General features: G+C 66.8%; 107 protein-coding genes, 1 pseudogene and 1 riboswitch (1 of these 109 running past the window's edge). Of the genes and pseudogenes, 50 read left to right on the top strand and 58 right to left on the bottom strand.

Translation table 11 applies throughout. From position 1 onward, the window contains the following. Window positions 1–115 carry the 5' portion of a Txe/YoeB family addiction module toxin gene (locus ACRCUN_RS27435; RefSeq protein WP_462144773.1) on the bottom strand. 101 nt of this gene lie to the left of the window's left edge, so 115 of the gene's 216 nt are visible here — the first part of the coding sequence; the start codon lies at window positions 113–115; the stop codon falls past the left edge of the window. Between the two features lie 193 nt (window positions 116–308). On the opposite strand from ACRCUN_RS27435, the gene fadD4 reads away from it, so the two are divergent. Together fadD4 and ACRCUN_RS27425 are read left to right on the top strand one after the other, a co-directional pair. Continuing rightward, window positions 309–1,829, top strand: a complete 1,521-nt coding sequence (gene fadD4 / locus ACRCUN_RS27430; protein WP_462144772.1) for a fatty-acid--CoA ligase FadD4 — start codon at window positions 309–311, stop codon at window positions 1,827–1,829. A gap of 4 nt (window positions 1,830–1,833) precedes the next feature. After that, a complete protein-coding gene (locus ACRCUN_RS27425) occupies window positions 1,834–2,727 on the top strand; it encodes an enoyl-CoA hydratase/isomerase family protein (RefSeq protein WP_462144802.1) in 894 nt (297 codons plus the stop codon). Here ACRCUN_RS27425 and ACRCUN_RS27420 read toward each other — a convergent pair. Continuing rightward, window positions 2,705–3,415, bottom strand: a complete 711-nt coding sequence (locus ACRCUN_RS27420; RefSeq protein ID WP_462144771.1) for an SDR family oxidoreductase — start codon at window positions 3,413–3,415, stop codon at window positions 2,705–2,707. The two genes, ACRCUN_RS27425 and ACRCUN_RS27420, sit on opposite strands and share 23 nt — an antisense overlap. A gap of 86 nt (window positions 3,416–3,501) precedes the next feature. Here ACRCUN_RS27420 and ACRCUN_RS27415 point away from each other — a divergent pair, with 86 nt between their 5' ends. From ACRCUN_RS27415 to ACRCUN_RS27390, 6 genes are read left to right on the top strand one after another with little or no spacing between them, the layout of a single operon-like run. Beyond that, window positions 3,502–4,320 (top strand): helix-turn-helix domain-containing protein, encoded by an 819-nt coding sequence (locus tag ACRCUN_RS27415; RefSeq protein ID WP_462144770.1) that lies wholly within the window; start codon window positions 3,502–3,504, stop codon window positions 4,318–4,320. 15 nt (window positions 4,321–4,335) lie between these two features. Then, window positions 4,336–5,319, top strand: a complete 984-nt coding sequence (locus tag ACRCUN_RS27410) for a hotdog family protein (protein WP_462144769.1) — start codon at window positions 4,336–4,338, stop codon at window positions 5,317–5,319. Between the two features lie 12 nt (window positions 5,320–5,331). Beyond that, entirely contained in the window at window positions 5,332–6,423 is a 1,092-nt protein-coding gene (locus ACRCUN_RS27405) for a CoA transferase (RefSeq protein ID WP_462144768.1), read from the top strand. Beyond that, on the top strand, window positions 6,417–7,682 hold the full coding sequence (locus tag ACRCUN_RS27400) for an amidohydrolase family protein (RefSeq protein ID WP_462144767.1): 1,266 nt from the start codon (window positions 6,417–6,419) through the stop codon (window positions 7,680–7,682). The genes ACRCUN_RS27405 and ACRCUN_RS27400 overlap by 7 nt, the downstream gene beginning before the upstream one ends. After that, window positions 7,679–8,800 carry an MFS transporter gene (locus ACRCUN_RS27395; RefSeq protein WP_462144766.1) on the top strand — a complete coding sequence of 374 codons (1,122 nt, stop codon included), beginning with the start codon at window positions 7,679–7,681 and terminating at the stop codon, window positions 8,798–8,800. Before ACRCUN_RS27400 ends, ACRCUN_RS27395 begins: the two co-directional genes overlap by 4 nt. 27 nt (window positions 8,801–8,827) lie before the next feature. Then, the gene (locus tag ACRCUN_RS27390; RefSeq protein ID WP_462144765.1) at window positions 8,828–10,285 is read left to right on the top strand and encodes an aminotransferase class I/II-fold pyridoxal phosphate-dependent enzyme; all 1,458 of its coding nucleotides are present in this window, start codon (window positions 8,828–8,830) and stop codon (window positions 10,283–10,285) included. Window positions 10,286–10,288: 3 nt separating this feature from the next. Here ACRCUN_RS27390 and ACRCUN_RS27385 read toward each other — a convergent pair whose 3' ends face one another. Further along, window positions 10,289–10,933, bottom strand: a complete 645-nt coding sequence (locus ACRCUN_RS27385) for a UdgX family uracil-DNA binding protein (protein WP_462144764.1) — start codon at window positions 10,931–10,933, stop codon at window positions 10,289–10,291. 77 nt (window positions 10,934–11,010) lie between these two features. Between ACRCUN_RS27385 and ACRCUN_RS27380 the strand changes: the two genes are divergently transcribed. From ACRCUN_RS27380 to ACRCUN_RS27370, 3 genes are all read left to right on the top strand, one after another. Continuing rightward, window positions 11,011–12,069: an alpha/beta hydrolase gene (locus ACRCUN_RS27380; RefSeq protein WP_462144763.1), complete on the top strand. Its 1,059-nt coding sequence runs from the start codon at window positions 11,011–11,013 to the stop codon at window positions 12,067–12,069. Window positions 12,070–12,148: 79 nt separating this feature from the next. After that, window positions 12,149–14,206 (top strand): catalase, encoded by a 2,058-nt coding sequence (locus ACRCUN_RS27375; RefSeq protein WP_462144801.1) that lies wholly within the window; start codon window positions 12,149–12,151, stop codon window positions 14,204–14,206. Window positions 14,207–14,249: 43 nt separating this feature from the next. Beyond that, window positions 14,250–14,600, top strand: coding sequence for a prolipoprotein diacylglyceryl transferase (locus ACRCUN_RS27370; RefSeq protein WP_462144762.1), 351 nt, complete (start codon window positions 14,250–14,252; stop codon window positions 14,598–14,600). Between the two features lie 7 nt (window positions 14,601–14,607). Here the strand turns inward: ACRCUN_RS27370 and ACRCUN_RS27365 are convergent, their stop codons facing one another. Genes ACRCUN_RS27365 through ACRCUN_RS27320 form a run of 10 tightly spaced genes read right to left on the bottom strand, consistent with a single transcriptional unit; the run spans window position 14,608 to window position 22,417 of the window. Further along, on the bottom strand, window positions 14,608–15,375 hold the full coding sequence (locus ACRCUN_RS27365; protein WP_462144761.1) for a GntR family transcriptional regulator: 768 nt from the start codon (window positions 15,373–15,375) through the stop codon (window positions 14,608–14,610). Between the two features lie 49 nt (window positions 15,376–15,424). After that, a complete protein-coding gene (gene fabG / locus ACRCUN_RS27360; RefSeq protein WP_462144760.1) occupies window positions 15,425–16,204 on the bottom strand; it encodes a 3-oxoacyl-ACP reductase FabG in 780 nt (259 codons plus the stop codon). Between the two features lie 29 nt (window positions 16,205–16,233). Further along, window positions 16,234–17,229 carry a phosphotransferase enzyme family protein gene (locus ACRCUN_RS27355; protein ID WP_462144759.1) on the bottom strand — a complete coding sequence of 332 codons (996 nt, stop codon included), beginning with the start codon at window positions 17,227–17,229 and terminating at the stop codon, window positions 16,234–16,236. After that, entirely contained in the window at window positions 17,229–17,906 is a 678-nt protein-coding gene (locus ACRCUN_RS27350; RefSeq protein ID WP_462144758.1) for a microcompartment protein, read from the bottom strand. Before ACRCUN_RS27350 ends, ACRCUN_RS27355 begins: the two co-directional genes overlap by 1 nt. Window positions 17,907–17,908: 2 nt before the next feature. Continuing rightward, complete coding sequence (locus ACRCUN_RS27345; RefSeq protein WP_462144757.1) at window positions 17,909–18,190, bottom strand: BMC domain-containing protein; 282 nt, start codon at window positions 18,188–18,190, stop codon at window positions 17,909–17,911. Window positions 18,191–18,201: 11 nt separating this feature from the next. Beyond that, a complete protein-coding gene (locus tag ACRCUN_RS27340) occupies window positions 18,202–18,453 on the bottom strand; it encodes a EutN/CcmL family microcompartment protein (protein ID WP_462144756.1) in 252 nt (83 codons plus the stop codon). Between the two features lie 25 nt (window positions 18,454–18,478). Continuing rightward, entirely contained in the window at window positions 18,479–18,967 is a 489-nt protein-coding gene (locus tag ACRCUN_RS27335; protein WP_462144755.1) for a hypothetical protein, read from the bottom strand. Then, the gene (locus ACRCUN_RS27330) at window positions 18,964–19,575 is read right to left on the bottom strand and encodes a BMC domain-containing protein (RefSeq protein ID WP_462144754.1); all 612 of its coding nucleotides are present in this window, start codon (window positions 19,573–19,575) and stop codon (window positions 18,964–18,966) included. Before ACRCUN_RS27330 ends, ACRCUN_RS27335 begins: the two co-directional genes overlap by 4 nt. A 5-nt stretch (window positions 19,576–19,580) precedes the next feature. Continuing rightward, window positions 19,581–21,140 (bottom strand): aldehyde dehydrogenase family protein, encoded by a 1,560-nt coding sequence (locus ACRCUN_RS27325; protein WP_462144753.1) that lies wholly within the window; start codon window positions 21,138–21,140, stop codon window positions 19,581–19,583. Further along, a complete protein-coding gene (locus tag ACRCUN_RS27320; protein WP_462144752.1) occupies window positions 21,137–22,417 on the bottom strand; it encodes a class-III pyridoxal-phosphate-dependent aminotransferase in 1,281 nt (426 codons plus the stop codon). Before ACRCUN_RS27320 ends, ACRCUN_RS27325 begins: the two co-directional genes overlap by 4 nt. A 184-nt stretch (window positions 22,418–22,601) precedes the next feature. On the opposite strand from ACRCUN_RS27320, the gene ACRCUN_RS27315 reads away from it, so the two are divergent. Together ACRCUN_RS27315 and ACRCUN_RS27310 are read left to right on the top strand one after the other, a co-directional pair. Beyond that, the gene (locus ACRCUN_RS27315) at window positions 22,602–24,137 is read left to right on the top strand and encodes an APC family permease (protein ID WP_462144751.1); all 1,536 of its coding nucleotides are present in this window, start codon (window positions 22,602–22,604) and stop codon (window positions 24,135–24,137) included. Continuing rightward, entirely contained in the window at window positions 24,137–24,391 is a 255-nt protein-coding gene (locus ACRCUN_RS27310; RefSeq protein WP_462144750.1) for a hypothetical protein, read from the top strand. Before ACRCUN_RS27315 ends, ACRCUN_RS27310 begins: the two co-directional genes overlap by 1 nt. Here ACRCUN_RS27310 and ACRCUN_RS27305 read toward each other — a convergent pair. The 3 genes from ACRCUN_RS27305 to ACRCUN_RS27295 are packed head-to-tail and all read right to left on the bottom strand — an operon-like array spanning window position 24,371 to window position 26,497. Further along, window positions 24,371–25,258: an alpha/beta hydrolase gene (locus ACRCUN_RS27305; RefSeq protein WP_462144749.1), complete on the bottom strand. Its 888-nt coding sequence runs from the start codon at window positions 25,256–25,258 to the stop codon at window positions 24,371–24,373. The two genes, ACRCUN_RS27310 and ACRCUN_RS27305, sit on opposite strands and share 21 nt — an antisense overlap. 31 nt (window positions 25,259–25,289) lie before the next feature. Then, entirely contained in the window at window positions 25,290–25,985 is a 696-nt protein-coding gene (locus tag ACRCUN_RS27300) for a GntR family transcriptional regulator (RefSeq protein ID WP_462144748.1), read from the bottom strand. After that, the gene (locus ACRCUN_RS27295; protein WP_462144747.1) at window positions 25,982–26,497 is read right to left on the bottom strand and encodes an HD family phosphohydrolase; all 516 of its coding nucleotides are present in this window, start codon (window positions 26,495–26,497) and stop codon (window positions 25,982–25,984) included. The genes ACRCUN_RS27300 and ACRCUN_RS27295 overlap by 4 nt, the downstream gene beginning before the upstream one ends. Before the next feature lie 109 nt (window positions 26,498–26,606). On the opposite strand from ACRCUN_RS27295, the gene ACRCUN_RS27290 reads away from it, so the two are divergent. From ACRCUN_RS27290 to ACRCUN_RS27280, 3 genes are read left to right on the top strand one after another with little or no spacing between them, the layout of a single operon-like run. Then, entirely contained in the window at window positions 26,607–27,722 is a 1,116-nt protein-coding gene (locus ACRCUN_RS27290; RefSeq protein ID WP_462144746.1) for a TIGR03364 family FAD-dependent oxidoreductase, read from the top strand. A 13-nt stretch (window positions 27,723–27,735) separates the two neighbouring features. Continuing rightward, window positions 27,736–28,416 (top strand): phosphonatase-like hydrolase, encoded by a 681-nt coding sequence (locus ACRCUN_RS27285; protein WP_462144745.1) that lies wholly within the window; start codon window positions 27,736–27,738, stop codon window positions 28,414–28,416. Window position 28,417: 1 nt separating this feature from the next. Then, window positions 28,418–29,602 (top strand): ABC transporter ATP-binding protein, encoded by a 1,185-nt coding sequence (locus ACRCUN_RS27280; protein ID WP_462144744.1) that lies wholly within the window; start codon window positions 28,418–28,420, stop codon window positions 29,600–29,602. On the opposite strand, the gene ACRCUN_RS27275 is transcribed toward ACRCUN_RS27280, so the two are convergent. Together ACRCUN_RS27275 and ACRCUN_RS27270 are read right to left on the bottom strand one after the other, a co-directional pair. Then, window positions 29,599–30,453 carry a phytanoyl-CoA dioxygenase family protein gene (locus ACRCUN_RS27275; RefSeq protein ID WP_462144743.1) on the bottom strand — a complete coding sequence of 285 codons (855 nt, stop codon included), beginning with the start codon at window positions 30,451–30,453 and terminating at the stop codon, window positions 29,599–29,601. The genes ACRCUN_RS27280 and ACRCUN_RS27275 overlap by 4 nt on opposite strands. 11 nt (window positions 30,454–30,464) lie before the next feature. Further along, complete coding sequence (locus tag ACRCUN_RS27270) at window positions 30,465–31,055, bottom strand: TetR/AcrR family transcriptional regulator (RefSeq protein ID WP_462144742.1); 591 nt, start codon at window positions 31,053–31,055, stop codon at window positions 30,465–30,467. 95 nt (window positions 31,056–31,150) lie between these two features. On the opposite strand from ACRCUN_RS27270, the gene ACRCUN_RS27265 reads away from it, so the two are divergent. Next, window positions 31,151–32,374 carry an alpha/beta hydrolase fold domain-containing protein gene (locus ACRCUN_RS27265; protein ID WP_462144741.1) on the top strand — a complete coding sequence of 408 codons (1,224 nt, stop codon included), beginning with the start codon at window positions 31,151–31,153 and terminating at the stop codon, window positions 32,372–32,374. A gap of 24 nt (window positions 32,375–32,398) precedes the next feature. After that, window positions 32,399–33,817: a WS/DGAT/MGAT family O-acyltransferase gene (locus ACRCUN_RS27260; protein WP_462144740.1), complete on the top strand. Its 1,419-nt coding sequence runs from the start codon at window positions 32,399–32,401 to the stop codon at window positions 33,815–33,817. An 80-nt stretch (window positions 33,818–33,897) separates the two neighbouring features. Here ACRCUN_RS27260 and ACRCUN_RS27255 read toward each other — a convergent pair whose 3' ends face one another. The 10 genes from ACRCUN_RS27255 to ACRCUN_RS27210 all read right to left on the bottom strand — a co-directional run bounded on the left by ACRCUN_RS27255 (window position 33,898) and on the right by ACRCUN_RS27210 (window position 42,128). Further along, window positions 33,898–34,443 (bottom strand): carboxymuconolactone decarboxylase family protein, encoded by a 546-nt coding sequence (locus ACRCUN_RS27255; protein ID WP_462144739.1) that lies wholly within the window; start codon window positions 34,441–34,443, stop codon window positions 33,898–33,900. A gap of 1 nt (window position 34,444) precedes the next feature. Further along, window positions 34,445–35,290 (bottom strand): TauD/TfdA dioxygenase family protein, encoded by an 846-nt coding sequence (locus ACRCUN_RS27250; protein ID WP_462144738.1) that lies wholly within the window; start codon window positions 35,288–35,290, stop codon window positions 34,445–34,447. Between the two features lie 22 nt (window positions 35,291–35,312). Continuing rightward, a complete protein-coding gene (locus tag ACRCUN_RS27245) occupies window positions 35,313–35,648 on the bottom strand; it encodes a hypothetical protein (protein ID WP_462144737.1) in 336 nt (111 codons plus the stop codon). A 1-nt stretch (window position 35,649) separates the two neighbouring features. After that, window positions 35,650–36,903, bottom strand: coding sequence for an aromatic ring-hydroxylating oxygenase subunit alpha (locus ACRCUN_RS27240; RefSeq protein WP_462144736.1), 1,254 nt, complete (start codon window positions 36,901–36,903; stop codon window positions 35,650–35,652). 18 nt (window positions 36,904–36,921) lie between these two features. Further along, window positions 36,922–37,665 (bottom strand): SDR family NAD(P)-dependent oxidoreductase, encoded by a 744-nt coding sequence (locus tag ACRCUN_RS27235; RefSeq protein ID WP_462144735.1) that lies wholly within the window; start codon window positions 37,663–37,665, stop codon window positions 36,922–36,924. Further along, entirely contained in the window at window positions 37,662–38,684 is a 1,023-nt protein-coding gene (locus ACRCUN_RS27230; protein WP_462144734.1) for a 2Fe-2S iron-sulfur cluster-binding protein, read from the bottom strand. Before ACRCUN_RS27230 ends, ACRCUN_RS27235 begins: the two co-directional genes overlap by 4 nt. Window positions 38,685–38,810: 126 nt before the next feature. Further along, window positions 38,811–39,263, bottom strand: a complete 453-nt coding sequence (locus tag ACRCUN_RS27225; RefSeq protein ID WP_462144733.1) for a MarR family winged helix-turn-helix transcriptional regulator — start codon at window positions 39,261–39,263, stop codon at window positions 38,811–38,813. Window positions 39,264–39,295: 32 nt separating this feature from the next. Then, window positions 39,296–40,534: a metal-dependent hydrolase family protein gene (locus ACRCUN_RS27220; RefSeq protein ID WP_462144732.1), complete on the bottom strand. Its 1,239-nt coding sequence runs from the start codon at window positions 40,532–40,534 to the stop codon at window positions 39,296–39,298. After that, window positions 40,531–40,860 carry a hypothetical protein gene (locus ACRCUN_RS27215; protein WP_462144731.1) on the bottom strand — a complete coding sequence of 110 codons (330 nt, stop codon included), beginning with the start codon at window positions 40,858–40,860 and terminating at the stop codon, window positions 40,531–40,533. The genes ACRCUN_RS27220 and ACRCUN_RS27215 overlap by 4 nt, the downstream gene beginning before the upstream one ends. Further along, window positions 40,857–42,128, bottom strand: a complete 1,272-nt coding sequence (locus ACRCUN_RS27210) for an aromatic ring-hydroxylating oxygenase subunit alpha (RefSeq protein WP_462144730.1) — start codon at window positions 42,126–42,128, stop codon at window positions 40,857–40,859. The genes ACRCUN_RS27215 and ACRCUN_RS27210 overlap by 4 nt, the downstream gene beginning before the upstream one ends. Window positions 42,129–42,246: 118 nt before the next feature. Here ACRCUN_RS27210 and ACRCUN_RS27205 point away from each other — a divergent pair, with 118 nt between their 5' ends. Beyond that, the gene (locus ACRCUN_RS27205) at window positions 42,247–43,701 is read left to right on the top strand and encodes an aldehyde dehydrogenase (RefSeq protein ID WP_462144729.1); all 1,455 of its coding nucleotides are present in this window, start codon (window positions 42,247–42,249) and stop codon (window positions 43,699–43,701) included. A gap of 14 nt (window positions 43,702–43,715) precedes the next feature. Then, window positions 43,716–44,858, top strand: a complete 1,143-nt coding sequence (locus ACRCUN_RS27200; protein ID WP_462144728.1) for an amidohydrolase family protein — start codon at window positions 43,716–43,718, stop codon at window positions 44,856–44,858. On the opposite strand, the gene ACRCUN_RS27195 is transcribed toward ACRCUN_RS27200, so the two are convergent. Next, complete coding sequence (locus ACRCUN_RS27195; protein ID WP_462144727.1) at window positions 44,855–45,457, bottom strand: TetR/AcrR family transcriptional regulator; 603 nt, start codon at window positions 45,455–45,457, stop codon at window positions 44,855–44,857. The two genes, ACRCUN_RS27200 and ACRCUN_RS27195, sit on opposite strands and share 4 nt — an antisense overlap. A 125-nt stretch (window positions 45,458–45,582) precedes the next feature. Between ACRCUN_RS27195 and ACRCUN_RS27190 the strand changes: the two genes are divergently transcribed. From ACRCUN_RS27190 to ACRCUN_RS27180, 3 genes are read left to right on the top strand one after another with little or no spacing between them, the layout of a single operon-like run. After that, on the top strand, window positions 45,583–46,761 hold the full coding sequence (locus tag ACRCUN_RS27190; protein WP_462144726.1) for a spirocyclase AveC family protein: 1,179 nt from the start codon (window positions 45,583–45,585) through the stop codon (window positions 46,759–46,761). Continuing rightward, window positions 46,748–47,551: a CbbQ/NirQ/NorQ/GpvN family protein gene (locus tag ACRCUN_RS27185; RefSeq protein ID WP_462144725.1), complete on the top strand. Its 804-nt coding sequence runs from the start codon at window positions 46,748–46,750 to the stop codon at window positions 47,549–47,551. Before ACRCUN_RS27190 ends, ACRCUN_RS27185 begins: the two co-directional genes overlap by 14 nt. A gap of 7 nt (window positions 47,552–47,558) precedes the next feature. Beyond that, window positions 47,559–49,238: a nitric oxide reductase activation protein NorD gene (locus tag ACRCUN_RS27180; protein WP_462144724.1), complete on the top strand. Its 1,680-nt coding sequence runs from the start codon at window positions 47,559–47,561 to the stop codon at window positions 49,236–49,238. Here ACRCUN_RS27180 and ACRCUN_RS27175 read toward each other — a convergent pair. The 5 genes from ACRCUN_RS27175 to ACRCUN_RS27155 form a co-directional block, all read right to left on the bottom strand. Continuing rightward, a complete protein-coding gene (locus ACRCUN_RS27175) occupies window positions 49,235–50,608 on the bottom strand; it encodes an FAD-binding oxidoreductase (RefSeq protein ID WP_462144723.1) in 1,374 nt (457 codons plus the stop codon). The two genes, ACRCUN_RS27180 and ACRCUN_RS27175, sit on opposite strands and share 4 nt — an antisense overlap. Window positions 50,609–50,617: 9 nt before the next feature. Next, entirely contained in the window at window positions 50,618–51,811 is a 1,194-nt protein-coding gene (locus tag ACRCUN_RS27170; RefSeq protein WP_462144722.1) for an alpha/beta hydrolase, read from the bottom strand. Next, window positions 51,804–53,420: an acyl-CoA ligase FadD12 gene (gene fadD12 / locus ACRCUN_RS27165; protein WP_462144721.1), complete on the bottom strand. Its 1,617-nt coding sequence runs from the start codon at window positions 53,418–53,420 to the stop codon at window positions 51,804–51,806. The genes ACRCUN_RS27170 and fadD12 overlap by 8 nt, the downstream gene beginning before the upstream one ends. Window positions 53,421–53,425: 5 nt before the next feature. Continuing rightward, complete coding sequence (locus ACRCUN_RS27160; protein WP_462144720.1) at window positions 53,426–54,235, bottom strand: 1-acyl-sn-glycerol-3-phosphate acyltransferase; 810 nt, start codon at window positions 54,233–54,235, stop codon at window positions 53,426–53,428. 93 nt (window positions 54,236–54,328) lie between these two features. Beyond that, complete coding sequence (locus ACRCUN_RS27155; RefSeq protein ID WP_462144719.1) at window positions 54,329–54,904, bottom strand: HD domain-containing protein; 576 nt, start codon at window positions 54,902–54,904, stop codon at window positions 54,329–54,331. Window positions 54,905–54,966: 62 nt separating this feature from the next. On the opposite strand from ACRCUN_RS27155, the gene ACRCUN_RS27150 reads away from it, so the two are divergent. The 6 genes from ACRCUN_RS27150 to ACRCUN_RS27125 all read left to right on the top strand — a co-directional run bounded on the left by ACRCUN_RS27150 (window position 54,967) and on the right by ACRCUN_RS27125 (window position 59,848). Continuing rightward, window positions 54,967–55,797, top strand: a complete 831-nt coding sequence (locus ACRCUN_RS27150; RefSeq protein WP_462144718.1) for an arylamine N-acetyltransferase family protein — start codon at window positions 54,967–54,969, stop codon at window positions 55,795–55,797. A 64-nt stretch (window positions 55,798–55,861) separates the two neighbouring features. Next, on the top strand, window positions 55,862–56,770 hold the full coding sequence (locus ACRCUN_RS27145; RefSeq protein ID WP_462144800.1) for a helix-turn-helix domain-containing protein: 909 nt from the start codon (window positions 55,862–55,864) through the stop codon (window positions 56,768–56,770). Beyond that, complete coding sequence (locus ACRCUN_RS27140; protein ID WP_462144717.1) at window positions 56,770–57,294, top strand: dihydrofolate reductase family protein; 525 nt, start codon at window positions 56,770–56,772, stop codon at window positions 57,292–57,294. The genes ACRCUN_RS27145 and ACRCUN_RS27140 overlap by 1 nt, the downstream gene beginning before the upstream one ends. A 61-nt stretch (window positions 57,295–57,355) precedes the next feature. Then, window positions 57,356–57,652 (top strand): hypothetical protein, encoded by a 297-nt coding sequence (locus tag ACRCUN_RS27135; RefSeq protein ID WP_462144716.1) that lies wholly within the window; start codon window positions 57,356–57,358, stop codon window positions 57,650–57,652. A 151-nt stretch (window positions 57,653–57,803) separates the two neighbouring features. Continuing rightward, window positions 57,804–59,198 carry a sensor histidine kinase gene (locus ACRCUN_RS27130; protein ID WP_462144715.1) on the top strand — a complete coding sequence of 465 codons (1,395 nt, stop codon included), beginning with the start codon at window positions 57,804–57,806 and terminating at the stop codon, window positions 59,196–59,198. Then, on the top strand, window positions 59,183–59,848 hold the full coding sequence (locus ACRCUN_RS27125; protein WP_462144714.1) for a response regulator transcription factor: 666 nt from the start codon (window positions 59,183–59,185) through the stop codon (window positions 59,846–59,848). Before ACRCUN_RS27130 ends, ACRCUN_RS27125 begins: the two co-directional genes overlap by 16 nt. 52 nt (window positions 59,849–59,900) lie before the next feature. On the opposite strand, the gene ACRCUN_RS27120 is transcribed toward ACRCUN_RS27125, so the two are convergent. The 3 genes from ACRCUN_RS27120 to ACRCUN_RS27110 all read right to left on the bottom strand — a co-directional run bounded on the left by ACRCUN_RS27120 (window position 59,901) and on the right by ACRCUN_RS27110 (window position 62,499). Continuing rightward, complete coding sequence (locus ACRCUN_RS27120; RefSeq protein ID WP_462144713.1) at window positions 59,901–60,101, bottom strand: hypothetical protein; 201 nt, start codon at window positions 60,099–60,101, stop codon at window positions 59,901–59,903. Between the two features lie 102 nt (window positions 60,102–60,203). Continuing rightward, window positions 60,204–61,679: an aldehyde dehydrogenase gene (locus ACRCUN_RS27115; RefSeq protein ID WP_462144712.1), complete on the bottom strand. Its 1,476-nt coding sequence runs from the start codon at window positions 61,677–61,679 to the stop codon at window positions 60,204–60,206. 55 nt (window positions 61,680–61,734) lie between these two features. Continuing rightward, window positions 61,735–62,499 carry a class I SAM-dependent methyltransferase gene (locus ACRCUN_RS27110; RefSeq protein WP_462144711.1) on the bottom strand — a complete coding sequence of 255 codons (765 nt, stop codon included), beginning with the start codon at window positions 62,497–62,499 and terminating at the stop codon, window positions 61,735–61,737. Between the two features lie 33 nt (window positions 62,500–62,532). Here ACRCUN_RS27110 and ACRCUN_RS27105 point away from each other — a divergent pair, with 33 nt between their 5' ends. Further along, window positions 62,533–63,693 carry a glycosyltransferase family 4 protein gene (locus tag ACRCUN_RS27105; protein WP_462144710.1) on the top strand — a complete coding sequence of 387 codons (1,161 nt, stop codon included), beginning with the start codon at window positions 62,533–62,535 and terminating at the stop codon, window positions 63,691–63,693. 593 nt (window positions 63,694–64,286) lie between these two features. On the opposite strand, the gene ACRCUN_RS27100 is transcribed toward ACRCUN_RS27105, so the two are convergent. Both ACRCUN_RS27100 and ACRCUN_RS27095 read right to left on the bottom strand, forming a co-directional pair. Further along, window positions 64,287–65,966, bottom strand: coding sequence for an MmpA family trehalose lipid delivery protein (locus ACRCUN_RS27100; RefSeq protein ID WP_462144799.1), 1,680 nt, complete (start codon window positions 65,964–65,966; stop codon window positions 64,287–64,289). A 17-nt stretch (window positions 65,967–65,983) separates the two neighbouring features. Next, window positions 65,984–67,180 carry a cell envelope lipid trafficking protein PgfA gene (locus tag ACRCUN_RS27095; protein ID WP_462144709.1) on the bottom strand — a complete coding sequence of 399 codons (1,197 nt, stop codon included), beginning with the start codon at window positions 67,178–67,180 and terminating at the stop codon, window positions 65,984–65,986. 216 nt (window positions 67,181–67,396) lie between these two features. On the opposite strand from ACRCUN_RS27095, the gene ACRCUN_RS27090 reads away from it, so the two are divergent. Continuing rightward, entirely contained in the window at window positions 67,397–68,515 is a 1,119-nt protein-coding gene (locus ACRCUN_RS27090; protein WP_462144798.1) for an acyltransferase family protein, read from the top strand. Here the strand turns inward: ACRCUN_RS27090 and ACRCUN_RS27085 are convergent. The 3 genes from ACRCUN_RS27085 to ACRCUN_RS27075 are packed head-to-tail and all read right to left on the bottom strand — an operon-like array spanning window position 68,478 to window position 73,783. Then, complete coding sequence (locus ACRCUN_RS27085; RefSeq protein ID WP_462144708.1) at window positions 68,478–69,962, bottom strand: AMP-binding protein; 1,485 nt, start codon at window positions 69,960–69,962, stop codon at window positions 68,478–68,480. The genes ACRCUN_RS27090 and ACRCUN_RS27085 overlap by 38 nt on opposite strands. 1 nt (window position 69,963) lies before the next feature. Beyond that, window positions 69,964–70,935: a phosphotriesterase family protein gene (locus ACRCUN_RS27080; RefSeq protein WP_462144707.1), complete on the bottom strand. Its 972-nt coding sequence runs from the start codon at window positions 70,933–70,935 to the stop codon at window positions 69,964–69,966. A 55-nt stretch (window positions 70,936–70,990) separates the two neighbouring features. After that, entirely contained in the window at window positions 70,991–73,783 is a 2,793-nt protein-coding gene (locus tag ACRCUN_RS27075) for a helix-turn-helix transcriptional regulator (protein WP_462144706.1), read from the bottom strand. 131 nt (window positions 73,784–73,914) lie between these two features. On the opposite strand from ACRCUN_RS27075, the gene ACRCUN_RS27070 reads away from it, so the two are divergent. Then, a complete protein-coding gene (locus tag ACRCUN_RS27070) occupies window positions 73,915–74,787 on the top strand; it encodes a polysaccharide deacetylase family protein (RefSeq protein WP_462144705.1) in 873 nt (290 codons plus the stop codon). Window positions 74,788–74,793: 6 nt separating this feature from the next. On the opposite strand, the gene ACRCUN_RS27065 is transcribed toward ACRCUN_RS27070, so the two are convergent. Continuing rightward, window positions 74,794–75,201, bottom strand: coding sequence for a carboxymuconolactone decarboxylase family protein (locus ACRCUN_RS27065; protein ID WP_462144797.1), 408 nt, complete (start codon window positions 75,199–75,201; stop codon window positions 74,794–74,796). Window positions 75,202–75,255: 54 nt separating this feature from the next. Then, entirely contained in the window at window positions 75,256–75,576 is a 321-nt protein-coding gene (locus ACRCUN_RS27060; protein ID WP_462144704.1) for a GNAT family N-acetyltransferase, read from the bottom strand. Window positions 75,577–75,648: 72 nt separating this feature from the next. Between ACRCUN_RS27060 and ACRCUN_RS27055 the strand changes: the two genes are divergently transcribed. Continuing rightward, complete coding sequence (locus ACRCUN_RS27055) at window positions 75,649–77,250, top strand: MFS transporter (protein WP_462144703.1); 1,602 nt, start codon at window positions 75,649–75,651, stop codon at window positions 77,248–77,250. A 48-nt stretch (window positions 77,251–77,298) separates the two neighbouring features. After that, entirely contained in the window at window positions 77,299–78,240 is a 942-nt protein-coding gene (locus tag ACRCUN_RS27050; protein ID WP_462144702.1) for a R2-like ligand-binding oxidase, read from the top strand. A 282-nt stretch (window positions 78,241–78,522) separates the two neighbouring features. Here the strand turns inward: ACRCUN_RS27050 and ACRCUN_RS27045 are convergent, their stop codons facing one another. Next, complete coding sequence (locus tag ACRCUN_RS27045; RefSeq protein WP_462144701.1) at window positions 78,523–82,740, bottom strand: alpha-(1->3)-arabinofuranosyltransferase domain-containing protein; 4,218 nt, start codon at window positions 82,738–82,740, stop codon at window positions 78,523–78,525. A 34-nt stretch (window positions 82,741–82,774) separates the two neighbouring features. After that, complete coding sequence (locus ACRCUN_RS27040; RefSeq protein WP_018602702.1) at window positions 82,775–82,948, bottom strand: DUF2613 domain-containing protein; 174 nt, start codon at window positions 82,946–82,948, stop codon at window positions 82,775–82,777. 32 nt (window positions 82,949–82,980) lie between these two features. Here ACRCUN_RS27040 and ACRCUN_RS27035 point away from each other — a divergent pair, with 32 nt between their 5' ends. Both ACRCUN_RS27035 and ACRCUN_RS27030 read left to right on the top strand, forming a co-directional pair. Next, window positions 82,981–83,283, top strand: a complete 303-nt coding sequence (locus ACRCUN_RS27035; RefSeq protein ID WP_462144700.1) for a hypothetical protein — start codon at window positions 82,981–82,983, stop codon at window positions 83,281–83,283. Window positions 83,284–83,294: 11 nt separating this feature from the next. Continuing rightward, on the top strand, window positions 83,295–84,443 hold the full coding sequence (locus tag ACRCUN_RS27030; protein ID WP_462144699.1) for a glycoside hydrolase family 3 N-terminal domain-containing protein: 1,149 nt from the start codon (window positions 83,295–83,297) through the stop codon (window positions 84,441–84,443). A gap of 3 nt (window positions 84,444–84,446) precedes the next feature. On the opposite strand, the gene ACRCUN_RS27025 is transcribed toward ACRCUN_RS27030, so the two are convergent. The 5 genes from ACRCUN_RS27025 to ACRCUN_RS27005 are packed head-to-tail and all read right to left on the bottom strand — an operon-like array spanning window position 84,447 to window position 91,195. Further along, window positions 84,447–85,901: an aminotransferase class I/II-fold pyridoxal phosphate-dependent enzyme gene (locus ACRCUN_RS27025; RefSeq protein WP_462144698.1), complete on the bottom strand. Its 1,455-nt coding sequence runs from the start codon at window positions 85,899–85,901 to the stop codon at window positions 84,447–84,449. Next, entirely contained in the window at window positions 85,898–87,082 is a 1,185-nt protein-coding gene (locus ACRCUN_RS27020; protein WP_462144697.1) for an amidohydrolase family protein, read from the bottom strand. Before ACRCUN_RS27020 ends, ACRCUN_RS27025 begins: the two co-directional genes overlap by 4 nt. Beyond that, window positions 87,069–88,364 carry an aspartate aminotransferase family protein gene (locus tag ACRCUN_RS27015; protein WP_462144696.1) on the bottom strand — a complete coding sequence of 432 codons (1,296 nt, stop codon included), beginning with the start codon at window positions 88,362–88,364 and terminating at the stop codon, window positions 87,069–87,071. The genes ACRCUN_RS27020 and ACRCUN_RS27015 overlap by 14 nt, the downstream gene beginning before the upstream one ends. Next, entirely contained in the window at window positions 88,361–89,854 is a 1,494-nt protein-coding gene (locus tag ACRCUN_RS27010; RefSeq protein ID WP_462144695.1) for an APC family permease, read from the bottom strand. Before ACRCUN_RS27010 ends, ACRCUN_RS27015 begins: the two co-directional genes overlap by 4 nt. A gap of 21 nt (window positions 89,855–89,875) precedes the next feature. Beyond that, window positions 89,876–91,195, bottom strand: a complete 1,320-nt coding sequence (locus ACRCUN_RS27005) for a type I glutamate--ammonia ligase (RefSeq protein WP_462144694.1) — start codon at window positions 91,193–91,195, stop codon at window positions 89,876–89,878. 114 nt (window positions 91,196–91,309) lie between these two features. Between ACRCUN_RS27005 and ACRCUN_RS27000 the strand changes: the two genes are divergently transcribed. Genes ACRCUN_RS27000 through ACRCUN_RS26990 form a run of 3 tightly spaced genes read left to right on the top strand, consistent with a single transcriptional unit; the run spans window position 91,310 to window position 93,622 of the window. Then, on the top strand, window positions 91,310–92,107 hold the full coding sequence (locus tag ACRCUN_RS27000) for a class II glutamine amidotransferase (protein ID WP_462144693.1): 798 nt from the start codon (window positions 91,310–91,312) through the stop codon (window positions 92,105–92,107). 5 nt (window positions 92,108–92,112) lie between these two features. Then, window positions 92,113–92,985 carry a MurR/RpiR family transcriptional regulator gene (locus ACRCUN_RS26995; protein WP_462144692.1) on the top strand — a complete coding sequence of 291 codons (873 nt, stop codon included), beginning with the start codon at window positions 92,113–92,115 and terminating at the stop codon, window positions 92,983–92,985. A gap of 16 nt (window positions 92,986–93,001) precedes the next feature. Beyond that, window positions 93,002–93,622, top strand: a complete 621-nt coding sequence (locus ACRCUN_RS26990; RefSeq protein ID WP_067848364.1) for a TetR/AcrR family transcriptional regulator — start codon at window positions 93,002–93,004, stop codon at window positions 93,620–93,622. A 72-nt stretch (window positions 93,623–93,694) separates the two neighbouring features. Here the strand turns inward: ACRCUN_RS26990 and ACRCUN_RS26985 are convergent, their stop codons facing one another. Next, on the bottom strand, window positions 93,695–94,783 hold the full coding sequence (locus ACRCUN_RS26985; protein ID WP_462144691.1) for a methyltransferase: 1,089 nt from the start codon (window positions 94,781–94,783) through the stop codon (window positions 93,695–93,697). Window positions 94,784–94,941: 158 nt separating this feature from the next. Next, a riboswitch (cobalamin riboswitch) is annotated at window positions 94,942–95,128 on the top strand. Window positions 95,129–95,197: 69 nt separating this feature from the next. Between ACRCUN_RS26985 and ACRCUN_RS26980 the strand changes: the two genes are divergently transcribed. The 7 genes from ACRCUN_RS26980 (at window position 95,198) to ACRCUN_RS26950 (ending at window position 104,423) form a co-directional block, all read left to right on the top strand. Further along, window positions 95,198–96,214 carry an ABC transporter substrate-binding protein gene (locus ACRCUN_RS26980; RefSeq protein ID WP_462144690.1) on the top strand — a complete coding sequence of 339 codons (1,017 nt, stop codon included), beginning with the start codon at window positions 95,198–95,200 and terminating at the stop codon, window positions 96,212–96,214. Continuing rightward, complete coding sequence (locus ACRCUN_RS26975; RefSeq protein WP_462144689.1) at window positions 96,211–96,975, top strand: class I SAM-dependent methyltransferase; 765 nt, start codon at window positions 96,211–96,213, stop codon at window positions 96,973–96,975. The genes ACRCUN_RS26980 and ACRCUN_RS26975 overlap by 4 nt, the downstream gene beginning before the upstream one ends. 29 nt (window positions 96,976–97,004) lie before the next feature. Continuing rightward, window positions 97,005–98,003 (top strand): FecCD family ABC transporter permease, encoded by a 999-nt coding sequence (locus tag ACRCUN_RS26970; protein WP_462144796.1) that lies wholly within the window; start codon window positions 97,005–97,007, stop codon window positions 98,001–98,003. Next, window positions 98,000–98,794 carry an ABC transporter ATP-binding protein gene (locus tag ACRCUN_RS26965; RefSeq protein ID WP_462144688.1) on the top strand — a complete coding sequence of 265 codons (795 nt, stop codon included), beginning with the start codon at window positions 98,000–98,002 and terminating at the stop codon, window positions 98,792–98,794. Before ACRCUN_RS26970 ends, ACRCUN_RS26965 begins: the two co-directional genes overlap by 4 nt. 103 nt (window positions 98,795–98,897) lie before the next feature. Further along, window positions 98,898–100,364, top strand: a complete 1,467-nt coding sequence (locus tag ACRCUN_RS26960; protein WP_462144687.1) for a DUF3375 domain-containing protein — start codon at window positions 98,898–98,900, stop codon at window positions 100,362–100,364. After that, window positions 100,361–101,080: a DUF4194 domain-containing protein gene (locus ACRCUN_RS26955; RefSeq protein ID WP_462144686.1), complete on the top strand. Its 720-nt coding sequence runs from the start codon at window positions 100,361–100,363 to the stop codon at window positions 101,078–101,080. Before ACRCUN_RS26960 ends, ACRCUN_RS26955 begins: the two co-directional genes overlap by 4 nt. Beyond that, complete coding sequence (locus ACRCUN_RS26950; RefSeq protein WP_462144685.1) at window positions 101,070–104,423, top strand: ATP-binding protein; 3,354 nt, start codon at window positions 101,070–101,072, stop codon at window positions 104,421–104,423. The genes ACRCUN_RS26955 and ACRCUN_RS26950 overlap by 11 nt, the downstream gene beginning before the upstream one ends. Window positions 104,424–104,495: 72 nt before the next feature. Here the strand turns inward: ACRCUN_RS26950 and ACRCUN_RS26945 are convergent, their stop codons facing one another. After that, the gene (locus tag ACRCUN_RS26945) at window positions 104,496–105,311 is read right to left on the bottom strand and encodes a MaoC/PaaZ C-terminal domain-containing protein (RefSeq protein WP_462144795.1); all 816 of its coding nucleotides are present in this window, start codon (window positions 105,309–105,311) and stop codon (window positions 104,496–104,498) included. 13 nt (window positions 105,312–105,324) lie between these two features. Beyond that, the gene (locus ACRCUN_RS26940) at window positions 105,325–106,677 is read right to left on the bottom strand and encodes a 3-oxoacyl-ACP reductase (protein ID WP_462144684.1); all 1,353 of its coding nucleotides are present in this window, start codon (window positions 106,675–106,677) and stop codon (window positions 105,325–105,327) included. Between the two features lie 109 nt (window positions 106,678–106,786). Here ACRCUN_RS26940 and ACRCUN_RS26935 point away from each other — a divergent pair, with 109 nt between their 5' ends. The 4 genes from ACRCUN_RS26935 (at window position 106,787) to ACRCUN_RS26920 (ending at window position 111,430) form a co-directional block, all read left to right on the top strand. After that, complete coding sequence (locus tag ACRCUN_RS26935; protein ID WP_462144683.1) at window positions 106,787–108,088, top strand: acetyl-CoA C-acetyltransferase; 1,302 nt, start codon at window positions 106,787–106,789, stop codon at window positions 108,086–108,088. Window positions 108,089–108,452: 364 nt separating this feature from the next. Beyond that, a complete protein-coding gene (locus ACRCUN_RS26930; RefSeq protein WP_462144682.1) occupies window positions 108,453–109,358 on the top strand; it encodes a TIGR03564 family F420-dependent LLM class oxidoreductase in 906 nt (301 codons plus the stop codon). 132 nt (window positions 109,359–109,490) lie between these two features. Next, complete coding sequence (locus ACRCUN_RS26925) at window positions 109,491–110,786, top strand: sensor histidine kinase (protein ID WP_462144681.1); 1,296 nt, start codon at window positions 109,491–109,493, stop codon at window positions 110,784–110,786. After that, window positions 110,783–111,430, top strand: coding sequence for a response regulator transcription factor (locus ACRCUN_RS26920; RefSeq protein ID WP_462144680.1), 648 nt, complete (start codon window positions 110,783–110,785; stop codon window positions 111,428–111,430). Before ACRCUN_RS26925 ends, ACRCUN_RS26920 begins: the two co-directional genes overlap by 4 nt. 3 nt (window positions 111,431–111,433) lie before the next feature. Here the strand turns inward: ACRCUN_RS26920 and ACRCUN_RS26915 are convergent, their stop codons facing one another. The 4 genes and pseudogenes from ACRCUN_RS26915 to ACRCUN_RS26900 form a co-directional block, all read right to left on the bottom strand. Then, on the bottom strand, window positions 111,434–112,297 hold the full coding sequence (locus ACRCUN_RS26915; RefSeq protein ID WP_462144679.1) for a metal-dependent hydrolase: 864 nt from the start codon (window positions 112,295–112,297) through the stop codon (window positions 111,434–111,436). Further along, window positions 112,294–112,938, bottom strand: a complete 645-nt coding sequence (locus tag ACRCUN_RS26910; RefSeq protein WP_462144678.1) for a TetR/AcrR family transcriptional regulator — start codon at window positions 112,936–112,938, stop codon at window positions 112,294–112,296. The genes ACRCUN_RS26915 and ACRCUN_RS26910 overlap by 4 nt, the downstream gene beginning before the upstream one ends. Window positions 112,939–113,026: 88 nt before the next feature. Further along, complete coding sequence (locus ACRCUN_RS26905) at window positions 113,027–113,527, bottom strand: hypothetical protein (RefSeq protein WP_462144677.1); 501 nt, start codon at window positions 113,525–113,527, stop codon at window positions 113,027–113,029. Between the two features lie 247 nt (window positions 113,528–113,774). Then, window positions 113,775–113,867: pseudogene (locus ACRCUN_RS26900) on the bottom strand (MBL fold metallo-hydrolase); the annotation flags it as partial.

Below are 113,867 nucleotides of genomic sequence, written 5' to 3'. Positions count from 1 at the left end.
ACGGAGATCGGCAGGTATCCGCGATCAACCGGTTTGTCCGTTTGAGTGAAGTCCTGTCGGCGGTCTGCCAATTCAGGTAGTCGTTCCGCGCCTGCGGGACGAAGACGATGTTCACTCCCCAGTATCGAGTTCCGCTCGGACACCGCGGCCCTTGTCCAAGGCATCGGCGGCGTCGATTAGCCGGCGCGCGTTCGCCGGGGAACGGAAAAGGTACGGGAAATGGGCACCACTACATGGGCGCTCGCAATGCGCGCTTTAGTGACCGGCCCACTTGACACCTGTCAAGTGGCGCCGGTTACAGTCGGCTCATGCAGATCCGCGAGCACGCCAAGGCCAGCCCGGACAAGCCGGCCATCATCCTCTATCCATCGGGAACCGTCGTCACGTTCGGTGAGCTGGAGGCCCGCGCCAACCGGCTGGCTCACTACTTCCGCGCGCATGGGCTGCGCGAGGGTGATGTGGTCGCGATCCTCATGGAGAACAACGAGCACATCCACGCCGTGATGTGGGCGGCACGGCGCAGCGGCCTGTACTACGTGCCCATCAACACGCATCTGACACCCGCCGAGGCGGCATACATCGTCGACAACAGCGGCGCGAAGGCGATCGTCGGCTCGGCCGCGCTCACCGACGTCCTGAGCGGTCTCGAAGGCGAACTGCCCAATGGCCTGCCCGACATCCTGCTGATCGCCGACGGTGACCTCGACGGCTGGCAGCGGTACCCGCAAGCCGTTGCCGATCAGCCCGATACGCCGATCGACGACGAGATGGACGGCGATCTGCTGCAGTACTCGTCGGGCACCACTGGACGGCCCAAAGGCATCAAACGTGAACTCCCGCATGTGCCGCCGTCGGAGACCCCCGGCATGATGGCGGCGCTCGTCGGATTCTGGATGCACCCCGATGCGGTGTATCTGAGCCCGGCGCCGCTGTATCACACCGCGCCGTCGGTGTGGTCGATGCAGGTGCAGGCCGGCGGCATCACGACCGTCGTGCTGGAGAAGTTCGACGCCGAAGGCACGCTCGACGCCATCCAGAAGCACGGTGTCACGCACGGCCAGTTCGTCCCCGTCATGTTCACGCGCATGCTGAAACTGCCCGATTCCGTGCGCAATTCGTATGACCTGTCGAGTCTGCAGCGCATCATGCATGCCGCGGCACCGTGCCCCGTGGAGATCAAGAAGCAGATGATCGACTGGTGGGGACCGATCGTCGACGAGTACTACGCGTCCTCGGAAGCCATTGGCGCGACACTGATCACCGCCGAGGAGTGGCTGACGCATCCCGGTTCGGTGGGCAAGGCCATGACGAGCGTCGTGCACATCCTCGACGAGGACGGCAACGAGCTGCCGCCGGGCCAGGCCGGTGAGATCTACTTCGAGGGCGGTCAGGACTTCGAATACCTCAACGACGCCGAGAAGACCGCATCGTCGCGGGACTCGCACGGCTGGAAGACGGTGGGCGACATCGGTTATGTCGACGAGGACGGGTATCTGTACCTGACCGACCGGCGCCACCACATGATCATCTCGGGCGGGGTCAACATCTACCCGCAGGAAGCCGAGAACATGCTCGTCGTCCACCCGAAGGTGATGGACGCCGCGGTGTTCGGTGTCCCGGACGACGAGATGGGCCAGAGCGTCAAGGGTGTGGTGCAGACGGTCGACCCATCCGACGCCACACCGGAGTTCGCCGAGGAACTGATGGTCTGGCTCCGGGAGCGCCTGTCGCACTACAAGTGCCCGCGGTCCATCTCGTTCGAAGAGCAGCTGCCCCGCACCGACACCGGCAAGCTGTACAAGCAGGAGCTGATCAAGAAGTATTCATGACGTGATCGAGCTGCCCGGCGGCATCCGCGTCAGCACCGAAACTCCGGACGAGGACGCCACGTTCACGCTCACCGAGGGCACGACCGACCAGCGCACGGTGATCGTGGTCGAGTCGGTCGAGCAGACACTTGCCGAACTGTCCGAGCGGTGCGCGACATGGCCCCAAGCCGCCGCGGTGTGCGACGACGTCCTGCGCAGTGTGGACGTCGCCGCACCCGCGTTCGGTGGCGTGATCACCGAATCGCTGGCCTACTCGACCCTGCAGTCCGGACCGGAGTTCGCCCGCTGGCTCGCCGAACGCGGACCGGCGACCGTGCCCGCGCTACCCGACCCGGTGCAGGCCAGTCGTGACGGCAACACGCTGCACGTCCGCTTCAACCGGCCGCAGCGGCACAACGCGTTCTCCACCGACGCGAGGGCCGCACTTCTGGAGGCCCTTGATGTCGCCCGGCTCGACCCGTCCGTCGACGAGGTCGTGCTCGGCGGCAACGGCCGATCCTTCTGCAGCGGTGGCGATCTCGCCGAGTTCGGCTCGTTCGCCGACCCGGCCAGCGCCCACCTCGCCCGCACCCGCCACAGCCCCGCGCTGGTGCTCGACGAACTCACCGCGAGGCTGGGCGGGCGCTGCCGCGCCGAGGTGCACGGCCAGGTGCTGGGCAGCGGGCTCGAGATGGCCGCCTACTGCGGCCGGGTGAGCTGCGACCCGCAGGCCACGCTCGGACTGCCCGAACTCGCGCTCGGCCTGATCCCCGGTGCGGGCGGCACGGTCAGCATCACGCGCCGAATCGGCCGCTGGCGCACCGCGTTTCTCGTGCTGTCGGGCCGCACGATCGACGCGGCAACGGCACACGCGTGGGGACTGGTCGACGAGATCGTCAGCGTTGGCGGGCCGGCCTGATGATCAACTCGTTGACGTCGACCTCGGGCGACTCGTTCACGGCGTAGGACACCGCGCGGGCGATCGCGTCGGGCGGGATCGAAGCGGCGCGGTAAGTCAGCATCGCTTCTGCGGCCGTCGGATCGGTGATGGTATCGGCGAGTTCGGATTCCACGACGCCGGGCGAGACCGTGGTGACACGGATGGCGGGGTCGAGTTCCTGTCGCAGGCCCTCGGTGATGGCCCAGGCGGCGTACTTCGTCGCGCAGTAGACCGCCCCGGTGGGCACCACCTGATGCGCTCCGATCGACGCCATGGTGACGAAGTGGCCGTGGCCCTGACGCTGGAAGTGCGGCAGCGCGGCGGCGATGCCGTTGAGCAGCCCGCGGATGTTGACGTCGATCATGGTGTCCCACTCGTCGGCCAGCAGTGCGTCGAGCCGCGAAAGCGGCATCACACCGGCGTTGTTGACGATCACGTCGATGCGCCCGTGCTCCGACACCGCCCAGTCGACGAACGACACCACGTCGGCCCGATCGGTGACGTCGAGGCGGCGCACCGCCAGGTTGTCGCGCGCCAGCGCGGCGAGGCGGTCCTCGCGGCGTGCGCCGCCGATGACGTGGTGGCCTTCGGCTGCGAGGCGCGTCGCGATGGCCGCGCCGATGCCGCTGGTGACTCCGGTGACGAGGATGATCTTGGATTCGTTCATGCCTGTCAGGCTGCCGCGTCGCGCGATGGTCAACCAGGGTGCAGCGCACCCAGGCACCGCGTGCATGCCACGCCTACTGTGGCGGTATGACCGAACTCGGCGACTATCTGCGCAGCAGGCGAGCGTTGGTGGGTCCCGCCGAGGTGGGTCTCACGAGCGTGGGACACCGGCGCGTGCCGGGGCTGCGGCGTGAGGAGGTTGCGCTGCTGGCAGGCGTCAGTGTCGACTACTACGTGCGGCTCGAACAGGGCCGGGAGCGCTCGCCGTCCGCGCAGGTGCTCGATGCGCTCGCGGCCGCGTTGCGTCTCGACGACGACGGCCGCGGTCACCTGTTCCGCGTGGCCGGACTGGCGCCGCGTCCTCGGAGTGTCCGGACGGCTGATCGCGTCGATCCCGCGCTGCTGCGTCTCATGGCGGCCTGGCCGGACAACCCCGCGTTGATCTACAACCGGGCCATCGACGTGCTGGCCGCCAACCCGCTGGCAGACGCGCTGTTCGGCGACTTCGGCTCGGCAGGCAATCTGATGCTGCTGGTGTTCACCGAGCCAAGGGCCCGCCGGTTCTATGCCGACTGGCCAGACATCGCGGCCAATTCGGTGGCCGCGTTTCGCCGCAACCATGGCATGGCGCCACACGATCCGCGGGTTGCGGCCGTACTCAACGAACTGCTCGACCGCAGCCCCGAGTTCGCAGAGCTGTGGGCGAAGCACGACGTTCGGGGTAAGTCGTTCGCGGCCAAGACCTTTCACCATCCGGATGTCGGCACGCTGACGTTGGAGATGCAAACGTTCGACGTGCGATCGGCGCCGGGGCAGGAATTGGTGGTCTATCAGGCCGAGCCCGGCACCGCGAGCGCCGATGCGCTGAAGCTTCTGGGCAGCCTGGCTGCCTCGGTCGGCATGTGAATAGCATGTGAATCCGTGACTGCACATGGCCAGATCTCCGGGGGTCCGTACTTCGACGACCTGGAAGTAGGCCAGGTATTCGACACCGCGCCGTCGATGACGCTTACCGCGGGTGCCGCAGCCGCCCACCAGGCGATCATCGGAGACCGCATGCGGCTGGCGCTCGACGCGGAACTGGCCGCGGCGGTGACCGGTGCGCCCGGTCCGCTTGCCCACCCTGCGCTGGTCTGCGACATTGCGATCGGGCAGAGCACGCTTGTGACGCAACGGGTGAAAGCCAATCTCTTCTATCGAGGGCTGGCGTTCCACCGCTATCCCGTCATCGGTGACACGTTGTTCACCCGCACCGAAGTGGTTGGGCTCAAGCAGAACTCGGCCAAGCCCGGGCGTGCGCCGACGGGTTTGGCGGCGTTGCGCATGACGACCGTGGACCAGGCCGAACGGCTCGTGTTGGACTTCTATCGGTGCGCCATGCTGCCGCTGTCCGACGGAGCCGGCGACACCGGTCATACCGACGACCTGACGGAAATCGGCACCGACGCTGCACCTGACCCGACGGCGGGTTGGGACGCCGACGCATACCGGGCGAGAGTTCCTGGCCCGCACTTCGACCCCGAGTTGGCAGGAACGGTTTTGCACAGCACGGCCGACGTGGTCTCGAGTGCTCCGGAACTTGCTCGATTGACGCTGAACATCGCTGCCACGCATCATGACTGGCGCGCGGGCGGCAAGCGGCTCGTCTACGGTGGGCACACAATCGGGCTGGCGTTGGCGCAGGCCAGCCGACTGTTGCCGAACCTGGTCACGGTGCGGGGCTGGGAATCGTGCGATCACACCGGTCCGGTACACGAAAATGACACGCTGTTCAGCGAACTGCACGTTGAGTCGGCCGAAGCCGGTGTGCTGCGGCTGCGCTCGCTCGTGTTCGCGGCGGCCGGTCCCGACGACGCAGCGGACCGCCAGGTGCTCGACTGGCGGTTCACCGCGTTGTTGTTCTGAGGGACGGGTCTGATGAATTCAGCGGTGCTCGCCACGGCCCAACGGGTCGCAGACGCGTTCACCGCGTGCACTGGAGTCGCCCTCGACGCCGCCGAGATCGTCACCGGCCGCGCGGCCCTGCTCGGGTTGGCGCCATCCGGCGGCATCTCGGCGGGCGGCGCCACCCGGCTGCTGCAGGGCAGCGACGGTTGGGGCGCGTTGACGTTGTCGCGGCCGGATGACATCGCGGCCGTACCCGCCCTCGTCCACACCGAGACGGTGGGCGGTGACCCATGGCAGGCCGTCGAGGAATGGGCGGCCCGCCACGACGCCGCAGAGCTGGCCGAGCGAGCCCGGCTACTCGGCCTGCCGGCAGCCGTGCTCGGCGAAACCGGCGCCGCGCCACCACGTATAGCCCGCGTGGGCGACCGGGCCCCCGCCCGGCCGCTCACGGGCCTGCTGGTCGCCGATCTGTCGTCGATGTGGGCCGGGCCGCTGTGCGGTCAGCTGCTGCGGCAAGCCGGCGCCACCGTGGTGAAGGTCGAAAGCCCGAGCCGGCCGGACGGTACGCGCGCTGGGCCTGCGGTGTTCTTCGACTGGATGAACTCTGGAAAGCTCTCTTACGCAGTCGAGTTCGACGACATCGGACCGCTGCTTGAGGTGGCCGACGTGGTGATCGAAGCGTCGCGCCCCAGCGCACTCACCCGCCGCGGCCTCGGCCCGCAATCGGCGAGTCCACGTGCGGGGCGGGTGTGGTTGCGCATCACCGGGCATGGCACCACCGGCGAACGCGCCGACTGGGTGGCATTCGGCGACGACGCCGCGGTGTCGGGCGGTCTGGTCGAATACCGAGGCGGTGCACCGATTTTCACCGGCGACGCGATCGCCGACCCGCTCACCGGTATACATGCTGCGCTTGCCGTCGTGGAATCGTGTGCGCGCGGCGGCGGCGAGCTCATCGAGTTCGCGATGGCCGCGCTGGCCGCCGAGTACGCGCCGCTCGCCGGCGATGGCGATGCGGTTGACGCGGTTGCGCCGCCGTCGTCGCCGCCGGGGCCCGCGCTGGGAGCCGGCGATGCTGAGGTGCGCCGGCTGATATCCGAACGTTGGGCGCCACCATGCTGATTCGGCGTGCCAGGCTGATCGACGGAACCGTCGTCGACATCCGGGTCGGCGAGCGGATCGAACAGGTCGCCCCGTCGTTGCCGGGGAGTGAACCGGTGCTGGATGCGGCCTTCGGCACCGTCATCCCGGGACTGCACGATCATCATGTGCACGTGTACTCGGCTGCCGCCGAACAGGATTCGGTTCGGGTCGGCCCGAACGACGTCCGGGATGCCGCTCGGCTGCGTCACGTGCTGTCGCGCGCGAAGCCTGGCGGTGACGGCTGGATCAGGGCGGTCGGCTATCACGAAGTGGTCGCCGGACCGCTGGACCGGCATCGGCTCGACGAGCTGACCTCGACCGTGCCGGTGCGGGTACAGCATCGCAGCGGCGTGTTGTGGATCCTGAACTCGGCCGGGCTGGCTGCCGTCGGGCGACCCGATCACCCCGACGGCAGACTGCGCAGCGCCGACCCCACGTGGGCCGAGCCGTTGCAGCGCAGACAAATTCAGGTGGCTGAGTTCAGCGACCGGCTGGCTCGGTATGGCGTCACCGCAGTCACCGACGCCACGCCGGATCTCGATGCCCTGCCGACGGGCCTGCACCAACGGGTTTACAGGCTCGCGCCGGGTAAACGCATTCTGCACGACGAGGACCTCGATCTCGATGCCCTGACGGCGTGGATCGGCCGGCGCCACGACGATGGCCAACCCGTTGCGATCCACTGTGTCACCGCAGCCCAACTCATCGTCACGATCGCGGCGCTGCGCGTCGCCGGAGCCCATCCCGCCGACCGCATCGAACACGCGGCAATGGTTCCCGCCGACTGTATCGCCGACCTCGTCGAACTCGGGGTGACAGTGGTGACTCAACCGAACTTCGTCGCGGAGCGCGGCGACGAGTACCGCACCGACATCGCCGACGCCGAGCAGGACCAGCTGTGGCGCCTGGCCACGCTGTTGTCCGCAGGCATCCCGGTCGCGCTGTCCACCGATGCCCCGTTCGGCGCAGCGGACCCGTGGGCGGCGATGCGCGCGGCCGTCCATCGCAGAACGCCGCGGGGCGCGGTGTTGAACCCGGCCGAACGCGTACCGGCGCGCACGGCGCTCGAGTTGTTCTGGGGTGCGGCGGAACGCCCGGCGATGCCGCGGTCGGTCGCGGTGGGCCAGCCCGGTGATCTCTGCGTGCTGTCGGCACCGCCGGCGCAGGTGCTCGAGGAACTGGACGCGGGGTTGGTGGCGGCCACCATCATCGGCGGTGCCGTGGTGTTTGCCCGGTGAACGTATGGCGCACCCCGGGCATGCCTGCCCTGTTGGCGTCGGCTGCGCTCGGGTTCACCGGATTCGCGTTGCTGTTGCCCGTCGCGCCGATGTGGGCAGTGCACATCGGCGCCGACAATCTCGGCGCCGGCCTGGTCAACAGCGTGCTGATGGGCTGCACGGTGGTGGCGCAGCTGCTGGCCGGGCGCCTGCTGAAGCGCGTCGGCGCGCCGGTGATCCTGGCCATCGGCCTCGTCCTGTTGGGCGCACCCGCGCTGCTGCACATGGCTGCGGGTTCGCTGTGGGCGGTTCTACTGCTGGCGGCCCTGCGCGGATTCGGTTTCGGCATACTCACCGTGACCGGCGTCGACGGCATCGCGGGCCTGGTGCCGCAGGAGTATCGGGGCCGCGCGGTCGGAGCGTACGGACTGGCCATCGCCGCACCGCAATTCGTCCTCACGCCGGCCGCGCCGTGGCTGGCCGAGCACGTCGGCTTCGAGCTGGTGTTCGTGCTCGCGGCCGCCCCGCTGCTGGCGGTACCACTCGCACTGGCGTTCACCCGATCGGTGCCGACGCCGCCGCGCGCGACCGATGATCGGCTCGTGGTCAGTCGCGGTCTGCTCGGCTCGATCGCGGCGCTCGTGGTGATCACCGCCTCGGGTGGCGCGATCCTCACGTTCGCACCGCAATTCGGCGGTGCGGAGGTGGCATTCGGCGCGCTCCTGGGTCTGACGGGGGCGGCGGCGTTGAGCCGATGGCTGGTCGGCGGTGTGGCGGACCGCATCGGCCCCGCCAAGTTCATCGATCCGATGCTGTACCTGGGGGCCATCGGCCTGGGGGCGGTCGCATTCGGGATCGGCTCGCACGGCTTGCTCGTCATCGCGGGTTCGGTCCTGGTCGGCGTGGCCTACGGCTCGCTGCAGAATGTCACGCTCGTGCAGGCGTTCGCCGCGTCTGGCGAACACGCCCGGCGAGCTGTGAGTGTGGTCTGGAATGTGGGGTTCGATGCGGGAACCGGTCTGGGTGCGCTGGCCGTCGGCGCGCTGGCCACCTCGTATTCGTTTCCCACGGCGTTCGCGGCAATGACCGCCGGATGTGTCGTGATCGGGGTCGTCTGGACCGTCGGCCGCCGATTGTGAGCGGTCGGCAACGGGTAAACCGTGGGGATGAACCAGTCCGAAGCTCCTCTCCTCGGCGCCTTGAACTCCTACCACGCGTCAAACCGGTATGGTTTCTCGCCGCCCGGACACCGGCAGGGCCGCGGGGTGGACGAGCGGGTTCTGCGCGTGCTCGGCCGCGAGCCGTTCCTGAGCGATGTGCTGGCGAACGGCGGGCTGGACGATCGGCGTAGCAGCAACGGCTACCTGACGCATGCCGAAGACCTCATGGCCGAGGCGGTGGGCGCCGACGTGGCGTGGTTTTCCACCTGCGGCAGCTCGCTGTCGGTGAAGGCCGCGATGATGGCCGTCGCGGGCGGTGACGGCAGCCTGCTGTTGAGTCGAGACAGTCACAAGTCGGTGGTGGCCGGCCTGATCTTTTCCGGGGTGACACCGCGTTGGATCACGCCGCGCTGGGACGCCGAACGGCATATGTCCCACCCACCGTCGCCTCAGCAGGTCGAGGAAACCTGGCAGCGCTATCCCGATGCCGCCGGGGCGTTGATCGTGAGCCCGAGCCCGTACGGCACCTGCGCGGATCTGGAAGGCATCGCCGAAGTTTGCCATGCGCGGGGCAAGCCGCTCATCGTCGACGAGGCGTGGGGTGCGCACCTGCCCTTCCACGAGGCCCTGCCGACGTGGGCGATGAACGCCGGTGCGGATGTCTGCGTGGTGAGCGTTCACAAGATGGGTGCCGGCTTCGAGCAGGGTTCGGTGTTCCATCTGCAGGGCGATCTCGTCGACCAGGACCGGCTGTCTGCCTGTGCCGATCTGCTGATGACGACCAGCCCGAATGTGTTGGTGTACACCGCGATCGACGGTTGGCGCCGCCAGATGGTTGAGCGCGGTCACGAGTTGATGGGAGCGGCGCTGGATCTGGCGAACCGGACGCGGCGCGAGATCGAGAAGATACCCGACATCGAGGTGCTCGACGACGAGCTTCTCGGCGTGCAGGCCTCGCACGATCTCGACCGGTTACAGGTGCTGATCGACGTCGCGGCCACCGGAACGTCGGGCTATCAGGCCGCCGACTGGTTGCGCGAGTACTGCCAGGTCGACATGGGGATGACCGACCACCGCAGGATCCTGGCGACCATGTCGTTCGCGGACGGCTCTGACACCGCGGGCCGGCTCATCGACGCACTGACACTGTGGCGCAAGGCGGCCGACGATTTCGACCGCCCACCGCGCGTCGATCTGCCGTCCCCGGAGGAGATCCAACTGACGACCGTGACGTCACCGCGCGACGCATTCTTCGGTCGCGTCGAGAAGGTTCCGGTCGAGGAAGCGGTGGGCCGGATATCCGCCGAGCAGATCACCCCGTACCCGCCGGGGATCCCGGCGGTGGTTCCGGGCGAACGCCTCAACCAAGCCGTACTCGACTATCTGCGGACCGGTCTGGAGGCGGGCATGAACGTGCCGGATCCCGCCGACCCCCAGCTGCGTACGATCCGCGTGACCGCCTAGCCGTCACGCCGGCATCGCGCATCGGGACCGGGCCAGCCGGAGATCTTCGACCAAACCGTCAAAGGCCTTGTCGCGGTCCTCTTTCGGCCCGCGCAGCAACGAGGACGGATGCACGGTCGCCACGAGTTCCGGCTCACCCGACGCGAACCCGGCGGGCATGTGCAGCACCTCACCGCGGTGCTGGGTGACCCGGAAGTCGTTACCCAGCACCGATTTCGCCGCGGTGGCACCGAGTAACACGACCACATCAGGTTCCACGGCGTCCAGTTCTGCCACGAGCCATGGGCGGCACGCGACGACCTCGATACGGCTCGGTGTCTTGTGGATGCGGCGCGTACCGCGTTCGGCCTGGGTGAACTTGAAATGCTTGACCGCGTTGGTCACATAAACCCGGTCCCGGTCGATTCCGGCCCTATCCAGCGCGTCGTCGAGGACTCGGCCGGCCGGGCCGACAAACGGTTTGCCCGCGCGGTCCTCGCGGTCGCCGGGCTGCTCGCCGATCAGCATCATGTGGGCGGATCGCGCGCCAGCCCCGAACACCGTCTGGCTGGCGTCGCGGTACAAATCGCAGCCACGGCAGCCCCGCGCTGCCGTGGTCAGCACCTCCAGGTTCCGTGATTCGGGGACGAATTCTTCTGCTCCGGCCATACCGACTGGATACCCACTTTGCCGTTTCAACCGGCTTTACCGGGGTATCCCGCGGCCAGCAACAGGAGAAGAGAGCTATGACCACGGCCGCAGTCTCGGTGGATGAGGAGCAGGACGCATCCACCGGCAACCGTATCCAGCATCGCCGTCGGAGTTTAGAAGCGATTGCTCTGGCCACAGGCTGCCGGGTCGTGGTGCGCAACGCCGTCCGGATGTGGGCACTGCAACCGGGTCTGGGCTGGCCGTTGGCCTCGGTCGACCGCATGGTGGGCCTGATCCCGCGCCGGATCGGCGCGGCAGTGCAGCCGGTGATGCTGCCGACCTGTCCTGCCGAGTTCGTGCGCGCATCCGGCACTTCCGATCGGCGCGCAATCCTCTACCTGCATGGCGGCGCATTCATGACGTGCGGGCTCAACACTCACCGCGGGCTCGTGGCCCGGTTGTCGGAGGCGGCCGACGCGGCCGTACTCAACGTGGGTTACCGGATGCTGCCGACGTGGGGTTTGGCCGAGGCGATCGAGGACGCGCTCGCCGGTCTGCGTTGGTTGCGGCGTCGCGGTTACCACTCACACCAGGTGGTCATCGCCGGTGATTCGGCGGGCGGATACCTGGCGCTGGCCACGGTTCTGCGCCTGATCGCGCGCGGAATCCAGCCCGCCGCGGGCGTGGCGGCGATATCGCCACTGACCGATCTCGACCCGGCCCGCAAGCTGGCGCACCGCAACGCTGGCCGCTGTTCGATGTTCACCGGCGCTGCGCTGTCGGCCTTCGCGCGGTATCTGCACCACTGCGAACAGGGGCTCGCCCGGACCCGCGATGCGCATGCCGTGGTCAACCCGGCGGCCGCCGACCTGTCGAAGATGCCGCCGGTCGCAGTGCACGTCAGCGCAGACGAATCGCTCTTGGCGGATTCGGAGCTGTTGGCACATCGGCTCGCCGACGCGCGTGTCCGATGTGACCTGCACGTGTGGGACGGGCAGATTCACGATTTCCCGCTGGCCGCGGACGTGCTTCCGGAAGGCCGGCGGGCCATCCGGTATCTCGGCGATTTCGTCAGGGAGGTGACCCACGCGGGCGGCCACGTCGCATCGAGTTTGTCGGCTGGGGGCCACGGGTATCCGGCGCCTGGTGCCTGATGCGACGAGGGAGTACACGGTGGCCGACGTAAACGATGGCAAGACGAATCCCAAACAACAACAGCTCGACGACAACAGGGTGGACCGGGCGACCGGATATCTCACCACACAGCAGGGTGTCCGGGTCGACCACACCGACGATGCGCTGACCGTCGGGGAGCGCGGCCCAACCCTTTTGGAGGACTTCCACGCCAGAGAGAAGATCACCCACTTCGACCACGAGCGCATACCGGAGCGGGTGGTGCACGCGCGTGGCGCCGGAGCATACGGTTACTTCGAGCCATACGACGATTCTCTGGCCGAGTACACGGCCGCGAAGTTCCTGACGACACCGGGTCTGCAGACTCCGGTGTTCGTGCGGTTCTCCACGGTGGCCGGATCGCGCGGATCGGCCGACACCGTGCGTGACGTCCGCGGCTTCGCCACGAAGTTCTACACCGAGCAGGGCAATTACGATCTGGTGGGCAACAACTTCCCGGTGTTCTTCATCCAGGACGGCATCAAGTTCCCAGACTTCGTACATGCGGTAAAACCCGAGCCGCACAACGAGATTCCGCAGGCGGCGTCGGCACATGACACGCTCTGGGACTTCGTGTCACTTCAGCCGGAAACCCTGCACGCCATCATGTGGTTGATGTCGGACCGCGCGTTACCCCGCAGCTACCGGATGATGCAGGGCTTCGGGGTGCACACATTCCGGTTCGTAAACGCCTCCGGTAAAGGCGTTTTCGTCAAGTTCCACTGGAAGCCCCGGCTCGGCGTGCATTCGTTGCTCTGGGAGGAATGCCAAAAGATCGCCGGTACCGATCCGGACTACAACCGGCGAGACCTGTGGGATTCCATCGAATCCGGCCAGTACCCGGAGTGGGAACTCGGCGTGCAGCTGGTCGACGAGTCCGACGAGTTCAACTTCCCGTTCGACTTGTTGGACTCGACGAAGATCATTCCGGAGGAGATGGTTCCGGTACGGCCGGTCGGACGGATGGTGCTCAACCGGAATCCGGACAACTTCTTCGCCGAGACCGAGCAGGTGGCGTTCCACACCGCCAACGTGGTGCCGGGCATCGACTTCACGAACGATCCGCTGCTGCAGTTCCGGAATTTCTCCTATCTCGACACTCAGCTCATCCGCCTGGGCGGTCCGAACTTCGCCCAGCTGCCGGTCAATCGCCCCATCGCCGAAGTCCGCAACAATCAGCACGACGGGTACAGCCAGCACACCATTCCGCGCGGCAAGACCAGCTACTTCAAGAACAGCCTAGGAGGCGGCTGCCCGGCGCTCGCCGACGAGGATGTCTTCCGGCATTACACGCAGAAGGTCGACGGCCACAAGATTCGGCAACGAGCCGAGAGCTTCAAGGATTTCTACAGCCAGGCGCGGCTGTTCTGGAAGAGCATGTCGTCGGTGGAGGCGCGGCACATCGTTGCGGCGTTCGGGTTCGAACTGGGCAAGGTCCACGAGTCGACGGGCATCCGGGCAAGGGTGGTCGAGCAGCTGAACCTCGTGGACAACGAACTGGCAGCACGCGTGGCGGCCAAGCTGGGTCTGCCCGCGCCGAACGAGGTGCCGATCGAGCTCGACCTGCCGGAGTCACCGGCGTTGTCCCAGCTCAATCTGGTCAGCGGTGGCATTGAGACCCGCAAGATAGCGCTGTTGGCAGACAACGGCGTCGACGTCGCGGCCGTCGAGCAGTTTCGTGCCGCGATGGATGAGCGGGGTGCGACGGTCGAGGTACTCGCGCCCGCGGGCGGTGGCACGTTGCAGGGCGCGTCCGGCGGCGAACTGGCCGTCGATCGCGGTATGACCACGATGGCCTCGGTGCTGTACGACGCCGTTGTGGTGCCTGGCGGCGCCGAATCGGTCAGCGGGCTCACTGGCGACGGCTATGCGGTGCACTTCGTGCGGGAGGCCTACAAGCACCTCAAGGTCGTCGCTGCGTTCGGTGACGGTTGCGAGATGTTGCGCACCGCGGGGGTGGGTGAGCGGTTGTCCGACAGCGGCGAAGTCGCCGCCGAGCGTGGCGTAGTCACGACGGCCGCGACGGGCGCTGCCTCGGCCGATTTCGTCGACGCGGTTGCCGATGCCTTGGCGCGACACCGGGTGTGGGACCGCGAAACCGACGCGGTGCCGGCCTGACCGACGGTGTTTCCCGGGCCGGTCCCGTGGGCACCCAACTGAGATGACTGACAGAAGCAGCGACGCGCCGTCCGAGACCCCTGAGGAAGGCGGCCCCGATGACACTCTGTCGCCAAGCGAGGCAACAGATTCGGACGAGGTGGCCAACGCCGACGGCGACGAGGTCGTCGACCCGCCCGAGGACTGGCAGGCCGCCGACGAGACGGAACCCGAGGAATCTCTCGACCGCAAGCTCGAAGCCGAAGAACCGGACGTTTCCGCGCAAGAGCCCCCGCAGCGAGACATCGACGAAACGGTCGGTGAGCCCAAGGACGTCGAGGTCGTGCATCCCGGCGACCGGCGCGAGGACCGGCCGGACGACGGAGAGGAGTCGCTCTTCCCGGTGGTCCGGTGACGAGACGTCAGCCGGCCTGGCGTTGCAGCGTGACCGACGCGGTGTTCGCGTCGGGCTGCGCTGCGATGCCTTGGCCTTTCGCGGTGACCGCCAACGCGGTGCGGTCGCCGCGGAACAGGTCGCGCGAGAATTCGCACGGTGACCCGTCCTGGTCGTAGGTGACGCGGGTGATCAACAGCAGCGCGGCTTTCGGTTTGATGCCGAGCAGGGTGGCCTCACTGCTGGTGGCGTTGACGGCTTCGATCCGCTCGTCGGCGCGGCCGGCAACCTTGCCGTATTGGGATTCCAGTATCTCGTAGAGCGATCCGCCCAGCTGTTGCTCGAGCAGCCCGGGAAAGGCTTCCGCCGGGAATTGGGCGTGCTCGAGCGAGATGGGCGAGCCGTCGGCCAAGCGCACCCGCTGAATCTCGACGACGTAGTCGGCAGGCCCGAGACGTAACGCGGTCCGGGTGGCCTGGTCCGGTGTCGTGATGCGGGTGGACAGGACGCGGGTGCCCGCGATGTAGCCCTGGTTGGCGAGGAACGCGGGCACACCGACCACGTCGGAAAGGTTGCGTTCGACCTGTCCGTGGCTGATGAAAATGCCACCGGCCCGGCCGATGACCCGGTGGACGAGCCCGGCTTCCTCCAACGCGGCCAGCACCTGGCGCAGGCTGGACCGGCTGGTCCCGTAGCGCTCGGCGAGATCGCGTTCACTGCCGAGTTTCGCGCCAGGGGCACCCGCGTTGATGTCGGCGACTATGCGACGCCGCAACTCCTCGCTCTGGATTGCCACCCGGCCCCCTCACCGTGTATTGGTCCAGCCAATTCTAACCAGAGGTGTCTCAGAGTTCGGCGATGGCCAGATGAGATTCCGGCAGAATCTGCCCACCGTCCACGACCAGCGACTGGCCGGTGATGTAGGCCGCTTCGTCGGTCGCGAAGAACAGCGCCGCGTTGCCGATGTCGGCGACCGAACCGAGTCGGCCGGCAGGCACCGCGGAGGCCATTTGGTCGAGGTAATCCTGGCCCATTTCACCGAGACCCTCGGTGACGATGTTGCCGGGGAGCACGGCGTTGATCGTGATGTTCTTCGGCGCGAGTTCCATCGCGGCGGTCCGCAGGAAGCCGAGCTGGGCGGCCTTGCTGGCCCCGTAGTGCGACCAGCCCGGATAACCGGTGATCGGGCCGGTGATCGACGACGTGATCACCACGCGACCATGGCCGCTCGCAGTCAGCGCCTGCAGTGCGGCCTGCACGATGTAGACCGTGCCTTTGAAGTTGACGCCGAGCACCTGCTCGATGTCGTCGGGGGTCAGATCCTCCAACCGGCCCGACGGAAAGATTCCGGCGTTCGCACACACGATGTCGAGCCCGCCGTGCCGCTGCACGGCCTCTGCCACCGCGCGCTGCGCGTCCTCGGGGCTGGAGACATCGGCGCTGAGCGCGCTGACCCGTCCCGCGGCGCCCGCCAGATCGGCGACCGCGGCATCGAGGTCGGCCTGATTGCGTCCGGTGATCAACACGTCGACACCCGCGTTGGCGAACGTCTGGGCGATACCGCGGCCGATGCCTTTGCTTCCGCCGGTGACGATGGCCGAACGGCCCTGCAGAGATGTGAACATGGCTGTGTCCTTAAGGTTTGTGATCGGGCTCAGACGAGGCCCAGGCCATCGGAACGGAGGTAACGCTCGGCCAATTCGCAGCTGCCCGCTGCATAGCTGATCGCCTTGGTGGCTGATTCTCGGGAATGACTGTGGCTGCCCATCCAGGCCAGCAACAACAATCTGCGCAGCAGGACGAACGACGCCAGCATCTCTTCGTCGGCGGCGGGGAGTTCGCGGCGGGCGCGGTAGCCCTCGACCCAGGCCGCCTGCCAATCCGCCAGCGCGGGATCGTCCTCGATGAACGACACCGCGGTACCGAAATCGTAGAAATACCAGCCGAATCCGCAGTCGTCGAAGTCGATCACGGTGATCGGCGATTCCGCTGCATCCGGATCGACCAGCAGGTTGGCCAACCGCAGGTCGGCGTGGATCAGGCCATACCGGTCGGGTGTGGTGCCGTACTTCTCCAGGCGCTGCCGCAGCAGATTCTGCGCGCGTTCCAGCAGTCGGATCTCGGCCGGTCCGACACCTTCCGCGTCCTGCCAACGGCCCCACCGGGGCTGGTCACCCAGGCTGTGCTCCCAATCCCACGAAAACCGGCCGAACCCCGCAGGCCTGGTCCAGCGCTGCGAATGCTCGTGCAGCGCGGCGGTGATGCGGCCCAGCGTGTGGAAATCATGGACGGTGAGCGAACTCTCGTCGGGCTCGGCGCCACCCACCATGTCGAAATGCACGATGTGGCGGGTGGTTCCGTCGGCGTCGACGCTGACGAGCCGCCTGCCGTCACGCGCGGGCAACACGGTGGGCACCGTGACGTCGCTGTCGGCGCGCAACGCCTCCAACCAGTCCAGTTCCGATTCGATCTCGTGCGGACGGTGATAGTTCTGCCGGTGCACCCGCAGAATCGACTGGGTGCCGCCGTCCTCGACGAGGTATGTCGCGTTCTCCGACAGGTTCAGCAGCCGCAGCGACGCGTCGGGCGAGATGTCGTACTCGGCCAGGGCCAGCTGCGCGACGGCCCGGTCGTCTGAAATCACCCCCACTAGTGCTCCCGTCCTTCGATCCCCGCCAACACCGTCGTGATGCGGTCACGGGCCAGCGTGACATCGGCCGTACTGCCGCCGATGTACAGCCGCCCGGCCGCTCCGATCATCTGCACGTCGACCACGGTAAGCCCTGGCGCGGCCCGCTCGGCCTCGTTGGCCGCCACCGCGGCGAACAACGCAGGCGTCATCTCGTACACCAAGAGCGACTGGCCGGGCAAAATCATCGAAGCCTGCCGGTTGCGGTTGAGGATCACCGCGTGCTGGTCGGTGATGTCTTCGATGATGTCGTGGTAGAGCACCCGGGGCCGCAGTTGGTCGGCCGCCTTGTTGCCGGTACCGGCCAAGATCGCCTCCCCAGCCCGGCGGACATCGTCCAGGTTGGCCGAGTGGATCTCCAGGACGCCGAATTGCCGTTCCACGTAAAGGATTCCGGGTTGGACGCCGGGAACTTCGCGCAATGCCAGGTCGATCACCCGCTCGATCGCCAGGGCAGGGGAGACCTCGACGATCAGCGCGTGCTCGCCTTCGTACGGCGGATAACCGCGAGCCCGGGTCGGCGTTCCCAGATAGGCGGCGAACTGGCGTTGGAGATCCTCGACCAGGAGGTAGACGCGGATCTGGGTACGGATCCCGGGCTCCTGCGCCGTCTCGGTCACGGTTTCGGGTGGGGCCATGGCTACTTGCTGGACACCGCGAAGTGCGCGCCGAGCTCGTTGTGCGGACGCGGGATGACATGCACGCTGACCAGTTCGCCGACCTGCGACGCGGTCTCGGCACCGGCCTCGGTCGCGGCCTTGACGGCGCCGACCTCACCGGTGACGATCACGGCGACCAGCCCGTCACCGACCTGCTGCCGGTCGGTGATGGTGACGTTGGCGGCTTTCACCATGGCGTCGGCGGCTGCGAGTGCGGCCACGTAGCCCTTGGTCTCGATCAGTCCGATTGCGTTGCTGGACATGGGTTTTCTCCTTATTGGTTGGGGTTGTTGTCGATGGATCCGATGATGAGTGCGTCGATCGGGGGCGGGGTTCCGGTGAACCAGCTCGCTGCCACCGAACCCTGGGCGATGAGTACGTGTTCACCGACCCCGCTGCCCAGGACATCGAAGGCGATCATGCGCGACCCTGACCCGTCGATCTCGACCTCGAGGAACGCGCCTGCCGGGACGCCCTCGATCCGGCGGGTCGACCACACGTTGCCGGTGACTCTCGCTGCAATCATTTGCGCTCCTTCGTCGCTCTGGCGATCATCTGCGCTCCTTTTCGATCGTGATCCCCAAAGCCCTGGCCTTCTCCCGGGCCAGTGGGGTCAATACCGCCCGGCGGCCAAGAACGAGCGTGCCGCCCGCCATGTCGGCGATGTGACGTTCGGTCACCGCACCGCTCTCGATCCGGTGGGTGACCGGACCGCCGGACGCGCGCGATGTGCCGGCGAGCCGGAAACTCAGCCGCCCGGATTTGAGGTCCGCGCGGGTCTTCGGGCTTTCGAAGAGCCGCAACAGTTTCCGCACAAACGAATCGAGGTCCTTGTCGCTGGTCAACCGCACCTCTTCGGTGCGGTTGCGACCGTCGACGGCTCGCGGGCCGGTCGGCTCCAGACCCATCTGCTCGGCGAACGTCGGCGGTGCGGAGGGTGGTGGTGCCGGCTCGCTGGGCGGCGCGGTCTTGAGGCCCGCAACGGCTTCGCGGACCACCTCGCGCACGAGCGCACGGAGTTCCTCGCGGGGATAGGTCATCGCGCACCCTGCAGTACGGCCAGCGCGTCCTGGGCGGCTTGGGCGGCCTGGCGGACGTCGGCCTCGGTGCCCGACAGGTACACCCGGCCGGTTGCCCCGATCATCCGGAAGTCCACGACTTTGATGTCGGCGGCTTTCTCGGCCTCGTTGGTCGCCAGGATGGCATACGACGCAGGCTGGACCTCGAGCACGAACAGCGATTCGCCGGGCAGCACCATCGACCCGATCTTGTTGCGGTTGATCAGGAACGCGTGCTGATGATCGATGCTGGAAATGATCCGCGACGCCAGCACGGTCGGGCGCACCGCGGCATCGGGATCACCGCCAAGGAAATCCAGGGCGGCATCGGCCGCGGCCTTGACCGCGCCCGTCTCGCCGTGGAACTCCAGGTATCCGAATTGCCGTTCCACGACCAAGATCCCGGCTTTCACCTCGGCATGCTTGAGCGCGACATCGGTCACGCCCTCGATGTCGAGGCCAGGGGCCACCTCGATGATCTGGGCGGCCATGTCGGCGCGAGGCAGGGCGCCTTTGATCCAGGTGCCCAGATACGACATGGTCTGCGGCTGCAGCCGGTCGATGAAGATGAAGGAACGCAGTTCTGCCACAGCTGTCACCTCTTGATCAGTTGAGCGAGTTCTTCGACCACCAGCGCACGCAGCTCAGCACGCAGTGCATCGAGTCCGGGGTCGCTGGGCCGGTTGACGGTGGGGTACGAGCGGCGCGGAGTCGTGCTTGTCGCCGAGGGTGCGCCGTCGCGGTCGTTGGACGCGCGCGGATACTCCGGAACCGCACCTGCCGGCGAACGCCACGGGCTGATGCCCGCGAAATTGCCCATCACCACACTTGGTTCGCTGTTGTAGGCGATTCGCGCCCAGTCGACCAGGTTGTGGGGCCGCAGGTTCTCGCCGATCGAGCTGCGCCCGACGAAGCCGGTGCCGATCGTCATCGACGGCGCCAGGTTGGTGTCCAGGCCCGAGCTGCCCGTGCTGTTGCCGACGTTGACCGAAACCCGCAACACCGGCACCTGCGCGGCGAAATCGGTGATGACAGACGGGTTCTCGCTGTGGATGGCCGCGGAGTGGCCCGCACCGCCGATGCGCACCACCGCACGCGCCGCGCGGATGCCGCGAGCCGCGTCGGCGGCAGTGGTCATGCCGAGCACCGGGGATAGCTTCTCGTGGGCCAGCATCTCCTCGGCGACCACATCGGTGAACGGGGCGATCAGTACGCGAGTCTTGGGTGTGACCCGCAAACCGGCCTGTCCGGCGATCCATGCCGCGTCGCGACCGACGACGTCGGTGTTGAGCTGCCCGTCGGCGAACATATAGGCCCGCAGCCGTCGCGCGCCGTCCTCGTCGAGGATGTGGGCGCCCGCGCGGGTCAGCGCCCCGCGCAACTTGTCGGCGATCGAATCCTCGGCGATCAGAACCGATTCGTTGGTGCACAGCACCGAGTTGTCGAAGGCCTTGCTGTCGACGATGCGCTTGGCGGCAGCGGCGACGTCGGCGCTCGCGTCGACGAACACCGGCACGTTACCGGGTCCGACACCCAGCGCGGGATTGCCCGATCCGTACGCGGCGCGGACCACGCCTGTGCCTCCGGTCGCGACGATGACGTCGGTGCGCTCGTCGGCCATGAGCGCCTGCACGAGCGGGATCGACGGCTCCTCGATGACCTGCACGACGCCGTCGGGCGCGCCTGCGGCGACCGCGGCCTCGGCCAGCACCCGCGCGGCATCGGCCGAGCAATGCTTGGCGCGCGGATGCGGCGCGACGACGACGGCGTTGCGCGTCATCAGCGCGAGGATCACCTTGAAGTACACGGTCGCGACGGGATTGGTGGTCGGCGTGAGGGCAAGCACCACACCGGCAGGCCGCGGCAGCTCGACGATCTTGCTGGCTACGTCGATCCGTGGGGAAACGAGATCTTCCCCGCGGTAGAAGTCGACGATCCCGCGCGAGCACGCCCGGTTCTTGATCACCTTGTCGGCGACCACGCCCATGCCGGTCTCGGCGACGGCCTCGGTGGCGAACCGCTCGGCCTGCGCATAGCCCGCGTCGGCCACGGCGTTGACGATGTTCGTCACCGCCGCATGGTCGTAGTCGGCATAGGCCGCAGCGGCCCAGCGGGCCCGTTCGAGCATGTGGCCGGCTTGCGCAACGTTGGTCATGAGGCTTTGCGTCCCTTCGCAGCGGTCTTGGCCCGGGACACCGCGACTTCGAGGCGGTCCAGGACGTCCTCGCACAGCTCACGTGAGAGGAGGAGACCGGGTTTGAACTGCAGCACACGGGGATCGAGGGTCGAGAAGATCGCCCACACCCCGTTCTCGTATAGCTCGCGCATGACGAACTTGGCGCCTTCGGGATGGTCGAACTCCAGCCCGATCACCACGCCGTTCTGCCGGATGCCGACGAACCAGTCGGGGTGGTCGTCCCGGATGCGCCTCAGCCCCTGGTCGAAGATGTCGGCGATGTAGTGCACCATCGACCGCACCTCGGGGCGAGTGCAGATCTCCAGCGTCTTGATCGCCGCGACGCAGCCGAGTTCCGCCCCGCCGAACGTCGAGATGTGGCCGAAGCCGTCCTCGTCGAGCCACTGCGCGGCGCGGTCGCTCAGCAGCGCCGCGGTGATCGGGTACATGCCGCCCGAGAGACCCTTGCCTGTGACCAGGATGTCGGGATCGATGCCGTGCTTGGTGATACCCCACAACTCGCCGGTGCGCATGAGGCCGGTCTGCACCTCGTCGGCGATGTAGAGCGTGCCGTGCTTTTCGGTCGCGGCCTTGACGGCTTCTAGGTAACCCGGTGGGGGAAGGGGAAATCCGTAAGTGGCCGGGATGGTCTCCATGATGACCGCGGCGACGTCGTTGCCGGCGAGGGCCTGTTCCATCGCCGCGATGTCACCGAAGGGCACCTGGATGAACTCGTCGGGCTGATCGGCGAGGAACATCTTCGCGAACCGGTCGTCACCGGTGGCGACGGCCAGGCCGGTGTGGCCGTGGTAGGCCTTGATGATCGAGACGATATTGCGGCGCTTGGTGGCGTGGCGCGCGCTCTTGAGCGCGATGTCGATTGCCTCGCCGCCGCCAGATCCGAAGGCCACCTTGCTGATCGACGCAGGCGCCGTCGCCACCAACCGTTGTGCCAGTGCGGTGCGGGCGACCGACGGGAAATGGTGGTTGCCGACGTCGAAGTGCGACATGCCATCCGAGATCGCCTGCATGACTTCGGGATTGCGATGGCCGAGGTTGTAAGTGCCCCCGTTGAGATGCATGTCGATCAGGCGCCGACCGCTCATATCCCACAGGAAGTACGCCTCCCGGCGGTCGATCACCAGATCGACGCCGGAGTCGGTCCAGAACTGAGTCTTGTCCGGATTCCAGAACGTTTTGGCTTGTTCCAGTACCTCGGCCTTGGACGCAAACGCGAACGTGCCGTAGTCGTACATGCGGCTCCCTCTTGAGCTACCCGGTAGCTGTGATGGCCCTCACCGTAAACGGTTGCAACCATTTATGTCAATGGTTCAGGAAGGGCCTTGCCATAGGCATTTGGTAGTGCCAATATACGTAGGGTTCGCACTGTGGCGCACGCCACATCGAACGTCCACTGTAACCTGGAAGGTACTCCGCTAGATGACCGATCAAGCTGTCGCTGGTAGCGAAAATGCAGCTCATGATGTCCAGAGACTGAAACGCAACGCCGTCGGCACCGTCGGCGTCATCTTCATGGCAGTAGCCACCGCTGCACCCATCACGGCAATGGTCGGCAACGTCCCGATCGCGGTCGGCTTCGGAAATGGTTCACACGCGCCAGCCGGGTACATCGTGGCGACGATCGTGCTCGGACTGTTTGCCATCGGCTACGCGACCATGGCCAAGCACATCACCGCGACGGGGGCGTTCTACGGGTTCATCTCGCACGGTCTTGGCCGAATCGTCGGCATGGCGAGCGGCGCCCTCATCACGATGGCCTACGTCGTGTTCGAGGCTTCGCTGATCGGCATCTTCGCGTTCTTCTTCCAGAACCTGTTCCTGTCCCAGCTCGGGATACACATCCACTGGATCGTTCCCGCGCTACTCATGTTGGCGGCCAACGCAATCCTCACCTACTTCGACGTCAACCTGACCGCCAAGGTGCTCGGCGTGTTCCTGGTGACCGAGATCGTGATGCTGGCCCTCGGCGCGCTGGCAGTGCTGTTCAAGGGCGGCGGCCCCGACGGCTTCGCGGTCGCCGAGACGCTCAACCCGATCGGTGCGTTCACCCCCGCAGCGGGAATCGCCGGTGCCAGTGCTGGTCTGGGCTTGTTCTTCGCGTTCTGGTCATGGGTCGGATTCGAGTCGACAGCGATGTACGGCGAGGAGTCCCGCGACCCCAAGCGCATCATCCCCCGCGCGACGATGCTGAGCGTTCTCGGTGTCGGCCTGTTCTACGTCTTCGTGTCGTGGATGGCGATCGCGGGCACCGGTCCGCAGCAGTCGGTTGACCTGGCACAGGATGCGGCGACGTCGTCGGAGATCTTCTTCGGCCCCGTGCGCAGCACCTACGGCGAGTGGGCCATCACGGTCTTCAACATCCTGTTGGTCACCGGCTCGTTCGCGTGCGGTATGGCGTTCCACAACTGCGCGTCACGCTATCTGTACGCGCTCGGGCGTGAGGGTTTGTCCACCGGACTGCAAAAGACTATCGGCGCAACGCATCCCAAGCACGGCTCGCCCTACATCGCGTCGTTCGTGCAGAGCGGAATCACCCTGGTGATCGTCCTGGCCTTCCTGTTCGCGGGCATGGATCCCTATGTGCACATGTACACGCTGCTGGCGATCCTGGGGACGATGGCGATCCTCATCGTGCAGTCGCTGTGTGCGTTCTCGGTGATCAGCTACTTCCACATCCGTAAGAACCACCCGGTGTCCAAGCACTGGTTCAAGACGCTGGTCGCCCCGGGGCTCGGCGGGATCGGCATGCTCTATGTCGTCTACCTGCTGTGGCAGCACCGCGACACCGCGGCCGGCACCGCGTCCGGAACGCTACTGTTCCAGCTGACGCCGTGGATCGTGGTGGGACTGTTCATCTTCGGCGCCGCCATGGCCACCTACTTCAAGCTGCGCGATCCGCGCCGCTACGAGTTGATCGGCCGAATCGTCTACGAGGACGCCGAAATACGAGACTGATGGACTCGTACGAGCGTGACCTGCTGCAGTTCGTCCTCGCGTGGGCTCCCTATGGGGGTCCACGCGAGGACGATGTCTGGCTTGAGTTCGGCATGACGGCCGATCAGTTGTGCAGCCGGTTCGCCCGCGTCGTCACAGGTCTGTTACCCCGGGCCAGGGCGCTGCCCCCAGTCGACCGGCACCTGCTGGAACGGGCGTGTGTCTACCTGCGCAAGCAGCGGATGGCGGCCCGGTCAGGCGAACGCCGCGCGTAGGTTCGCGAGCTGGCTGGCGAGAAACGCCCGCGATACCGGCGTCTTCGGTGCGATCTGGTCGAAGCCGTGGAAGGCGCCGTCGACCACTTCGACCCCGCACGGCACGCCCGCTGCGCGAAGCCGCTCCGCGTATGCGAGATCCTCGCCGTGAAACAGGTCCAGCGTGCCGACGCCGATCCACGCCGGCGCGAGTCCCGACAGATCCTCATGACGGGCGGGAACCGCTAGCGCCGGATCGGCGTCGCCGAGATACGCCGCCCAGCCGAACTTGTTGCTGCCCTGGGTCCACAGCCGATGTCCCGGCGAGTCGAGTTCGGTTCCGGTGCTGCGATCGTCGAGCATTGGATAGACCAGCAGCTGCACGGCTAGGGGCACCCCGCGGTCGCGAGCCAGAATGGCCAGCGCAGCGGCCAGGCCGCCGCCGGCACTTGCCCCGCCGATCGCGACCCGTGCCGGATCGACGGTGGGCAATGCGGCCAGCCAGGTCAGCGCGGAGTAGCAGTCCTCAAGCGCAGCCGGATACGGGTTTTGGGGCGCCAGCCGGTATTTCACAGCCGCAACGGTGGCACCGAGCTCGTTCGCGAAGCGCCGGCACAGCGCGTCGTCCTGGGCTGGGCTCCCGAGCACGTACCCGCCGCCGTGCATCCACAGCAGCGCCGGGCCCGCTGTCGCGCCACCGGACGGCCGGAACAACCGGACGCCCGCGCCCGAGGTCAGCGTCAGCACCTCGACATCCTTCGGGGTGCGCCGGCTCTGGAGCCCGGTCAGGCGCTGAAAGATCGGCAGCGTGCGGCGGGTGACCAGCTCACGGGGGATGAAGCGGGCGATGCGTTCGAGATCGGGATGGAATCCAGTGGCGGAGGTCACACCGTCAGTTTTACAGTGTGCTCGACAGGTGTCACGTCAGCAGGGTCTCGAATGCCACCCGATCACCGCGGTACAACGCTCGCACGACCTCCACGGGCGAGCCGTCGGTGTCCACTGTCCGGCGGTTGAGCAGCAGCATCGGCATGGCCGTCGTCGACTCCAGCAGCGCGGCCTCCCTGGGAGAGGCGAGCGCGGTCTCGATGCGTTCGGTGGCCGAGCCGAACTCGACGCCACCCGCGCGGATCGCGGCGTAGAGCGACGTGGTCGGATCGAAACTGCCTTGAAGGTGTCCGAATCGGGCGGCGCACAGGTAAGTGCTCTCCAGGCCGATGCGTTGATCGTCGGCCAGCAGTACGCGTTCCAGATGCATGACCGCCGCGCCCGCCGGAACATCCAGGCCGTCGGCGAGTTCAGTGGAGGCGTCGACGGTCTCCCAGGTCACCAGCAGGCGGCCCGGCCGTCGGCCCATCGCAAGGGCGCCCTCGGTGTAGGACTGCAAGCCGAGTGGTTGCGTGAGCTTGGGCCGCGACACGACAGTGCCTCGCCCGCGCCGCTCGATCCGGCCAGCGACCAGGAGCTCGTGCAGCGCCTGGCGCACGGTTTCCCTCGCCACCCCGAATTGCACGGCCAGTTCGCGCTCGGCAGGCACCGGGTCGCCCTCGGCCAGATCGGCGAGCATGGTGTCGAGCGCGGTGCGAATGACGTAGGGCTTGGGCAGTGGTTTCATTTCGCGTGCCGGACAACACGTTCGGCGACGGCGAGCACATCGTCGATCGTCAGCCCGTCAGCGTCCGGATCCTTCGCGGCGTCGTCGTAGCGGCGCAGGCGCAACGCGTCGGGAAACCACGGATGGTCGACGAACTCGGCGTCGACGCCCGGACCGCCCTGATGGCGCAGCGATATCGCCGACGTGTCCGACAGCGCGTAGCCGGGATCGGTGGCAGCCAGATACCGCTTGGCCGCGACGTGCGCGCCTGCCAGCCAGCCCACGCGTTCGCCGAATCTCGGCGCGAGCCACTGACGCGCGAACACATCGTGCTGCTCGGCATGGGGGCCGTGAAAAAGCGGGCTGTGGGCGAGATCGTGCAGCGCAGCGGCGAGCACCAGTTCGTCGTCGGCGCCGTCGTCGCGGGCGCGGGCCGCGGACTGCAGCGCATGGTCCAGTTCGTCTACGGCTTCCTCGTCCCACACTCCACGCAGCGAGCGCAGAACCCGGTCGACCTCCTCGACGTGTCGCATGGAGGCAGCGTACCCGCATTTGGTCTATACCAGTTCTTAACCTGCTGTTCGGCGACACAACACCCCCAGGTGGTGGGACGGACTTGATCAGTCGAGAAGGTCAACGGTTATGCGGGTGACGATCATCGGTGGCGGCATCCTCGGAACCGCCCACGCGCTCGAAGCCGTGCATCGCGGGCATCGGGTGGTGCACCTGGAACGCGAACGCCAGGCGCGCGGTGCGACGGTGCGCAACTTCGGCCTGATCTGGGTGTCGGGCCGGTCCACCGCCGAGCTCGAGGCCGCGCTGCGGTCCCGCGAGCTGTGGGAGAAGCTCGGCGCGGACATACCCGGGATCGGTTTCCGCCCTGCCGGATCCATCACCTTGCTCCGGACGGAAGGTGAACTCGCGGTGGCCGAAGAGGCCGCGGGCCGTGCCGATGCCGGACATCGCGGTTTCACGCTGCTCGACCCCGAGCAGGTGCGCACACTCAACCCCGCGCTGCGTGGGCGCTACGTCGGTGGCTTGCACTGCTCACTCGATGCCGCGGTGGAATCCCGGCAGGCCTTGCCTGCCATTCGCGAATACCTCGCCGCCAGTGGGCGTTACGATTTCATCTCCGGTTCAGAAGCGCGCTCCGTCGAGACCCGGACTGTCCGCGACGACCGCGGCAACCGGTACGAATCCGACCTGGTGCTGGTGTGCGCCGGAGCCGCGCACGGCGGACTCGTACGCGACCTCGCCGGCGAACTTCCCGTGCGTCGCGTCCGGTTGCAGATGATGCAGACCGAACCGCTCGGCGAACAACTGACCACCGCGATCGCCGATGCCGACAGCTTCCGCTATTACCCGGGATTCGCCGGGCCCGCGCTGGACACCCTGCGCAGCAGCGAAACCCAGCATCCGATCGCCGGGGAACAGCACATGCAACTACTGTGCGTGCAACGGCTGCACGGCGGTCTGACGATCGGCGACACGCACGAATACGACGAACCGTTCGGCTTCGACGTACACGAACCGCCCTACGCGTATCTCGTCGACGTCGTCGAAGAATTCCTCGGCCGTGCGCTGCCGCCGATCCGGCAGCGCTGGGCCGGCGTCTACAGCCAATGCCTGGATCCGCACCAGCTGGTGTGCCGCGCCGCGCCCGAGGACGACGTCTGGGTGATCACCGGCCCGGGTGGCCGTGGTATGACGCTTGGCCCGGCCATCGCCGAACAAACCGCAGATCTGATCGGTCTCTGAGTAAGGAATGAAATTGCCGAACGACGACATTCAGCTCGCTGTCATTGACATGGCCGGTACCACGGTGGCCGACGACGGCCTGGTGAGCAACGCCTTCGAGGCGGCTGCCACTGCGGCCGGGATCCCCGAGGAGGGTGCCGAGCGGGAGCATGCGCGCCAATACGTGCTCGACACCATGGGACAGTCGAAGATCGTCGTCTTCCGCGCGTTGTTCGGCAGCGAGGACCGCGCGCAGCTGGCGAACACCGAATTCGAGCGGACCTACGCCGAGTTGATCGACAACGGTCAGGCGCACGCGATAAGCGGTGCGGCAGAGGCGATCACGGAACTGCGCGGCGCCGGGATCAAGGTCGCCCTGACCACCGGGTTCAGCGGTCCGACGCAGGAAAAGCTGCTGGCCGCGCTCGGTTGGCAGGAGATGGCAGACCTCGTGCTCGCCCCCGGCGACGGCGTGCGCGGCCGACCTTACCCCGATCTCATCCTCACCGCGCTGATCCGGCTGCAGGCCGATGGTGTCGCCAACGTGGCCGCACTCGGCGATACCGCCAACGACGTCGAAAGTGCTTGCCGTGCAGGTGTCGCCATCGCCGCAGGCGCGCTCACCGGCGCTCATGTTGAGGAGCAGTTGCGGGCCGCAGGCGCCACCCACGTCGTCGGATCGGTCACCGACTTCGCCGATCTGTTGCTGCACTGAGATGACCGACACCGGACTGGGCGACGTCAGCGTTGCCGGCCTGGCCGGGCGCCGGCTGGTCGCCCAGGAACCGGCGATCCCGGCTGTCGCCTTCGACCACGTCGGCGCGTCCTATGGCGGTGACGCGCGGCTGTCACCGGCCCTCGTCGACTTCAACCTTCGGGTGGCGCCCCGTGAGACCGTCGCCCTGCTGGGGCCGAGTGGGTCGGGAAAGTCCACTGTTGTCAATGCCCTTGCCGGGTTTGTGCGGCCCACGACGGGCACACTCCGCCTCTCCGGTCGAGACATCACCGGCGTGCCGCCCGCCAAGCGAGGTGTCGGGATGGTGGTGCCCTCCTATGCGCTGTTTCCGCATATGCGGGTGACCGAAAATGTCGCATTCGGACTCAGGGCTCGGCGCGTGCCGCGGCGGCAGATCGCCGACCGGGTCGACGAGATGCTCGACATGGTCGGCATGGCGTCGTACGGGACGTGCTATCCCCGCGAGCTTTCCGGCGTCCAGCAGCTACGTGTCGCGCTCGCCAGAGCATTGGCCGTCCGGCCTACGGTGTTGGCGCTGGACGAACCGCTGGCCGACGTGGATGTCGAACTGCGGCAGTCTGTTCTGGTCGAACTGCAACAGCTCAAAAGGGCGTTGCCGGACGTCGCAATGCTCTATCTCACCCGCGATCCGGTCGAGGCGCTGGCGCTCGCCGACCGGATCGTGGTGATGAACAAGGGTCGTCTCGTGGACGCAGGGACGTCGGAGCTTCTCTGGAAGCGTCCGCCGACCACATACACGGCCGCATTACTGGGTGGGGCGAACCTGCTGCCGTGCACAGTCGGCCGGGTGATCGGCACCTCCGCCCTGGTGACCGTTGCGAATCGGACCGTCAGCGCCGAGGCGCCGCAACCCGCGGTGGGCAGAATCGACTGGGCGCCGGGGTCGGCTGCGCTGCTGTGCATTCGTCCGCACTCGTTGCAGGTCGTGTCACTCGGAAACCGGGATGCCCTGCGCGCGACCGTGAATGCCGTGGTCTGGCGCGGTGCGACGACGAGGCTCGTGGCCTCGGTCAACCAGTTGCCCGATCAGTTGATCGAGGTGGACGTACCGGGTCACGCGCATTTCGAGGTCGGCAGTGAGGTCGGCGTCCGTATCCCCGAACCGGCCGGTGTGCTCGTGCGGACAGGGCACGGTGACCTTTAGAGAAGCCGCTTGGGATGCATGCCGTCGACCATGCCCATGAATGGTGGATGGATGCTGTAGCCGAGCATGCGGCGAATGTCTTCGGAAACGGCCCGCACGGTGTCGCGTGTCGTGGACAGTGTGAACGCTTCCTGCGGTCGCAGCCAGGGTTGGCAGTACTGCGCCGTTACCGCAAGCCGACTGTGGCCGCTGCGATTTGCGCCGCCGCCGTGCCACAGCGTGCCGAGGAAAAACACGCACGATCCGGCGGGCATGACGACGCTTCTCGTGTCGTCGGTGTCTGCGGGGGAGCGGTGATCATCCCAACGATGGCTACCCGGCACGATGACCGTGGCGCCGTTGTCGGCCGTGAACTCGTCGATCGCCCAGATGGTTGCCGCACTGAGCGCAGGCCGCGGCCGGGGTACGGGATACATGCCGTCGTCGTAGTGCAGAAGCTGAGCATCCTCGCCCGGGCTGATGCTGATCGCCTGCAACTGGGAGAGCAGGTAATTCGGTGACAGCAGGTGATCGAGGAGCGCGAGCACCCTCGGATGGTCGACGAGCCCGTCACAGATCCGAGTCTTGTTGAGCAGACTGTAGATTCGCTGAGTCCGATGGCCCTCGAACGCGTTGCGGCCGCTCTTGCCCAGCATCGGGATGAGCGTCTCGGCGATCTCTCGGCACCGCTGCGATGTGATCGCGTCGTGCAGGATCACGTATCCGTCGCGGTCGAGTGCTGCCAGATCTTGCTGAACGCGGTCGCTGATGTCGGCGGTGGTCGCGGTCGATTTGTAGCTTCCGGCCAGATCGCCGCGGAGGTCCTCGAGCCTGTCGACCGCGACGTACTTGATGGATTCGTTGTGTCCCATGGTGTTTCCTTTCAGCGACCGACGAGGCCGACCGCGCCGGAGACGAAGGCCCACAGCTGGTCGACGACGGCTTCGGCCGGCGGACGTGGATCGCGGGTGAGACAAACGGCCACCACGGCGTTGGTGCCGCCCAGAGTCGCTGCGGCCAGGTACTCCGGGTCGCGGTCATCGGCGATCTCGCCGGCTCGTTGGGCCTGAGCCATGTTGCGGGCGCCGATCCGGCTCATCTCGTGCAGCCACTTCGCGCGTGCTGTCGCAAGTTCGCCGTCGCCGAGCCCAGCCAGCATGACCGGCGCGACGGGCTCCGCGTACAAGAACGCGACCCAGTCCCGGATTCGCTGATGTTCGCGCTCGGCCCAGGTCGGCGCGTCGTATTCACGCAGTGCGATGGCTTGCCGAAACCGTTGGTGGAACTCGTCGACGACGGCGAGCAACAAGCCGGTGCGGGTGCCGAAATAGCGATAGGGCAGGCCGGTGCTCACGCCGGCGTGCCGGGCCACCGCGGCAACTTCGAACTCCCCGGTCTGTGCGAGCACCTCGGTCGCGGCGGCGATCAGCTTTTGTCGCGCGGCGGCTCCCCGTTGGGTCGCGGGAGTGGTCATCGACCCAGCCTAAGTTGAGTTCAACTCATTAACAAGAGTGAACAACTCGGCGAAGTTGTCGACTCTGGGCCGGTGCTGCGCGGTAGGCTCGCGAGATGACGGCACGACCGGATACCCGGTACCCCGGCCCGAGCTTGGCAAGCCGCGCCCGGTGGTTGCTACACGCGAAGCCCGCCGACCACATGCTGGCGCTGAGCGTGGCATCGGCTTCGCTGCCAGTCATCGGCAAGCATCTGGAACCACTCGGTGCGATGGCCGCCATGAGCGTGTGGGGTTTTCGCCACATGCCAGACTTCGTCACCGCGTCCGCGCGGTCGTGGCTGACACCGGATTCGTCGGGGCTGCGCAAGGCCGATCGAGAAAAGACGAATTCCGTTGCTCAGCAGGCGTTGCAGAACCTCGTGGCCGCCGCGGATCTGGCGATCGACTGGCCGGCGCCGCAGAGCATGCCGCCACTGTGGAACACGATCGCGCACCGCCGCAGCGTTTACCGGACCTCCGTACGCTACGGCGACAGCCCGTCGCAGCTGCTCGACGTGTGGCGTCCCAAGGATCTGCCGACCGAACCGGCGCCGGTGCTGATCTTCGTACCCGGCGGCGCCTGGGTCCATGGCAGTCGCATGCTGCAGGGCTACGCGTTGATGTCACACCTCGCGCAGCAGGGCTGGGTGTGTCTGTCGATCGACTACCGGGTGGCGCCGCACCATCGCTGGCCGCGCCACATCACCGACGTCAAGGCCGCGATCGCCTGGGCACGCGCGAATGTCGACAAGTTCGGTGGCGACCGGAGTTTCATCGCGATCGCCGGTTGCTCGGCAGGCGGGCACCTGGCCGCCCTCGCCGGCCTCACACCCAACCATCCCGACCTGCAGGGCGACCTGTCCGACAGTTCGGACACCACGGTCGACGCGGTGGTGGGCATCTACGGCCGCTACGACTGGGAGGACCGGTCAACCGCCGAGCGGGCGCGATTCGTCGATTTCCTGGAACGCGTTGTGGTCAAACGCAAGATCGACCGCCACCCCGAGATCTACCGCCTCGCATCGCCGATTGCCCATGTCCATCCCGACGCCCCGCCATTCCTCGTGGTTCACGGTTCGGCTGACACCGTGATCCCGGTGGCACAGGCGCGCAGCTTCGTCGATCGGCTCAAAGCGGTGTCGCATGCCCCGGTCGGGTATGTGGAACTCCCCGGCGCCGGGCATGCTTTCGACATGACCGACGGAGCGCGGACCGGAGCGATGGCGACCGCAATTGGCTTGTTCCTCAACGAAATTCACCGAAACCGAACGATTGACCGGACCAAAGCGGTTATATAGACGCCTCCACAGGGGAGGTATACCGTGAAGCGGTTGAGTGGGTGGGACGCGTTCCTGCTGTACACCGAGACACCCAACGTCCACATGCATACATTGAAGATCGCGGTCATCGATCTGGAGGGGATCGGCGACCGCACCTTCGGGGTCGATGATTTTCGTAAAGTCCTGCACGGCCGGCTCTACAAACTCGACCCGTTCCGCTATCAGCTCATCGACATCCCGTTCAAGTTTCACCACCCGATGTGGCGCGAGAACTGCGACGTCGACCTCGACTATCACGTCCGGCCGTGGCGGCTGCCCGCTCCCGGCGGCAGGCGCGAACTCGACGAGGCCATCGGTGCGATCGCCAGCACACCGCTGGACCGCAGCCGGCCGTTGTGGGAGATGTATTTCGTGGAGGGCTTGGCCAGGGACCGCATCGCGGTTGTCGGCAAGATCCACCATGCACTGGCCGACGGCATCGCGTCGGCCAATCTGCTGGCCCGCGGCATGGACCTGCAGGAGGGGCCACAACGCGACCGCGATTCCTATGCGACCGATCCGGCACCGTCCAGAAGTGAGTTGGTGCGTTCGGCTTTCCGCGATCACCTGCGCCAGATCGGCCGGTTGCCGGGCACGATCCGTTACACCGCGGAGGGCGTCGGACGGGTACGGCGTAGCAGCCGCAAGCTCTCGCCCGAGCTGACCCGCCCGTTCACACCGCCGCCGAGCTTCATGAACCACGTGCTGACGCCCAGACGGCTGTTCGCGACGGCGACGCTGGCACTGTCCGATGTCAAGGAGACGAGCAAGAAGCTCGGCATCACGATCAACGACCTGGTGCTCTCCATGTCGTCGGGGGCGCTGCGCACCCTGCTGCTCAAATACGACGGCAAGGCTGACCATCCACTGCTCGCCTCGGTGCCGATGAGTTTCGACTTCTCACCCGACCGGATTTCGGGTAACCGATTCAGCGGCGTGCTCGTCGCGCTACCCGTCGACGAGGCCGACACCGCCGAACGGGTCCGCAAGGCACGCGAAGCCGCCGGGCTCGCTAAGGAGAGCCACCAATTGATCGGCCCAGAACTCATCGCCCGCTGGGCTGCCTACATGCCACCCGCTCCGGTCGAGGCGGCGTTCAGATGGCTGTCGGGCAAGGACGGCCAGAACAAGGTGCTCAACCTCAACATCTCCAACGTTCCCGGCCCGCGCGAGCGCGGCAAGGTCGGCGGGGCGACGGTCACCGAGCTCTACTCGGTCGGGCCGATCACCGCGGGCAGCGGGCTGAACATCACGGTGTGGAGCTACGTCGATCAACTCAACATCTCGGTGATCGCCGACGACGCCACGGTCGACGATCCACATGAGGTGACCGACGCGATGCTCGACGAGTTCCGCGACATCCGAAGGTGCGCAGGACTTCTCGACAAGCTCACAGTCATCGAGACCGCGATGCCGCAGTAACGCTGCCTGTGGCCGCCGAGCGGCCAGTTGCGCCACGGCTTTCGTGCAACAACGGGTCGGAACTGGCCATTCGACACCACTTAAGGTGAGTGGTCCGACTCCCCCTGCACGCCGAAGGCGTTGACGGCCAGTGCAAGCAGTTGGTATCCACCGATGAGGAACACGAGGTCCATGCGTTGGTTCTCGTCGAGGAACTCGGCGAGGCGGTCCCACGTCGATTGCGTGATGGTGTGGAAAGCGACGAGATCGTCCACCGCGCAGACAATCACGTCATCGTGGGCGTCCGGGCAGTGACCGGACCGGATACCGTCGATGTCTTCGTCGGTCAGGCCGGCCTGCCGTGCGATGGGCAGGTGGTGTGTCCACAGGTAGGCGCAGTCGCAGCGCAGGACGATCCGGAGCAGTGCGACTTCGCGAATGCGCGGTGGCAGCCGGGACCCTTGCAGCAGGTACGCGTTGAACGGCAGGTAGGCCCGGGTGAGATCCGGATGGCGCACCAACGTCGACAACACGTTGCCCGCGCCTTCGGGATTGGCCCGTTCAGCTGGGATGAGAGAAGCCAGCGCCGCGCGCGTGCTGTCGTCCCATTGCTCGGATGGCAACGGGCGCAGTCGAAGTGGGTTCAACTTACTGGATCGGCTCGTCGCCGAGAACCGTCGTGCGCAGCATGTGGCGGGGTGAGTTGGGCTCGTAGGGAGCGGCCCGATGCAGCACACCCTGGTTGTCCCAGATGACGGTGTCACCGACGGACCATTTGTGGCTGTACACCTTGTCGGGTGTGGTGGCGTGCTCGAGTAGTTCGGCGAGCAGTGCGCGCCCTTCGTCGCGATCCATGCCGACGATGTAATCGGCCGAAGCGCCGAGCACCAGCGACTTGCGGCCGCTGCGGTGGGTCCACACCAGCGGGTTCTCGTGCGTCGGCCGGGCCTGCCACCGTTCCAGCTGTTCGGGGGTCGGGTCGGGATAGACGCGGCGCTGGGAGGCCTCAAGCGAGTGGACGACCCGTAGGGTTTCGTAGCGTTCTTTCTCGGCGTCATCGAGCGTGTCGTAGGCCGCATACGAATTCGCGAACTCCGTTTCACCGCCCCGCGCGGCAACCTGCAGCGCCGACAGCACCGTTGCCTTCTGCGGGCATTCGTCGTTCGTCGGTGTGCAGCCGTCGATGTGCCAGTCGAACGTCGCCTTGAGGTATTCGGCGGCCTTGTTCTTAGACCGATCGAGCGTGATGGGATAGATACCCGATACCGGGTGGTGGCCGTCGGCCGACCGGTCGATCTCGCCGAGCCGTTGCGAAAATGCCACCTGCGCTTCAGGTTCCAGGTGCAGGTCGTGGAACACCAATACGCCGTTGTCCTCGAGGGCGTCGAGGATCGCGGCGCCGAGGCCGTCGTCGGTGGCGAGCCGCTCGGAGTCGACGCCGACAACTTCGGCGCCGACCGACGTTGTGAGTTTGTTGATGGTGAGCACGCTCATCGGAGTGTCCTTTCGGGTGCGGTCATGGCACCGGCTCGCCGGTGCGGATCATCACGGCATCGGCCGCGTCGACCGGTGCGGGTTGATGCATGATCTCCACCGACATCGCCACCATGATGAGCGAATAGATCAGGTGCAGAAGGTTGAGTGCATCGTCCGGCAGACCGTCGAGCGGAAACTTGTCGCAATAGTCGATCGCCTCTTCGAGACGGGGGAAGAAGGCGTCGTAGAACTGCTCCATCTGCGGCATGGTCGACGACAGACGGGCGTTCCAGCGCTCGGTTTCGGTGGCCAGGCACCAGATGGGCGCGAACTCTTCGAGTTCGGCAAACGCACTGGGCAGCATGCTGTCCGGCATGTCACACCCCCACCGCGTCGTGCGTGCGCTGATAGTCGTCCACCCAGTCGACGACGACCTTGTGCAGGTGACGTACCAGGATCTCCTGATCGTTGAGCGGGTAGTCGTCGATGATGCCGTACTCCAGCGCGGCCTGGGTGCCGCCGAGCATCCCGGCATCCTGCAGGGCGAATTCCTTGAGCACCACTGCGGCGACTTCGTGTTCGATGCGTTCACGCACGTTTCGCGCCGGATGGAAGTATGTGTAGGCCTCGAAGCGGTGGGTGTTGTGCGACGTCGGCCAGTACCGGTACAGCAGATACCAGCCGCCGTAGATGAGGATCTCGGTGTTGGGGAATATCTGGAAGTTGCTGATGCCCCACGGCTCGATGCCGCCGGGATTCAAACCTTGTGGCAACTCGCCGATATCGGGTGTGCGCCACGGGCCCACCAGGCCGCTGTGGGTCGCGCGCTCGATCGGGTACATGTACTCGGGTGCCAGCAGCCATCGGCGGGTGCCCGCGGTGGAGACGAGCCGGTGTGGACCGTCGAGCTGGAAGTGACCACAGGTGAAGCCCGCGTTTGGATCCCGTACCTCTGGCGGCACCTGTTGGGTGTGCAACGACGGCACGTGGTAGTACTCCTGGAACGCGTCGGCGAAGATCTTCCAGTTGCTGTTGTTATGGGCGACCCAGTCGTAGCGTTCGGTGAGTTTGTCGAAGGGATAATCGTCCAGGCCGGTGATCATCGGCCCGAGGAAGTCACGAAGGTTCTGGCGTGGCATCGTGTCGAAATTGATGAATATGAAGCCATTCCAGACATCGCAGTGCACGGGCACCAGTCCGTAGTCGGCGGTGTCGACCGCGAACGGTTCCGGGACGTACGTCAGCGTGCCGTCGAGCCCGTACCGCCAGCCGCAATGTCGACACTCGAGAAACTCGCTGACACCGCTGGTTTCGCGATCGGGAAAGTCATTCCAGAGCAACTTGTTCCCCCGATGCCGGCACGTGTTGTGAAATGCCCGGATCTGGCCGTCGCCGCCGCGCACCAGGATGACCGAAGCCCCGGCGGCCTCGATCTCCTTGGTCACGTAGCTCCCGACGTCTGGGGTCTCCTCGACCCGTGCCACATTGAGCCACGCGCGCTTGAACACGGCCTCGCGTTCGATTTCGTAGAACTCCGGTGACGTCGAGTCGCGAAATGACACCGGGCCGGTGCCCAGTTCCGGGTAGTGCTCGGTCCAGGAACCTTCTGCCGGCTTAGGCCATCGCTTCATGAGTACCTCCCTGTCTGGTCACATCACCGCTCCACCGTTGACACCGAGCACCTGGCCGGTGATGAAGCCGGCCTCGTCCGAGCACAGAAATCCGACCGCGGCGGCGATGTCGGCACCCGTGCCCAGCCGGCCCATCGGGATGTTGCCTGCGATCTGCTCGTTGGACGGCAGATACCCTGCGGCCTGCGACTGATGCTGCATCGGTGTCTCGATGCCCGAGGGTGGGATGTTGTTCACCGTGATGCCGTACTCCGCGTATTCGCGGGCAAGCGATTTCGTCAATGTGATCACCGCGCCCTTCGACGCTGCGTAGTGGGCGGCGAACGGCGATCCGCGCTGGGCACTGGATGACGAGATCATCACGATGCGGCCCCATTTCGCGTCGACCATGTCGGGCAGTGCCGCCCGGCAGCTGTAGAAGGTGCCGGTGAGGTTGACGTCGATGATCCGTGCCCACGCATCGTCGCTGATGTCCAGGAACGGCGAGTATCCGAACACTCCGGCGCTCGTGACCAGTGCGCTGACGGGTCCGAGCTCGCTGCGAACCTTCGCGAAGCCCTGCTCGACGGCTCGGCTGTCGGTGACATCGGCTCCGATCGCCATTGCGGTGCAGCCCGTTGCCCGCAGATCTTCGGTCACCCGTCGAGCCGCATCCTCGTCCAAGTCGACGACCGCGACTTCGAAGCCGCGGCGGCCGAGCTCGTGGCACGTCGATTCCCCGATGCCCGAGGCGCCACCGGTGACCACCGCAACCCTGCTCATTCGTAAACGACTTTCACCGTGCGACTCGTCGGCAGTGCCTGACACGTCACCACCCAGCCTTCGGCCACCTCGTCGTCGTCGAGGGCATCGTTGTTGAGCATGCGCGCGCTACCTTCGGTGATCTGGGCGATACACGTTCCGCAGGAACCGGTTTCGCATGACGAGGGAGCTCGCAGACCGCCCATGCGGGCGGTCTGGAGCAGCGTGTTTCCGGGGCGGTAGGGGAGCGTCACCGTGCGGCGGTCGAGTTCGATCGTGACTTCCTCGGTGACCGTGGTGGTTTCGACAGGAGCCGCCGCGACGGTGAACCGCTCCAGATGCAGCCGGTCAGCGGATACCCCGGCCGAGAGCAGAGCCTTCTCGACCGTATCTATGAACGGTGCCGGTCCGCACACGTAGAAGTCGGCGTCGGCGCTTGCCGCGGTGAACGCGTCGATCTGAGCGGCGGTGACGAGGCCGTCTTCATCGTCGACGTGATGACGAAGCGCGAAGCGTCCGGCGTGGCGCTCCTGCAGCGCGGCCAGTGATGCCTCGAAGATGATCGAATCGCGGTTGCGGTTGGCGTAGAAGAGTCGGGCGCTGCGGCCGGTCGTTTCGAGCGCCGACCGCAACAGCGAATAGACCGGGGTGATCCCGCTTCCGCCGGCGAAAGCCACGAGTTCGCGCTCCTGCTCGCGCATCACGAACCGGCCCTGCGGAGGTGCGGCATGCAACTCGTCGCCGGGTGCCGCCGTGTTGTTCAGCCAGTTGGAGACGACGCCGTCGCGGTCGCGTTTGACGGTGATCCGCAGGTCGTCGTCGATGGCGGGCGCCGACGACATCGAATAGCAGCGGCGGTGTTCTTGGCCATCGACGTGAACCAGGAGGGTGATGAATTGGCCTGGGAGGTAACCGAATCGATCTGTACCGCCGGGTGGGCGGTCGAAGACGAGCGACACCGCGTCAGCGGTCTCCTGAACCACTTGCTTCACGCGAAGCGGCACGAAACCTTCGGCCTGGGTGGTGGCTGGCTCAAGCATCCCGGTCAGAATATCAACTACTTGTCATTAGTATCAAGTACTAGATATACCCGATTGTGCGGCTTCATACGGGCGCACCGGCGAGTCGCGGATGAAATTGCACCCTCGGCGCGTGCCGACGGCCAGTCAGTGCTCGACGTGATCCTCGAAGAGTTGGTGCCCGGTCCCTTTTTCGACGACCTTGCTCAACAGATCCCGCAGTGTCTGTTGCTCTTCCGGGCTCAGCACACCGAACACCTGGTCGTGCGCCGCAACAGCATCATTGACCACGGCGGCGGCGACCTTGCGCCCTTCACCGGTGAGAAATGCCTGCATGATGCGGCCATGCTGCGGGTTCTGCTTGCGCTCGACAAGCCCACGCTTCTCGAGCGCGGTGAGGGCCAGCTGCACGCCCTGCGGGCTGATCAGCAGCCGGCGGGCCAGCTCGGCTCCGGACAGGCCCGGTTCATTCGCCAGCTGCCGCAGCACACCGATCTGTGCGGTGCTCACGCCATGATCGCTGACCGCATCGTTGACGGTCGTCAGCGAGAAGTAGAAGGCCTGCTTGAGCAGCCACAAGATGTTGTCGGTGAGTTCCATGTCCGTCCCTTCACCACGACGGTATCGCGTGATCAGGCCGCTTTGTGCACTACGCCGTCCTTCATCACGAACGACACGTTCAGGGTGGTGGAGATGTCGGCCGAGGGGTCACCGGGCACCGCGATGATGTCGGCGAGGTAGCCGGGGGCCAGCCGACCCAGTTCGTCGTCGGCGTCGATCAACTCCGCGGCCACCACGGTGGCCGCGCGGATCGCCTGCATCGGCGTCATCCCGCGTTCCACCAACGCGCAGAGTTCCTTCGCGTTCTCGCCGTGCGGGATCGCCGGCGCGTCCGTACCGCAGGCGATGCGGACGCCTGCCGCAATCGCCTTGGGCAGCATGGCTTTCGCGCGCGGGAACACATCGAGCGCTTTCTTGCGCAGTTCGGGTGCGATGCGGTCGATCGCCATGGCGTCGGTGAGATAGGTGGTGGAGACCAGGAAGGTGCCGTGGTCGACCATCATCTGGATGGTCTCGTCGCTGGCCAGGAATCCGTGTTCGATGCAGTCGATGCCGGCGCGGATGCAGGCCTGGATCGCGGTGTCACCGACCGCGTGCGCGGCCACCCGTACCCCGGCGCGGTGCGCCTCGTCGGCGATGGCGGCGAACTCGGCGTCGGAGTACTGCTGAGCGCCCGGAGCGGTGCTGTGCGACATCACCCCGCCCGACGCGGAGACCTTGATCAGTTTGGCCCCGTGCCGGATCTGGTAGCGCACGCACGCGATGACGTCGGGCACTCCGTTGGCGATGCCCTCGGCGACCGAGAGCGGCATGATCCCGGGTGCCAGCCGCTGGAACACCGTCGGGTCCAAGTGCCCGCCGTAGGGGGTCACCGCGTGTCCGGCGGGATAGATGCGCGGCCCCGCGTGCCAGCCTTGATCGATCGCGCGTTGCAGTGCCACGTCGAGCAGGTATCCGCCGGTCTTGACCATCAACCCGAGGTTGCGCACGGTCGTGAACCCCGCGTCCAGCGTCGTGCGGGCGTTGACTGCGCCCCGCAGGGTGCGATACGCCGGATCGTCCTGCACGCCGTGCATCGGGGTGGGTAGCCCCTCTGGACCACCCGGCCCGCCGATCAGCAGGTTGAGCTCCATGTCCATCAGGCCGGGCAGCAGCGTGACGTCACCGAGGTCGATGACGGTTGAATCACTCGGCAGTTCGGCGGGATCAACCGCCGTGATGCGGTTGTCCTCGACCACGATGACGGCCGGAGCGTGCACGTGGCCCGCCTCGACGTCAGCCCACCGCGCGGCGCGCAGGACGACCGTCACGGCACGGGCTCGAAGTCGCAGTCCAGCCAGGTGGCACCGGAATCGGGGACCCGCGGCTGTTTCCAGCACTCCACCGGGAACGACACCGTGATCATCGAATACAACATGTGCATGAGCGCCAGGACGTCATCGGGCAGATCGTCGAGGGGAAACTTGTCGCAGTAGGCGATCGCTTCCTCGGCGCGCGCGGTGATCGCGTCGTAGAACGCCTGCATCTCGGTCATCGAACTCGCCAACCGCTTGGCGTAGCGCTGGCGTTCGGTAGACAAGCACCAGTCCGAAAACGCTTCGAGGTCGGCGAATTCCGTTGGCAGCACAGCGCTCACACGCCCACCGCCGATGTGCGGTTCTGGTAGTCGGCAATCCACGCCGCGGTCTCCTTGTGCAGGTGCCGCAGCAGGATCTCCTGGTCGTTGAGCAAGAACGTGTCGACCGCACGGGACTCGATCATCGTCTGGGTGGCCTCGAGCGTGTTGGCGTCCTGCAAGCCGTATTCCTTGAATGAGGCCGCCGCCAATTCCTGGGCGATGCGTTCCCGTGGCGTGCGCGGCTGCGGGAAGTACAGCGTGCCCTCGAAGACGTGCGTGTTGTACGACGTCGGCCAGTAGTGATAGGTCAGATACCAGCCCTGGCCCCAGAACAACATCACGAAGTTCGGGAACAACTGGAACGAATCCAGGCCCCACGGATCGCACTTCGCCGGGTTGAGGCCTTCGGGCATGGGCCCGAGGTCGGGTTTGTCCCATGGGCCGAAAAGCCCGCTCTGGCAGATGTCTTCGATCGGCTTGCGCATCTCGGCCGACATCTCCCATGCCCGCACGCCCGATGTGCTGACCAGCCGGTGCGGACCTTCGAGGCGATAGTGCGGAGCCTCGAATCCGGCTTCGGCCGCGGCCTTGGAGTACGCGGTCGGCGATTGGTTCGCGTGCAGCACCGGGGCGTGGTAGAACTCCTGGAACGCGTCCATGTAAAGCTTCCAGTTCGCGTTGACCTCGGAGCGGTAGTGCCAGCGCGAGGTCAGCTTGTCGAACGGATAACCTTCCAGCCCAACGATCATCGGCCCGAGGAACTCCCGCAGAGACTGCTCGGGAGTCTTGGCGAAGTTGACGAAGATGAACCCTTCCCACACCTCGCAGTGCACTTCCACCAGGCCGTAGCGGGACTTGTCGAGGTCGAAGAACTCCTCTTCCTGCTGCACGAACGTCAGGTTGCCGTCGAGGTCATAGCGCCAGGCGTGGTATTTGCAGGTGAACTGACGGCACACCCCGCGGGTCTCCTCGCGTGGCATGTCGTTCCACACCAGCTTGTTCCCGCGGTGGCGACAGACGTTGTGGAAGGCTTTGACTTCACCAGAGGTGGTGCGCACCAGGATGATCGAGGTCTTGACGACCGGCAGTTCCTTGGTGAAGTAGCTGCCCTTGCGTGGCAGCAATTCGACGCGCCCGACGTTGAGCCAGGCCCGTTTGAAGATCGCCTCGCGCTCCAGCTCGTAGATCTCCGGGCTGATCGAATCCTCGTAAGACACCGGGCCGGTGCCCAGCTCGGGGTAATGCTCAGTCCAACTGCCTTCTGCTGGCTTGGGAAAACGCGGCATCGCTACTCCTGTCCCGATGACTTGGGCCGACGGTATCCGCTCGTCCGCATAATGACAAGTAGTTGATAATGCCGCCTGTAACCACCCATACTGGAGGGACGACGGCGGGAGGATCCGTATGGATCAACATCTGGGGGAGTACATCGGCATCGAGGCCGACTGGTCGCTCGACGGTGACCACCCGCATCAGATCGAAGTGGTGTCACCGCACACCGAGCAGCCCATCGCCCGAGTGGCGGCGTCGCAGCCTGCCGATGTCGACGCGGCCGTGGCGGCCGCACGCGCGGCCGTCGATCGGGGACAGTGGCCGCGGTTGTCACCCGACGAGCGCATCGCGGCGGTCCGACGCCTGGCCGACGTGTATTCGCAGCGGCGTGACCAGATGGCCGAGCTCATCTCCGCGGAGATCGGTGCGCCGATCAGCTTCGCCAAGCGCGCCCAGGTCGGATTGCCGACCATGATGATGTCAGCGTTCTGCGACGTCGCCGACACCTACCCATGGCAGGAGGCCCGCCGCGGCTTCTTCGGCGCCGACGTGCGCGTCCGCAGGGAACCCGTCGGCGTCGTCGCGGCCATCGTGCCGTGGAACATGCCGCAGTTCCTGATCGTCACCAAGCTTGTGCCCGCGTTGCTCGCGGGGTGTGCGGTCGTGCTCAAGCCCGCGCCGGAGTCGCCGCTCGACGCGCTGCTGCTGGCCGAGATGATCGAGCAGATCGGGCTGCCCGACGGCGTCGTCGCCGTGGTGCCGGGTGATGCGGCAGTCGGTGCGCACCTGGCAAGCCATCCCGGCGTCGACAAGGTTTCGTTCACCGGGTCGAGCAGCGCGGGCCGCGCGGTCGCCACCGCGTGCGCGGCGAATCTGACCAAGGTGAGCCTCGAGCTCGGCGGCAAGTCCGCGGCGATCGTTCTCGACGACGCCGATCCCGAGACGGTGGCAGCCGGGGTGCGCGCGGCGAGCCTGTCCAACAGCGGGCAGATCTGCAATGCGCTGACCCGCATCGTCGTGCCTGCCGCGCGGGAAAGCGAGTTCGTCGACGCGCTGGCGGCTCGGATGGCCGCGCTCGTCGTGGGCGATCCCGCGGACCCGGCCACCGAACTCGGCCCGCTGGTGTCCCGGCGCCAACAGCAACGGGTCCGCGACTACATCGAACTCGGGCGGCGTGAGGGTGCGCGCCTGGTGGTCGGCGGGACCGATCTGCCCGCGGGGGTGGGCACCGGCTGGTACGTGCAACCCACGTTGTTCGCCGGTGCGGACAACTCGATGCGTATCGCCCGTGAGGAGATCTTCGGGCCCGTACTCACCGTTATCCCGTATGAGGACGAGCGCGACGCCATAGCGATCGCCAACGATTCCGATTACGGGCTGGCCGGATCGGTGTGGACTGCCGATATCGACCGCGGTGTGGAGATCGCCGAACGTGTGCGAACCGGCACGTTCGGGGTAAACCAGGGGTACACAATGGATCCGTTCGCACCGTTCGGCGGCGTCAAGGACAGCGGCTACGGCCGCGAGCTCGGCCGAGAAGGTCTCGACGGCTACGTCGAGACCAAGTCCATCGCCGTCGCCGGTTGAACGAGAGGGAGACCATGACAGTTACAGCCTCGCAACGGACACCGGCCGCCGAGCGCATCGCCGTGCGCTGCGTCGACTCCGACGTGCACCCCGTGCCGCGCCGCGGCGTGCTGGGCCAGTACATCCCCGAACCGTGGCGCAGCCAGTACTTCGGCACCCACGACGTCGGTGAACTGATCTACTACGACGCCCCCGACTACGCACATGCCTACGCGATGCGCACCGACACGTTCCCGGCCGACGGCGAATTCGCGGGCAGCGATCCCGACCTTGCCTTCCGCCAGTTGATCATGGAGGCCGGGGCCGACATCGCGATCCTGGAACCGGCGGCGTATTCGGCGCACATCCCCGAGGCCAACCATGCGATGAACTGCGCGCTCAACGACTGGCAGGCCAACCACTGGCTCGACAGCCACAACAACTGGCACGAGAGGTGGCGTGGGTCCATCTGCCTTGCGGTCGAAGCTCCCGAGCTCGGCGCGCAGGAGATCGAGCGCTGGGCCGGCCACCCGTACATGGCCCAGATCCTGATCAAGGCCGAGCCGCGTCCGTCGTGGGGCGACCCGAAGTACGACCCGATCTGGGCGGCGGCCACCAAGCACGACATCACCGTGAGCTGCCATCTCTCCCGCGGTGAGTACGACGAACTACCGCTTCCCCCAGTGGGATTGCCGAGTTACAACCATGACTTCATGGTCACGTACTCGTTGTTGGCGGCCAATCAAGTGATGAGCCTGATCTTCGACGGCGTGTTCGACCGGTTCCCGACGCTGCGCGTGGTGTTCGTCGAACACGCGTTCACCTGGATTCTGCCGTTGATGTGGCGCATGGACGCGATCTACGAAGCGCGGAAGTCGTGGATGGACATCAAGCGCAAGCCGAGTGACTACGTCAAGGACCACATCAAGTTCACGACGCAGCCGCTGGACTACCCCGAGGACAAGACCGAGCTGTCGCGGGCCTTCGAGTGGATGGAATGCGACAAGATCCTGCTGTTCTCCAGCGACTACCCGCACTGGACGTTCGACGATCCGCGCTGGCTCGTCAAACACCTGCCGGAGCGCGCCCGCGAAAACGTCATGTTCCGCAACGGAATTGAGACCTACAAGCTGCCCGATACCGTGCCGGTGCTCGAAGGCCAGGTGCGCGTCTTCTAGGGCAGCTTGATGGCTGACACGTACATGTCGACGATCGGCCGGTAGAGGTCGACGTCGTCGAGTTCGCTGCCCAGCACCACCGAGTCGCTCGTGGCGATGAGAACCTGAGCGAAGGTCTTGGGCGGTATCAGCAGGGTGCCGCCGAGTTGCTCGATGCCGTCGACGATGAACTTCGCCAGCGCGTCGACCACCTCTGATCGCTTGGCGGCGACGCGTTCCCGTGATTCCGGATTTCTCCGGAGGTAGAGCGTGAACTCATGGCCCAAGGCGGCGTGTTCGGCACCGCGATCCTGGCTCAATTCGCGCCACCGCTTGGCGATCTCGTCGCGCTCACGCGCACCGACCTGTTTCGCACTCGACATCACGTCGGCGAAGTTGTCGAAGTAGCGCCGCCAGTAGCGGTCACTCACGGCCAGAAACAGGTCTTCCTTCGTGGCGAAGTGCTTGTAGATGGCGCCCTTGGTGTAACCGGCGGCCCGCGCGATGTCATCGAGAGTGGCTGGCGCGAACCCTTTTTCGGCGAACACTTCCTCAGCGGCATCGAGCAGCACTGAGCGTGTGTGCTCGAGTCTGCGTTCCCGGGTCCAGCGCTCCGCCATGGCAAAAGTCTGCCACAGAATCTGGGTGACCTATTGGAATCTGAGATACCGATGAGTATATTTTGCACCAACTGGTCCGCCGCACGCCGCCGACTGCCTCCACGATCGTCAAGGGGAAACCGATCATGAGCGATCTGTCCAAGAAGCCTGTCGTCACCGAATCGATCGGCGGCATCGCCGAACTCGAAAAGCAAGGGCCGCCGTCGTCGAACGCGTACAGAATCTGGGCGACCGTCGGCGGCGTGTTCCTGCTGGTGACGTTGTATGTGTTCACCCGGTGGGTGACCGGTCCCTATTTCGAGACGGTGTCGGGTGGTCCGAGCGAACCGCCGCTGTACATGAAAATCCCGCTGATCGCGAACGCCGTCGTGCTCTGGATCGGCTTGCCGTTTGCCTTGTGGTTCTTCATTATTCGGCCCTGGGTGCGGGAGAGGCGTATCACGCTCGACGGCATGCTGCTGGTGTCGATGGGCCTGATGATGTTCCAGGATCCGATGCTCAACTACTACAGCACCTGGTGTACGTACAACGCGTGGCTGTTCAACCAGGGCTCGTGGGCACCGTACATCCCGGGCTGGGTGGCACACGAGGAACCGGGCCACACCGTGCCCGAACCGATACTGACCAACATCCCCGGCTATGCGTACGGTGTCTTGCTGCTCACCATCGTCGGCTGCGCGATCATGCGAAAGATCAAGAACCGTTGGCCCGGGATCAGCAACCTGCGGCTGGTGTTGGTCACCTATGCGATCGCCTTCGTCTTCGACTTCGTCATGGAGGCACTGATCATGTTGCCGATCGGGTTCTACTCCTATCCCGGCGCCATCCAGTCGTTGTCGTTCAACGCCGGCACCTACTACCAGTGGCCGATCTACGAGGGGCTGATGTGGGGTGGTGTCCAGACGGCGCTTGTCTGCCTGCGCTTCTTCACCGATGACCGCGGACGTACCGTCGTCGAACGCGGAATCGACCGGGTCCGAGGCGGATTCGTCAAACAACAGTTCATTCGATTCCTGGCGATCTTCGGTGGGGTCAGCGCATGCTTCTTCCTGTTCTACAACGTTCCGGCGACGTGGCTCGGTATGCAGGGCGATCCGTGGCCGGAGGATGTGCAGAAGCGTTCCTACTTCAACCCCGGCATCTGCGGCGACGGGACCGACCGACCGTGCCCAAACCCTGACCTTCCGCTACCCACCCATCGCTCGGGATACGTCAACCACGAGGGTGAACTGGTCCTGCCGGAAGGGGTCACCATCCCGCCCGTCGTGCCGATCCAGAGGTCGAATAACGATGACGGTCAGTAAATTTCGGCCGCGCACCGAATCAGGTTCACCGTTCTACCGAGCGGTCGGTGACGAGGTGGCGGTGTTTCAGGCGGCGGCCCGTCGCGGTGTACCGGTACTGCTGAAGGGCCCGACCGGCTGCGGCAAAACCCGGTTTGTGGAGGCGATGGCCGACCTGCTCGGCCGGGAGCTCGTCACCGTAGCCGGCCACGAGGACTTGACCTCGGCCGACCTCGTGGGACGCTTCCTGCTCAAGGGCGGCGAGACCGTCTGGGTGGACGGGCCGCTGACGCGGGCGGTGCGCGAAGGTGCCATCTGCTATCTCGACGAAATTGTGGAAGCTCGCCAAGACACCACCGTGGTCATCCATCCGTTGGCCGATCACCGACGGGAACTGCCCGTCGACCGGCTGGGCACCACGCTGCACGCGGCTCCCGGATTCCAGCTCGTCATCTCCTACAACCCCGGCTATCAGAGCGTTCTGAAGAACATCAAGGAGTCGACCCGCCAGCGCTTCGTGGCCATCGAACTCGACTTTCCGCCCCCGGAGATCGAGATCGACGTCGTCGCACACGAGGCTGGTGTCGACGTCGCAACGGCGCAGGCCCTCGTGCGGCTCGGCAACGCCATCCGAGGGCTGCAGGGATCTCCGCTACGCGAGGCGTCTTCGACGAGGATGCTGATCTTGGCCGGTGAGCTCATCGCCGAGGGTCTGCCGTTGCGCAGCGCCGTACAGGCGGCCATCGTGCGGGCACTGTCCGACGATCCCGACATCGTGCGAGCCCTCTCCGAACTCGCCGACGGCGTCTGAACGTGACGTGAGTACGTCTGAAATCCAGGACCTGCAACAGTTTCGACTGTTGGGGACCTTTATTGCCGAGCGGTCCATAGACGTTGCGCCCGCGCCCGCAGGACAACCCGCCTATACCGACGGTCGGGTCGTATTGCTTTCGGCGGGCCGGCCTGAGGCCGAGCAACGACGGGAGTTGGTGCTGCAGTGCGCGTTGTTGGCCGCGGGGAGTTTGGATCGGGGTTTGGTCGGAACGCTGCGGGGCCGGCCGTCGCTGACGTCGCGCTACCTGTCGCTGGAAGGACGCCGGGCGCTGGCGCAGGCGGCGGCCCGAATCCCATTGGCGGGTGCGCTGTGCCCCGATGACCGTCCGGTCAGCGCCGGGCCTGCCGAGTCCCTCGCGCTGGCCAGGGGCCGCGGGAAGGTCGCTGCCCCACCGGATTGGTTCGGCGTCATCAAACCGTCGCTGCTCCTGAAATCCGACGACTGCTCCGCCGGTGCGGTATCCCCGCAGAATCTCCGGTTGTCCTTCGAGTCGAACGTCCTCGACGATGACGGCGATGGAGCGGAGCCGTCCGAGGACAGCAAGATCCTCAAGCTGTTCGAGGCGCCGGCATTCACCGCCAAAGGTCTTGCCGAGTTCGTACGCAAGATGCTCGGCCCCTCACGCTCATTCGGCGACGACCAGGCGGGAGCCGAACTGCCGACGGGCTCGGTGCGTCGGGGCCGCCAGGTCGGGGTGAACGCCAAGCCGTTGCCTGCGCGAATCCAGTTCACCGATGAGGGCAGGCCGGGCGTCGCGTTGGGTGTCGGAGGCGCCATCTACCCCGAGTGGGACGTATACAACGACCGGTATAGGCCGCAGTGGTGCCGGGTCATCGACTATCCACTAACCCTCGCCGCTGACGCCTCTGTGGCCGGAGTTCCACCGGATGATGTGCTGCGCCAGCGCTTGTCGCGAGTGGGGCTGGGTCCCAAGGTTCTGCGCGGCCGTCCAGACGGCGAGGAACTCGACATCGAAGCCGTCATCGACATGTTCGCCGACCTGCGTTCCGGGCACGCGCCGCCCGAACATATCTACACCGAACGTCGCAAGCTGGCCCGAGATCTCGGCGTCCTGATCCTGCTCGACATCTCGGGTTCGGTAACCGACACCGACCGGGACGGTTTGGCTGTCCACGAACATCAGCGCCGGGCCGCCGCCACGCTTGCGGCCACCCTCGAAGAACTCGGCGACCGGGTGGCCGTCTACGGTTTTCGTTCCCAGGGCCGTCACACCGTTCAACTTCCCGCAGTCAAGACTTTCGAGCAACGCTTCGGCGCCGTCGAACGAGCCCGGTTGGCCCAGCTCCAGCCGTTCGGCTACACGAGGCTGGGCGCGGGCATCCGCGGCGCCGGGGAGATACTCAAAACGCAAGCCGGAACACCACACCGCCTCTTGCTCGTACTCTCCGACGGCTACCCATATGACGATGGTTACGAAGGCCGCTACGCGCAAGCCGACGCCGCCAAGGCATTGGAAGAGCTCCGCGCCGATGGTGTTGGCTGCCTGTGCCTTTCGATCGGTGCGGGTTACGACGCCCAGGCGCTCGATCGTGTCTTCGGTTCGGCCAGCCATGCCGGCGCCGCGAGACTGGCCGAGTTGAGCCCCCGAATGGACGAGCTGTTCGTGTCCGCGTTGCGGGAACTCGCCGCACCGAAGCGCTAGCGAAGCACAGCGCCTGGGTTGAGGATGCCGTCCGGATCCAGCGCATCTTTGATGCGCCGGGTCAACGCCATCACGTCGGAGCCGAGTTGTCTTGGTAGCCAGTCCCGTTTGAGACGGCCGACGCCATGTTCGCCGGTGATCGTGCCGCCCATCGCGATGGCCAATTCCATCACCCGATCGAAGGCGCGCGCGGCGCGGGCGGTCATGGCTGGATCGTCGGCGTCGAATACGACCACCGGGTGGGTGTTTCCATCCCCGGCGTGCGCGACGACGCAGATCAGCACATCGCATTCGTCGGCGATGCTCCTGATACCCGCCACCAACTCCGGCAGCCGCGGGATCGGCACCGTGACATCCTCGAGGAGCAGAGTGCCCAGTTGCATCAACGCCAGGCCGACCAATCGGCGAGCAGCAGTGAAACCGGCCCCCTCCTCCGGATCGCCGGTCGCGAAAACCTCGGTGGATCCGGCTTTCTCACACGCATCGACGATGTGCGCGACCTCATCGGCCGCTGCACCTGGCGCATCGGACTGGATCAGCAACAGCGCCTGAGCGGACCGATCCAGACCCATGCGGCTGTAATCCTCGACCGCGTTGATGCTGGCGTGGTCCATCAACTCCAGCATTGCCGGCCGGACCTTGGCGGTGATCGACACCACGGCGTCGGCGGCGTCCTGCACCGAGGCGAACACCGCGACCACCGTCGATGCCGGGGGTTGGGCCGGGATGAGTCGCAAGGTGAGTTCGGTGATGACCCCGAGGATGCCTTCGGAGCCAACGAACAGCTTCGTCAACGCGAGTCCGGCAACGTCTTTCAGCCGCGGGCCGCCGAGCCGGACAGCGGTGCCGTCGGCCAGCACCACCTCCATACCGAGCACGTAGTCGCTGGAGACCCCGTACTTCACGCAGCACAGCCCACCCGCGTTCGTCGCGGCATTGCCACCGATCGATGAGATGTCGACCGACGACGGATCCGGTGGATACCACAGCCCGTGCTCGGCAGCGGCCCGCTTCACCTCGGAGTTCAACAGACCGGGTTGCACGATCGCGGTGCGGTTCGCGGTGTCGATGCGGATGTGGCGCATCCGCTCGGTGCTCAGGACGACACAGCCGTCGACCGCGTCGGCGCCACCGGAAAGCCCGGACCCGGCGCCCCTCGGCACGACGGCGACGCGGTGGGCACTCGCCCAGCGCAGGACGGTCTGCACATCCTCGGTGCTCGTGGCCCGCACCACGGCCAGCGGCAGGCCGGCCCGCGGGTCGGCGGCCGCGTCAGTGCGATAGCCCGCGAGTACATCGGCATCGGTGAGCATCGCGCCATCGGGCAATTCGGCGGCGAGCTCGGCGACTGCGGCGTCCAGTGCGGACATTCGAGAAGTCTATTTCTTGGCCAGCACCCAGTTCAGAAATTTCTCGACGGCGTCGGCCGTGTAGTGGCCGCGGGGCGAGCCGAAGAAGTCGAATGCGTGCTGAGCGTGCGGGATCTCGGCATAGACCACCGGTGCCTTCGACGCGTCACGTAATGCCTTCGCGAACTCACGGCCCTCACCGACGGGGATGAGCGAGTCGTTGACGCCGTGCAGGATGAAAAACGGTGGTGCATCGGGCCGTACCAACGTGATCGGTGACGCGTCGCGGTACACCTGCTGATTGCCCGAGAGCGGCAGTTTCACGATGAGACGCTGCAGGATCTCCATGAATTCCGAGCGCCCGGTTCCGCTGGTGCTGAACCAGTCGTAGCGGCCGTAGACGGGCACCGCGGCCACCACCGAGGTGTCGGCGTCCTCGAATCCCGGCTGCCACTTGGGATCGTTGGGTGTCAGCGCCGCCAACGCGGTCAAGTGTCCACCCGCCGAACCGCCCGTGATGCAGACGGTGTCCGGATCGCCGCCGTAGGAGGAGATGTTGGCCTTGACCCACGCCAGTGCCCGCTTGACGTCGACGATGTGATCCGGCCACGGATGGCGTGGGCTGATGCGGTAGCCGATCGACACGCAGATCCAGCCTTGCTCGGCAAGGTGGCTCATCAATGGATAGGACTGCGGGCGGCGCATTCCGATCATCCAGGCGCCGCCCGGTACCTGCAGGAGCACCGGGGCCTTGCCGTCACGCGGCAGGTCGGTACGCATCCAGATATCGGCAAGGTTGGCCCGGTGCGGGCCGTAGTGCACGGTCTTCTGCGCGTAGCGGCGCCTGCTCCACGAGGTCGACCACACCTCGCCGCGCCGCAACGGCCGCGGCGCCACTGCGTAGTCGGCACCGAGCGCGGTGCGCAGCGGATCCTCGAAACAGGGCTGGGACGCCACGCCGCGGCGGTGTACCAGAAACAGCATTGCCCACGCGATCGCCTTGAGTACCAATGAGATCCGGCCCTGTGCTGATCGGTAGTCGCCCCGTATCGCGCGGCGCAGGACGTCGATGACCGACACCGTCGTGACCAACGGAGCGTTCTCCGACGTCGGCCAGCCGAACGCGAAGGCTGCGACGGTGGTGTAGCCCTTGCGGCCGAGCGGCTTCACGGCGTTGACGGCGTTGAGCAGCTCGACAGCGGCGGACAGCAGTGGTTTAGCCATTCACCCGATCCTGTAGTTCACGGCGCGCGATCTTGCCGGTGCTGTTGCGGGGTAGCTCGTCAAGGATGGTGATCTCGCGTGGCACTTTGTAATTGGCGAGGTTCGCGCGAACGTGAGCTTTGAGGTCGTCTGCGGTGACGGCGCCGGACACCACGACGAACGCGGCGAGTCGCTGCCCGAACTGCTCGTCGTCGACGCCGATCACCGCGGCCTCGGCGACATCGGGATGGCCCGTGAGCACCTTCTCCACTTCGATCGGATACACGTTCTCGCCGCCCGAGACGATCATCTCGTCGTCGCGGCCCACCACGAACAGGCGGCCTGCCTCGTCGAGATAACCGACATCGCCCGAACACATGTAGCCCTCGTGGAAGTCCTTCGTCGAACCGGATGTGTACCCGTCGAACTGCGTCGAGTTACGCACGTAGATCGTGCCCACCTCACCGGTCGGGACCTCGCGCAGATCGGGGTCCAGTATCCGGATGTCGGTGCCCTCTGCGGGTTTTCCCGCGGTATCGGGTGCGGCCCGCAGATCGGCTGGGATGGCGGTGGCGATCATCCCGGCTTCGGTGGCGTTGTAGTTGTTGTAGATAACATCACCGAAGCGGTCCATGAACTTGATGACGACATCGGGGCGGATGCGCGATCCGGATGCGGCGGCGAACCGCAAGGAGCGGCCGTCGTAGCGGCGCAGCACACTGTCGGGAAGGTCCATGATCCGGTCGAACATCACCGGAACCACACACAACCCGGTGGCACGGTGCCGGTCGACGAGCTCGAGCGTGGCCTCCGGGTCGAATTTGCGCCGGGTGATGATGGTGCACGCCATGGACGCCGCGAACGCGAGCTGCGAGAAGCCCCACGCGTGGAACATCGGCGCCACGATGACGACGGGCTCCTCGGCCCGCCACGGTGTGCGGTCCAGGATCGACTTGAGCACTTCGGGGCCACCGCCGGAGTGCTTGGCGCCCTTGGGTGTTCCGGTGGTGCCCGAGGTCAACAGGATGACGCGGCTCTTTTCCGACGCCCGCCTCGGTTGCTTGCCCGAGAACTGCTCGACGAGTTTGGCGACGGTCCGCTCATGCGCGTGGGTGTCGGACCATGCGACGATCCGGTCCGCGTCAGGCAACTGGGCCAGGGCTTGATCGACAGTCTCGGTGAACTCGTCGTCGTAGACGACGGCGTCGAGCTTCTCGCGGTTCGCCACGTCGGCCAGGGCCGGTCCGGCGAATGAGGTGTTGAGCAGCAGGACGTCAGCGCCGATGCGGTTGGCGGCGATCAACGACAGCACGAACCCGCGGTGGTTGCGGGCCATGATGCCCAGCACGCCCGGCGCACCGCCCGGCAGCGCCTGAAGCCCGGCGGCCAACGCGTCGGCCTGCTGGTCGATCTCACGCCAGGTGAGGATGCCCAGTTCGTCGACGAGACCCGGCCGATCCGGGCACCGCTGGGCCGCACTCGCGAAACCCGATGTGACGCTCATATTTTCGCGGGCCATCGCGGCGGCGATACGCAGATACTTGTCGGGGCGCAATACCGCGATCAGGCCGGCCCGGCGCATGGTGGTGGCCAGGCCGACGGCGTCGGTCAGGCGGTCGAGCGGCCCCACCCCGATCAGCCGATCACCGGGAAGCGGCGTTCATCCGCGAGCTCGTCCAGTGCCCGCTGCATCACCCGGCGGATGTGGGCGTCGACCTCGTCGATGTCGGGATCCTCACCGAACTCGGCGACGATGTCGACCGGTGGCAGCGTTTTCATCACGATCTTGGTGGGCAGCGGGACGTTGAGCGGGACCACCGCCGACAACCCGAACGGGAAACCGAACGACAGCGGCACGATCTTGGTCCGCGCCATCCGGGCGATCGGGCCCAGTGCCTTGGCCACCGCCGTCCCGCGCGACAGGAAGAGCTGCGCTTCCTGTCCGCCGATCCCGACCATCGGAACGATCGGCACGCCGGCGTTGAGCGCAGCCTTCACGTATCCGGTGCGGCCGTCGAAATCGATCTTGTTGGCCGCCAGCGTCGGCCGGTAGACGTCGAAGTCGCCGCCGGGAAAGACGACGACCACGCCTCCCGACCGCAGCGCCTCGTCGGCGTTCTCGTGGTTGGCGCGGATGAAGCCGGTCTTCTTGAAGAAGTCCGCGGTCGGTCCGGTCATCAGCATGTCGTGGCTCAACGTGTAAACGGGCTGGCCGTACCCGAACTTCTCGTAGAACCCCGTCGCGAACACCGGCACATCCATCGGAAACAGGCCGCCCGAATGGTTCGACACGACCAGGGCGCCGCCGTTGGGGAAGGACTCAAGGCCGCGCACCTCGGCGCGGTGATAGCCCTTGATGAACGGCCTCAGCCAGCCCATGACCTTCTCGGTCAGGCCCGGATCCCACTTGGTGATCTCGGACGGATCGGTGTCGGTGGCGGCCACAGGTCCCCCTGAAAGAATTGAAACGTGTTCTAGTTTTTCCAGTGTACCCAGGTAACGGGCAAATTTACTCAAAACCGCAGGTTGTGGCGGGTGCTATTGCGTGCCGAGCTCATCGATCTCCGCGGTGACGTTGCGGCGTGCGGCATCCTCCCAGCGATTGCGCCCTGGCGCGGTGTGATAGAGCCCGCCCTCAAGCAAGTCGCTCAACACCCGCGCGCGTGCCGGCTTGAACACGTCGTCGGGAATGTCGGCATACTCCTCGCGCACCGCCTCGCCGTAGCGCCGGTACCGGTCGGGCGAAGCACCCAGCACCGACAGGTCCGCATCGCTGAGGACGGCGGCATTGACGTCGCCATCGTCGACCCGATGGGCCTTGGTTGCCAGCACCAAGCGGGCCACCTCGTCGCGCAGCGGTGACGAGGCCAGCAGCTCGCGGGCCAACTGGGCCGAGCGTTCCTCGTTGTCTTCGCGGCCGATCTCGTAGATCGCGTCGTGGAACCAGGCCGCCAGTTCGACGGCCTCCCGGTCGAACTCCACGCCGTCGTCGGCCAGCAGCCCGATCGCGTCGAGCACTTCGTGGAGATGCACCACATTGTGGTGCTTGCGGTGCGTTTCGGACCAGCGCGCCAGCAGGTCCTCGCGCAGTCGTTCGGTCAGATGCGCAGCCATGGCCACAGTGTTGCACCGGGCCGGTTGACCTGAACAGCCGTTGAGGTCGCACGATGGTGCGCATGGCAACCGACCTCACCGCTTACTTCACGCGGATCGGCTTCTCGGGGCCGGCGCGCGCCGATCTCGACACGCTGCGCGCCGTCGTCGCAGCGCACAATCGGTCGATCCCGTTCGAGAACCTGGACCCGCTGTTGGGCATCCCGGTGGTCGACCTGAGTTTGGCGGCGTTGCACGACAAACTCGTCGAACGCCGCCGCGGCGGATACTGCTACGAGCACAACGGCCTACTGGGTTACGTGCTGGAACAGCTCGGCTACGGAGTCGACCGCCTGGCCGGCCGGGTGGTGTGGATGAAGGAGGCCGACGCGCCACTGCCCGCACAGACCCACAACGTCCTGGCCGTGACGGTGCCGGGCCACGATGAGCGTTATCTGGTCGACGTCGGATTCGGCGGGCAGACGCTGTCCTCGCCGATCCGGCTGGCAGCGGGTCCGGTCCAGGAGACGCGCCATGAGCCCTATCAGCTCCTCGAACACGGGGACGGACTCGTGCTGCAGGCACAGCTCCGCGGGGACTGGAAGCCGCTGTACACCTTCACCACCGAGCCTCGGCCGCGTATCGACCTCGAAGTCGGAAGTTGGTATGTGTCAACGTATCCCGAGTCTATCTTCGTCGTCGGGTTGACTGCCGCGCTGATCACCGATGACGCGAGAATCAACCTACGCGGACGAAACCTGGCCGTTCACAGCCGCGGTGAGACCGAGCGGGTGCGCTTCGACACCGCCGCCCAGGTGCTCGACGCACTGAAAGGCCGATTCGGTATCGATCTGACCGATCTCGGCGACCATGTCGACCTCGAGGCCCGGGTCGACGAGGTGCTCGACACCTGAGGCAGACAGCAGGAAAAGTCATGTCCCTGGCAGCGGCGGCCGACCATACTCGGTGAATGTGAGCGTGCAGCCAAACGGACGGGACCGATTGCGGGAGTTGCTCGACGCGGTGGTGGCCGATGACAACGCCGGCGTCGGTGAGATGGCACGCAGCAGTCACGCGTCGGAATTCCACTTCTCGCGGGAGGTACGCCGACTCACCGGTGAACCGCCCGCCGCGTTGCGCAGGCGCGTGATGCTGGAACGTGCCGCGTGGCGGCTCCGGCAAGGCGAGGGGGTCGCCGAGGTCGCCGCCGCCGAGGGATGGTCGTCGGCCGAGGTGTTCTCGCGGGCGTTCCGGCGTGCGTTCGGGGTGCCGCCGTCACGTGCGAGCGCCGTCGGATTCCGCCTGGCGGCGCCGAACGGCGTGCACTTCCACCCGCCGCACTCGCTGTGGTGTGACGGCCGCGCCGGCGGTTCCGGGCCTGACATCGCGCAGTTCATGCTCGTACACGACATCGCCGACACCGGGTATCTGATCGAACAGGCCGCGGCGCTCACCGAAACGCAATGGCGACAGGAGATTTCACCCGGGCAGGTGGTGCTCGACTGGGACGGCCCCGAACCGAGCGTCGCCGCGGTCCTCGGCACGATCGTGTGGACGAAAGAAGTGTGGCTGGCCACTATCGAGGGTCACGACTTCCCGTCGCGCGCGACGACTGCGGAGGCGACCGCCGAACAACTGGCCGCGCATCACGAGGTGATCGGAAAGCGCTGGACCACAGTGGTTTCCGAACATTCCGCGGCGGGCCGACTGGCCGATACGGTGATCGACGCGCTGTGCGATCCCCCGGAGTCGTTTCAGCTGTACGGCATCGTCGCGCACGTACTGAATTACTCCGCCCACCGCAGGGGACTGACGCGCGCGATGCTCGCGCGCCACGGCATCGACACGCACCGGGGTGACCCGCTGGAATGGATGAGAAGGGACTGATGAGCAAGACCGTCTACTACACCGCATCAAGCCTCGACGGCTACATCGTCGACGACAACGACAGCCTGGACTGGCTGATCACGCGAAACATCGACCAGGGCGGACCGTTCGGCTACGACGATTTCATCAAGACCATCGGCGCGCTGGCGATGGGCTCGGCCACCTACGAGTGGATCGTGAAAAACGACCCCGACGAATGGATGTACGACAAGCCGACGTGGGTGCTGACCCATCGGCCACAGATCATCGTCGCGGGGCATCCGGTGCAGGTTTTCGAAGGCGACATCACCGATCTACACCCCAAGCTGATATCGGCGGCGGCGGGCAAGGACGTCTGGGTGGTCGGTGGCGGGCAGATCGCGGCGCAGTTCGTGGCCGCGGGCCTGATCGACGAGATGATCGTCAGCTACACGCCGTGTTCGCTGGGAGCGGGGTCGCGCGTGTTGCCGATTCGCTCGGAGTGGACGTTGGCGGAATCGGCGGTCAACGGCGACTTCGTGTGTGCCCGCTGGACGCGTGCCTAGATGAGAGTGTTCTCATGTGCGTCTCACCGACGGGAGACCCGCCACAAGCACGCTTGACGGTGTGCGCACGACGATCCTGATACCCATCGCGGCCCTGGCGATCGCCGGGGCCGCGACGGCCGTCGGCGTATCGCTGACCACGAGCGGGGAGGAACAGCCGATCGGGCCGATCGTCGTACACGCGCCGCAACGGCCGGCCACCGCCGAATCCGCCGCACCGCCACCGCCGGAGCCATCAGGTGTCCCGGCCCCGCCTCCGCCGGTCACCGAGGGTGGACTGCCCGCGGGCTCATGGGGCGATGACGACGGTGACGACGACTGGGGCGACGACGGAGATGACGACGACGGGGATGACTGAACCCGGCGATACCGTCGTTCACGCGCCCGCCGGGCAGTATGGGTTTCACCCCGCACCGAACCCCAGGATGTCGTCGATGCCCCGCAGCCCAGCGCGTTCGCGTCTGCGCTGGCTGCTGCCCTCGACCGCCCGGACCAGGATCATCGCGTGGATGCTGCTGTTGGTCCTGGCTGCGCTCGGCATCGTCACGTTCGTGACCTGGCGGCTGCTGGTCTCGGGTATCGACACGCGGATCGACGAGGCGCTGCGGTTCGAAGTCAGCGAGTTCACCGAGCTCACCGCGCCCGGCGTCAACCCGCGCACCGGTGAGCCGTTCGCGAGCGTCGACGAGGTGATCCGCGAAGCCATCGCCTATAACCTCGCGCGGCCCAACGAGAAGTTCCTCGGGTACGTCGACGGTGAATATCGCACGCAGAGCCGTCAGGAGCCCGGCACCCCGGAGGTGCTGGCAAGCGACCCCGAGTTCACCGCCCTGGTGGCGTCGCTGACCACCCCCACCGACGGGAACTACGCGCATCCTCAGGCCGGCGACGTGCGCTACCTGGCCATCCCGGTCACGCTCGACGGTGACCCCGGTCACGGCGTGATCGTGGCGGCCTACCTCAGCGATGCCGAGCGAGACAGTGCCGACGACGCGGCCCGGCTCATGCTGATCGTCGGAGCTCTCACGGTTCTCGGCGCGGCGGGCGCAGCCTGGTTGGTGGCCGGCCGCATCTTGCGGCCACTGCGCGATGTCGTCGACACCGCGCGCACGATCACGGAAACCGATCTGTCACAACGTATCCCGTCGAGCGGCGAAGGCGATGAGCTGGACGCCCTCGTCGGGACCGTCAACGGGATGCTCGACCGGGTCGAAGCCGGGGTATCGGCACAGCGGCGATTCATCGACGACATCGGCCACGAGTTGCGCACCCCCATCACGATCGTGCGCGGACATCTGGAGGTACTCGATCCGGGCGACCGGGCCGACGTGGAGTCGACCGTGGCGCTCGTCGACGACGAACTCGACCGGATGAACCGTATGGTCGCCGACCTCCTGCTGTTGGCCCGCGCCGAACAGCCCGCGTTCCTGCAGCCGGTACGAGTCGACGTCGGTGCGCTCACCGCCGACGCGTTCGGCAAGGTCGGCAGGCTCGGCGAGCGCGAGTTCACGCTCGACTCGTGCGCACGGGTGGTTGCGGTGCTCGACCCCCAGCGCATCACCCAGGCGCTCGTCGCGTTGGCCGACAATGCGTGCCGATACACCACACCGGGGGACCGGATCGGCATCGGCTCTCAACTGTCCGGTGGCTGGCTGCGGTTCTGGGTCTCCGACACCGGCCCTGGAGTCAACGAGGCCGATCGATCGCGGATATTCGAGCGGTTCGGGCGGGGCAGCGCGGGTGGCCGCCGGTCCGACGGTGCCGGCCTGGGCCTTTCGATCGTGCGAGCCATCGCCGTCGCCCACGGCGGTGAGGTGCTGCTCGACACCGTCGTCGGTCAGGGCGCGACGTTCACCGTTGTCATCCCCGCGCTGGTGGAGGAGGCGCCATGGCCCGCATCCTGATCGCCGAGGACGAGCCGCGGATCTCGTCGTTCATCGAGAAAGGACTGTCCGCCAACGGTTTTGCGGTGACGGTGGTGGCAGAAGGCGGTGCGGCCTACGAGTATGCCGTGACCGGGGGATTCGATCTCATGATCCTCGACATCGGCTTGCCGGACATGGACGGCTTCAGTGTGCTGCGCAAGCTGCGGGCCGCCCGCAACCCGATCCCGGTGATCGTGCTGACTGCGCGAGACAGCGTGCAGGACACCGTCGCCGGTTTGGAGGGCGGGGCCGACGACTACATGCCCAAGCCGTTCCGATTCGAAGAGCTGCTTGCCCGCGTGCGCCTGCGGCTGACGTCGAACCGCGCCGCCGAACTGACGGTGCTGTCTTACGGTGGTTTGCAACTCGATCTGCGGACCCGCCGGGCCCGCGTCGGCGGCGACACGGTCGACCTGTCTGCGCGCGAATTCGCGCTTGTGGAAACGTTTTTGCGCCACCCCGGTCAAGTGCTGTCCCGCGAACAGCTGCTCAGTCACGTGTGGGGCTACGATTTCGATCCCGGCTCGAACGTCGTCGACGTGTATGTGCGATATCTGCGCCGCAAGCTCGGCACGGACCGGTTCGTCACCCTGCGCGGGATGGGTTATCGGCTCGAGGACCTGCCGTAGCGGCGCCCGTCACCTGAGTAAGGTGACGGGCGCCGACGGTCGGGGCCTGCGTTCAGTCGTCATCCCAGTCGTCGTGGCCGTACCAGTCGTCGTCGCCCCAGTCGTCGTCATCGTCGAACGCCAACGTCGCGTTGACGGCCGTGACGGGGGCAGGCGGCGTGCTGTCGGCGAACGCGGTGCCCGCGCCGACGAGGCCGAGGCCGGTCAACGCCAGCCCGACCGTCATGACCTTCCATATCTCCGGTCGCTGCATGAGGTGCTCCTTCTTGTGTGTGGTTTCCCGACATCACAAGACTCACGGCCCTGCATGAGGCGTTCAGGAGCCGAAGATGAGCACCTTCTCATCCTCGCGGAGTTACTCCGGGGTGTAGCCGAAGGGCAGCAGGACGCTCTTGGCCTGGGTGTAGGCCTCGATGCCCTCCGGGCCGTTCTCGCGACCGATGCCGGAGTTCTTGTACCCGCCGAACGGAGCGCCCGGGTCGAACGCATACATGTTGACCGCGTACGTGCCGGTGCGGATCTTCGAGGCGATCTCCATGGCCTTGCCGAAATCGGTGGTGTACACGCTGCCGGCCAGGCCGTAGGGCGAATCGTTGGCGATGCGCACGGCGTCGTCCTCGGTGTCGTAAGGGATCACCGCCAGCACCGGCCCGAAGATCTCCTCCTGCGCGATGGTCATCGAGTTGTCGACGTCGGCGAACACCGTCGGCTCCACGAACCAGCCCGAATCCAGCCCCTCGGGCCGGCCGCCACCCGTGACGATCCTGGCACCTTCCTCGACGCCTTTCTTGATGTAGCCCTCGACGCGCTCGCGCTGCTTCTCGCTGATCAGCGGGCCGATCATCGAAGTCGGGTCGTCGGGCAGCCCGGCCTGCATCCCGGCGGCCGCGGCCGCGAGCTTCTCGACGACCTCGTCGTAGCGTGACCGGGGCGCCAGGATGCGGGTCTGGCCGACACACGCCTGCCCGCTGTTCATCAGCCCGGAGAACACCAGCATGGGCAGTGTCGAGTCCAGGTCGGCGTCTTCGAGGATGATCGCGGCGGACTTCCCGCCGAGCTCGAGCGTGCACGGCTTGAGCTTCTCGGCCGCGATCTTGCCGATCTCCTTGCCGACCGCGCTCGACCCGGTGAACGTGAACTTGTCCAGCTCGGGGTTGTTGGTCAGGGCGCGGCCGGTCTCCACACCACCTGGCACGACCGACAACACGCCTTCGGGCAGGCCCGCCTCGGCGAACACCTCGGCGAACAGGTTGGTGGTCAGCGGGGTCTCGGCGGCCGGCTTGAGCACGACCGTGCAGCCCGCGAGCAGCGCCGGGCCGAGTTTGTTGCAGGCCAGGAAGAACGGCACGTTCCACGCGATGACGGCGCCGACCACGCCGATGGGCTCCTTGAGCACCATGGTCTGGCCGTAGATGCCGTCGCGGATGTCCTTCCACGCGAACTTGTCGGCCGCACCGGCGTAGTACTGCAGGCCCGAGACACCCGCGCCGAACTGCATCATGTCGACGATCGTCGGTGGCTGGCCGGTCTCCAGCTTGAGCAGGTGCTTGAACTCCTCGGCCCGCGCGTTGACCAGCTCGACGGTCTTGGCCAGCACGGCCTGACGTTCGGCAGGCGACATCCGCGGCCACGGGCCCTCGTCGAACGCCTTGCGGGCCGCGGCGCACGCGGCGTTGACATCTGCCTCGGCGGCCAGCGGTACCTGGCCGACCTTCTCGCCGGTGGCGGGGGAGAAGACTTCGATGGTCTCGGAGGTCGACGGCTCGACCCAGTGGCCGCCGATGAACAACTTGTCGTAATCAGTCTTGGCGACATCCACACTCTGTGTCATGAGCGTCACACTACCCAGATTTCGGTGAAACGAGAACCTGTTCCAGTTGGCCGGTTTACCGGGGCCGCAGAACCAGCACCAGATTGCTCACCGAGAACTCGCGAAAGCCCGGCACCGACGTCATCCACCACGCCCATCGTGGGTGGTAGCGGGGAAATGCGGCGATCAGCGAGCCGGTGCTCGCCGCCCACTCCAGGCCGTCGGCGGCCGACACCGCGAACAACGACGATCCGTAGTCGTTCTTGGGCCGATGGCCGTGTTTGCGGGCGTAGCGATCGGCCGCTCTGGCGCCGCCCAGATAGTGGGTGAGACCCATCTCGTGACCGCCGAACGGGCCGAGCCACACCGTGTAGGACAACACCGCAAGGCCGCCGGGGCGGGTCACCCGCAGCATCTCGTTGCCCAGCCGCCAGGGATACCGCACATGCTCGGCGACATTCGACGACAGGCAGATGTCGACGCTGGCGTCGGCGAACGGCAGCGCCATCCCGGACGCCCGCACAAAGGTCCCCGCCCCCCGCTCCCCGGCCGGACCGGCGTGCATTTCACGCGGATCGGGCTCGACGCCGATGTACCGCAGGCCCGCGGCCTCGAAGGCCGACGCGAAGTAGCCCGGGCCGCCGCCGACGTCGAGCACGGTGCGACCAGCCGGGGAGTTGCCGGTAGCCCCGGCCCACAGGTCGGCCACCATCCCGACGGTGTCGTCGGCCAGCGCCCCGTAGAACCGGGCCGGTGCGGTCTGCTCGAACCGGAACTGCGACAGCAACCGCACCGACCGGCGCAAAGTCGCGCGGCGGGCAAAGCGGTCGGTCGGATTCACTCGCCTAACGTACTGGCCGGTACTCTCGACACGATGTCTGCTGCGCCCATCTCTTCCGTCCTGCTGCTGTGCTGGCGGGACACCGGGCACCCGCAGGGCGGTGGCAGCGAAGCCTACGTGCAGCGCATCGGCGCGCAGTGGGCCAAAGAAGGTATGAACGTCACACTGCGCACCGCACGCTATCCGGGGGCGGCCCGCGAAGAAATCGTCGACGGCGTGCGGATCAGCCGCGGCGGCGGTCCGTACTCGGTGTACATCTGGGCCGGTCTGGCGATGGTGCTGGCCCGCATCGGGCTCGGGCCGTTGCGCCGGTCGCGGCCCGACGTGGTCGTCGACACCCAGAACGGCCTGCCCTTCCTTGCTCGGCTGGCCTTCGGCCGCCGCGTGGCGGTGCTCGTGCACCACTGCCACCGTGAGCTGTGGCCGGTGGCCGGGCCGGTGATGGGCCGCGTGGGCTGGTTCGTCGAATCGAAGTTGTCGCCGCGCCTGCACCGCCGCAATCAGTACGTCACGGTGTCATTGCCCTCGGCGCGCGATCTCAACGAGCTCGGCGTGGATTCCGGCCGTATCGCCGTGGTGCGCAACGGTCTTGACGAGGCGCCCGAGCAGACGCTCGAATTGCCCCGCTCGCAGACGCCTCGCATCGTGGTGCTCTCGCGGCTGGTGCCGCACAAGCAGATCGAGGATGCGCTAGAGGCCGTGGCGCGGCTGCGGGCCGACATTCCGGGCCTGCACCTCGACATCCTGGGTGGCGGCTGGTGGCAGGAACGCCTCGTCGACCACGCCAACCTTCTCGGCATCGCCGACGCCGTGACTTTCCACGGCCACGTCGACGATGTCACCAAACACCGTGTGCTGCAGCAGAGTTGGGTTCACGTGCTGCCCTCCCGCAAAGAAGGCTGGGGGCTGGCCGTCACCGAGGCCGCCCAGCACGGTGTGCCGACCATCGGTTACCGCTCGTCGGGCGGTTTGACGGATTCGATCGTCGACGGCGTCACCGGGATGTTGGTCGATGACGGCGACGGTCTGGTTTCCGGCCTTAGGCAGCTGCTGTCCGATCCGGTGCTGCGGGTGCAGCTGGGTAGCAAGGCTCAAACCCGCAGCGACGAATTCTCCTGGGCGCAAAGCGCGGACGCGATGCGCAGCGTGCTCGAATCGGTTCGCGACGGGCGCTTCGTCAGCGGCCTGGTCTGAGCTCGGCTCTCGGGCCGAGCTTGAGCGGTGGTGTGGGTGCGCCCGCCTATGAGCGACAATGTCGCGGAAATCGCCTCTGCTGCATCGGTTGTCCCGCTGGCCACACCCGTTTTCGGCTGATTGGCTACAGGAGTCGACTGGCGCAACATCAGCCTCCGCAGTTACGTGCCCGCCTGCGCGCGACATTGTCGCTGAACAGGCGGGCAACGGATACCGCCCGCCCGCGGGGATCTGCATGACGGCGCTTGTGCCGGAGATTCCTGCTACTGCAGTTCTAGCGTTGGTGCGAAACTTCCGGCGCCCCAGCAGAACCGCGCCAGTAACGCTGCGGCGGTCCGTGGCGCGTTTTTCCGCCACAGCGTTACTGGCGGGGTTGCGCAGGCCGAACGAATACCGTGACGGGCAAGAATCTCGGCTGACCACCGCCGCGAGCGACATTGTCGCTGATAGGTGGGCGGCCGAATTTGCGTTACCAATAAGGCCGGTGAGGTCAGAGTAACCAATGTTGCTCACTCCGTGGGGCTCAAGTGAAAGACGTTGCACCCGAGGCGATTTCCGCGACATTGTCGCTCATAGGCGGGCAGGCCGGCACCTCACTGGGTGGCCGTCACGGCGTCGCGAACGCGCCGCTCTCGCAGCGCCGTGATCACCATGCCGAGCGCGCCCGCCGCCAAAATCCCCAGCCACACCAGATGGGCGGCGATCATCAGCGGCCGGCCCGACACCGTCGGTGCCGAGCCGCCGATGCGATGCACGGTGATATCGCCGTCGCGGTATGCCACCGGCAACGGCAAATTGGAAGGGATGCCGTTGGTTTGGACCACGAGCCAGCCGACGCCGGCGTCGGCAAGCGTCTGTTGGTCGGCTCCCGTGCGCAGCAGATCTTGAACCTCGCGGGCTCGGGCTCCCTCGCCGGGCACGATCTCGCCGCCGATGACAAGGTCGCCGGTCGTCAGCACGTCGGCCCGCACCCATCGAGGCAGCGGGTCAAGCACGGGCGCGGCGCCGGCCCAGTAGAACAGCCGCATGCTGTCGGGCGGCAACACCGCGACGGGTCGGGGATCGGCATTGATCACCTCGGCCGCGGCAGTCCATCCGGCCGGGTAGTGCACCGCGGTGACCTTGCCGCCGACGCCCCAGGCCAGGTCGGGCAGCACCGCGATGAGCGCAGCGCAGCACACCGCAGCCGCCGCACCGGCCGGTACCCGCAGCCGCTGCAATGTCTGCGGGGCGGCCGCCGCAGCCAGCACGTAGCCGGGCATCGCGAGCGCGACCCACTTCTGCCCGTCGCGCACGATCCCGAGGCCGGGAACCGCGCGGGTCACGGATTCGGCGACGGCCAATCCCGGTCCGGTGGCCATCGCCGCGGGAACGAGCACGGCGACCGCGGCGAGCACCAGCAACGGCACCGCCGCGGGCTTGCGTAGGACGACCGGAAGCCCGAGCGCGACGATTGTGAGCAGAACGGCGGCAGCCACGACCGCGAAAAGCCCCGCGCGGGAGGCGGGCACGGCATCGCTGTTCCAGATCCCGCCGAGGCTTGCCAGGCTGCCCAGAGTGGCCAATCCGGATTCGGCACGCGCGGCGAACGCCCGGACACCGGCGGCCGGGTCGGGCGACGACGAAACCGCACCCCCGACCGCTGCGGCCACCAGCCACGGCGCCGCGGCCAGCACAGCCGAACCGAGCCCAAACGCCGTGACCCGCCACCGCCGCCAGCCGTCGCCCGGTACTGCAACGCACGTCAGCGCCACCGCGGCGGCCATCATCAGCCCGGTCGGCGTCAAACCCGCCAGGGCGATCCAGAAGGCCAGCCCGAACGCCGCATGCCACGTGAAACCTTCGGTCCGCAGCCACACCACGGTCGCCGCCACCCAGGGGAGGCAGCCGTAGCCGACGAGCAGACTCCAATGGCCCTGCAGTAGCCGCTCGGCCACGTAGGGATTCCAGATCGCGAGCGTCGCCGCGATGAACTGGCCTGCGAGTCCAGCCTGCGGGAGCGCCACGGCAACGAGCCGAGCCGCGCCCCACCCGGCCAGCCACAGCCCGGCGACCAACAACGCCTTCACCACCACGCCGCCGTCGATGACGGTCGAGGCAACCGCGACGAAGAAGTCCTGCGGCACGGCGCGCGGCGCCGCCTCGGACAAGCCGAGCGCGGCGTCGGTCAGGAAGGACCGCGGTGTCGACACCGCGTCGCGCAGCAGCAGATAACCCGGTGCCAGCAGCGGGGCCGTCACCAATAACGACAGTGCCAGCGCATAGGCCGGCAGGAGGCAGGAGCGCCGACTCAGATCGGTCGGTCCGGAGGCAGGTCAGACGGCCGCTGTGCGGGCAGCTTCTCGGTCTTGGCCTCCGCACCCGGTACCTGGATGCCCTGGGTGTCGAAGAACCCGTGGTCGGCGGTGTCCAGACCGGGATCGATCAGCGTCGACTCCGCCCGCACCGCGAACGACCCCACGACCGCTCCGCCGACCAACGCGATCAGCCCGAGCGCGGTGAACGTGATCGGCAGGATCCGGGTCCACAATGCCACGCGGTCCCGCTCGTCCTGGGCGGCCGAGACCTGGGACTCGACGGTCTCCTCGGTCGAGGTCACTTTGTAGTCGACGTACGTCACCTCGGGCTTGAGGGCTTCGCGCGCGTAGTACTGGTAGCCGTGTTCCTCGGCCTTGACGATGGTGCCCGACACCGGGTCGACCCAGAAGGTGCGTTGCGCGGCGTAGAAGCGATCCATGGTGATCGACTCGTCCGGTTCACCGGGAACGCCCCACATCTCGGCGCGCGCGGTCACCGACGAATCGGCGTCGTCCTCGTACAGCGACGAGTACTTGACCGGCTCGACCAGTTTGCCTTCGGCGTCGTAGCCGACGTTCTGGATGAACCGGTAGGTGGTGAGCCCGTTGACGTCTTCCTCGCCGTCATAGTTCGCGTCGAACGGCTTCTGCGCGATCGGGTCGAAGAACGGGTACGTCTTCTTCTCGGTGTCGAACGGGAACCGGTAGGTCAATCCCTCGTGCGGCAGGGCGATGTTGGTCGGCGGCTTCTCGTCCTCGATGGCGCGCGGCTTCTGCACCGCACCACCTGGGTTGTTCTCGCTGGACACCGCGAGAGCCGTATTCCGGTTCACCGTGACGGTGTCGACCATCGCCAACAGCAGGCCGTTGTCCTGCTGGCGGTCGGTGCGGCGCAGCGAGCTGCCGACCTGCAGTGTGACCACCTCGGCGTTCGACGGCGCCTCGACACTGATCTGCTGCTGCAACGCGACCGGCACATTGCGGTCGATCGAGAACTTCTCAGCGGTGAGCGACGCCGGGTCGAAGGCGGTTGCGGTTCCGTCGCTGACCAGCGTGGTGTCGATGTCGAGCGGAATCTTGGCGATTTTGCTCTTGGTGTACGTCGTCAGCAACAGTGCGGCGATCAGCAGGGCAGCACCCAACCCCATGAGTCCGCATGCCGCGATACGCAGCGCCACAGCGCGGTTCAAACCGGGCCTCCTTCGGTGTGGGCCAACTCGTCCTGAGGCAAACCCGTTCGACCCTAACAGCACTATTTAAGGCCATTACTTACTACGACGGCATCCGGCCGTGTGCGTTAACCCGCAGTTTGGCGTGGGTGCGACCGGCCCGGCACACTGGTCGCCGTGACCACCGGAGAGTCGACGGTCGGCGGCACGCGCAGTTTCCTGCCGGCGGTCGAAGGCATGCGCGCCTGCGCGGCGATGGGCGTCGTGCTCACTCACGTGGCCTTTCAGACCGGTCACACCGGTGGCATCACGGGCCGCATCTTCGGTCGCTTCGACCTGGCGGTCGCGGTGTTCTTCGCATTGTCGGGCTTCCTGCTGTGGCGCGGCCACGCCGCCGCCGCCCGCGGACTGCGCGAACGCCCGCCGACCGGCCACTACCTGCGGTCTCGCATCGTGCGCATCATGCCCGGTTACGTGGTGGCGGTCGTGGTGATCCTGCTTCTGCTTCCCGAGGCCAAGGCCGACCTGACGGTGTGGCTGGCCAATCTGACCCTCACGCAGATCTACGTGCCGTTGACCCTTACTGCCGGCCTGACCCAGATGTGGAGCCTGTCGGTCGAGGTCAGCTTCTACCTTGTGCTGCCACTGCTGGCCTTGTTCGCGCGCCGGCTGCCGGTGCGGGCCCGCATCGGCGTGATCATCGCCGTCGCCGCGCTGAGCTTGTTGTGGGTACGCATCCCGTTCGACGGGACCACCGGGATGAACCCGTGGAACTGGCCGCCCGCGTTCTTCTCGTGGTTCGCCGCGGGCATGGTGCTGGCCGAGTTGACCGTGAGCCCGTTCGGCTGGGTGCACCGCCTGGCCCGGCGCCGCGTGTTGATGGCCGTCATCGCGGCGGTGGCGTTCGGCATCGCGGCCTCGCCGCTGGCCGGTCTGGAGGGCTTGCATCCGGGCTCGGTTGGCCAGGTGACGCTGAAGACCGCGATGGGTGCTGTGGTCGCGGGCGCACTGCTCGCCCCGCTCGTGCTCGATCATCCCGACACTCCACACCGGATTCTGGGCAGCCCGGTCATGGTCACGCTGGGGCGTTGGTCCTACGGGCTGTTCGTCTGGCACCTCGCCGCGCTGGCGATGGTGTTCCCGATGCTCGGCGAGTTCCTGTTCAACGGCCGCATGCTGGTGATCCTGGTGTTGACGACGGTGTTCGGGTTCGCGCTCGCGGCGGTGAGCTACGCCCTGGTGGAATCACCGTGCCGCGAGGCGCTGCGTAGGTGGGAGTACCGGCGCAAGCAGCCCGTCCCGCCGTTGGACAGTTCGATCACTTCTGAGCCGGAGCCTGCGCCAGCCGCGCGATGACGTCGTCGCGCACGGCCGAGCGCCTGGCCTTGCCCGCGTCGTCGCGCAGTGGCGCGTCGACGAACTCGACCATGACCGGCACCTTGTAGCTCGAGATCGCTTCGCGCAGAAACACCCGCACCGCATTGGTATCCAGGTCTGAGGTGTGGGTCTTCTGCACGAGGGCGTAGGGGACCTGGCCCAGATCCTCGTGGGGCACGCCGACGACGAGGCAGGACAGGACGTCGGGATGCGCGGCCAGGGCGGCTTCGATTTCGGCCGGGTAGACGTTGCGGCCACCGACGGTGAACATGTCGACCCGGCGGTCGTTGAGGTAGAAGTACCGCTCGGAACCGTCGTCGACGTAATAACCGAGATCGCCCAACGAATCCCAGCCGTCGCGGCTCTTCGCGGTGGTGCCCACGTAGCGGTAGGTCGGGGCACTGTCCGGCCCCGGCCGCATGTAGATCTCGCCGGTCACGCCCGGCGGGCATTCGTTGCCGTCGTCGTCGAGCACTTTCATCTCCCCGGCCACCACGGTTCCGACCGATCCGGGGTGCGCGAGCCATTGCTCACCCGAGATGAATGTCAGCGCCTGAAGTTCGGTGCCGCCGTACAGTTCCCACAACGCCTCCGGACCGAGCAGGTCGATCCAAGCCTCTTTGACCGCGGGCGGACATGGCGCACCGACGTGCCAGAACCGCCGAATCGACGACAGGTCATAGGCATTCGGATCCGCCCGGTACTCCGCGAGTGCACGCTGCATGATTGTGGGCACAGTGGTCAGGAACGTGACCCGGTGTTCAGTGATCAGGCGCAGGAACTCAGCGGGCTCGAATCGCGGCATGAGCACGAGATGCTGGCCCATCAGCAGCGCGATCGCGAACGTGGTGAATCCGGTGTTGTGGCTCATCGGCACCGACATGAGGGTGACGTCGTCATCCTGTGCACCGAGCGGAAATCCGATCAGGGCAGGCACGCGGCTGTCGTTGCCAGCCTCGATCAGCTTGGGCCGCCCGGTGCTACCGCCCGAGGCCATCGACTTCCACGTCGGTGAAACCGCCTCCGGCAGTGGCCCGTCCGACAGCACCGGAGCCGCCACGAAATCGTCCGGTACCCAAGGGGTCTCGCCGGCGTCGCGGCCGACGACGAGCGCCCGCGGCCGCAACGCGAGGATCCCGGCGAACTCCGCGTCGGGCAGCCGCGGCGAAAGCGGCTGAGGTATCGCACCGAGCTTCCATGTGGCGAGCACGGCCTGAACCCATTCAATCGAGTTGGGCAGGCAGATCGTCACGTAATCGCCCTGTTTCACCCCGAATTCGGCGTAGGCGCGGGCCAGCCGGTTGGTCGAACGGTCGAGTTCGCCGCGGGTGATGGTGCGGCCCGCACAGGTCACCGCAGGCCGGTCGGGGTCCGCTGCGGCCAGCCGCGCGGTCTGGGTGCCGATGGGCGGCACGAGCTCCGACATGTCAGTAGCCGCCCTTCCGATCGAAGATCCGGCGGGGATTGTCCACGAGCATCGTGGTGATCTGCTCGTCGGTGACGCCGCGTTGTTTGAGCGCGGGGATGACGTCGTTGTGGATGTGCAGGTAGTGGCTGTTGGGCAGCGCCGCACCGGTCATCTCGTCGGGCAGCGCGTCGAAATAACACCAGGTGTCGTGCGAGAGCACCATCCGGTCGGCGTGTCCGCGCTCGCACATCGTGGCGACGGTTTCCACCCGCTCGGCGAACGGCAGGAATACGTCCACCCCGAACCGGTCCATGCCGATGTAGGACCCGTTGGCGATGAGCTCTTCCAGATAACCGATGTCGGTCGTGTCGCCGCTGTGGCCGATGACCACCCGGGACAGGTCGACGCCCTCGTCGGCGAAGATCCGCTGCTGCTCCAGACCGCGGCGGGTCGCCGCGTGCGTATGGGTGGAGATCGGCACGCCGGTCTGGCGGTGCGCCTGGGCGACGGCTCGCAGCACGCGTTCCACGCCGGGCGTGACGCCCGGTTCATCGGTGGCGCACTTCAGGATTGCGGCTTTGATTCCGGTGTCTGCGATGCCGTGGTCGATGTCGCGCACGAACATCTCGGTCATCGGTTCGGCCCCGCCCATGGCAGGCCCGCGGAAGTGAAACGTCATCGGGATGTCGTTGTAGGTGTAGAGCCCGGTCGCGACGACGATGTTCAGCTCCGTTTCGGCGGCGATCCGGGCGATCCGGGGGATGTAGCGGCCGAGCCCGATGACGGTGAGGTCGACGATCGTATCGACGCCGCGCGCCTTGAGTTCGTTGAGCCGGTTGACCGCGTCGGCTTCGCGAGTTGCCTCGTCACCCCAGGACTCCGGATAGTTCTGGGTGAGCTCGGTCGACATGATGAAGACGTGTTCATGCATGAGCGTGACACCGAGGTCAGCCGTGTCGATGGTTCCGCTGGCGGTGTTTACAGTCGGCACCTGGCCGATGCTAGGGCGGTCTGGATGGTCCGGTGGCGATTCCGATAAGCCCGGATCAGTCCGCCCACTCGATCGTGCGCAGTTGCCGGCGCGAGCTGATGTTCAGCTTGACGAAGACCTTTCGGAGGTGCCACTCGACGGTGTGGGTGCTGATGAAGAGTTGGGCTCCGATCTCCTGGTTGGTCAGGCCATCGGCGGCCAGCCGGGCGATCTGGGCCTCTTGCGCGGTCATTCTGTCGCCGGAGGTCACGGGTTGCTTTCGTACCTTCTCGCCGCTGGCAGCGAGTTCACGACGGGTCCGCTCGGCGAAGCCCTCGGCGCCCATGCGGGTGAACAGCTCGAAGGCCTCGGTGAGCTGACGCCGCGCGTCGGGGCGCCGGTTGACGCGACGCAGCCATTCGCCGTAGCGCAGGTGGGTGCGGGCCAGGTGCACGACGACATTGGTGCTCTGCAGACGCTCGATGGCTTCGTTGAACAGCGCGTCGGCTTCGTCGTTGTCGGCGAGCATGGCCTGCGCGCTGGCGAGCGCGCCCAGCCCCCAGTCGGTTCCGCTGCCGCCTGCCGTTTCCTCGAGCCGCCGCACGGCCTGGGCGGCGGCATCGGGTTCGCCGTTGTGCACCGCGGCTTCGGTCAATTCGAACAGACACCAGCCGCCGAAGCCGAGATCGTCGTACTCACACGTTTCGCTCACGGCGCTGAACGCTTCTTCGTAGCGGCCGAGGCCGTTGTAGAGAATCGCGCCGATTCCGTTGGCCACGCCGAGCAGCCGGCCTTCTCCTTTGCGGGCGGCGACCTCCGCCGCCGCTTCCAGCAACCCCGCGGCGTCCGCTGCGACGCCCTGCCAGGCCGCCAGGTGGAGCCGGTGGTATCTGATGGGCTTGTCGTCGATTGCCGCCGAGATCGCCTCGGCCTCTTCGAGAAGAGTTGCTGCCAACGAAAATTCGCCGGCGAGGATGTGGACGCCGGCGCGGTAGGCGAGGGCGGGCGGCAGGATGGCCAACGCCCCTGTCTCACGCGCATAGCGGACCATGACATCGGCGAGCTGTTCCATGAGTGCGTCGTCCCACAGTTCACCCGTGGCGGATTCCTGGACGACGGGAAACGCGAGCGTGATCCAGCGCAGCGATTGGCCGTCACCGCGCTGCGCATGCGTGCACCAGAACTCAACAGCGGTACGAAGCGGCGCTGCGCATTCCTTGATTCGGCCGGTCAGCCGGTAGGCCATCCCGGCGAGCAGGAAATCGATGGGCCGACTGATTTCGGAAAGCCGGCCTAGCGCGGCTTGAGCTGCCTCGGCAGCGACGGTCAAAGCGCCGGATGCGCCCAGTCGCCCGGCGAACATGCCTGCGGCGAGCGCTTCGAGATACGTTTCGCGCGCAAGCTCGTCGTCGAGGTTCTCGAGGCGCCTCGCGGCGTCGAACAGCAGTGTCGCGGCCTCGCCGACCTGCGGTGCGCCGGGTTCACCGACGCGGCTGCGGGTGAACTCCATCTGCGCGCGCAGGCGAGCCACCTGTGCACGTTGGAGATCGGACAACGGGCACAGCTCGGCGATCGCGAGGAGCTCGTACGCCGCGCCGGGATCGGCGGCGTCGCGTTTCGCCTGTGCCGCCGCGATTGCTCTGCTGCCGCGTAGGGCGGGGTTCGCGCTCAGCACGGCGGCGCGCTCCAGGAAGGCGGCAGCTGCCGCGATACCGCCCCGGCTCTGGGCGCGGTTCGCCGATGCTTCCAGCTCCGCGGCCACCGCGTCATCGGGCCCGGCTGCCGCGTTGGCCGCGTGCCAGGCCCTGCGATCGGGGTCTTGCGTGGCATCGGTCGCCGCTGCGAGGGCTCGGTGAACGGCGCGGCGGGCACCGAGCTCGGCAGAGCGGTAAACGGCTGAGCGGACCAGCGGGTGATGGAAGCGCACTCGCGGACCGAACTCGATCAACCCGGCCGCTTCGGCCGGGGTGAGGGCCTTGACGGGTATGCCCAATTCCCCTGCGGCGCGGATGAACAACGCCGCGTCACCCACGGGTTCGGCCGCCGCGGCGAGCAGCAGTCGCTGTGTCTCGCCGGGAAGGGACTCAATCGTGCGGACGAAGTTGTCTTCGATGTGGCCGGTTGAACGGTGCGCGGCGATGTCGCCGAATCCGCCGGCGAGCTCGGCCGCCGAGACGTTGCGCGGAACTTCCAGCAGCGCCAGCGGTACCCCGCGGGTTTCGGCGACGATGCGGTCACGCACATGCTCGTCGATGCGGCCGAGCACTACCGAGTCGAGCAGTTCGCGGGCATGGCTGTCGGAGAGGCCTTCGATGACGAGCTCCGGAAGCCCGGCCAACGCGTGAGCCCCGTAATCCCGTGCGGCGAAGACGAATCCGATCGGTTCGGCAAGCAGCCGGCGCGCGATGAACGCGAGCGTCTGTAACGACACCTGGTCGAGCCACTGTGCGTCGTCGATGACACACAGCAGCGGTTGGTCGTCGGCGGCGGCCGCAATCAGGCTCAGCACCGCGAGCCCGACGAGGAATCGGTCGGGGGGCGGCCCCGCTCCGAGACCGAAAGCTACTGTCAGCGCGGCACGTTGAGGTTCCGGCAGCTCGTCGATGTGGTCGAGCAGCGGTGCGCACAACTGCTGCAGGCCTGCGAACGCCAGCTCCATGTCTGATTCGACACCGGCAATCCGCGTGACGCGGAAACCCGCCGCCTGATCCCGCAGGAACCTCAAGAGCGCAGTCTTGCCGACACCGGCTTCCCCGCGCAGCACCAGCACCTGACTGGCGGACGCGTCGACACTCGACAGCAGCTTGCGCAGCGCCGCGCATTCGTCGGCGCGCCCACGCAGGGGGTGTTTTCGACCCTTGGTATCCATAAAGCCTGCGCGTCCGTTCTCTGAGGGGACGCCGCCTGTCCGCCTGGACGTCAAGGCAGGTCCGAACCCCCCACGAGATAGTAGCGGTACGGCAGTCTCAGTCGGCCCACTCCCCGCGATAGGGTCCGGGCATGACCACTCCGGCGGCACCCGTTCCGTGGCCCCGCGGTGCCTCGTGCGCCGCATCCTTCACGTTCGACGTCGATGCCGAGAGCGGCATGTTGGGGCTGTCCCGTGCGCATGCCGACCGGATGTCGGCCATGAGTCACCAGGCGTACGGGCCGCTGACCGGAGTGCCGAGAATACTGAAGATCCTTGCGCGACACGAAATCACGTCGACGTTCTTCGTGCCCGGCTATACCGCGTTCCGGTATCCGGACGTGATCCGGTCGATCGTCGACCACGGTCACGAGATCGCCAACCACGGATATCTGCACGAGTCCAACCGCGGCCTGTCCGAGGAACAGGAGCTCGCGGTGCTGGACCGGGCCTCGGACATGCTCGAGACGGTCACCGGCGTCCGGCCGACGGGGTACCGCGCCCCGATGTGGGAGTTGAACTGGCAGTCACCGAAACTCCTGCGCGACAGGGGATTCCTGTACGACAGCAGTCTCATGGACACCGATCACCCCTATGAACTGGCGGTCCCCGGCGGTGGCCCGCTGGTCGAGATACCCATCCAATGGGCCCTCGACGACTTCGACCAGTACTGCATGATCCCGGACTTCTTCGCCGCCGGGGCGATCCAGAGCCCGCGCAAGGTGGCCAAGATGTGGCGCCTCGAATTCGACGCGATACGCACCGAAAAGGGCTGCTTCGTGCTCACCAACCACCCCTTCCTTTCGGGGCGGCCGTCCCGCGCGAAGGCACTGGAATCGCTGATCGAATACGTGGTTTCTCTCGGCGACGTGTGGGTGACCAGCATGCACGCGATCGCCGAGCACGTGCGCGGCCTCGGTCTGACTCCGCGTGCGATCGAACGGCCCGATCCTGCCGACTTCTGACGACAGCTAGCCCCTGCGGCGCACGGGATGCCGGCTCATGATCGAGATCCGGTTGAACGCGTTGATCGTGATCGCCGAGTAGATGAGCACCGACACCTGATCGTCGGTGAGGTGTTTGCGAACACTGGCGTACTGCTCGTCGGACAGATGGGTTTCGGCCACGAGGGTCACCGCTTCGGCGATCTCCAGGGCGGCCCGTTCCACGTCGTCGAACAGATCGGTTTCCCGCCAGGCGGGCAGCACCGCGATGCGCTGGGACGTTTCACCTGCGTCCAGCGCGGCATGGGAGTGCAGATCGAGGCAGAACAGGCACCGGTTGATCTGCGATACCCGGATGTTGACGAGTTCGAGCGTGGTCCGCGTCAGACCCGCGGCTTTGCCCTGGGTGCGTAACTCGGTGCTGGCCTTGACCATCGCCTGGTAGACCGACGGAATCTGTTTGTCGATGTAGATGCGATCGGTCACCTCTCAGCCCTGCTGCGCCTTGACGGCGGCGAGGGCATCGGGTGTGACGGTGTCGAGAATGTCGTCGTAGTCGTGGTGGCGTTTGACGTACTTGGCGATGTACGGGCATACCGGCACGATGCGCTTGCCTGCCGCCCTGGTGTCGGCCAGCGCGTGCTCGACGAGGGTGCCTGCCAGTCCCTGGCCGCCGAACTTGTCATCGATTTCGGTGTGGTAGAGGATCCGCTGGTCCTCGGTGTCGACGTAGTCGATCAGGCCGGCGTGCTCACCGTCGACGGTGATCTCGTACTGGCGGGCATCGGGGATATCGCGAACTTCAGCCATGGTTCTCACTATGCCGCAGCCGTGCGCGCGGCCTGGCAACATCGTGACGGTGGCTCGACACGGGAGTGGCCCATGACGGCTCCGGCATCGCGGACACCGGCGACTTCGACCTGGGCGCCGCTGGCCTCCCCGATCTACCGCGCACTGTGGATCGCGCAATTCGTCTCCAATCTCGGCACCTGGATGCAGACCGTCGGCGCGCAGTGGATGCTCGTGGCCGATCCGCGTGCCGCCGTTCTGGTCCCACTGGTCCAGACCGCCACGACGCTGCCGGTGATGTTGTTGGCGTTGCCGTCCGGTGTGCTCGCCGATCTGGTGGACCGGCGGCGCCTGCTGATCGCCACGCAAGGGGCCATGGCCGCGGGTGTGGCGGCACTCGCGTCGCTTACCGGTGCGGGCCTCGCCACCCCGACCGTGCTGTTGATCTTGTTGTTCATGATCGGATGCGGACAGGCGCTCACCGCTCCCGCCTGGCAGGCCATCCAGCCGGATCTCGTTCCCCGCGAACAGATTCCGGCAGCAGCGGCACTCGGGAGCATGAGTATGAACGGCGCACGCGCCATCGGACCCGCCATCGCGGGCGCATTGGTGTCGTTGTCCGGGCCGACGCTGGTGTTCGCCCTCAACGCGGTGTCGTTCATCGGTATCGTCGCCGTGCTGGTGATGTGGCGCCGCCCTGCCGCCGAGCAGCTTTTTCCCGCGGAACGGCCGTTGGCTGCGCTGAGCGCGGGCGGACGGTTCATCCGCAGCTCACCGATCATCCGGCGGATCCTGCTGCGTGCGGTGCTGTTCATCGTGCCCGGCAGCGCACTGTGGGGACTGCTCGCGGTGATCGCGAAGAACCAGTTGCACCTGTCGTCCTCCGGGTACGGGCTTCTGCTTGGTGCACTCGGGCTCGGGGCGGTTCTGGGCGCCTTCGTGTTGTCGCGACTGCAGGCGGTGTTCGAGCAGAACACCCTGCTGGTGGTCGCGGCGGTCGGCTTCGCCGTCGCCACGACGGTGCTGGCGTTGGTGCACGAGGTGGCGGTGGTGTTGGCGACGCTGGTTCTCGGGGGCGCGGCCTGGTTGTTGACGCTGTCGACGCTCAATGCCTCGATGCAGCTGAGCCTGCCAGCCTGGGTGCGGGCCCGCGGGTTGTCGGTGTATCAGCTGGTCTTCATGGGCGGGCAGGCCATCGGCTCGCTGGTGTGGGGATTCGTTGCGGGTGCGGCAGGCAGCGTCACCGCCCTGTTGGTGAGCGCGGCCCTGCTGGCCGGATGTGCGTTGTCGGTGCTCTGGTGGCCGCTGCATGCGCGTACGGGCAGCCTCGACCTCACACCTTCGGCGCACTGGCCCGAGCCTGCGCTGGTCTTCGAACCGGAACCGCCGGACGGTCCCGTCGTGGTGCTGACCTACTACCGGGTCGAACCGGAGCGCGAACCCGAATTCCTCACGACCATGGCCGCGCTCGGCCGCTCACGGCAGCGGACCGGCGCGGCGCAGTGGCAGCTGTTTCGCAGCGGCGAGCGGGCCGCCACGTTCGTGGAGGCGTTCGTGGTCCGTTCGTGGGATGAGCATCTACGCCAGCACCACACCCGGCTCACCGGTCAGGATCTGCTGATCGAGCAAGCCGTCGAACGCTATATCGAGGGCGAACCGATCTCACACCATCTGATCGCGGTGAAGACGCGATAGTGTGAGGTGAATCACAAGGGGTGGGCGAACCCGGAGGAGGTCGATCTCATGACACGGACGCAATTCGGCTCGCTCGGTGCGGGTGGCCTGAATTGGAACAGCCTGCCACTGAAGCTGTTCGCCGGCGGCAACGCGAAGTTCTGGAATCCGGCCGACATCGACTTCTCGCGTGATCGCGCCGACTGGGAGGCGCTGACGGAGCGAGAGCGCGAATACGCCACGCGGCTGTGTGCCGAGTTCATCGCGGGCGAGGAAGCGGTCACCAAGGACATCCAGCCGTTCATGAGTGCCATGCGCGCAGAAGGCCGCCTCGGCGACGAGATGTACCTGACGCAGTTCGCGTTCGAAGAGGCCAAACACACGCAGGTGTTCCGGATGTGGCTCGACGCCGTCGGGGTGACCGACGATCTGCACAGCTACCTTGACGAGATCCCGGCCTACCGACAGATTTTCTGCGACGAACTGCCCGATGCGCTCGGCGCTTTGACGACAGATCCGTCGCCGGCCGCCCAGGTACGCGCGTCCGTCGTGTACAACCACGTCGTGGAAGGCATGCTGGCGCTCACGGGATACTATGCGTGGCACAAGATTTGCGTCGAGCGGGACATTCTTCCCGGTATGCAGGAGCTGATCCGGCGCATCGGAGACGACGAGCGACGGCATATGGCGTGGGGCACTTTCACGTGCCGGCGTCATGTCGCCGCCGACGACGCCAACTGGGCGGTGTTCGAATCCCGGATGAACGAACTCATCCCGCTTGCGCTGCGCCTGACCGAGGAAGGCTTCGCCCTCTACGCGCCGGATATTCCGTTCGGGCTCGAGGAAGACGAGTTCCTGCAGTACTCCAGCGACAAGGGAATGCGGCGGTTCGGCACGATCAGCAGTGCCCGAGGCCGCCCGCTAGCCGAGATCGATGTCGACTATTCCCCGCTGCAGCTCGAAGACACCTTTGCCGACGAGGATGAGCGGGCCCTGGCGGCTTCTGCTTGATCGGGTCTGCGCAGGCCCGTGGGCACGCTGTGGTGTCGGCGAACCCCTCCGCCGCCGACACCACAGCTTTGTGCACGCGGGCATGCACAACCGCCTGGATCCAGCTAATTCACCGGCTCCCCCCGGTGGAGGTGAACAACTTCCTGGATCTGGCTACACGCCGCGGCGGCCGGTGCCGGGTCTCCCCCACCTAGCAAACCCGTGAACCGGCGTTAACGGCGTGCGTCAGTACCGTAGGTACCGGATACCTGCCTTGTCAACCACTACCGCGGCTATTGCTGGTCAAGGGTGGTGCGGACTGCTGACCGGCGGGAGGTCAGCTTCGCTGGATTCCTGTGGATCGGGTTTGCCGGTGGCACTTCGCCGCAATGGCACGACCGAGGCCGCGACAAACGCGAACGAGATCAGGGCGAGGAACTGGACACCGGGGGAGTGCCCGATGTAACCGTCGACCGATCGCCACGGGTTCTGGCTCAAAGCCGCCCCCGCGAGGAGGAAGCCGGCTGCGGCCGCACCGAGAGTGATTTTGTCGCACCACTTTTCGCGGTTGCGCAACAGGTGCCGTACACCGATCGCAGCGCCAACCACGGCCAGTCCGGCAAGACCCGAAATCGCTGCTCCCGTGGCCAGCACCGCCGTACCCGCGATCAGCGGGCCGGGAGCCCACGGACGGGCGGGCTCGGTGGTCGGCGTAGGGCGCCGGACCGGCAACAGTGCCAGCAGCGCCAGGAGCGGCAGCAACGCCAGACCGCCGATCAAGCCGATTCGATAAGGCGTGTTCGAGCCGAACGACAGCGTCACGGTGCCGTCCGTCCCTTCGGGCAGCACCCATCCCTGCTGCCAGCCGTTCACCGTCACCGGGGTCAGTGCGGTGCCTTCGGCGTTGCGCGCGGTCCAGCCCGGGTTCACGCTTTCGGGCACCACCAGGATCCGCTGGGCAGACGCCGCGTTTACGCGTACCTCACGGTGGTCAGGCGACCACGTCGTGGCGTCGGCGGGAGTGGTTGGGGCCGTTGGCAGTTCCCCTGACCTGGGACCGGACAGCACCACACCGTCGACGATGAATGCGGCGCCCGGACTGACCAGCAGCTCCTGCTGCCCGGCAGGCAAAGCGACCGGTTCGCTCCGGCACGGCTGTGCCGGAATCGGCTCGCCGTCGAGCAGCGCTCCGACAGTCGTCTTCACCGACGTCTGGATGAACTGTCCGGCGACCCCGATGATGGGGCCCTGGCCACACGGAAGAGACACGGTCCGTTGACGATTGGCTGCCGCGTCGGCCGCGCCCACCGGCTTGCCGCGGCCGTCGAGCACGGTGAGCTCGGCCAGCCCCGGCGGCTTGAGCTGATCGAACCCGAGTGACGTGCGGTCGATGATGTCGTTCCAGGCCAACAGTGAGACGGTGACGGTGTCGGTCACCCGCGGCTTGAGCGTCAGAGTCTGTGGTTCACCATTGCCCGGAAGTTCGTGCATCTGCGGGCCGTCACCGAGATCGATCGCCACCAGAGTCGGATGTGCCGGAGGCTGTGTGGACCCGGGAACGATGCGAAGCGCGCCCACTTCCGTTCGGGCGGGCAGTTTGAGCGTGAGCGTCGGGGGAGACTTGTACTGCACGACGCGTTGCGAGGCGGTCCATGACGTCCGGGGGTCGCCGTCGGTGGCGGCATAGGCCGAACCAAGGATGTCGATGGGGTCGGCATCGCCGAACGCCCTCGTGGTACCCGGCTGCGCGACCAGATCGGCCAGTTTGGGCCCCTGCCTGCCTCGAATCCACACCGTCGGTTCGACTTCCATGGCCTGCGGAACGGTGAGGGTGCGGCTGAGGTTCACCGGTTCCTCGGAGGCCAGCGCCATCGCGGCCGCGCAGCGCACACCGACCGGGCTGTCCGCGCAGCCCGCCCGGCCCAATAGCTCGGTACCCAGATCCCATTGCGTCACAGTCGAACCGGCCGGTGGGCCGGGCACCTCGACGGTATGGCGGAGGTTGACGGGGTGAGCAAAGCCCGATGCGTCGTACTGCGTGATCGCCAGATCGGTGATGCCGAACTGCACGCCGGCCGAACCGTCGTCGGTACCGACCGCGGTGACACGGACCCACGGCGTCTCGCCGACCGGGAGCGGAATGGTGATCGGCTTGCCCGCGGTGTCGAACCGGCGGGTGCTCGTACCGGTCGCCGTCGCCACCTCGATCCGGCGGACCTGCGCGCCGACTGCGGTCGCACTCGGCGTGATGGTCAGGCTGGCATTGGTGATCGGATGATCGAAATCGACCTGCAGCCACTGGCCGATGGCGGCTTGCAGTGCGTTGGACACCCACGCGGTCGAACTGTCGCTGTCGATGGCCGCCGCGGGCCCGGTCGCCGGCGCGACGTTGGGCAGGGCGGTGGAGTCGGCCGCCGAACTCGACACCGACAATCGACCGCCGGTCCACGCGCCGTACACCGGCTCGGCGCCGCCCGCCGGATAGTCGGGCACCCGATTGTGGGTGTGGCGCGCATCGTCAGGCGTGCGGATGGCCGACGCGTGGTCATCGACGCGCCCGTAGTCGATCTCGCGTGCGGTGGGGGTGTCGGTGACCACCACATCGGTCACCGGCAGGCCGGCGCGCTGCGCATCCGGGGCAAGCAGCATCGGACCCAGCGGTGGCTTGTCCGACAACCTTCGGCGCTCATCGAGGCGCAGCAGGGCCTCCGGGGCGCCCACCACGCGCGTCATCGCGTCGGTGTCCACCAGATACGGTGCGGACGGGTTCTTTTCCGTGTCGACGCGATAGATCTCCACCGCCGGATAGCGCGGCCGCAGCCCGCTGTCGGCCACGAAACCCTCCAGCGTTCCCGGGCCCACCGGATCGCCGAACTCGGCCACCTTCGACAAGCCCGGCGAGCCTTCGACCGCGCGGTGCACGAGAATCGGCCGGGCCGATCGCGACACGTCGGGATCGAGGTCGTTGCGCACGACCACATACGAGATACCTTGGCGGGCAAGCGTATCGGCCAGTCCGGCGGACGGGCGGCCGGCCGCGAACAATCGCTGCACCGAGTCAAGGGCCCGAATCGTCTCCGGCGGCGTCAGCGGAATCGAATCGCGTACGCCCCATGGGCTTTCGCCCAGGACCTGCAACGGTTCGTCATGGCTGTTACCCCACACCTGCGTGGCGAACGGCGCACCGGGCGCGACGAGCACCCGTCCGCGTTCGGTGTTGTGTTCGTCGAGCCAGTCGGCGGTGTCGTGCCAGTACTGGGGTATCGCGGTGAACGTACCCGGCGGAGTCAGGCGGCCGGTCCAGGCCAGTGAGGTGCCCGCCCCGAGGGCGGCCAGCACCACGATGGCCACCGCGACCCGTTTGTCGCGCTCCGGGCGGGCGAACGCGCGCAGCCACACCGCGCGGGGCGAAGTGCCTGGCAGGGGGATCCGGCCGAGCAAATGGGCCAGTCCGAGTGCGAGCGGCAGCCGGATCACCGGCTCCAGCTTGGCGAGGTTGCGCAGGGGTGTGCCCGCATCGTCGAGGAACGCCTGTACCTGCAGCGCGACGGGCGAGCCAAGCCCTCCGGAGTAGCCGAGGCCCAGGAACACCACGCCGATCAACAGCATCGTGATCAACCGGCCACGCGCCGGCATCGACCGCAGCGCCAGCCCGGCCAAACCGGCCGCCGCGATCACGGTCGTTGCCAGGACCGCCATCGTGCTCGTGACGAGCGACGCGCCCGCGGTCGCGCTTGGCGCCACGAACGGCGTCCAGCTGTCGGTGCCGCGCAGCATTTCGGTCAGCGACATCCACTGCGTCGTGACGCCCGAGGACTCGATGAAATCGAGGAACGGCGGGCTGATACGGCCGAGCATCACCAGCGCCACCACCCACCAGGTGACGGCCAGCACCGCGCACAACGCCCACCACGCGGTGAAACGCCACCAGAGCCGGTTCGGCCGATGGCACGCCCACCAGATGACCGCGGCCAGGCAGCCAGTGAGGGTCGCGACGGCGTTCACCGCGCCCATCAGCGCGACCGCACCCGCCGACCGCGCAGCCATCAACCGCACCGAATGGGTCCCGCGCAACGCGAGGATGACCGGCAGCAGCACCCACGGCGCCAGCATCATCGGCAGCGTCTCCGACGAGATCGCACCGAGTGTGGTCAGCACGCGCGGCGACAGTGTGAACGCGACGGCACCGAGGATGCGCGAGCTCGGACTGCCGATGCCAAGGGCTTCGGCGACCCGCAGCACACCCCAGAAGCCGACCGTCAACAGCAGTGCCCACCACAGTCGCTGCGTCACCCACCCGGGAACGCCGAGCAGGTCACCGGCCAGGAAGAACGTGCCGTGCGGAAACAGATAGCCGTACGCCTGGTTCTGCGCCTGGCCGAACGGCAGGTCGCTGTTCCACAGGTTGAACGCGCGAGCCAAAAACCGCAGCGGGTTGGCGGTGAGGTCGAGCTTCGTATCGGGTGATATCTGTCCGGGCGACTGGGCGAAAGTCAGGACCAGTGTCGCCGCAGCGACCACCCACAGCCAGCGCCGCGAGAGCGGCGGGGCCGGGTTAAGTACGGTCGCCGTACTCGACCCGGTTGAGTACCGATGACGCCGGATCGCCCGCTTGCAGCGGAGGCTTCGTATCCTGCTGCACCATCAGCGTCACACCGAAGACGGCAGCCGCGCCCAAGAGCAGGCCGACCACGATGCTGGCGGCGGAGGGGACGACGAACCGGTTCACCCGGCCAACCTAGCACGCTGACAATAGTGATCGTGGCCACGGAAGAGCGGGTGTTCTGGCGTTCCGGACCGTGCACGGTGTGGATCAGCTGCGACGATGCCGGTTCGTTGGTGTTCAGCGGATACGACCGGGCCCACCTCGACGGGTATGAGTACGACATCACCGTGACGGCCGACCAGTTTCCGAGGCTGTGCGCCGCGCTCGGTGCCGATCCCGCCGCGAGCCCCAAAGATCTGGTCGAGTTGCTGTGTGCGCAGGTCAACGACATCATGGCCGTCGGCGAGCGGACCTGGCTCGACACGCAGGGGATCGATTACGGCTTCGCCACCGGCTAGGGTCAGGCCCCATGGCTTCTCCGCGCCTTCTCGCGACGTTCGTAGCGATGTCCGGACTGCTGATGGCTTGTTCCTCACCGAGCAGCCCGCAGTCCGCACCGACGGCCGAACCGCCCGCCATGCAGCCAGTGGCAACCGATGAGCCGTTGCCCGCCGCGCCGCAGAGCTGTGATCTGGCGAGCCTGCCGGTCCGCGACAAGCTCGCGCAACTGCTGACGGTGGGGGTCACCGGCGCCGCCGATGCGCGGGCGATCGTCGCCAGCCAGCATGTCGGCGGCATCATGGTCGGCAGTTGGACGGATCTGTCGATGCTGACCGACGGTTCGCTTGCCGACATCGTCGCCAACTCGGGGCCGCTGCCGCTTTCGGTCAGCGTCGACGAGGAAGGCGGTCGGGTGTCGCGGTTGTCGTCGCTCATCGGCAGCCAACCATCGGCACGCGATCTCGCCGAGACCCGCACCGCCGACGAGGTTTACGGCATCGCACTCGAGCGGGGCCGGGCCATGCGCGGCCTCGGCATCACGGTCGATTTCGCGCCCGTCGTCGACGTCTCCGGAAACAGCGCCGCGATCGGCGATCGCTCGTTCGGCGATGATCCGGCCGTGGTCACCGAATACGCCGGCGCGTACGCCCGTGGCCTGCGCGATGCCGGGGTGCTGCCGGTCCTCAAGCACTTCCCCGGCCATGGCCACGCGTCGGGCGACTCGCACACCGGCGCGGTGTCCACGCCGCCGCTCGCCGATCTGCAGAGCAACGACCTGGTTCCGTACCGGACTCTGACCACCGCCGCACCGGTAGCCGTCATGGTCGGGCACATGCAGGTGCCGGGGCTGACGGGCTCGGACCCGGCCAGCCTGAGTCCCGCCGCCTACCAATTGCTGCGGTCCGGCGGTTACGGCGGGCCGGGTTTCAACGGTGTGGTCTACACCGACGACTTGTCGAGCATGGCCGCGATCAACCAGCGCTACGGTGTGGCCGACGCGGTCCTGCGCGCACTGCGGGCCGGTGCCGACAACGCGCTGTGGGTCACCACCGGCGAGGTGCCCGCGGTGCTCGACGGGCTGGAGCAGGCGCTGGCCGCAGGCGATCTCAGCCAGGCGGCCGTGGATGCTTCGCTGCAGCGCGTGGCCGCCGCCAAGGGCGGAATCCGCTGCGGCTGACGCTCACTTCACGACGGTGACGGTGCCCAGTTCCGGGTCCGATGCGCTGATCGGGTTGCGTGCCGTCCGCAGCGCCGTGAGCAATCCGATGACATCGGGGGTCAGACGTTCACCGGGCATCACGAGGGGAATGCCGGGCGGATAGGGCGTGATGGCCTCGGCCGCTATGCGGTCGGTCGCCTGCGTGAACGGCACCGCGGCCGACGCGGCGAAAAAGGCTTCGCGCGGGGTCAGCACCGCGTCGGCACGGAATGCCAGCAGATCGGCGATCAACGTCTCGTCTGCGCTCGCGGGCCCCGCGCTGGGGCCCGACCATTCCGCGACCTCGGTGAATCCGGACACCAGGCGGTCCATGTCGGTATCGGTATTGCCGATGGTCGAGATGCAGAGCACGTGGCCGGGCCCGCTCAGTTCGGGTTGGACGCCGTGCCGGCTGTTGAGCCGCGCGACAAGGTCGCGGGCGTCGGCGGCCAGGCCGCGCGTGCCGATGAGCAGCTTCGTTTCATCGAGCGCGTGAAAGCCGGTGCCTGCGCCGTCCGCGTCACCAGGCCGCAGCACCTGCAGGCCGTCGATCGCGGCCAGCCGGGCTGCCACACGCCTGGCCCGATCCAACGCGGCATCCAGCATCTCCCGTCCGCTCACCATCATCTGGCGGCGGGCCAGATCGATCGACGCCATGATCGCGAAATGCGGGCTCGTGGTCTGGATCAACTGCAGTGCGCGGCGCACGGCGGCAACATCCATATCGGTCGGGTCGATGTGCAGCACCGCGGCCTGGCTCAGCCCGGACAGGATCTTGTGCACCGACTGAACGGTCGCGCTCGCACCGGCCCGCTCGGCGGCCACCGGGAGCTCGGGATGGAACCCGAAGTGCGGTGAGTGAGCTCCGTCGACCAGGAGCCTCGCGCCGAACCTCCGGCACAGCGCCGCGAGTGCCTCGATGTCGGCGGTGGTGCCGTAATACGTCGGGTGCAGCGCCCACAGGGCTTTCGCACCCGTCTCGATGAAGGCCCGCTCGACCACGTCGGCGTCCAATCCGTGCGCAACGCCGAATCTGCCGTCCCAGCGAGGTTCGAGCCAGACCGGCAGGGCCCCGACCTGCACCAGGCCCGCGAGCACCGACTTGTGCGCATTGCGTTGCACCAGAACAGGTTCGCCGGGCGCCAGTGCCGACAGCGCGACGGCGATGTTGCCGCTCGTCGAGCCCTGCACCAGGATGAAGCTCGCGCCGACCCCCCACGCGTCGGCGATCAGTTCCTCGGCGGCCAGGATGGGGCCCTCCGGGCAGTGCAGGGTGTCGGTGTCGGGAAGGTTGTTGAGGTCAACGGCCGCAATGTTTTCGCGAAACCACGGGTCGAGCGTGCGCCCGCCTTTGTGGCCCGGGCTGTAGAACGGTGCCTGATCGCGCTCGGCGAACCGCCGCAGCGCCTCGAACAACGGCGCCGTCTCGTGATTCACAGTGAATACACCCGGCTCGCGTTGCGCACCCCGATCATGTCGACGATGCGGATTGCGTCGGCGACCGTGCAGTCCCCTGCACGCACCCACTCGCCGAGCACCAGGCCCATCGCGCGGCGCCACAACACCGAGCCGAGCAGGTGCAGCTCGGGTGGACCGAACGCGTCCGACGAATACAGCTGTTTGGCGAACGGCGCGGTCTCGAGCGCCTCGGCCACCAAACCCGTCGACCGCACTCCGAGGTAGTTGATGCCAAGTCCCACATCGAAATTCACGTGATCGAAGGCCTGGGCCAGATAGCCGGCCTGACGGTGGAACGGATAGCAGTGCAACAACAGCACCGGCACCGGGGTCATGGTGCGCAGCAACGGCAACAGCAGCATGGGGTCGGTGCGGTGCAGATCGAGGTCGCGGTCGCCGAACCCGACATGGACCTGGATCGGCAGCCCGTGCGCGGCGGCCTCGTGCACACCGAACGCGATCAGCACCGGACTGTCGAGCCGCAGCGTGTCCCGTCCGGCCAGCTCGCGTGCATGCTCGACCACCTGCGCATCGGCAGGTCGGGCCCAGTCGATGTCGAACGAGGTTCGATAGGCCGCAATCGTTTTGGTGCCGACGGTGTCGGGCGACGCGGCAGCGTCGGCCAGTGCGCTGCGGAACGCGTCGGGAAACTCCTCGGGTCGTGTTCCGCCCTCGAGCCGTTCTTCGGCCAGGCGTTCGAGCCGCAGGATCGCCGAGGACGGCCGCCCGCTGAGTTCGGTGAGCCGCTCCGGTGTGGTGATGAGATCACCCTTGAAGCCGGTGTCGACGACCCAGCGCTCGACGCCGGCCAGCGGCAGCATGAGCTCGGACAGTTCGTCGGGGCTGAGCTCGCTGCGGCGCTTCCAGTAGTCGTCGGCGTCGGCATGGGCAGGCAGGCCGAGAACGGGTGCGCACCAACGCCTTATCGACAACCCGAGCGGCGAGTCGAACTGCGTCATGAAATCCGGTATGCGGTCGGTGGAACCCTCGTTGATGGACGCCTCGAACCCGGCCCGGTCCACCGGCTTGTCGAATGTGCCGTGCACGTGGTGATCGACGAGCCGGACGGTACGCAGGTGATCGGCGAGTTCGGCCGGTACCGCGGATCCGACGCCGTCGAAAACATCGATCGGCGCGCCCGCGATCTCACCATCCGGCATAACGTGCGACCTCCTCTGCGTCGACCTTTCCCGCGGCCGCGTCGTCGATGGCCGAACCGAGGATCTCGGCGGCCCGCGTCGCGTGCTCTTCACCCAGTATCAGCGGTGGCGTGATCTCCAGGACGTTGCCTCCGACGTAGTAGACCACCGCACCCAGCTCCCACGCCCGGTAGGACACCTGGGCGGCCAGCTTGGGATCGGGCTGCCCGGTGTCGGGATCGACGAGTTCCAACCCGATGGCCAGCCCACGGCCCCGCACGTCGCCGATCACGTCGTTGTCGAGCGTGCGCAACGCATCACGAAGGGCCGCACCCACTTTCGCGGACCGGTCTGGCAGCTCGTCACCGACGATCGTGGCCAGCACGGCGCGACCGGCCGCGGTGCAGATCGGGTTGCCCGCGGTGGTCAGCAGTGCCGAAGCGGCGGGGTGGTCGAGGATGTCGGCGGGGCCCACCGCCGCCGACAACGGCAATCCGCCGCCGAGTACCTTTCCGAACGTGACGATGTCGGGTACGACGCCGTCGTGCTCGAACGCGTGCAGCGTGCCTGGCCTGCCGAGCCCCATCTTGACCTCGTCGCAGATCATCGGCACGCCGTGGCGCAGGCATACGTCGTGCAGGTCGGCAAGAAATCCGTCGGGCGGCACGACCAGTCCACCGTCGGACAGGATCGGCTCGACGATCAGACACGCGACCGTGCCGGTGGCCATGTGCTGGTCGGCAAGGCCGAGGCAGGCCGCGACGTCGGCACCGACGTCCCCGCTCACCGGCCGGAATGGGTTGGGGTAGGGCAGGAATGCCACGTCGGCGTCGGCGGGGACGCCCGCGTCGACGTGCACACCCGAAACGCCCATCGCTACGCCGACGCCGCCGTGGTAGCTGTGCTCGAAGGCCAGCACCGTGCGGCGTCCGGTCGCGTGTCTGCAGGCCCGCAAGGCGACGTCGTTGGCGTCGGACCCGGCATGGCCCAGGTATACCCGGCGCTCACCGGTTCCCGGCACCATGGCAAGCAGATCCTCGGCCAGGCCGACCGAGTCGGGATGAACCGCCGACAGGCCGCCTGCTCCGGGCGCGTCGCGCGCGGCCCGGCTGACCGCTTCGGCGACAGCCGGGTGCCCGTGGCCCAGCCCGGACGCGGTCCACGTTGCCGAAAGGTCGAGCAGTTCACGGCCATCGGGGGTGACGAGCGTGCAACCGTGCCCCGAAACCACCTCCAGCGGGAAGAACCGCAGCTTCTCGATCCCGGCGATGACGGCTTCGTCGCGCTCGTAGAGCGTGCTCACCTCACCTCCACCGGCGGTGTCAGAGCCAGCTCGGCGGTCAACGATTCACCGACGCGTTTGGCGATCCCCGACGCGGCCAACGCGATCACGAGGCCGACGGCACACCAGTACAGCCCCAACAACGGCGCGGCGGTCCACGTTTCGGCGTCCTTGACGTTGAACCACAACACCACCGCGATCACCACGGCGCCCAGCAACGGCAGCGCGAGGCCCAGCACCTTGCCCCGACCTCCGTGCACATCGACAAACTTGGGTGCGCCGACGAACCAGGCCGCGGCGATCTCGACCAGCAGGTAGCACACCATCAGGCACACCGAACCGGCCACCGCGAACAGGAAATAGGTGTCGATCGCGTCGTTGCCGGTGCCCATGTCAGGCCAGCCGACCGCGCCGCAGATCAGGTTGATCACCAGGGCCAGACCGACAACGAGCCACGAGGCGCGCCGTGGGCCGCCGGTCGCCTCGTGGATGTGCGCCAACGATTTCGGGCCGAAGCCGTCGCGGCCGAACGCGTAGAGCATGCGGCCAGATGTCGCGGCGGTGGCCATGTGGCAGCCGAAGGCCGCGACCGTCGCGGTGAAGATGATCAGCAGCGAGAACCACTGCCCGATGTAACTGGAGCCCAAGTCGCCCAATGTGTTACCGGAGCTCTGGAAGGCCGCGAGCCCGGCCTCGTCGGTGCCGAAGCCGATCACCTGCGCGAACATCACGACCACGAACAGCACGCCGGTCAGGACCAAGGTGCCACCGAGGGCGCGTGGGATGTTGCGGCCCGGGTTGTCGGTCTCCTCACCCATCGACGCGCAGGCCTCGAAACCGGCCCACGACAGGAACGCGGCCACCACACCGCTGAGGACTGCCGAGGCCGAGACGCCGCCGCCGGAGAACGAGAACACGCTGAAGTCGATGCCGGTGGTCTGGGCGCCGCCGCGCGCGAAGATCACGACGACCAGCACGACCATCGCGACGATGCCGATGCCCTCGATGCCGAGCAGGATCTTGGCCAGCAGCCTGATGTCACGCCCGGCCAGTGCGAACGAGATCACCGCACCGATCACGACGACCACCAACCACGGTAACTGGTAAGGGGTTTCGCTGCCCGGCTGCAGTTGTGCGATGAACGCGTTGGTGAAAGCCGCTGTCAGCGCCAGTGTTCCGATGGAGAACCCCACGTAGGCGCCGAGCATGGCGAATCCCGAGAAGAAGCCGGTGCGCGGCCCGACGGTTCCGCCGACCAGTGCATAGGCCGATCCGGCGTGATTGAGATGCCGGGTGAGCCGCACGAAGCTGTAGCCGACCAGCGAGACGCCGACCAGGCCGATCAGAAACACCAGCGGGATGGCCTTGCCGACGGTGCCGATCAGCCCCTGCCCGTTTCCGGACATGGCAAGGGTCGGACCCACCGTGGCAACCGACAGCGCCAGCGCCACCCAGAACGGTAGACGCCGGTGTGGCAGTTGATCGGCTTCCGGTGTGGCACTGGTGGTCATCGAGTGTCTCCTTCGGTGGGGTCAGCAGCTCCACGCCAGGCGCAGGGCCTGGCAGGTCTCGGCGGGCGGGCGGTCGCCGTAGGTGACCAGCTCATGCCGTCGCACGGCCACCAGTCCTTCGACGACCGCCGGAGTGAGCAGTTCGGCGGCGAGCGCCGAGGATTCCAATAGCTCGATGACCGTGCGGTGATCTGCCGGTAGCGGTCTGGCTTCGCTGTTGGCCGGATCGTCGGTCACCTCGGCGGGCAACCGCAGGTCTTTCTCGATGCCACGCAGTGCGCTGCCCAGTAGGGCCGCCGCGGCGAGATACGGGTTGGCGGTGGGATCGATAATTTTCAGTTCGACATTGGCGCCGTGCGGATTTCCCGGGGTCGCCGCGATGAACCGGACCGCCGCCTCCCGGTTCTCCAGCCCCCAGCATTTGGCGGCACCCGCCCAGTTACCCGGCTTGAGCCGCGATGCCGAAAGCACCGAACCGGCATACACGCCAACCAGATCGGGCAGGCCGGCGAGCACACCCGCGACGGCCGAGCATCCGGACGGTCTCATGCCGTGTGGTCCGTCGCCACCCGACAGCAGCGGGCCGTCGTCGTCGGCCAGTGACAGGTGTAGATGCGCCCCGTTGCCCGCCTCGCCGGCGAAGGGCACGGGAGAGAACGAGATCGTCATGTCGTGACGCGCCGCGACCCGGCCGATCACGATGCGCGCCAGGATGACTGCGTCGGCCGCTGCCACCGGCGTCGCAGGCGCCAACGACACCTCGAGCTGGTCATGGCCGTACTCGGTGTGAAGTTGTTCGACGGCAAGACCGGCGCGGGCGGCCGCGGCGGCAAGGTCGACGAGGAAGGCCGACCGGTCCAGCGACGTGCGGATGCCGTAGGGCGACCAGTTGGCCGTGGTGGCGTGCCCGCCGTCCGGTGCGAGCAACGTGCATTCGAGCTCTGCGCCGACGAGCACGTTGAGGCCACGCGCGGACGCGGAGCGTTCAGTGGCGGCCAACAGCGACCTGGCGCACAGTGGGGCGGGGTTGCCCTGCTGGTCGTACAGGCTCGCGGGCGCCCATGCGATTCCCTCCTCGACGAGCCGCAGCTCGGTGGCGTCGATGCGGATCCGCTGGTCGCCGACCACGCCGATGGTCGGCGTGAAGGCGATTCCGCTGTCCGCGCAGAACACGCTCCATGACGGCGAGACTCCCATGCCGGATTCTTCGAACGCGGAAACTCGCTGCAGTGGAACATATTTGGCGCGGGTTACACCTGCCAGGTCGGTCAGCGATCCGGCCACGATCTCGACGCCTTCTGCACGCAGTGCATCGATGCGTGGCGTGACGGCTGCCGGCATAGGTCCTCCTGACGGTCTGAGTCTGCGAGCACGCTATGTCATAAATGTTTCATATTCTTTAATATGAGCGCTATAGGTTCGATTCGTTAAATTTTGCGCGGGGAGGGGCGATCGATGTGCCGACTGCTGGGCGTGGTGTCGACGACACCGATCTCCGTCTCGGATGCCGTCGGCGCCCATGTCCTCAAGGACTTCGTCGCATTGACGCGCGTACACGGTGACGGCTGGGGCATCGCGCGGATCGAGCAGGCCGGGGACGCGCCGGGCGTCGAGGTCTCGGCGGGTAGCGCGCTCGACGATCCCGCGTTCGATTCAGCGGTGCGGCGCCCGCCCGCACTCGCGAGCATGGTGCATCTGCGTTGGGCCACCAACGGGCTCGCCGTCGAACCGCAGAACTCGCATCCCTTTGTCGTCGGCGGAGTTGCCATGGCGCACAACGGATCCATCAAGCCGGCCGGTCCACTCGACGACATGCTCAAACCAGACATCGCCGCGTCGATGCGGGGCACGACCGACAGCGAGCGCTACTTCGGCGTCATCCGGCAACACCGCCGTACGGCGCCCGATCTGCCCGAGGCGGTCCGGCGCGCGGTGGCGCAGTTGCGGCCGATCTACCCGGAAGCGAGCCTCAACGCGCTCGTGCTCGGGGAGGGTCAGTTGATCGCCGTGCACGCGCACGCGCACAGCTTTCTGCCCGACGAGGACGTCGAGGAGATCACCGCCGCCGAGCTGCCGACCGAGCATCTCGAGGACTACTTCGCTTTGCGGTGGGCCCGCCCCGCCGACGGCACAGTCGTGGTGGGATCCACCGGTTTCGGGGATTTGGATTGGCAGCCGTTGCCGCCCGAGAGCGTCACCGCAATCTCGATGAGTGACTTGTCGATGACTTCGGTACCGGTCATGGCAGATTGAGAAGCGTGTCAGGAGATTCCGCTAACGGCGAGGCGACGGTGGAGGCGCGTGCGACGGCGGCGCTACCGTCACTGAGCAAGGCCGAGCGACGGGTCGGGCGGGCGTTGCTGGCCGACTATCCGAGCGCGGGTCTCGCCAGCGCGGCCCGGCTCGCCGAACGAGCCGAGGTGAGTCCGCCGACCGTGCTGCGATTCGCGCAGTCACTCGGCTACGAGGGCTTCGCCGATCTGCAGGTGGCATTACGTGCCGAGCTGTCGGCGAGATCGAGCGGGCCGATCACGCGGCTTCCCGATGCGCCGCCTGCCGGCAGCATGCTCGATCGCTTGTTGCAGCAGGCCCGCGCGCAGAACGAACGGGCCGCTGACACGTTGGCGATGCTCCCGGAATCCGCGTTGGAAGCCGCGGTGGCGCTGCTGGCGGACACCGGTCGCACCCTCTACCTGCACGGCGGCCGGTTCTCGCAGCTGCTGGCCGTGCACCTGGCCGCCCACCTCGAGCAACTGCGGCCCGGTGTGCGGGTGCTCACCGATCCGACCGGGCGCGACCTCGGTGCGTTGCTGGAACTGTCGCGCACCGACGTACTCGTGTTGTTCGACTACCACCGCTACGAGCGCAGCGCCGCCGTCCTGGCCGGGCGCGTGCACCGGGCCGGCGCGACCGTGCTGCTCATCACCGACGACCTGGCCTGCCCCGTGGCACCCGACGCCGAGGTGGTGCTCGCGGCGTCGAGCACCGTCGGTACGACCTACCAGAGCATGGCGGCGGGATTCCTGCTCACCGAACTGCTCATACCGCTCGTCATGGACGCCGTCGGCGAACCCGCACGCACCCGCATGGCACTGTGGGAAGAGCAACGGCGTACGGAGTTGCTGCCCTGACAGATACCCTGTTCGGATGGCTGGTGGAACGAAGCGGCTCCCGCGCGCCGTGCGCGAACAGCAGATGCTCGATGCCGCGGTACAGATGTTCTCGGTCAACGGTTATCACGAGACCTCGATGGACGCGATCGCGGCCGAGGCCGAGATCTCCAAACCGATGCTGTACCTGTACTACGGCTCCAAGGAGGAGTTGTTCGGAGCCTGCCTGAACCGTGAGCTGACCCGGTTCGTCGACGTGGTGCGCGGCCAGATCGACTTCACCCAGAGCCCGAAGGACCTGCTGCGCAACGCGGTGCGGTCATTTTTGACCTACATCGACACCAACCGCGCCTCCTGGATGGTGCTCTACACCCAGGCCACGAGTTCGCAGGCGTTCGCTCACACCGTGCGGGAGGGCCGCGAGCGCATCATCGACCTGGTGGCAAGGCTGTTGAGCACGGGTACCCGTAATCCTCAGCCCGACAGCGACTTCGAGATGATGGCCGTCGCACTGGTCGGTGCGGGTGAGGCCATCGCGACCCGGGTCAGCACTGGCGACGCCGACGTCAACGAAGCCGCCGAGTTGATGATCAACCTGTTCTGGCGCGGTTTGAAGGGCACGCCGTCCGACGCGAACCCGGACCGCGCTGCGGGCTAGCCCGTATCGCCGAGCGTGCGCTCAGATCGTAGAATTCGCCAGTTCGCCGATCTGTGTGCACGCTCGGTCATCTCAGACCGCCTGTCCCTCAACCAAACTGAACGGTGACGCTGTCGGCACCACGCGGGTCAGCCGGAACCCGGCCTGCTCGTAGAGCTTGCGATAGTCGGCCTCGGTACGCTCGCGGGCCGCGATGCCGATGAGCATCTCCATATCGGTCCACTTGCCGATGAACTCCCGGTCGTGGTCGGGGATGACGCCCTCGATGAGCAGCAGCGTGGTGCCTGGCACTGCGGCGGCGCGCACGTTGCGCAAGATCGTCAGCGCCTGCTCGTCGGGCCAGTCGTGAATGATGTTCTTCATGAGGTAGGCGTCGGCGCCCTCGGGCACGCGTTCGAAGAACGACCCGGGGAGCACGTGCACCCGATCCGCGGTGCCGTACCTGCCGAGCAACGCCGGGGCGCCCTCGACGACCTGCGGCAGGTCGTAGAGCAGACCATTGGCTGATGGCGTCGCTTCGAGGATGGCCGACAGCAGCCGGCCGTGCCCGCCGCCGACATCGGCGATCGTGGCGAAGCGGCTGAAATCGTAGGCGGCGACCACCGGGGAGATTGCCAATTCCGAGATGCTCGTCATGGCATCGTTGAAGATCGCACCGAGTTCGGGCTCGGAACCGATGTAGTCGAAGGCATCCTTGCCACGCAGCTTTGGGATGATGGCCTCGCCGGTGCGTACGGCGTCGCCGAGATGGCTCCAGTGCTCGCGATGCTGCGGTGAACCCACGAACCGGGCCATTCCCGCGATCGACACCGGAGCGTCCTTGCGCAGGCTGTCGGCGAGCGCGTTGAGCGCATAGCGTCCGTCGCGCGTGCGGCGGAACACCCCTTCGCTGACCAGTGCCCGCATGAGCCGGTCCAGCGCGTCGGCATTGGCGTCGACCCGGCGGGCCAGCTCATCCGGCTTCAGGGGACCGTCGGCGAGCGCATCGGCGACGCCGAGCTCTGCTGCGACGGTGATGCCCTGCGCCACCCAGGCGGAGAGGATCAACTCAAGCATCACCGCGGGCGGTGGGGCTGTTCGCTGGTAGAGCCTGCGCAGGTGATGGCGGACGCGTTCGGCGGCGCGGACCAGGCCGACGGGAGGCACCTTGGCGGTAGTCACCGGATGAATGTAGGGCAGCGCGCGTGTCTTGGCGGCCGGACGGAAAAGTTGCCAGGGGTGCTGCGCAACGCCTTAATGAAAACGATTATCATTAAGGCGTGTTGATGCCCTCAGTTCCCACGCGCGCCGTCGAGGCGCCTACCCGATCCGGCGCGCTGGTATGGTCCGGACGAGCCAGTCGTACCCAACTTGGTTGGGTCAGGGAATCCGGTGAGAATCCGGAACTGACGCGCAGCGGTATGGAGGACAGGCGGAGCAACGGCCACTGGTCCCTCGACGGGGCCGGGAAGGCGCTCCGCCTGGATGATTCCGAGTCCGAAGACCTGCTGGCTCGGGCCTTGTCGCCGGGCTGCGGCGTGAGGTCCGCCCATCGGACGGACTCCGCGGTCGGGTCCCGGATCGAAAGGTCTCGTCGTGTCTGAATGCACGCGCACCATATCTGTTCTCCTGCTTGCCATATCGTTGCTGGCCGGTTGTGGCTCCTCGGCAGGCAAGTCCACTGTCGCATCCGGCGGCGAACCCGTTGGCTATCCCGTCACGGTGGAGAACTGCGGGCGCTCGGTGACGGTGAAAGCGCCACCGCGACGCGCGGTATCGATCAACCAGCCGGCAACCGAGCTGTTGTTGACGCTCGGACTGGCCGATCGCATGGTCGGCAGCGCATCGTGGAGCGACGAGGTCCGCCCCGAGCTGGCCGCCGAGAATGCCAAAGTACCGGTACTGAGCCGCGATTTCCCGTCGTTCGAACGTGTACTGAAGGAGAAGCCCGACTTCGTGTACGCAACGTTCGACTGGTCGTTCACCGACGAAGGGGTCGCTCCGCGGGACCGGTTCGAGAGTCTCAGCGTACCCACCTACCAATCCTCGAGCGAATGCGGTGGGCAGGACGCCGCCCAGCAGCGTGCGCTCACGCTCGACGACATGTATGCAGAGATCGCCGATGTGTCAAAGATATTCGGCGTCGAGGAGCGGGGCGATCAGCTGATCTCGTCGCTGCGCGCGCGAAAGGCCACCGCGGCCGACGGACTCAAGGCCGACGGCGTCTCGATGATGTGGTGGTATGCGGGCACCAAGACTCCGTACATCGCGGGCTGCTGCGGTGCTCCGGGAATCATCACCACCGAACTGGGCGCCCGCAACGCATTCGCCGATAATCGTCAACTGTGGCCCGAGATCTCATGGGAGGCCATTTTGGAACGCGACCCCGACGTGCTCGTCCTCGCCGATCTGACCCGTGGTGACGACGGGGACAGCGCGGCCGCCAAAATCCGCTTCCTGGAATCTGATCCGGCCGCCAAGCGTCTGAAAGCCGTGCGGGAACGCCGGTGGATCGTGTTGCCGGGCACCGCGATGGACCCGTCACTGCGCAATGTCGACGCGATCGAGACAGTCGCGTCCGGCCTGCGCACCCTCGGGGTGGTGGGTAAATGAGCGGCGCCGAATCTCTTCTGGCCTCGTGGGACCGGCAGCAGGCGGCCTATATCGCCGATCGCGAAGGTCGATTCCGGATCATGGTCGAGTTACTGGAACTCGCATGCGGCGACACCCCGGTGGTCGTCGACCTGGCCTGTGGGCCAGGCTCATTGACAAGGCGGGTGCTCGATGCGCTGCCGAACGCCAGGGTTGTGGCCGTCGACCATGACCCGTTGTTGCTCGACATCGCGACCCGCGCGTTGCGGCCGGTCTACGGTGACCGGCTCACGGTCCTCGATGCCGATCTCGACGACGAGGGCTGGCCGGTGCTCGTCGCCGACGCGCTCGGTGGTCGTGCGCCCGATGCCTTCGTGTCCACGACGGCGTTGCACTGGCTCATGCCCGATGCCCTGTTACGGGTCTACTCGGCCGCCGCCGCGTTGCTCGGCACTGGCGGAATCCTGCTCAACGGCGACCATTTCCGCTTCGACCGCCGGTCACCGACGCTCGGCCGGCTCGCGGTCGCGCATGACGAAGCGACTCAGGAGCGTGCGCACCGGGACGGTGCACCGAGTTGGGACACGTGGTGGCAGGCGGCTCGGGCCCAGCCGGGCGCTGCCGCGCTAGCGGCGGTCCGCGACGAACGCTTCGCCGAACGCCCCGCCCCACCGGCCACCGCCGTCGACTTCCACGTGGCGGCTCTCGTACAGGCCGGGTTCACCGAGGCGGGAACGGTGTGGCAACTGCTCGACGACTATGTCGTGCTCGGCGTGAAGTGAGCGCCCCGCCGGCGGTGCGTAACCCCGGGATGTTGTTGCTCGTGCCGATCGCTGTCGGCGGGCTGACGCTCTCGATCATGGCCGCAATCCTGATCGGGCCCGCCGACCTCGGTGTGCGTGATGTATACGCCGTTATCGCACAACATCTTTGGAACCACGGTGCCGAGGTGGCACCGATCGATGACGGGATCGTGTGGGAGTTGCGGCTGCCACGTGCGCTGCTGGCCGCGATCTGTGGTGCCGGCTTGGCCATCTGCGGGGCGGTTCTGCAATCGATGATGCGCAACCCGCTCGCCGACCCCTTCATGCTCGGCATCTCATCCGGCGCCTCGACCGGAGCCGTGCTGGTGGTGATCACCGGCATCGGCGGTGCGCTCAGCCTGTCTGCCGGCGCATTCGCCGGGGCGTTGACGGCGTTCGTCCTGGTGCTCATCCTCGCGGCCGCGGCGGGCGGCGGGCAGGATCGCGTCGTCCTGGCCGGAGTCGCGGGCACTCAACTCTTTTCGGCGATCACCTCGTTCATCGTGTTCTCGTCCGCCGATGCCCAGCAGACCAGGGGTGTGTTGTTCTGGTTGCTCGGCTCGCTCGGCGGTGCCAATTGGGACCAGGTTGCGCTGTGCGGTGCGGTGTGCGCACTGGGCCTCGTGATCTGCTGGACGCAGTCGGACGCCTTGGACGCGTTCGCGTTCGGGCACGACGCGGCGGCCTCACTCGGGGTCGCGGTCATGCGGGTGCGGGTCCTGCTCTTGGTCACGACGGCGCTGCTGACCGCGGTCCTGGTCAGTGCGGCCGGTGCCATCGGGTTCGTCGGGCTCGTGTTGCCGCACGCGGCGCGGATCATCGTCGGTCCCGCGCATCGCAGGCTACTCGTGGTCACGGCACTGACCGGCGCGATCTTCCTGGTCTGGGTCGACACCGCGGCACGTACCGTGTTCGCCCCTCAGGAACTGCCGGTCGGCGTGGTGACCGCGCTGGTCGGTGTGCCGATCTTCGTGCTGATACTCGCGCGCAGGAAGCGGCCCCGATGACTGGTGAGCAGCAGGCAGGCCCCATCGTGGCCGACGCCGTCAGCTGGTCGGCCGGCGGGCGGCTCGTCATCGGCGGAGTGTCGTTGGCGGTGGGGGAAAGTGAGACGCTCGGCCTGCTCGGGCCGAACGGGTCGGGTAAGTCGTCGTTGCTGCGCCTGCTTGCCGGGCTGCGGCGGCCAAGCGGCGGCGCGGTGCTTCTCGACGGCCGGTCGCTTGCCGGTCACCGTCGCCGGACGGTCGCGCAGCGCATCGCCGTCGTCGAACAGCAGGTCAGCACCGACATGAACCTGACCGTCGAGCAGATCGTGCGGCTGGGCAGAATCCCGCACCGCGGCGTATGGTCCGGCGACGCCGAGGCCGATGAACGCGCGGTCGAGCGTGCGCTCGCTCACACCGGCACGGCGCATATGCGCAACCGGGATTGGCGCACGCTGTCGGGCGGGGAACAACAGCGCGTGCAGATCGCGCGGGCGCTCGCTCAGGAGCCGCGCGAGCTGTTGCTCGATGAGCCCACCAATCACCTGGATATCCGGCACCAGTTCGAGCTGCTTGCGCTGGTCCGCGATCTGCCGGTGACCGCCGTCGTCACCCTGCACGACCTGACCCTCGCCGCGTTGTTCTGCGATCGGCTGGTCGTGCTCGCAGAGGGGCGTGTCGCCGCGGCGGGAGCACCCGCCGATGTCCTCACACCTGCGCTGATCTCGGCTGTTTACGGGGTCGACGCGCGCGTCATCGCCGACGGGGCGGGTGCAGGCCGGCCGTCGGTTCACCTCCTGCCGCCGGGGCCGTGAGGTCGCCGCCTGGCAAATCCGGTGTCTTCGGCGCCGCCTAAAGTAGGACGGATGAAGACGAGTCTGGTCCAGCCGGTGGGTTCCGGCGGGGTGCTGTGGTTGCATGCAGCACGCTGACGTGGGCCGGCCGTCGTTGGAACGGCTCTACGAGCTGAACCGGACCGTGGCGGACTCGAGGTCCATCCGCCTGCTGGTGACCAACAACTTGGCCGGCTACCTGACACTGATGGAGCGCCATCTCGATCGCGGCACCAAGCTCACCGAGACCGAGCTGGTGGTTCGGCTGGAGCGCGACCTGGCCGCGATGGGATCCGACAACGAACAGTCGGGCCTGCAGCTGATCAAGTACTGGGCCAGCCAGGGGTGGCTGCACCGGATCACCGAGCAGGCCGGTGACGGTGAACGCAATGTCTGCTACCTGACCTATGAAGCCAGGGCAGTGCTCGATTTCGCGCGACGGATGAGACGTGAGGACACCATCGCGACCGGCGGTTCGATCGCCGGGGTGGCGGCCGGTTTGCGGCGCGTCGCGGGCCAGGTCAGCAACGATCCCGAGCGGATTCGCGCCGACATCGAGCAGGAGATCGAGAAGCTCCAGGCCGAACTCGACGCGATCGACGACGGCAGACGGCCCGAGCCCAACCCACTCGACGTCGAGGATGAGGCACGCGCCATCGCGCTGCAGATGGAGCAGATCATCTCCGACATCGGGCAGTACGGGAGCATGCTCAACCGCATCACCACGCGGTTGCTCGATTCCTCGGCGGATACCGATCTGGGCTACCGGGAGCGGCAGCGTCAGCTGTTCGATGACTACGAATCGCTGTTCGCGTCGCGCGAGAGCGCGTCATACACCGCGTTCACGCGCATGGTCCAGGATCCCGAACAGCGGGCCGCGCTGGTGGCCGACATCGAAATGGTGACCAGCCAACTGCCCCATCTCGATCCAGGGCTGCGGGAGGTGATGACCGGGTTCTTCACGCTCGTGTCGGCTCAGACCGCCGAGGTGGGCCGGACCAGGCAGCGGTGTGCGCGACGCATCAAACGCTTCGTGGCATCGGGCACGCTCGAGGAGAGCCGCGGCGTGACCCGCCAGCTCAACGATGCACTGGCCAGTGCACACGAACTGCTCAAGGTCTCACTCGCGGACAGCCGCGTCGGCCTGGAGGTGCCGCTCGCGCGTGCCGACTTCAACTCGATCGGCGCGGTGGCGTTCAAGATTCGCGACGCGGTTCCGCCGACCCCGGCCGAACCCTCGGACGGCGAGGTGAACCTGGCGGCCTTCGCGGCTCTGGCCGCCCAGGTGGATGCCACCGAGTTGGCCGACCTTGTCAACGCCGCCGTCGAGCGTGGTCCGCTGCCGCTGCCCGAGGCGATCGGCATGCTCGACTCGGCCTACCTCGGCCACGTCATCGTGCTGTGGTCCTGGGCCATCAAACAACCGCACGACGACGGTGTCGAGACGGTACGGGTGCGGTTCCAATCGCTGGAGGGTGCCGACCGTGAAATCGAAGTGCCGCAACTGGTTTTCACCGAACCGATCCCTATTGTCAGCGAGAGTTTGTTATGAGTGACACGTCCATTGACTTCGATGCGCTGCCCAGCATCGACGCCGTCGAGCGGTCCACGCCCGAACGGCGCGCGCCGCGTTTCGACGGCGACGCGAGTGAGCTGCCGGACCGGGCATGCTGGGCGCTGCAGCACCTGCTGTCGCGTCGCTACATCCGCAAGGACAACCACGCCGAACTGTGGTCGTGGGTCACGCGATACCGGACCGAACTGACGGTGCGACTGTCCGAGCTCGATCTTCGCCTGTGCATCGCCGACGACCACGACATCGCGTACGTCGAGCAAGCTGAATACGAATCGCAGTGGCGCCGTAAGCTTTTGCGACGAGAAACACTGAACACCTACGATTCCATCCTGGCGTTGCACCTGGCCAAACTGATGCGGGCCGCGGCCCGCGACGAGGATGTTCTGATCAGCCGCGAGGAGATCCACGAGCTCTTCGCCGGGGTCAACAACGACACCGACCGCGATGCCGCGTCGTTCGACAAGCGCATCGACAACGCGATCGAGCGATTGACCGACATCGAGATCCTGGTCCGCAATCGCGAAGACGAGGGCAGCTTCACGGTCAGCCCGGTGATCAACGCGATCATGACCGCCTCGGTGATCACCCAACTCGCCCAGCAGTTCGACCAACTCAAGCGTGCCGCCGGGCGAGGGGCCGACGACGCCGCTGCCGACGCCGCCGAGGATGAGGTGGACGCCCATGGTCGCTGAACCGACCAATCAGTTCTATCTGTCGCGCCTGCAGGTCATCAACTGGGGCGTCTTCGACGGGTACCACTCGATTCCGTTCAGTCCGCAGGGCACGCTCATCACGGGGTCGTCCGGCAGCGGCAAGTCATCACTGCTTGACGCCATCTCGCTGGCTTTCCTGCCGTCGCACCGCCGGAACTTCAACGCGTCTGGCGATACGACCGCAGCCGGTTCGGGAACCGGGAAACGCACGGTGGACAAGTACGTCCGCGGGGCGTGGGGTGAGCGCCGTGACGGTACGAGCCGCCAGATCATGTACCTGCGCGGCACCGGGCCCGCCTGGTCGGCGGTCGCGGTCACCTATTCCGATCACACCGGGCGAGCGGTGACCGGTCTGGTCCTCAAATGGCTTGCTGCCGAAAAGGTTTCCGATCCAGGAAGTCGGTACTATCTCATCGACGCGGACCGCGACATCTTCGGTCTGTGCAACCGCTGGGCCGCCAACGGCTACGACGCGGCAGTGTTCCGTGACGACGGCTGGACCGGCGGCAGAAGCGAGAGCCAGTATCTGGCACAGCTGTACTCCATCATCGGTATCCGGGCCTCGGAAGCCGCTCAGCAGCTGCTCGGCAAGGCGAAGTCGCTCAAAAGCGTTGGCGGGCTGGAACAGTTCGTGCGTGAGTTCATGCTCGACGAGCCCGCGAGTCTCAGCGGTGTCGAGGAGGCGCTCGAGCAGATCAACCCGCTGGTCGAAGCCCGCGGCCTGCTCGACGTCGCGCGCCGTAAACGAAACACGCTCGGCAACATCGAGGCCGTCCAGGCGCGCTATGCCGACGAGGCGGCCAAGTTCGGCGTCATCGACACCGTCGACAACGCGATGGTCCGTGATTATGTCGACCGGCTCCGGCTCCAGCAGGCCGGCCCCGAGATCGACAACCTCGACGACCAGATCACCCAACTCGGGGCGCAGCGCGACGAATTCGGCGCTCAGCAACGACAGCTCAAAAACGAGCACAACTCGCTGATGGCGCAGATCAACACCGTCACCGTGGACCTGGTCCCGCTGCAGCAACGGCTCAGCGAAGCGGAGCGAGTCAGCGAAGAGGTCGCCCGCCGCCGCAGTGGCTATGAGGACAAGATCGTCGCACTGGGGTTCACCGCGCCCGACAGCGCCGAGGACTTCTGGTCGTTGCGCGAATCCCTCATGGAGGAGGCCGATCGCCTGCACCGCGAACTGTCCACGGGCAACACGGCTTACGTCGAAGCGTCGGCGAAAGAGGTGCGGGCCCGTGAGGCCCGCGAGGCGGTCGAAGCCGAACTGGAGCGGGTCCAGCGCCTGGGGTCGCCGCTGCCGCGGACCGAGTACGAGATGCGGGCCCGCATCGCACGCGCGCTCGACGTGGCCGAGCGGGATCTGGTGTATGTCGCCGAGTTGATGGAACTCAAACCCGACGAGTCCCGCTGGCGCCTCGCGGTCGAAAAGGTGCTGCGGGGAGCGGGGTTACGGCTGCTGGTGCCCGACGAGCACTGGGATGCCGCCCTGCGTTTCGTCAACGAGAACGACATGCGCGGCCGGATCCAGCTCCAGCACGTCAAGCACGGCGCGCAACTGCGTGAGCCGGCGCCCGAGACGCTCGCGACGAAGGTTCGGGTCGCCGACCCGACCCATGACAGCGCCGTTGAAGCGCTCAACGTCATCGCGTCCGTCGGCGACTACGCGTGCGTCGACCGGCCGGAGGAGTTCGCCGAGCATCCCCGGGCCGTCACCGATCAGGGTCTGCGCAAGGACAGTGGACGGCTCTCGATCAAGGACGACCGATCCAAGCTGCGGCCGTCGGACTACATCTTCCTCGGTGACTCCGAGGCCAAAGTGCATGCTTTGCAACATGATCTGGCCAACGCGCACGACGCGTACAGTACGGCGCGCAGCGCGCGGGAACGGCTCGACGAACACCGTGCGAGGCTGCAGGCGCGGGAGCGGGCGTGCCGGGCCCTGTGCGATCAGTACATGCAGTGGAGTGACATCGACACCGATTCGGTCGACGAACTGCTCGAGCGCCTGCAGGACGAACACGACCTGCTTGTCACGGAGAACCCCGACGTCGAACGGCTCCAACAGCGCGCCGACGACTGCTGGGAACGTGTCGAGAAGGTGATTCAGCAGATCGGGTCGCTCAACGAGCGCGAGACCAATCTCGATCGTCGGCGTACCGCGCTGCTGGAGCTCGTCGAACGCCTCGACCCCGGCGAGGTTCCCCAGCATGCCCGCGACACGCTCGACAGCTACGCGGCCGACATCGCACTGCCACTGGAACTGTTGGAGTCCGATCCGTTCCGCAACGAGCTGATCAGGGTGATCGGCCGCGAACGCGACCGACTGCGTGGCGACCGCAACCGCTCGCACGACGAGCTCGCGGGAATCATGGCCGCGTACGACAGTTCGTTCCCCGATGCGATCCCCAACGACAGCGACGATTTCGACGAACGCGTCCACGACTATGTGGCACTGTGCCGGCGCATCGACGAGCGTGAACTGCCCGACGCCTACGAGCGCATGCAGCGGCTCATCACCGAACAGGCCCCGGGTGCGATCCTCAACCTGCACATGATCGCCGACAACGAGGCCCGGCGGATCACCGAGCAGATCGCCCGCGTCAACACCGGGCTCGGTGCGGTGGAGTTCAACCGCGGCACCAGGCTCACGCTGCACGCAGGCACGCGCCACCTCGCCGCCGTCGACGAGCTCAACGAAAAGGCCCAGCGCATCGCGGCCCGGGTGTCACTCGTGAGCTTCGGCGACGAGACGGCGATGTTCGAGCAGTACACCGACATCCTGCAATTACGAAAGCTGTTGGCCGGCAACACGCCTGAGGATCGGCAGTGGACCCGCGACGCGCTCGACGTGCGTAACCGGTTCGTGCTGTACTGCGAGGAGCGTGACGCCGAAACCGGTGAGGTCATCCGGACCTACAGCAACTCCGGCGACAACTCCGGCGGTGAGCAGGAGAAGCTCATGGCGTTCTGTCTGGCCGGGGCGCTGAGCTTCAACCTGGCCAGCCCGGACAGCAACGACACACGGCCGATGTTCGCGCAGCTGATGCTCGACGAGGCATTCTCGAAGTCCGACCCGCAGTTCGCACAGCAGGCGCTCTCGGCGTTCCGCAAGTTCGGATTCCAGCTGGTGATCGTGGCGACGGTGCAGAACACCACGACCATCCAGCCCTACATCGACAGCGTCGTCATGGTGTCCAAGGCCGACGCCGCGGCGCCCAACTCCCGTCCGGTCGCATCGGTCACCGCCGCGTCGATCTCCGAGTTCACCGATCTACGCCGGAGCTCGGGAGATGTGGTGCCCGCGTCCTGAACGGACGCCGAGGGTGCACACAGACCGCCGATTCGGTCGAAAACGCGACCTGTGCGCACGCTCGGTGGCGCTTCAAAGTCCGCGCACCGTCGCAGACAGGTGTGGGTAGCCCTTCGACAGGTGACGCAGCGTGAGGTCCCAGCCGTCGCTGTCGCGCTCGACGTAGAGCCCGGCCCTGGCGGGCAGCACGACCGGCTTGGCGAACCGCACCGAGTACTTCACCGCATCCGGCATCTGGCCCTCGATGTTCGCGAGGACTGCTGCCGCACTGAACATTCCGTGTGCGATCACGGTCGGGAAGCCGAACAGCTTGGCGGCAACGGCGTTGGTGTGGATCGGGTTGTGGTCGCCGCCGACCGATGCGTAGTGGCGGATCTGGCCGGGCGTGATGTGCAGCACCGCGTTGGGTGGCGGCAGCTTCGGCTGTTTCTGCGGTTCGGGTTTCGGCTCGTCGGACAGGCTCGTCCGCTGCTGGTGCAGGAACGTCGTGACCTGATGCCATGCAGTGTCGTTGCCGACCTTCAGTTCGGTGACGATGTCGACCAGCAGGCCGCGGCGATGTTCGCGCAGATTTTCGGCATGCACCGCGACTTTCACGGTATCGGTCACCGAGATGGGCCGGTGTTGAGTGATGTGGTTTTCGATGTGCACCGAACCCATTGCGGCGAAAGGGAAATCGAATCCGGTCACCAGCGACATCACGGTCGGGAAGGTCAGCGCAAACGGATAGGTGAGCGGCAGCGTGTCACCGAATCGCAGGCCTGTCACCTGAGCGTATGCCGCCACGTTGGCCGGATCGATCGCCAGGTCGTCGACCGTGACGGTGCGGTCGGGCAACCTTTCGCTGCGCGGGACGAACGGCAGCGCACCGGCCACCGCGCGGAGCATTGTCAGATCCACCTCACGCTCCCAGCATGGCCTGGCCGCAGACGCGGATCGTATTGCCGGTGACCGCGTTCGACGCCGGGCTCGCGAAGTATGCGATGGTCTCGGCCACGTCGACCGGCTGTCCGCCCTGGAACAGCGAGTTGAGCCGGCGGCCTACCTCGCGGGTGGCCAGCGGAATGGCCTCGGTCATCTTGGTCTCGATGAAGCCGGGCGCGACAGCGTTGATGGTGATGTTCTTCTCGGCGAGCACCGGAGCCAGCGCCTCGGTGAGGCCGATCATGCCGGCTTTCGTGGCGGCGTAGTTGGTCTGACCACGGTTGCCCGCGATGCCGGCCATCGACGACAGGCCGATCACCCGGCCACCCTCGCCGAGCGTGCCGTTGGCCACCAGTCCTTCGGTGAGCCGCTGGGGGGCAAGGAGATTGACCGCGATGACGGCATCCCAGCGACCCTCGTCCATGTTGGCGAGCAGTTTGTCGCGCGTGATGCCGGCGTTGTTGACGAGCACGTCGACCTTGCCGCCATGGTGCTCGGTCACGTGCGCGGTGATCTTGTCGACCGCGTCGTCGGCGGTCACGTCGAGCGTCAATGCCGTGCCGCCGACCTTGTGGGCGACCTTGTGGAGATCGTCGGACGCCCCCTCCACGTCGACAGCCACCACCGCGGCGCCGTCACGCGCGAACACCTCGGCGATCGTCGCGCCGATACCGCGGGCGGCCCCCGTCACGACCGCGACCTTGCCGGCCAGCGGCTTGTCCCAGTCGGCCGGTGGGGTCGAGTCTTCGGAGCCGACGCGGAACACCTGCCCGTCGACGTAGGCCGACTTGGCCGACAGGATGAAGCGCAGCGTGGACTCCAGGCCGGTCGCGGCGGGCTTGGCGTCGGCGGACAGGTACACGAGTGAGACGGTCGCGCCGCGGCGCAGCTCCTTGCCCAGTGAGCGGGTGAAGCCCTCAAGGGCGCGCTGGGCGATCTGCTCATGCACGCTCGCGGCCTGGTCCGGCGTGGTGCCCACGACCACGACGCGCGCACACGAGCCGAGGTTGCGCAGCAGGGGAGTGAAGAACTTGTAGAGCTCCTTGAGCCCGGCGGCGTCGGTGATGCCGGTGGCGTCGAGCACCACGCCGCCGAATGAATCGGCCCAGCGGCCGCCTATGTTGTTGGACACCACGTCGTAGTCGTCGGCCAACGCGGCGCGCATCGGCTCGACCACCCGGCCGGATCCGCCGATCAGCAGGGAACCGGCCAGCGGGGGATCGCCGGGGCGGTAACGGCGCAGCGTCTCGGGCTGCGGTACGCCGAGCTGTTTGGCCAGGAACGATCCCGGCCCGGAATTGAGCACTTGGGAGAACAGGTCGGAAGCCACTTCAGCTGCCTTTCGCTTCGCAGTACTACGTTGTCCATACCGAACTTACTCCAGAGTAAGAACAGTGGGTAATATGGCCCCGGACAACCCGACAGTGGGAGGCAAACACATGGCGAACAACACAACCCGGCGTCGCGTTGCCGTATTGGGTGGCAACCGGATTCCGTTCGCGCGGTCCGACGGCGCGTATGCCAATGCCTCCAACCAGGACATGTTCACCGCGGCGCTGGACGGGCTGATCGACCGCTTCGACCTGGCCGGGGAGCGGCTCGGCGCCGTCATCGGCGGTGCCGTGCTCAAGCACAGCCGTGACTTCAACCTCATGCGCGAGTGCGTGCTGGGCAGCGCGTTGTCGCCCTACACGCCTGCATACGACATTCAGCAGGCCTGTGGCACCGGCCTGCAGGCCGCGACGGCGGCCGCCAACGCCATCGCGCTCGGGCAGTACGAGGTCGCCGCGGCCGGTGGCGTGGACACCGCCTCGGATGCCCCGATCGCGTTCGGTAACGACCTGCGACGTGTGCTGCTCGGACTGCGTCGGGCGAAATCCAATGTCGACCGGCTCAAATTGGTCGGCAAGCTGCCGGCCGCGCTCGGCGTCGAGATTCCGGTGAACAGCGAGCCCCGCACCGGTATGTCGATGGGAGAGCACGCCGCCGTCACCGCGAAGAAGATGGGCATCAAGCGCGTCGACCAGGACGAACTTGCCGCGGCCAGCCATCGCAACATGGCCGCCGCCTACGACAACGGGTTCTTCGACGACCTGGTGACCCCGTTCCTCGGTCTGTATCGCGACAACAACCTGCGCGCCGATTCGAACGCCGAGAAGCTTGCCAAGCTCAAGCCGGTGTTCGGCGTCAAGGCCGGTGACGCCACGATGACCGCAGGTAACTCCACGCCGCTGACGGACGGCGCCTCGGTCGCGCTGCTGGCCAGTGAGGACTGGGCGGCCGCGCACGGGCGCGAACCGCTGGCTTACTTCGTCGATTCCGAGACCGCTGCCGTGGACTACGTCAACGGTCCGGACGGTCTGTTGATGGCGCCGACGTACGCGGTGCCGCGCCTGCTCGCCCGCAACGGCCTGACCCTGCAGGACTTCGACTATTACGAGATCCACGAGGCATTCGCCTCGGTCGTGCTCGCCACGCTCGCGGCCTGGGAGTCCGACGAATACTGCAAGGAACGGCTCGGCCTGGACAGTGCGCTCGGCTCCATCGATCGGTCGAAGCTCAACGTCAACGGTTCCTCGCTCGCGGCCGGTCACCCGTTCGCCGCGACCGGCGGCCGGATCGTCGCGCAGTTGGCCAAGCAGCTGCACCTCAAGAAGCAGGAAACCGGCCGGCCGGTCCGTGGCCTGATCTCGATCTGCGCCGCGGGCGGCCAGGGCGTGACGGCTATTTTGGAGGCCTGACCAGGGGGTATGCCGACCGCTCCCGCCGCCGCGAAACATTCGAAAAGTTTGTTTTAGAAGTGTGTAACGGCACGACGCGGGGGGTCGATACATGGGTAGCTCCGTGTTGCCGTCTGACCCCCCGACCCGACGGCAACACGGGGCCACCTTTTGGAAACACCCCATGAACGTCGGTCGAAATTTCCTCTGGTCTGAGGGGTACCCGAGGCGTACGATCGACCGTACGACGGGTTCGGGAGTGACTGATCCAAAGAGTCGGTTTACGGGGTGAAAAACCGGCGGCGCGAGACGAACTGAGACGCCCCCAAGTGTCCTCCCGAACCCGCCCTATTTTTTTGCCCAGCCCACCACTTAGCGTGGGCACATGCAGATCAGCATCCTCAGCTCGCTCAGTGAAACCGGCGGCAGTTCGCCGATCGACGCCACCGTGCAGACCCTCGCGCAGTTGCGCGACGAGGGTTTCCGCCGGGTGTGGATGACGCAGATGCCCTACGAGCCTGATCTGTTGACCGTACTGGCTGTCGCGTTCCGCGAGGTCGACGGTATCGAGGTCGGGAGCGGGGTCATCCCGATCCAGAACCAGCATCCGATGCTGCTCGCCCAGCGCGCCCTCACACTCAGCCTGATCAGCCGCGGCCGGTTCATCCTCGGGCTCGGCATGACGCACCAGGCGGTCACCGAGGGGATGTGGGGCATCCCGTGGGACAAGCCGGTGCGACGTTTGCGCGAGTACCTCGACGGGCTGCAGCCGCTGTTGGCCGGCGAGCCGGCCGACGCGCCAGGGGAGACCGTCACGACGCGCGGTGCCCTGCAGATTCCCGGCGCCGCCGCGCCCGATATCTACATCGCCGCGCTCGGTCCGCAGTTGCTCAAGCTCGCGGGCCGCCGCACCGCGGGCACGGTCACCTGGATGACCGGACCGAAGACGCTCGCCGAGCACGTCGCGCCGACGCTGCGCGACGGTGCCGCCGACCGCGACGTCCGGGTCGTCGCCGCGCTGCCGGTGAGCGTGACCGAAGACGTGGACGTCGCCCGCGCACAGGCGGCGAAGCAGTTCGCGATGTACGGGCATCTGCCGTCCTACCGGGCCATGCTCGACCGCGAAGGCTATGCCGGACCCGAGGACGCCGCGATCATCGGCGACGAAACGGCGGTGACCGAACGGATCCGGGCGCTCGACGGCGTCGACGAGTATGTGGGGGTCGTGTTCGACGCGTCGCCCGAGACCAGGGCGCGGACGCGGGCGCTGCTGCGCGAACTCGACGCATGACTCGCTCGCGCCAGTAACGCTGTGGCGGTCAGAACGCGAATTCTCCGCCGTGGCGTTACTCACGCGGTGCGGTTATCCACACCGCCGATTGACCGGGCAACACCATGGTTGATCGATGGCACCGCGGCCAGCATGGGAGGCGTGACGATTACCGAGACGGAAATGCCCGCCGCCCAAGCCGACACGTGGAATGCCCTGCTCGTCCCGCTGCGTGCGCAGGCATGGCGGGCCTACTTGTATTTCGTGCTGATCAGCGTGCTCGCCGTGGCCGGTGTCGTGTACCTCTTCTGCACCGGGCTGACGTCGGGCCTGCTGATGATCACGTTGATCGGTATTCCGCTGCTGGCATTGGTCGTCCTCAGCGGTCGGCTGTGGAACCGGCTGTACCGGGCACTGGCCCGAATCGTGGGAGTCGACATCGACGAGCCTGAGCGCTTCGTCCGCCCCGCGAGCTGGCTGCACACCGTGGCGGCCGCGTTGACCGACGTGGTCGGCTGGCGTGCCCTCGGGTTCCTGGCTCTCCAAGCGATCGTCATGACACCGGTCGGCTATTTCGTGCTCGTCGGCGTCGCGATCTCGGCGGTGCTCGTGATCGCGCCGGCGCTGTGGCTGATCACCGGGGAGTCGGTCGTGAGTTTCGGCGAGCCGGTCGATTCGCTGGGGCTCTACCTGTTGATGGCCGTCGGGGGCGCCGTCGCGCTGTACCTGCTGGCCTGGGCGATGATCTGGATCGGGCGCGCCCATCTGTGGTTGGCCAAGATCTTGTTGGCGCCGACGGGCCGCGAGCGCAGGGTGGCGCAGCTCGAACAGGCCCGCGCCGAGGTGGTCGACGACGCTGCCGCCCGGTTACGCCGCGTCGAACGCGATCTGCACGACGGCACGCAGGCCCGGCTCATCGCGGTGGCGATGACGCTGGCTCGCGCCGAGGAGCAGCTCGCGCAACCCGACCGCGCCGACCGCGCCCGCGCTTTGGTCGCCGACGCGCTGGCCAACACCCGCGACACCCTCACCGAGCTACGCGACCTCGTACGTGGGATACGGCCTCCCGCATTGGATCTCGGGTTGGGCCCGGCCGTGCAGACGCTCGCCGCGCGCAACCCCATCCCGGTCGAGCTGGTCGACGACATCGCGGTCCGGCCGTCCCTCGGCGTGGAGACGCTCGCGTACTTCTGTGTGGCCGAGCTCCTGGCCAACGTTTCAAGGCATTCCGGGGCCACACAGGCCACGGTGTGGCTGCACAGCGATGCCACCGAACTGCGAATAGTCGTCGCAGACAACGGTGCCGGCGGCGTCGCCCCGGCCAACGGATCCGGGTTGACCGGGCTGGCCGACCGGCTGCGGATGGTCGATGGAACTCTCGACATCGACAGCCCGGAGGGCGGTCCCACCACGGTGACCGCTGTGGTGCCGTCCGGAGCGGAGCGATGACACGGCTGGCAATCGCCGAGGACAATGCGATTCTGCGTGACGGTCTGACGCAGCTGCTCTTGGAACGCGGGCATGACGTGGTGGCCAAGGTCGGCACCGCCGAGGAACTCCGCGATATCGCCGACACGCTGAGCCCGGACGTGTTCGTGATCGACATCCGCATGCCACCCACCTACACCGACGAGGGCTTGGTCGCGGCGGTGTCACTGCGGCGAACCCATCCGCACGTAGGCGTGCTGCTTTTTTCCCAGTGGGTCGAAACACGTTACGCCGCTGAGCTGTTGGCTGGTCGCCCGGAGGGCGTCGGCTATCTGCTGAAAGACCGAGTGGCTGACATCGGCGAGTTCGACAATGCCGTGAAGCGCGTCGCCGCGGGCGGGACCGCGCTGGACCCCGAGGTCGTGCGCCAACTCATGGGGGCCCGGCGTGGTGTCGATGTGCTGGACCGCCTGACCGCACGTGAGCGCGAAGTACTTGCGCTCATGGCCGAAGGGCATTCGAACAGTGGCCTGGCGGACAAGCTTTCGATATCTGAGCGGGCCGTCGAAAAACACGTCACCAGCATCTTCGCCAAATTGGATCTGCCGCCGTCGCAGGCTCACCATCGCCGGGTGCTGGCGGTCGTGACGTATCTGAACTCGTAGGGGTCAATGGAGGTGGCCGGCCAAGGAGCCCTGTTCGCCGAACAACGCTGCGGTCCAGTATTCGAGCAGCGCCGTGTTATCGGTGTCGTCGGGATGGAATCCAGGCTTGGTGTACGCACGTATTCGGCGGACGACCGCACGGTTGAAGAACGGCGAGTTCCGCAACTGGGCCAGGCTGCGGAACAACCGAATCGGGTTGTAGGCCGCGCGATCTCCGAGCAACGAGATGGCCGACCACAACGTGACATTGAGGGTGAAGGTAAGTCGGATGATCCGCATCGTCCAGATCCGTCTGCGCTCAGTTCCGCCGACTGCTTGGTAGACGTCGAAGGCCACCGAACGGTGCTCCGATTCCTCGATTGCGTGCCATAGCAGCATCTTCCGCACTTCGGTGTCCCCCAACAGTGCCTGGGCCCGTTGATCGGTGAGCAAGGTCTCGGCGAGCACCGCGGTGAAGTGTTCGAGTGCGGCCGTGATGGCGAGGCAGGTCAGCGGCGACACCCGACGCTCGAAGGCCGTCACGTCCATGTGGGTACCCCGGTCGATCCTGCGCGTCGGGTAACCCATCTGGTGCAGGCGCTCGTTCAGCGCGCGATGTTCGCGGCCGTGAGTGACCTCCTGCCCGATGAACCCCTGAACCTGCGATTTCAGTTGTGGATCGGTGATTTGATCGGCGAAGCGACGCACCGATCGCACGAAGAAGTCTTCGCCCTCGGGAAACGTCGCCGACAGGTGCGCGACGATGTGGCTCATGATGAGGTCACCGTCGACGAAGTGACGGTCGAGTGCTCCGGTCGGGTACGAAAACCGGATACGGCGTGCGCGCACGGCCGGTTTTCCGGCGGCAGAGGTATTTTCGGCAGTCATGTCGTCGCCTGCTGGTCTGCGGTGTCTTGGCGCTCGGCGGTGAGCAAGGGGCGGATTACCGACTTGAAAGCGGCGAGGACCTCGTCGGCGGGATAGGGGTCATAACCCTTGATCGACGTTCCGACGGCCAGCCCGTTCATAAGTGCGAAAACCATGTGGACGCCCGTCCGTGAGTTCAGCGCCGGGCCAGCGTCTCCGCGCGGGAACATCTCGGCGTACATCCGGTCGCAGGCGTCGGCGAACTGCCGGTCGATGTCGATAACTGCACGCGCCAGTTCGGAGTCTGTGCGGGCGGCGACCCAAAGCTCATGCCATGCAGTGAACGTCGACCGCGAGAACATTGACCACAGCAGGTCGATCGCCGCGTCGAGTTTGTCGGCCGAGGGATCCAGGCCGGCCATCAATACACCGAACTCCTCTATGCGGCGGTCGAAGGAGTGCACCACGGCGGCGGTCAGCAGTTCGGTCTTCGTGCGGAAGTGGCTCTGCAGTGCACCGATCGATACGCCGGCGCGATGGGCAACCTCGGCGGTCGTTGTGCCTTTGAAGCCAACCTCAACCAATGCTTCGAATGTCGCGTCGAGCAGAGCGCGGCGGGTGTGGGCCGATCGTTCAGCCTGCGTTCGGCGGGGCGGTGTCACGCGACCAAGCCTGGACCATCAAAAATAATATGTCAATATTATTTATCGGTGGGCGCGGAATTGGATGGAAACAGGTTCGCTCCCTCGTTCAGACCTTCGTCCACGTTGAATTGTTGTCCCACTCGATCCGCCTTGGGGGGTGCAGCGTGCCGGTGTGCGTAGCCTCGTCGGGGAACTTCACTCTGATTGTCGAAATGTCGAGGATGGAGCCTGTTGCGGTGGGCCGGCCAAAATCGGACATGTCGATTTTCAGAGTGGTGTCGTCGGCGAAGATGACGGCGTGCCGCGGACTGCCGTCAGTCCAGCGGCCGCTCAGATCGATCAGCGCTCTGACGAGCTTCGTCCATACAGATCCGTTCGACCATCGAATCCGATTGGGAGGTTCAAGCTCTCCGATGTAGGTGCGATCGTCAGGAAAAGTGGCAGTGAGCCTGGAGCCGTCGACAATCGCCCCGTGCGCGGCCGGCCGGTTGAATGCCGACATGTTGATGGTGATCGCATCGCCCTTCACTGAGATCACCGCCTTGCGGGGGCTTCCATCTGTCCACGCGCCGTTCAATTCGATCGATGTTGTGACTGGTGTAGACATCTTCGTAAACCTCCTGAACTCCCGAAGATCACCCCGATCGTCACTGACGCGAAACCATGAACGCGCGAGTAGTGGGATACCTGGTTCTCGCTCGTGTGTCGTCACCACGGCGGGCATCACCTTCTACCTTCAGATGCGTGTGGGCCGGCGACCGTGCAATACACCGGCTGACATATCGCGGTCAGCGTCTGCAGCGTCTGCAGTCCGCGCAACGCCGTCGTAGCCACGTCACGCTCGCGGCGCATCGTCAGTGGCCGCGTTTGACCCAGTCGTCGTAGTGGACGATTTCGTCGCCGATGGTGGTGGTGTCGCCGTGGCCGGTGTAGACGATGGTTTGGCC

This window comes from Mycobacterium venezuelense (genome assembly GCF_054919535.1).
The sequence above is the reverse complement of the archived record's forward strand: the minus strand, read 5'-3'. Positions and strand labels throughout refer to the sequence as shown.

Bases quoted from the DNA above. Each gene is read 5' to 3' on its own strand.
- fadD4 (WP_462144772.1), top strand. From the start codon at position 309: ATGCAGATCCGCGAGCACGCCAAGGCCAGCCCGGACAAGCCGGCCATC.
- ACRCUN_RS27420 (WP_462144771.1), bottom strand. From the start codon at position 3,415: ATGAACGAATCCAAGATCATCCTCGTCACCGGAGTCACCAGCGGCATC.
- ACRCUN_RS27415 (WP_462144770.1), top strand. From the start codon at position 3,502: ATGACCGAACTCGGCGACTATCTGCGCAGCAGGCGAGCGTTGGTGGGT.
- ACRCUN_RS27405 (WP_462144768.1), top strand. From the start codon at position 5,332: ATGAATTCAGCGGTGCTCGCCACGGCCCAACGGGTCGCAGACGCGTTC.
- ACRCUN_RS27400 (WP_462144767.1), top strand. From the start codon at position 6,417: ATGCTGATTCGGCGTGCCAGGCTGATCGACGGAACCGTCGTCGACATC.
- ACRCUN_RS27390 (WP_462144765.1), top strand. From the start codon at position 8,828: ATGAACCAGTCCGAAGCTCCTCTCCTCGGCGCCTTGAACTCCTACCAC.
- ACRCUN_RS27385 (WP_462144764.1), bottom strand. From the start codon at position 10,933: ATGGCCGGAGCAGAAGAATTCGTCCCCGAATCACGGAACCTGGAGGTG.
- ACRCUN_RS27380 (WP_462144763.1), top strand. From the start codon at position 11,011: ATGACCACGGCCGCAGTCTCGGTGGATGAGGAGCAGGACGCATCCACC.
- ACRCUN_RS27370 (WP_462144762.1), top strand. From the start codon at position 14,250: ATGACTGACAGAAGCAGCGACGCGCCGTCCGAGACCCCTGAGGAAGGC.
- fabG (WP_462144760.1), bottom strand. From the start codon at position 16,204: ATGTTCACATCTCTGCAGGGCCGTTCGGCCATCGTCACCGGCGGAAGC.
- ACRCUN_RS27350 (WP_462144758.1), bottom strand. From the start codon at position 17,906: ATGGCCCCACCCGAAACCGTGACCGAGACGGCGCAGGAGCCCGGGATC.
- ACRCUN_RS27345 (WP_462144757.1), bottom strand. From the start codon at position 18,190: ATGTCCAGCAACGCAATCGGACTGATCGAGACCAAGGGCTACGTGGCC.
- ACRCUN_RS27340 (WP_462144756.1), bottom strand. From the start codon at position 18,453: ATGATTGCAGCGAGAGTCACCGGCAACGTGTGGTCGACCCGCCGGATC.
- ACRCUN_RS27335 (WP_462144755.1), bottom strand. From the start codon at position 18,967: ATGACCTATCCCCGCGAGGAACTCCGTGCGCTCGTGCGCGAGGTGGTC.
- ACRCUN_RS27325 (WP_462144753.1), bottom strand. From the start codon at position 21,140: ATGACCAACGTTGCGCAAGCCGGCCACATGCTCGAACGGGCCCGCTGG.
- ACRCUN_RS27320 (WP_462144752.1), bottom strand. From the start codon at position 22,417: ATGTACGACTACGGCACGTTCGCGTTTGCGTCCAAGGCCGAGGTACTG.
- ACRCUN_RS27315 (WP_462144751.1), top strand. From the start codon at position 22,602: ATGACCGATCAAGCTGTCGCTGGTAGCGAAAATGCAGCTCATGATGTC.
- ACRCUN_RS27310 (WP_462144750.1), top strand. From the start codon at position 24,137: ATGGACTCGTACGAGCGTGACCTGCTGCAGTTCGTCCTCGCGTGGGCT.
- ACRCUN_RS27300 (WP_462144748.1), bottom strand. From the start codon at position 25,985: ATGAAACCACTGCCCAAGCCCTACGTCATTCGCACCGCGCTCGACACC.
- ACRCUN_RS27295 (WP_462144747.1), bottom strand. From the start codon at position 26,497: ATGCGACACGTCGAGGAGGTCGACCGGGTTCTGCGCTCGCTGCGTGGA.
- ACRCUN_RS27290 (WP_462144746.1), top strand. From the start codon at position 26,607: ATGCGGGTGACGATCATCGGTGGCGGCATCCTCGGAACCGCCCACGCG.
- ACRCUN_RS27280 (WP_462144744.1), top strand. From the start codon at position 28,418: ATGACCGACACCGGACTGGGCGACGTCAGCGTTGCCGGCCTGGCCGGG.
- ACRCUN_RS27275 (WP_462144743.1), bottom strand. From the start codon at position 30,453: ATGGGACACAACGAATCCATCAAGTACGTCGCGGTCGACAGGCTCGAG.
- ACRCUN_RS27270 (WP_462144742.1), bottom strand. From the start codon at position 31,055: ATGACCACTCCCGCGACCCAACGGGGAGCCGCCGCGCGACAAAAGCTG.
- ACRCUN_RS27265 (WP_462144741.1), top strand. From the start codon at position 31,151: ATGACGGCACGACCGGATACCCGGTACCCCGGCCCGAGCTTGGCAAGC.
- ACRCUN_RS27250 (WP_462144738.1), bottom strand. From the start codon at position 35,290: ATGAGCGTGCTCACCATCAACAAACTCACAACGTCGGTCGGCGCCGAA.
- ACRCUN_RS27245 (WP_462144737.1), bottom strand. From the start codon at position 35,648: ATGCCGGACAGCATGCTGCCCAGTGCGTTTGCCGAACTCGAAGAGTTC.
- ACRCUN_RS27240 (WP_462144736.1), bottom strand. From the start codon at position 36,903: ATGAAGCGATGGCCTAAGCCGGCAGAAGGTTCCTGGACCGAGCACTAC.
- ACRCUN_RS27235 (WP_462144735.1), bottom strand. From the start codon at position 37,665: ATGAGCAGGGTTGCGGTGGTCACCGGTGGCGCCTCGGGCATCGGGGAA.
- ACRCUN_RS27230 (WP_462144734.1), bottom strand. From the start codon at position 38,684: ATGCTTGAGCCAGCCACCACCCAGGCCGAAGGTTTCGTGCCGCTTCGC.
- ACRCUN_RS27225 (WP_462144733.1), bottom strand. From the start codon at position 39,263: ATGGAACTCACCGACAACATCTTGTGGCTGCTCAAGCAGGCCTTCTAC.
- ACRCUN_RS27210 (WP_462144730.1), bottom strand. From the start codon at position 42,128: ATGCCGCGTTTTCCCAAGCCAGCAGAAGGCAGTTGGACTGAGCATTAC.
- ACRCUN_RS27205 (WP_462144729.1), top strand. From the start codon at position 42,247: ATGGATCAACATCTGGGGGAGTACATCGGCATCGAGGCCGACTGGTCG.
- ACRCUN_RS27200 (WP_462144728.1), top strand. From the start codon at position 43,716: ATGACAGTTACAGCCTCGCAACGGACACCGGCCGCCGAGCGCATCGCC.
- ACRCUN_RS27195 (WP_462144727.1), bottom strand. From the start codon at position 45,457: ATGGCGGAGCGCTGGACCCGGGAACGCAGACTCGAGCACACACGCTCA.
- ACRCUN_RS27190 (WP_462144726.1), top strand. From the start codon at position 45,583: ATGAGCGATCTGTCCAAGAAGCCTGTCGTCACCGAATCGATCGGCGGC.
- ACRCUN_RS27185 (WP_462144725.1), top strand. From the start codon at position 46,748: ATGACGGTCAGTAAATTTCGGCCGCGCACCGAATCAGGTTCACCGTTC.
- ACRCUN_RS27175 (WP_462144723.1), bottom strand. From the start codon at position 50,608: ATGTCCGCACTGGACGCCGCAGTCGCCGAGCTCGCCGCCGAATTGCCC.
- ACRCUN_RS27170 (WP_462144722.1), bottom strand. From the start codon at position 51,811: ATGGCTAAACCACTGCTGTCCGCCGCTGTCGAGCTGCTCAACGCCGTC.
- ACRCUN_RS27155 (WP_462144719.1), bottom strand. From the start codon at position 54,904: ATGGCTGCGCATCTGACCGAACGACTGCGCGAGGACCTGCTGGCGCGC.
- ACRCUN_RS27150 (WP_462144718.1), top strand. From the start codon at position 54,967: ATGGCAACCGACCTCACCGCTTACTTCACGCGGATCGGCTTCTCGGGG.
- ACRCUN_RS27140 (WP_462144717.1), top strand. From the start codon at position 56,770: ATGAGCAAGACCGTCTACTACACCGCATCAAGCCTCGACGGCTACATC.
- ACRCUN_RS27130 (WP_462144715.1), top strand. From the start codon at position 57,804: ATGCTGCTGTTGGTCCTGGCTGCGCTCGGCATCGTCACGTTCGTGACC.
- ACRCUN_RS27125 (WP_462144714.1), top strand. From the start codon at position 59,183: ATGGCCCGCATCCTGATCGCCGAGGACGAGCCGCGGATCTCGTCGTTC.
- ACRCUN_RS27120 (WP_462144713.1), bottom strand. From the start codon at position 60,101: ATGCAGCGACCGGAGATATGGAAGGTCATGACGGTCGGGCTGGCGTTG.
- ACRCUN_RS27115 (WP_462144712.1), bottom strand. From the start codon at position 61,679: ATGACACAGAGTGTGGATGTCGCCAAGACTGATTACGACAAGTTGTTC.
- ACRCUN_RS27105 (WP_462144710.1), top strand. From the start codon at position 62,533: ATGTCTGCTGCGCCCATCTCTTCCGTCCTGCTGCTGTGCTGGCGGGAC.
- ACRCUN_RS27090 (WP_462144798.1), top strand. From the start codon at position 67,397: ATGCGCGCCTGCGCGGCGATGGGCGTCGTGCTCACTCACGTGGCCTTT.
- ACRCUN_RS27085 (WP_462144708.1), bottom strand. From the start codon at position 69,962: ATGTCGGAGCTCGTGCCGCCCATCGGCACCCAGACCGCGCGGCTGGCC.
- ACRCUN_RS27075 (WP_462144706.1), bottom strand. From the start codon at position 73,783: ATGGATACCAAGGGTCGAAAACACCCCCTGCGTGGGCGCGCCGACGAA.
- ACRCUN_RS27070 (WP_462144705.1), top strand. From the start codon at position 73,915: ATGACCACTCCGGCGGCACCCGTTCCGTGGCCCCGCGGTGCCTCGTGC.
- ACRCUN_RS27065 (WP_462144797.1), bottom strand. From the start codon at position 75,201: ATGGTCAAGGCCAGCACCGAGTTACGCACCCAGGGCAAAGCCGCGGGT.
- ACRCUN_RS27060 (WP_462144704.1), bottom strand. From the start codon at position 75,576: ATGGCTGAAGTTCGCGATATCCCCGATGCCCGCCAGTACGAGATCACC.
- ACRCUN_RS27055 (WP_462144703.1), top strand. From the start codon at position 75,649: ATGACGGCTCCGGCATCGCGGACACCGGCGACTTCGACCTGGGCGCCG.
- ACRCUN_RS27050 (WP_462144702.1), top strand. From the start codon at position 77,299: ATGACACGGACGCAATTCGGCTCGCTCGGTGCGGGTGGCCTGAATTGG.
- ACRCUN_RS27030 (WP_462144699.1), top strand. From the start codon at position 83,295: ATGGCTTCTCCGCGCCTTCTCGCGACGTTCGTAGCGATGTCCGGACTG.
- ACRCUN_RS27020 (WP_462144697.1), bottom strand. From the start codon at position 87,082: ATGCCGGATGGTGAGATCGCGGGCGCGCCGATCGATGTTTTCGACGGC.
- ACRCUN_RS27010 (WP_462144695.1), bottom strand. From the start codon at position 89,854: ATGACCACCAGTGCCACACCGGAAGCCGATCAACTGCCACACCGGCGT.
- ACRCUN_RS27005 (WP_462144694.1), bottom strand. From the start codon at position 91,195: ATGCCGGCAGCCGTCACGCCACGCATCGATGCACTGCGTGCAGAAGGC.
- ACRCUN_RS27000 (WP_462144693.1), top strand. From the start codon at position 91,310: ATGTGCCGACTGCTGGGCGTGGTGTCGACGACACCGATCTCCGTCTCG.
- ACRCUN_RS26990 (WP_067848364.1), top strand. From the start codon at position 93,002: ATGGCTGGTGGAACGAAGCGGCTCCCGCGCGCCGTGCGCGAACAGCAG.
- ACRCUN_RS26975 (WP_462144689.1), top strand. From the start codon at position 96,211: ATGAGCGGCGCCGAATCTCTTCTGGCCTCGTGGGACCGGCAGCAGGCG.
- ACRCUN_RS26970 (WP_462144796.1), top strand. From the start codon at position 97,005: ATGTTGTTGCTCGTGCCGATCGCTGTCGGCGGGCTGACGCTCTCGATC.
- ACRCUN_RS26965 (WP_462144688.1), top strand. From the start codon at position 98,000: ATGACTGGTGAGCAGCAGGCAGGCCCCATCGTGGCCGACGCCGTCAGC.
- ACRCUN_RS26960 (WP_462144687.1), top strand. From the start codon at position 98,898: ATGCAGCACGCTGACGTGGGCCGGCCGTCGTTGGAACGGCTCTACGAG.
- ACRCUN_RS26955 (WP_462144686.1), top strand. From the start codon at position 100,361: ATGAGTGACACGTCCATTGACTTCGATGCGCTGCCCAGCATCGACGCC.
- ACRCUN_RS26950 (WP_462144685.1), top strand. From the start codon at position 101,070: ATGGTCGCTGAACCGACCAATCAGTTCTATCTGTCGCGCCTGCAGGTC.
- ACRCUN_RS26945 (WP_462144795.1), bottom strand. From the start codon at position 105,311: ATGCTCCGCGCGGTGGCCGGTGCGCTGCCGTTCGTCCCGCGCAGCGAA.
- ACRCUN_RS26935 (WP_462144683.1), top strand. From the start codon at position 106,787: ATGGCGAACAACACAACCCGGCGTCGCGTTGCCGTATTGGGTGGCAAC.
- ACRCUN_RS26930 (WP_462144682.1), top strand. From the start codon at position 108,453: ATGCAGATCAGCATCCTCAGCTCGCTCAGTGAAACCGGCGGCAGTTCG.
- ACRCUN_RS26925 (WP_462144681.1), top strand. From the start codon at position 109,491: ATGGGAGGCGTGACGATTACCGAGACGGAAATGCCCGCCGCCCAAGCC.
- ACRCUN_RS26920 (WP_462144680.1), top strand. From the start codon at position 110,783: ATGACACGGCTGGCAATCGCCGAGGACAATGCGATTCTGCGTGACGGT.
- ACRCUN_RS26915 (WP_462144679.1), bottom strand. From the start codon at position 112,297: ATGACTGCCGAAAATACCTCTGCCGCCGGAAAACCGGCCGTGCGCGCA.
- ACRCUN_RS26905 (WP_462144677.1), bottom strand. From the start codon at position 113,527: ATGTCTACACCAGTCACAACATCGATCGAATTGAACGGCGCGTGGACA.